This window comes from Acidovorax carolinensis (assembly GCF_002157145.1).
Taxonomy (GTDB): Bacteria; Pseudomonadota; Gammaproteobacteria; order Burkholderiales; family Burkholderiaceae_C; genus Acidovorax; species Acidovorax carolinensis.
In genome coordinates, this window is the sequence record NZ_CP021361.1 from 3075687 (window position 1) to 3190365 (window position 114679).

Below are 114679 nucleotides of genomic sequence, written 5' to 3' on the forward strand. Positions count from 1 at the left end.
AGGCCGTGCATGAGGCTCTTGGCCAGCAGGGCCACCACGCGCGGGTCGCGGTGGAAGGATCGGTCGCCGATGACGCCGCTTCGGGAAGCGCCGGGCCGCCCCATGCTTTCCGAGCCCCCTCGAGGGGCAGCCAGCGCTTGCGCTGGCGTGGAGGCATCGTCCGTCCAGTCGAGGTCCAGCACCGGGGTAAAGCTGAAGTCCACGCCACAGGCCCGCAGCTCGGTGCCCAGCACGTAGCCGGCCGCCGTGGCCGCGTTGGTCGCGCGCAGTGCGCCGCTGCCGGGCACGGCCTTGGCGCCCTTGCCGTCATCCATCCACATTTCACCGAACGCGCGCATGGGCGGCAGGTGGGTGAAGCCATCGGTGCGAAAGCGCTGCACGCGGCCGCCTTCGTGGTCCACGCAGAGCAGCAGGTCGTCCCGCACGGCCTTGATGCTGCTGGTGAGCTGCAGCAGCTGCGCGCGGTTCTCCCAATTGCGGGCAAACAGAATCACGCCGCCGGTCAGCGGATGGGCCAGGCGGCGGCGATCTGCGGCGCTGAGCGTGGTGCCAGCCACGTCGAGGATGAGGGGTGCGTGTTCGGTCATATGGATTTCGGTTTCGCCAATGAGGTTGCTATTTAATTCATAGCTGCTAGCGCTTAACTACTAAGCACTAGAGGCCGTTTTTACATCAATTTTTCGACCACGCAGAAGCTGGCGGCATAGTCGGTTTCGTCGGTCACGCTCAGGTGCGCCGTGAGGCCTTTGGCATCGAACCATTCCTTGAGCGCGCCGTGCAGCACGATCACGGGCTGGCCACTGGGCAGCTTGGCCACCTCGCAGTGGCGCCAGGTCATGGGCATGCGCATGCCAAGGCCGATGGCCTTGCTGAAGGCCTCCTTGGCCGAAAAACGCGTGGCCAGGTAGCGCAGTCCCCGGTCGGGCCAGCGGCTGCTGCGCTCGCGCCAGGTGGCCAGTTCACCATCGGCCAGCACCTTTTCGGCAAAGCGCTCACCATGGCGCGCCAGGCTGGCCTGGATGCGGCGCACGTCGCAGATGTCGGTACCGATGCCGTAGATCATGGAATATGAATCAAAATGGTTCCAGCGCTCTATTCATAGGCGCCTACAGCTATCAAATCAGGAGTTTTTGATGGGTGCAAAGCCCGCTGCAATGCAACCCAGATACGCCTGCACCGTGGCGGCATAACCGAGCTCCAGCGCGTCGGCAATCAACGCGTGGCCGATGGAGACCTCCAGCAAGCCGGGCACCCCGCGCACAAAAGCGGCCAGGTTGTCGCGGTTGAGGTCGTGGCCCGCATTCACGCCAAGCCCCACATTCAGCGCGGCCTGGGCAGCAGCGGCGTAGCGTTGCAGCTCGGCGGCTTGCTGCGGCTTGCCCCAGGCGGCTGCGTAGGGCTCGGTGTACAGCTCCACCCGGTCGGCGCCTGCCGCCTTGGCTGCGGCCATCTGCTCGGGCACCGGGTCCATGAACAGGCTCACGCGCACGCCCAGCGCCCTGCACTCCGCGATCAAGGGCGCGAGGCGTTCGGCATCCTGCGGAAAGCTCCAGCCATGGTCGCTGGTGAACTGGTCTTCGCTGTCAGGCACAAAGGTCGCCTGGTGGGGGCGAACCTGGCGGATGAAATCCATGAGGTTCTGCGACGGGTTGCCTTCGATGTTGTATTCGCGGTCGGGCCAGTCCTTCATCAGCGCGGCCAGCTCGAACACATCCTGGCGGCGGATGTGTCGCTCATCGGGCCGGGGGTGCACCGTGATGCCCTGCGCACCCGCCTGCAAGCACAGCTCGGCGGCGCGCGTGACGCTGGGAATGCCCAGGTGGCGCGTGTTGCGCACCAGGGCCACCTTGTTGACGTTGACCGACAAGGCGGTGCGATGCAGGATGTGTTGTGGCATGTTCATAAGGACTGCAGGTCGATCATGAGCTGGCGGGTGCGCAGCGTCGGGCTGCCGCAATGGTATTGCAGCAAGGCCCGCAACTGAGGTTTGAGTTCGGCGGCCACCGGGGCGCAGGCACGCAAGGTGGCGGTGTAGCTGGGCACGGCATCCAGCGCGCGCTGCAGGGCCTGCCACTGGCTGCCGAGCAGGCCTGCACGGTCGGCGGAGGACGCGGCGCGCAAGCCGCCTTCAGGCACCAGCGTGTAGCGCGCATCGGGCTGCAGCGGCGCGAAGGTCATGGTCTGGGCATCCAGGCTGGGCAGCAGGCCAATCTCACGCAGCAGCAGCAGCTCGAAGCTGCGCAGCACGGGCTCCAGCGCATCACCATGCTCGCTGGCCAGCACGCGCACCACGCCGGCATAGGCATCGAACAGGGCAGCGTGCGGGTCGGCCCGGGCCAGCAGCCGCAGCAGCAGTTCGTTGAGGTACATGCCCGACAGCAGCGCATCGCCCGTGGGCATCACATGGCCGCCCACCCACTCGGCGCCCTTGAGCGTGTGGATGTCGGCCGTGCCATCCCCAGTGAGCGTGTAGGTCACGAGCAAGGGTTGCAGCGGCAGCAATACGGGGCGGAAGTTGGAGCTGGGCTTCTTGGCGCCCTTGGCCACCAGGGCCACTCGGCCCTGCCGGCGGCAAAACACTTCCAGGATCAGGCTGGACTCGCTCCAGTCGTAGCTGTGCAGCACGAAGGCGGGCTCATCGGCAATGCGGCGCACTGGCATGAAATAAGCGCTACGCCATCCTTCAAAAGGCCGCGGAACAGGCCATGCCAGCGGACGCCGAGGAACGGGCTTTGCCCGGCCACTGGCGTCGTCCCCCTTCCCGTAGCGCGCAGCGATGCGAGAGAAGGGGGAAGCGGCGCAGCCGCTCAGGGGGATGGCCGCTATTCATAACCGAACGAGCGCACGCGGGCTTCATCGTCTGCCCAGCCGGAACGCACCTTGACCCACAGCTCCAGGAACACCTTGGCGTCCATGAGCTTTTCCAGCTCCTGGCGGGCTTCGGTGCCGATGCGCTTCAAGCGCTCGCCCTTGTCGCCGATCACCATCATCTTGTGGTTGTCGCGCTCGACCACGATGGTGGCGGCAATCTTCACCAGGCGCTTGTGCTGCTTGCTCTTTTCCTCATCAAACTTGTCGATGACCACGGTGGAGGTGTAAGGCAGTTCATCGCCCGTGAAGCGGAACAGCTTCTCGCGCACGGTCTCGGAGGCCAGAAACTTTTCGCTGCGGTCGGTCAGCTCGTCTTCTGCATACCACCAGGCCTGTTCGGGCAGGTATTTGGCGCAGATGCCAAAAAGGCGCTCGATATCGCCCTTGTTCTTGGCCGACATGGGCACGAACTCGGTAAACGGGTGGCGCTCCTGCATGCTCTTGAGCCAGGGCGCCAGTTCGGCGCGGCGGTGCACCATGTCGAGCTTGTTGGCCACCAGCAGCGTGGGGATGCCGGGCTTGAACAGGCTCAATACCTTGGCATCGGCCAGCGTGAAATTGCCGGCTTCGACCACAAACAGGATCAGGTCCACGTCGCCAATCGCGCCCATCACGGTCTTGTTGAGCGACTTGTTGAGCGCCGTGGCGTGGCGGGTCTGGAATCCGGGCGTATCGACAAAGACAAACTGCGTCTGCTCGCGCGTGCGGATGCCCGTGATGCGGTGCCGCGTGGTCTGCGCCTTGCGCGAGGTGATGCTGATCTTCTGGCCCACCAGCGCGTTGAGCAGGGTCGATTTGCCCACATTGGGTTTGCCCACGATGGCGATCACGCCGCAGCGCTGGCCCGGAACGGCCGCCGGAGCACCCGCGGCGGCCAGCATGGCATCCAGGTCGTTTTGCACCGGAGCGCTTTCAGCGCCTGCGTCACCAGCTACATCTTTGGTAGCATCATTCATAAATTCTTCGCTTTCAGTGTGGCCAGCATGGCGGCGGCGGCGGCCTGTTCGCCGGCACGGCGCGAACCGCCGATGCCCCGTTCGGCCAGGCCCAGTTCGGTGATTTCGCACTCCACGTCAAAGGTCTGGCGGTGCGCCGCCCCTACCGTGGCCACCACGCTGTATTGCGGCAGCTTCATTTTGCGACCCTGCAGCCACTCCTGCAACGCGGTCTTGGGGTCCTTGGCGGCGGCCTGCATCTGGGGGTTGATTTCCACCCCCTCAAACAGGCGGTGCACCAGCGCCTCGGCACTGGCGTAACCGGCATCGAGGTAGACGGCGCCAATCAGGGCTTCGAGCGCATCGGCCAGGATGGAGGGCCGCTGCTGGCCGCCGGACTTGGACTCGCCCTCGCCCAAACGCAGAACGTCGGACACCTGCAGACGCAGTGCGAGCTGGTGCAGGGTGTCCTGCTTGACGAGGTTGGCGCGCACGCGCGAGAGATCGCCCTCGGGCAGATCGCTCAGCCGCTGGTACAGCAGGCTGGCGACGGCCAGATTGAGCACCGAATCGCCGAGAAACTCCAGGCGCTCATTGTGGTCCGCTGAAAAGCTGCGGTGCGTGACGGCACGCTGGAGCAGCGAGGCGTTGGAGAAGGTGTGCTGCAGACGGTTCTGCAGCGCTAGAAGAGCCGGCTGCACCTAGTTGGTCTGCGCGTCAAAGCGATACACCAGGTAGGCGGGGCCTGCCAGGGGAATCTCGCGCGCATATTTGAAGGACACCACCACCTTGTCGCCACGCTTGGTGATTTCGAGGTCGGAACCCTTGAGCGAGTTGATATCGTCAATGGCTGCGGCGCGGTCAAAAGCAGCACGAATCGCGGGCACGGTGGTCTCGATCTTGGCCTTCTCGATGGCCTTTTTGGCCGCGACATATTCCAGGAAGATCGGAATGGACTGCCCGCCAATGGCAAAGGCTGCCACCGCAAACAAACCGACAAAGATCAGCCCGAAGAACGACAGGCCGCGCTGGCGCGACCGGCTGGCTGTGCGATGCGTGCTCATGTTTCTACCCTCTCGTTGTTGTGTGTCTGCTGTCTTTAATGAAATGAACCAATCCGCTTGAGGTTGCCAAAGTTCATCCAGACAAAGAACGCCTTGCCCACGATGTTCGCCTCGGGCACAAAGCCCCAGTAGCGTGAATCCAGCGAATTATCGCGGTTGTCACCCATCATGAAATAGTGCCCTTGTGGCACCTTGCAGACGACGCCTTCCACACTGTAGCGGCAGTTGTCGCGGTAAGCGAAGTTGCTGGCGCCCTGCACAAAAGCAGGCACATCGGGGTTGTTCAGCAGCCGGTGCGGCTGGCCACCCAGCTGCTCTTCGTACTGCTTGAAATAGCGCATTGCGTCTTCATCAAAGAAATCGGGCACCGCCGTGGTTTCGACGGGCTTGCCGTTCACCGTGAGGCGCTTGTTCAGGTAGGCCACCTCATCACCGGGCACGCCCACCACCCGCTTGATGTAATCCAGGCTGGGCTGCGGCGGATAGCGAAAGACCATCACATCGCCACGCGCAGGCTGGTTGCCCTCGATGATTTTGGTGTTGATGACCGGCAGCCGGACGCCGTAGGTGAACTTGTTCACCAGAATCAGGTCGCCCACCAGCAAGGTGGGAATCATGGAACCGGACGGGATCTTGAAGGGCTCGAAAAGGAACGAGCGCAGGAAGAACACCGCAGCGATCACCGGAAACAAGCCTGCAGTCCAGTCCAGCCACCAGGGCTGCATCAGGATGCGGCCCTTGGCCTCCTGCACGTCCACATCGACCTTCTGGATGCCCATGCGGTCGAGCTCGGCGCGGCGTTGCACGGCTGCATCCTCGATGGCCTGCGCCGCGCGGCGCCTGCGCGGCAGAAAAACCAGGCGCTCGCCCAGCCAGTAGGCCCCGGTGACCACGGTGGCCAGGAACAGCAACAAGGCGAAGTTGCCCTCGATGGCACCCATGTACCAGGCACCGACGTAGCCCGCAAAGGCCGCGAGCACCAACGAAGTCAGAATTTGCATGAACTGCATCAATCTTCCACCTGCAAAATGGCGAGGAATGCCTCCTGGGGCACCTCGACCGAGCCAATCTGTTTCATGCGCTTCTTGCCTGCCTTCTGCTTTTCGAGGAGCTTGCGTTTGCGGCTGACGTCGCCGCCGTAGCATTTTGCCAGCACGTTTTTGCGCAATGCCTTGATGGTTTCGCGCGCAATGATGTTGGCGCCGATGGCGGCCTGAATAGCCACGTCATACATCTGGCGGCTGATGATCTCGCGCATCTTGGCCACCACGGCGCGGCCGCGATACTGCGACTGCGAGCGATGCACGATGATGGACAACGCATCCACCTTTTCGCCGTTGAGAAGAATGTCGACCTTCACCACGTCCGACGCGCGGTACTCCTTGAACTCGTAGTCCATGGACGCATAACCGCGCGACACCGACTTGAGCTTGTCGAAGAAGTCGAGCACGATTTCACCCAGCGGCATTTCATAGGTGAGCATGACCTGGCGACCGTGGTACGCCATGTTCATCTGCACACCGCGCTTCTGGTTGGCCAGCGTCATCACCGGGCCCACATAGTCCTGCGGCATGTACAGGTGCACCGTGACAATGGGCTCGCGGATTTCCTCCAGCCGTCCCTGGTCGGGCATCTTGGAGGGGTTCTCCACCATGATCACTTCGCCATCGGCCCGGACCACCTGGTACACCACGCTTGGGGCGGTGGTGATGAGGTCCTGGTCGAACTCACGCTCCAGACGCTCCTGCACGATCTCCATGTGCAGCAAGCCCAGGAATCCGCAACGGAAACCAAAACCCAGCGCCTGGCTGACCTCGGGCTCGTAGTGCAGCGATGCATCATTGAGCTTGAGCTTTTCGAGCGCGTCGCGCAGCGAGTCGTATTCACTGGCCTCGGTGGGGTACAGCCCGGCAAACACCTGGGGCTGGATTTCCTTGAAGCCGGGCAGCGCCTCGGTGGCGGGGCCGGCGTTGTTGGGCAGTTTCTTTTCGAGCGTGATGGTGTCGCCGACCTTGGCTGCCTGCAGCTCTTTGATGCCGGCAATGATGTAGCCCACCTGGCCGGCATCGAGCGAATTGCGCGGCTCGTTGGCGGGCGTGAACACACCCAGGGTATCGGCGTTGTACACCGCGCCACTGGCCATCATCTTGAAACGTTCGCCCTTGAGCAAACGACCATCGACCACGCGAACGAGCATCACCACGCCGACGTAGCTGTCAAACCAGCTGTCGATGATCATCGCGCGCAAGGGGCCATCCGGGTTGCCCTTGGGCGCAGGCACCTTCGCAACAATGGCTTCGAGGATTTCGTCAATGCCCATGCCGGTCTTGGCCGAACAGGGAATGGCATCGGTGGCGTCGATGCCGATCACATCCTCGATCTCGGCCTTGGCGTTGTCGGGATCTGCGTTGGGCAGATCCATCTTGTTGAGCACGGGAACCACTTCCACACCGAGGTCGAGGGCGGTGTAGCAGTTGGCCACGGTCTGCGCTTCCACACCTTGCGATGCATCGACCACCAGCAAGGCGCCCTCGCAGGCAGACAGGGAGCGGCTCACCTCATAGGAGAAGTCCACATGGCCCGGCGTGTCGATCAGATTGAGGTTGTAGACCTGCCCGTCCTGGGCCTTGTATTGCAGGGCAGCGGTCTGCGCCTTGATGGTTATCCCACGCTCTTTCTCGATGTCCATCGAGTCAAGCACCTGCGCCTCCATATCGCGATCTGCGAGTCCACCGCACCGCTGGATCAAGCGGTCGGCCAACGTCGATTTGCCATGGTCAATGTGCGCAATGATGGAAAAATTTCTGATGTGTTTCATCAACGGGAAACGTCAAGTAATTGAATTGAAACGGCGCGGACAAGAAAAAAGGGCGCGTCGAATGGCGACGCGCCCTGAACCAACAATCATTGGCAACTGCGAAGGTTGGGGCTTCATTGTAGGCAAAATGCCCGCATCAATGAGCCCCGAACCCCACATGGGAAGCGCGTTGCTGCAGTGCAACAAGCATTTTACACACAGCTTATTCACAACCGGCATCCGAGCAACATGGACAACTTGTGGGCTAGCTGTGGATCAGCGGTGCATGAACCATGCCCCATTCCACAATATGACCGCATCGTCGGCTGTTATGTCGATATGTGTTGAACGAAGGCCTGCATTCTATCCAAAATGATGAATAAACAATGTGCCAAGTTAGCGAAAGCTAACCGCAAATTCCCAAAAGAAATTTGAAACTGCGCGCGGTCTGTGGCTATCCCGGCACAGCAAATCCCAGAAAACCACCCGGGATTTCGCCATGCACCCTGGGCAACGCCTCCATCCGGCGTCACTTCGAGGGGCGAATCAAGGCGTACTGGGCCCATTCTCCCCGCCGGTACAGCACATTGACGGGCTTGTTCTTGTCCAGCTTCGCCAGCGCCGCCTCGAAATCCTTGACGCCAGTGATCTCGATGTTGGCGATGGAAAGGATGATGTCGCCTTCGCGCAGGCCGGCACGGGCTGCAGCGTCGGCGGCAACATTCACCACCACACCGCCGCGGATCTTCAGCTCTTTCTTTTGCGCATCGGTCAACCCACTCACCGACAACCCGAGCAACTGTGCGGCAGGCGAAGCCTTGGGCTTTTCTTCGCGTTCTGCGAGCTTGCTCGCCGGCTTGTCACCCTCGATTTCCGCGATAGTGATGCCCAGGTCCTTGGCGCTGCCACGGCGGAACACCGTGACGGTGCTTTTTGTTCCGGGCTTCGTGTTGCCCACCAGACGCGGGAGATCTGCCAGCTTGTCGATCACCTTGCCATCAAAACGGGTGATGATGTCACCCGCCTCGAGGCCCGCCTTGTCGGCCGGTGATCCCGCTTCCACGCCCGTCACCAGTGCGCCAGACGCCTTGCCAAGGCCGATGGATTCGGCAACGTCCTTGCTGACCTGCCCGATCTGGACACCAATGCGCCCGCGGGTCACACGGCCGGTGGCACGCAACTGCTCGCTCACCCGAATGGCCTCGTCCATGGGAATCGCAAACGAGATGCCCATGAACCCGCCAGACCGCGAATAGATCTGGCTGTTGATGCCCACGACCTCACCGCGCATGTTGATCAACGGGCCACCCGAGTTGCCCGGATTGATGGCCACGTCGGTCTGGATGAACGGCAGATAGTCGCCCGTATCCCGCTGCTTGGCGCTCACGATCCCTGCCGTGACGGTGCTCTCCAGGCCAAATGGCGAACCGATGGCCATTACCCATTCGCCCACCTTCAGGCGGCTGACATCGCCCACCTTCACAGCAGGCAGGCCGGTTGCGTCGATCTTGACCACTGCCACGTCGGTGCGCTTGTCGGCCCCCACGAGCTTGGCCTTGAACTCCCGCTTGTCCGTCAACGTAACGATGACCTCGTCAGCGCCCTCAACGACATGGGCATTGGTCATCACATACCCATCTGCGGTGAGGATGAATCCCGACCCCACGCCCCGCGGCTGCTCTTCATCGGGCTGGGGACGCTGGGGTCTTTGCTGCCGGGGCATGTTGGGGATGGGCACGCCAAAACGCCGGAAGAACTCGAGCATGTCTTCGTCCATGCCGTTCGTGTTGGTGCGCGCCGACACCTTCTCGGAGGTGCGGATGTTCACCACTGACGGCCCCACCTGCTCCACCAGTTCAGTGAAGTCAGGCAAACCCCGAGATACAGCGGGTTGCGCCAAGGCGGCACCGTGTGGCACGGCCACCAGGCTTGCAGTCCCCATCAACACGCCGGCCAGCGCAAAAGAGGGCAGTTTTTTCCAATCGATCCTGATCATCATCGACCTTTCTTGAATTGTGGCAATGTTTACGAACAGAGGCTGTACGTCTGTGAAGGAAAGCAGAGTGACTTGGTTCCCCGAACCTTCAACACCTTTCATGCCCACGCTGAGGCTGGGAGCCATGCCGTCCGCAGAGCCACCATGCGCTGACACAGATTTGGATGGGCCGAAGTCAGCGCAAACGCTCCAACTGGCTGGCAAACAGCTGCAAGGTTTGCAGCGGAACCTCGCCGACAGCAGTGAGCCAGACGTCGGGCGCAAGGCGCTGGGTCAGCATCTGCGTGGCGCCCATGCCAGTCATCTGTGTAGCCACGGAGTGGTGCTGCGGATCGAAGGGCTGTATAAAAAGCGACACGGTGGCCAGACCGTCGGAATACGTGCATTGCAACACGCCATGGGCTGCGTTCGTTGCGCCCGGGGATCGACGATAGCAACTCACGGGCACGAACCCGGCAACGGGCTGGCGCAGCGTCCATCCCTCAGCCCTGGCCGTGGTCTTGACAACCGTGGACGCCACCACCCGGTACCCAGCCGTTGTATCCATCAGCCGTTCGAGTTGATCGGCCTGCACCGGCGACTTCAAATCCAGTTCGGAAAATGCGACCTGTTCAAGCACCCGACCTTCACTGCCTATCGTCTGCAGCTTCAACACCAGCCCGGTTTCCCGCTCACTCCACAAACGATAGCCAAAGCGGAGCATGTCCAGCGGCTGCAACCACACCACATCCGCCATGTACCCCGCCACGCGCTCCTGCCCAAGTGGCCGTGCAACATAAAAGCGTGACAACGCAGCACCCCGGACTTCCCGCCACTGCGGGAACAGGCTGGATGCATCGCGCGTATTGAGCCGAACAGTCTTCGACTGGGGCAGGAAAGTGCGTACTTCCTCATTGCGGCGGAATATGGTGCGCGGCGTGCCACTGAGCGCCTCTACCCGTTCGATCTGTCGGGCTCCATCGCAAACATGCGAAATCCGGGAACTGGCCATCGCTCCCGAGGATGCCAGCACCACAAAGGTGCCAGAGTAACTGCGCTGGCACCAAGCGCCCTGCATGCGCTGGATCCACTCGCCGATATCGCGTGGAGCCGAAGGGTTAGAAGCGGACTGCCCCGCAGCATCTCCATCAACAGGAAATGCTGCCCGCCCCGGCAACGAGGTTGCGAGCAAGAGCACGGCAACCAAGCGCACCGCCCCGCGTGCAATCGCCAACCACCGCGCATGCCGCACACCCGCCTCCACGCGACAGCCCCGCCGATCCGCATTACCCCTCGGTGACTCAGCGATCAGGCGTCTCGAAAGTGGCATTGCGCAGGAACCCTGCAGGCATCTGCAAAGCAGATGTACTTCCAAATTGCTTGTGGGCAGCCAGAAGCTCGTCCAGGCGCGGGTCGCGAATCATGACCTGCTGTTGTCCTTCGTTGCCCGCAACGGTGACCACGGGTGCGGCGGGCTGGGCTGGCGCAGGCGCTACGGCCAGCTGAGCCCCGGATGATTCCGCACCTTGCAGCCCCGCAAAAGAACTCCAGCCAATGGCCGCCACAGCGGCCAACGACGCGAATCCGGCCACCATCTTCCAGCGGAACACCGACGCATTGGCGGCCACCGCCGTCTCTGGGCGCGCGATCTGCGCCACCGCTGGTGCGGTGTCAGGCAGGCGCCCGGGCATGGGCTCGTGCGCCAATTGCTCGCGGATTCGCATCACCATGGAATGATTGCCGTGCTGGTGCAGGGCCAACTCCGGCGAGCGCAGAACGTCGCCCACCAGATGGTAGAGCTGCCAGGTGGATTGCCCGTCGTCCTGCGCAGCGAACTGCAGGGCCTGCGCCAACTCGTCGCCCTGCAATTGCCCATCAGCCATTGCCGACAACTGCTCACGCTGCATCAAATCTGTGTTCATAGCATCACCTGCCCAATCTCATCCTGCCGCAACAGCCGCACCCAAGAGCGACCCCAAAAAAATCTGCCTCACCACCGCTTGCCCGACTGGTTTTCCAGCAGAGGGCGCACACGCGCCGAAATCGCCTCGCGGGCGCGAAAAATCCGCGACCGCACCGTACCGATGGGACATTCCATCGCGGCGGCAATCTCTTCGTAAGTCAATCCCTCGATCTCACGCAAGGTCACCGCCTGCCGCAAATCGTCCGGCAATGCCTCCATGGCCGCATTCACGGCTTCGGCAATTTCACGGGCTGCAAGAATGGTTTCGGGCGTTTCTTCGGAAGTTAGTTCATGTCCAAAGCGGGAAGTTTCATCTTCCTCATCACTGCCGCGCAGGGCGTTTTCGGAAATGACCGGATTGCGCTTCATGTCCATCAGCGCCTTTTTGGCCGTGTTCACGGCAATCCGGTACAGCCAGGTATAGAACTGCGCATCGCCCCGAAACTGGTGCAGTGCCCGGTAGGCGCGGATAAAGGTTTCCTGTGCGATATCGGGGACGAGGTCCGTGTCTCGCACCATGCGACCAATCAGACGCTCGATGCGCCTCTGGTATTTGATGACCAGCAACTCGTAGGCGCGCTGGTCACCCGCGACCGTGCGCTCCACCAGTTGGAGATCGCTGTCTAAGGGGGCGGTGGGGGGAGTTACGGTCATTGTCACTTTGAATTCACGCCGGCGGGCGGCGCACCGCTGCGGGTTCGTCTGCGCGGGAGGCCTCCGGCTTGGGGCGCGAATATACCGCACGGCGCAGATCACCCCATCGTTCTGGCGCGCCCTGGCGCTCAAGCCATAACCAGGCGTGGCGCCCGTCTTGCCCGTCCAGGCAAACCCAAAGGTGATGTTGAAGATCCAGCCGCACCCACACGCTTCCTTCTAATGAATGCGCTGGCTTGCCTAGCTGTTCGGCTTCCAGACGCCAATGCACTCCGTCCCACTGCAGCAGACCATGGATCCGATACCGCCAGAAATGCCATAACGCAGACGCGGCCACGAACCAGATCAGCACGGCCACGGACCGTCGCATTGCCGAATCCCCTGCCCCGTGCAGGAGCCAGAAAACCAATACAGCGCCGCCGGCACCGAGCAGTATCAGCAAGCCCCCAAACAGCACCGAACCCTGTCCGACGGGATAACGCACTGGCGGTGCCGAGAAATGGCGAGAAACGCTTCGCATGGCCAGCGCCATTCGCTACCCAACCGAGCGTGAACAGACAGCCACACCCGGACAGGCACATCCGCTGAACGGGCGGCTGGTTGGCAGAACGCCGTCTCCCTGGCTGTCACCAACAGGGCCTGGTGACAGCAAGCGCATCAGATCCGCTTGAAAACCAGGGTGCCGTTGGTGCCGCCAAAGCCAAAGTTGTTTTTGACGGCCACGTCGATCTGCATGTCACGCGCCGTATTGGCGCAATAGTCCAGGTCGCACTCGGGATCCTGGTTGAAGATATTGATGGTTGGCGGCACTTTCTGGTGGTGCAGTGCCAGCACGGTGAACACGCTCTCAATGCCGCCAGCGCCACCGAGCAGGTGGCCCGTCATGGACTTGGTGGAACTGACCACGGTCTTGTAGGCATGCGCGCCCAAGGCTGCCTTGATGGCGTTGGTCTCGTTCAGGTCGCCCAGCGGAGTGGACGTGCCGTGCGCATTGAGATAGTCCACCTGGTCGGCGTTGATGCCCGCGTTGTGCATGGCGCTCAGCATGGCGCGGCGTGGGCCGTCCATGTTGGGAGCGGTCATGTGACCCGCATCAGCACTCATGCCAAAGCCAGTCAGTTCAGCATAGATTTTGGCGCCACGCGCCTTGGCGTGTTCGTACTCTTCGAGCACCATGACGCCGGCGCCCTCACCCAGCACAAAACCATCACGGTCCTTGTCCCAGGGGCGGGATGCTGTCTGGGGGTCGTCGTTGCGCGTGGACAGTGCGCGCATGGCGGCAAAGCCACCTACGCCCAGTGGCGAGACGGTGGATTCGGTGCCACCGGCCACGGCCACGTCGGCATCGCCGTATTCAATCATGCGACCGGCCTGGCCGATGCAGTGCAGGCCCGTGGTGCAGGCGGTCACCACCGAAAGGTTGGGCCCCTTGAAACCAAATCGCATGGAAACATGCCCTGCCACCATGTTGATGATGGAAGCGGGCACGAAAAAAGGAGTAATGCGCCGAGGTCCCCGATTGGTCAACTCGGCGTGGGTGTTCTCGATCAGCGGCAGGCCGCCAATCCCGGAACCGATCACGCAGGCGATGCGCGTTGCCAGCTCATCGTGCAGCGCTTCCCCAGTGGGCAAGCCTGCGTCCTGCACAGCCTGGGCCGCCGCAGCGATGCCGAAATGGATGAAAGTGTCCATCGCGCGCGCATCTTTGGCGCTGATGTACGACTCCAGATCAAATCCCTTGACCTCGCCTGCAATCTTGCAGGAAAAGTTCGACGTATCGAACTTGGTGATGAGATCAATGCCGGACTTACCGGCCAGGACATTGGCCCAGGAATCGGCCACCGTGTTACCCACGGGACTGACACACCCCAGGCCGGTCACGACAACGCGACGACGGCTCATGCGTAAAAACCTTCTGCTGATCGCTCAAGTCAGGCGTGGACGCCCGCTCAGGCTTTCTGGTGGGTGTTGGCGTAGTCGATGGCGTTTTGCACCGTCGTGATCTTCTCTGCGTCTTCGTCAGGAATCTCGATGCCGAATTCGTCTTCGAGTGCCATCACGAGTTCGACGGTATCCAGAGAATCAGCGCCGAGGTCGGCCACAAAGGCTTTTTCGTTGGTGACTTGGGACTCTTCAACGCCGAGTTGTTCGGCAATGATTTTTTTGACGCGTGCTTCGATATCGCTCATGGTTTCCCTCTGGGGGTTGTGAATGAATCCGCGATTCTAGCCGCTTGGGGAAAGCCCCCAAGTCGACCCGTCGCACGGATGAACCGACGTTAACTCTCAATAATTACATGTACATGCCGCCATTGACGTGCAATTCCTGCCCCGTCACATAGCCCGCCTCACGCGATGCCAGGTAGGCCACCGCATGGGCGATGTCGGCCGGCTTGCCCAGATGCCCCAGCGCGATCTGCGCTTGCAGGGCTTTTTGCTGGTCTTCAGGCAGGCTGGCCGTCATGTCGGTTTCGATGAATCCGGGCGCCACGCAATTGACCGTGATGCTTCGGCTGCCCAGTTCGCGGGCCAGTGCGCGCGTCATGCCAGCGACGCCGGCCTTGGCGGCCGCATAGTTCGCCTGCCCGGGGTTGCCCGATGCGCCCACCACGCTCGTGATGCTGATGATGCGCCCAAAACGCTGCTTCATCATCGGACGAATCGCCGCACGGCTCATGCGGAAAACAGCCTTGAGATTGGTATCCAGCACGGCATCCCAGTCTTCGTCTTTCATGCGCATGGCCAGCGTGTCGCGCGTGATGCCGGCATTGTTCACCAATACATGCAAACCGCCCTGCTGCTTGACGATGGAGTCCATCAACGCCTCAATGGCCGCGCCATCATTGACGTTCAGGTTGGCGCCCTTGCAGCCCGGATAGGCCGACAGCGCCTGGCTGATGCGTTCTGCACCCTCGTCCGTGGTGGCGGTGCCCACCACCTGATAGCCGCGCACGGCAAGCTCCAGGGCAATCGCGGCGCCAATGCCGCGCGATGCGCCAGTCACCAGCGCCACTTGGGCTTGGGATACAGATTGCGTCATGCCAACAACTCCCGGGTTTCGGCCAGCGTGGCCGGATCAAACAGTGCAGCACCAACCAGTTCGGGGTCGATGCGCTTGGTCAGGCCCGCCAGCACCTTGCCGGGGCCACATTCAATGAGATGGGTGATACCGCGGCCTTTCAGCGCCTGCACGCACTCGACCCAGCGCACGGGGCCAAAGGCCTGGCGGTACAGCGCGTCGCGAATGGCGTCTGCGTCCTGCTGCACGGCCACGTCCACGTTGTTGAGCACCGGAATTTGCGGCGCGCTCAACAGCACATCGGCCAGTGCCACGCGCAGCTTCTCGGCTGCGGGCTTCATCAGGCTGGAGTGGAACGGCGCCGACACGGGCAACGGCAGCGCGCGCTTGGCGCCCGCGGCCTTGAGCAACTCGCAGGCCTTGTCCACGCCCGCCTTGGTGCCGGCGATCACGGTCTGGACCGGATCGTTGAAATTCACTGCCTCGACGACTTCGATCGATCCCGCGCCAAAGGAAGCCGCCGCCTCGGCACAGCCCGCAATGACCCGGGAGGCCTCCATGCCCAGAATGGCCGCCATGGCCCCCGTGCCCACTGGCACGGCCTCCTGCATGGCGGCGGCGCGCAGACGCACCAGCGGAGCCGCCTGTGCCAGCGTCAACACGCCCGCGGCCACCAGCGCCGAATACTCGCCCAACGAATGCCCGGCCACCGCCAGCGGCAGGGCGCCGCCTTCGGCGCGCCAGGCGCGCCACGCGGCAACCCCGGCCACCAGCATGACCGGCTGGGTGTTGGTGGTCAGGGCCAGCGCCTCCTTGGGGCCTTCCTGGATCAACCGGGCAATGTTTTCACCCAGGGCGTCAGAGGCTTCCTGAAGAGTCTGGACCACGACGGGGTGATCGCCCCAGGCGTCCAGCATGCCCACAGACTGCGAGCCCTGCCCCGGAAAGACAAATGCAAAGGATTTCATAAAACCAGATGTAGATACGAAATATGCCCGCAGCGCTTATTCAAAAAGCGCTAACAGCTATAACTTCAGGAGCACCGCACCCCAGGTGAAGCCGCCCCCACCCCTTCAAGCAGCAGGGTCTCACCCTTCTTGACTTGGCCAGAGCGCACCGCATGGTCCAGTGCCAGCGGAATCGACGCTGCCGATGTATTGCCATGCTGGTCCACCGTGACCACCACTTTGTCCATGGACAGCTTCAGCTTCTTGGCAGTGCTCTGCATGATGCGGATATTGGCCTGGTGCGGAATCAGCCAGTCGATGTCGGCATCGGTCAGGTTGGCTTTGGCCAGCGTGGCGCGCGCCGCCTTGTCGAGCACGCCCACCGCCAGCTTGAACACGGCCTGGCCGTCCATCTTGAGCAAGGGATGGCCGAGCACTTCGCCACCCGAGACACCGCCCGGCACACACAGAATATCGACATACCGCCCATCGGCATGCAGGTCGCTGGCCAGGATACCGGGCGTTTCCGACGCCTCCAGCACCACTGCACCCGCGCCATCGCCAAACAGCACGCAAGTCGTGCGGTCCTTGAAATCCAGAATGCGACTGAACACCTCGGCCCCCACCACCAGCGCGCGCCTGGCGGCGCCGGTCTGGATCATGGCATCCGCCACCGTGAGGGCATATACGAAGCCGCTGCACACAGCCTGCACGTCAAAGGCGGGGCAACCGTTGGCTCCGAGCTTGTTTTGCAAGATGCAGGCTGCCGAAGGGAACACCATGTCGGGCGTGGAAGTGGCCACGATGATCAGATCGATGTCCTGCGGCTGGCAGCCGGCGGCCTCCAGCGCCTTCCTGGCCGCCTCCAGACCCAGATCGCTGCAGGTCACATCCGGCGCCGCGAAGTGGCGCGCCCGGATTCCGGTGCGCTCCACGATCCATTGGTCGGAAGTTTCGATACCGCTCTGTGCCAGCTCGGCCACCAGATCGGCGTTGGTCACACGGCGCGGGGGCAGGTAGCTGCCGGTGCCGATAATGCGGGAATAGCGTCTCATCAATAGGTTGTCGCCGCAGCACCGGGCGTTGGCTGGGCATTGCCAGGCGCCAGCAGGGGCGCCGCATGCGCAATCCGGGTCCGGACACGATCGAGCAGGTTGTTGCGGGCTGCATCATACGCCCGGTTCAAAGCCTGCTCGAAAGCCATGGTGTCGGCTGAACCGTGGCTCTTGAACACCAGTCCGCGCAGGCCCAACAGCGCCGCACCGTTGTAACGCCGGTAATCCATGCGATTCATGAGCGCCTTGAGAACCGGATAAGCGACGATGGCCGCAGCTTTGGTCAGGATGTTGCGCGAAAACTCCTGTTTGAGCCCACCCACCACCATCGACGCCACGCCCTCGCTGGCCTTCAATGCGACATTGCCCACAAAACCGTCACACACCACGATGTCCACGGTTCCCTTGAAGATGTCATTGCCTTCGACATTGCCATAAAAATTCAGATCACCCGAATTGGCAGCAGATCGCAGGAGTTCACCAGCTTTTTTGATGACTTCGCTGCCTTTGATGATTTCTTCACCAATATTGAGCAGACCCACGGTGGGCTCCTCGACACCTTTGAGCACTGAAACCAGCGCAGAGCCCATGACAGCAAACTGCAAAAGATGCTCGGCCGAGCAGTCCACATTGGCACCCAGATCGAGCACGGTGGTGGCGCCGCCCTGCGCGTTGGGCATCTGGGTGGCAATGGCCGGGCGGTCAATGCCATCGAGCGTCTTGAGGATATAGCGGGCAATGGCCATCAAGGCGCCCGTGTTGCCGGCGGAAACCGCTGCGGCAGCCGTGCCATCCTTCACCTGCTGGATGGCAACACGCATGGACGAGTCCTTCTTGCGGCGCAGGGCAATCTCCACAGGGTCGTCCATGGCGACCACTTCGGTGGCCGGCACCACGGTGGCGCGCTCATGCGAGAAGGATTGCAGACTGTCCTTCAGGCCGACCAGCAGCAGACGGGCATCGGGATGATTGTCGAGGAACTGACGGCACGCCGCGAGCGTGACGCGGGGGCCGTGGTCGCCCCCCATGCAGTCAACAGCCAGTGTGATCATGGGCGACTTGTCCGGCCCGCTGTGCGGACCGAAAGATGAATACAACGGTCAAAACAAAGGCCCGCGCTACAATAAAAGTAGCAACGGGCCTTGCAGGGATGGCTAAAGTCAGGCTTCAGACTTGTTCTTCAGCACCTGGCGGCCACGGTAGAAGCCGTTGGGGCTGATGTGGTGACGCAGATGCGTTTCACCGGTGGTGGGTTCCACGGCAATGCCCGGCACGTTCAGGGCATTGTGCGAGCGGTGCATGCCGCGCTTGGAAGGGGACTTTTTGTTTTGCTGAACGGCCATGATGGCTCCTGATCTGGAATGGGTTGGTAAAAACGCGATCAGCCCAAAAAGACACGATGGGGTTCGCGTGAAGCCCACGATTATAACCCAAATGCTTTTTGGGTCGATCAATCCGTCTTGCCATCCTTGCGCAAGGCGGCCAAAGCAGCAAACGGGTTGGGTTTTTCGGCATTGGCCTCTTCAAAATCGGCATCGGAAGACGCCAGGGGCACCGAGGTCGGGCACTCGTCGTGTTTTGGCACCACGGGCAGCGCCATCAGCAGCTCATCTTCGATCAGCTCACGCAGATCGAACTCACGGCTCAGTGCCAGCAGGTCTTCCTCGCTCTCATCGTCGAGGGCCTCGGCAGTGGCTTCATCGGCCACAAAGCGAAAGGACCGCTCCACGGCCAGAGGCACGTCCACCGGCGTCAGGCAGCGCTGGCATTCCATGGGAAAAGTGGCCTGAACCTGGACATTCAGCCACACCTGACCAATGCCGCCCAGCGCAGTGCGGATTTCACCCGTGGCCGTCCAGTCCACCCGCAGATCAGGATGCAGGCTCTTGGCCTCCTGGGACAGCCGCTCGTATTTCAGCAGCGAGTCATGCCCGGACAGCTGCCCACCCGCCTGTGCAAAGGCCTTGACGTCGAGCCGGTCGGGAGAGAATTCCTTGGTCATGGCGGCAGTGTAAGAGAATCGGCCGATGCATCAATCCCCCAACCCGCAACGCCCCTTGGTATTGGGCTCCACTTCGCGTTACCGCCACGACCTGCTGTCGCGGCTGAACCTGCCTTTCGCGGTGGCCGCCCCCGAGGTGGACGAAACCCCGCTGGCAGGCGAAACGCCCCGCGCTCTGGCCCTGCGCCTGGCCTTGGCCAAGGCCCATGCAGTGGCCCGCCAGCATCCACAAGCGATGGTGATCGGTTCGGACCAGGTGGCCGACCTGGGTGGCCAGCCACTGGGCAAGCCGGGCACCCACGAGCGCGCAGTGGCCCAGTTGCGCCAGATGCGCGGTGAAACCGTGATCTTCCAGACGGCGGTGGCTGTGGTCTGTGCCGCCACGGGGTTCGAGCAGGTGAACCTGGCACCGGTCGAGGTGCACTTTCGCAGCCTGTCCGACGAGGAGATCGAGCGCTATCTGCGCGCCGAGCAGCCGTACGACTGCGCGGGTAGCGCCAAAAGCGAAGGCCTGGGCATTGCGCTGCTCGACGCCATCCACAGCGACGACCCCACCGCCTTGATTGGTCTGCCGCTGATCCGCACCTGCCGCATGCTGCGCGCCGCCGGCCTGGTTTTGCCATGAGCACGCGCCCCACCACTCCGGCCGACGCGCCCGGCAATACCGCCGTCAACGGCACGCTGTACCTGGTGCCGGCGCCGCTCGACTTTGGCTGCGACACCCAGGCGCCGTTGCAGGACGCCCTGCCCGAAGGCACCCTGAAAACGGCCGCCCGCCTGACGCACTGGATCTGCGAGAACGCCAAGAGCACGCGCGCCTACCTCAAACGCATCGAGCCGCTGCACCCGCTGGCCGCATCGCTGCAGCAGCAAACCATCACCGAGCTGCCACGCGAAGTCCACAAGAAGGGCGACCACGGCGACAAGGGATCGGCCCCGTTCGACGCCCGCCCGCTGCTGGCAGCGGCCCTGCTGGGGCACGATATGGGCCTGATCAGCGAAGCCGGCATGCCCGCCGTGGCCGACCCGGGCTCGTCCGTGGTGCGCGCAGCGCACGACCTGGGCATTGCGGTGGTGCCGCTGGTGGGACCTGTCTCGCTGCTGCTGGCGCTGGCCGCCAGCGGCCTGAACGGCCAGAACTTTGCCTTCACCGGCTACCTGCCGCAAGACGCGCAGGAGCGCACCCAGCGCATTCGGGAGCTGGAATCGCTGGCGCTCAAGACGGGGCAGACCCAGCTTTTCATCGAAACGCCCTACCGCAACGCGGCGCTTTGGCAGGCCCTGGTGCAGACGCTGCAGCCCCACACGCGGCTGGCATTGGCGGGGGGGCTGACCTTGCCCCAGGTGCAGATCCGCAGCCAGCTGGTGCGCCAGTGGCGCCAACAGGCGATTCCCACGGACAACCGTACGCCGGTGGTGTTTGCCTTTGGCCGATAGGCGTGGCAACCCGATTTTAGCTATTTATTTGATAGCTAATAGCGCTTGCTGCGCAAGCGCTATCGGTTAATTCCTTCACAAAAACGCCCCATCTGCCGCCCCAACACAACGGGGCCACACATTCAACGCAATTGCGGCGCGGCGGTGGTTGCCAGGGCCTTGGCCGCACCCACGCCCATCGCGGCACCGAAACGCTTGGCCAGGCGTTCGGCCACGTTTTCACGGCGCGTGTAGTCGATGATGTCTTCGGCCTTGACCACTTCGCGCGCGACAAAGTCCAGGCTTCCAAGCTTGTCGGCCAGGCCCATTTCGATGGCCTGCTGGCCCGTCCAGAACAGGCCGCTGAAGGTTTCGGGCGTGGGCTTGAGGCGATCGCCCCGCCCGGCCTTCACCACGCCAATGAACTGCTGATGGATCTGGTCGAGCATGGTCAGGGCGTATTCGCGGTGCTTTTCCGTCTGCGGGCTGAAGGGGTCGAGAAAACCCTTGTTCTCGCCGGCGGTGAGCAGGCGGCGCTCCACACCCAGCTTTTCCATGGTGCCCGTAAAACCGAAACCGTCCATCAACACGCCAATGCTGCCCACGATGCTGGCCTTGTCCACAAAGATTTCGTCAGCCGCCGCCGCAATGTAATAAGCAGCCGAGGCGCAGGTCTCTTCCACCACCGCATACACAGGCTTGTTGTGCTTGACCTTCAGGCGCACGATTTCGTCATTGATCATGCCGGCCTGCACCGGGCTGCCGCCGGGTGAGTTGATCAGCAGTACCAGCGCCTTGGAGCCCTCGTCTTCCAGGGCGCTGCGCATGGCCGCCACCACCAGTTCGGCGCTGGCTTCGGCACCCGAGGCGATTTCGCCCTTGATGTCCACCACCGCCGTGTGCGGCGCCGACTTGCTGGGGCCACTGGTGCTCTGGTACAGGGCCGCCCAGGCGACCAGCAGCACCACCAGCAGCCAGGTCAGGCGAAAGAAGATCTTCCAGCGGCGGGCACTGCGTTGCTCGTTGAGGACAGAGAAGGCCAGCTTTTCCAGCGTGGCGCGCTCCCAACCCGGTTCACGCGTTGCATCGCTCACTTTCGCTCCCGAATTTGTAGCTGATTGCGCCCACAGATCGGGCGCTGGCGGTGGATTTTTCCCAGAACCTGTGGGTTCGGTGCGGGTGGGCTCGGTCATGGGTCAGAACTCAACAGGTTGCAGGTTGTAGGCAGTATGCCAGTGCACCACCCCGTCCACTTCGGACAGGGCAATTTTCACGAGACCGCCACGGCAGGGGCCACCCGCGCACGCGCCGGTGTCTGGCCGGTAGGCAGCGCCGTGGGTGGCACAAAGCAGCCACTGGCCGGTGTCATCGAAAAACCGGTCGGGCTGGTAGTCCATCTCCATGGCCACATGGGTGCACCGGTTCAGAAAGGCGTGGGGCCGTCCCTCGTAGCGAATGGCAAAGGCCCGGCAGGTCTGCCCGGCATACACCACGTCAAAGGGCACGGCCAGGTGGCGCTCCTGCAGATCGGCGCTGTTGCACAGCGCAATCGCGCTGGAATCGGCGCTGGCCCGGTACGCGTCAGGCATGGGACAGCAGCCAGTCGTGCAACTCGCGCACCGAATGCGCCACATGCAGGGGGTTCAGCACCTCGAAGGTTTCTGGCTCGTGGGCACCGTAGCTCACGCCCACGCTGGCGCATCCGGCCGACAGCGCCATCTGCAGGTCGTGGGTGGTGTCGCCAATCATGAGCAGGCGCTCGGGCACCACGTCAAACTCGGCCATCAGCTCGTGCAGCATCAGGGGATGGGGCTTGCCGGCCGTCTCGTCGGCCGTGCGCGAGCCGTCGAACACGCCTTTGAGCTGCACCGAGTGCAGCGCCTCATCCAGGCCCCGGCGGCTTTTGCCGGTGGCCACGGCCAGCAGGTGGCCTTGCGCCCGCAGGTCGGCCAGCAGGGGCAGCACGCCGGCAAACAGGCTCAGGTCATCCTGGTGCTGCAGATAGTGAAACCGGTAGCGATTGTTCAGCTCGGGGTATTTTTCGGGCGGCACATCGGGCGCAGCATGGGCCAGGGCCTGCGTGAGGGCCATGCCGATCACATAGGCAGCGGCCCGGTCGGTGGGTACGGTGCCGCCCACGTCGCGCACCGCTTCCTGGATGCTGCGCACGATGATGGCCGTGGAGTCGAACAAGGTGCCGTCCCAGTCAAAGGCGATCAGGTCAAAGCGGCGCGGGCGGGCGGTGGGGCGCATGGGGCAATCAGGCGGTTGGAATGAATTCGGCAAGCTCCGGCGGCAGTTCAGCGTTCAGCAGCACACGTTCACCGGTGGCCGGGTGCGTGAACTGTAACCGCCAGGCATGGAGGAACATGCGCCGTACCCCCAGTTTCTGCAGGCGCTTGTTGAGGTCGAAATCGCCGTATTTGTCGTCCCCCACGATGGCATGCCCCTGGCTGGCCAGGTGCACGCGGATCTGGTGGGTGCGGCCGGTCTTGATGGTCACCTCCAGCAGGCTCATGGCGGGCAGGCCCTGCGCCGGGCGCGCGGGCAGCAACTGCCGCACCTTGACCAGCGTGATGGAGCGCAGGCCATCCGGGTCGTCGACCGTGGTCACGCGCACACGGCGTTCTCCGTCGGCCTGCAGGTACTTGTGCAGTGGCTGGTCGATCACCTTCTTGTTGGCGGGCCAGGCGCCCGTCACCAGCGCCAGGTAGGTTTTGCCGGTTTCCCGTTCACGGAACTGGTCTTGCAGGTGAGTGAGCGCTGACCGCTTCTTGGCCACCAGCAGGATGCCCGAGGTTTCGCGGTCCAGCCGGTGCACCAGCTCCAGAAATCGGGCCTGTGGCCGCGCCTGGCGCAATTGCTCGATCACGCCAAAGCTCACCCCGCTGCCGCCATGCACCGCCACGCCGGCGGGCTTGTCCAGGGCGATCAGATGCTCGTCCTCAAGCAGGATGGGAAATTCGCGCGCCGGCGCGGGCCGCTCGGCCTTTTCAGCGACCTTGTCGGAAATACGCACCGGCGGCAGGCGCACCACATCGCCCGTCGCCACACGGGTGTCGGCATTGACCCGGCCCTTGTTGATGCGCACCTCGCCGCTGCGGATGATGCGATAGACATGGGTTTTGGGCACGCCCTTGAGCTGGCGTATCAGGAAGTTGTCGAGGCGCTGGCCGGCGGAGTCTTCGTCGACTTCCACCAGACGCGCCGCGGGAGCGGGAGCTTCGGGGGTGCGGTCGGATGACGGTTTGCCCCCTATAATGTGTTTCACCTGCGCGCCATTGTGTAAGTGGTTGATTTGTCTGGAGTTTAGTCCACACAGCCCTTGCATTTGCGCAGGCAGGTCGATGCCAGCGGGCGTCGTACATGCAGATTGCAGGCCAGATGCCTGCAGTGGCCGGTACGCCGCGCGGCGGGCTGACAAATTGAAACACTGATACGGAATCCCCCAAGCTGGCAGATTCGCCCCACCCGGGCGCAGTCTGCCAGCGGATCGAAGCGAGCATGTGGTTGTTGATGACATGGATGATGACGTTGTGGCAGAGGCTGCGGCCTTTGGCTGCGCGCCAAAAATCGCCATCAACCCACAACCAGCAAGCGCAACCAGCTACTCTTTTGATAGCAAAACTGCGCTCTTACCACTCGCCCCCATCCACGCGCCCCTGCCTCACGATGCTGCGCTAGAGCGCGGCAGATCATTGGCATCTCCGGCAATTCCCTTCGTTTCGATGCGTCAGTCCAGGCATTCACAGCTCCGTTAGAGCTTGTTTATTGGTTTGGAACGGCGGGTGGCAGCCCGCGCAGCCCTGTTGGCTGCGCCGCTGCCGACCGTCACACACGCAAAGGAATCGCATCATGAAGCGGATGCTCATCAACGCCACGCAGCCCGAAGAACGGCGCCTGGCCATCGTCGACGGACAAAAGCTCCTCGACTACGAAATCGAAATCGAAGGGCGCGAGCAGCGCAAGGGCAACATCTACAAGGCCGTGGTCACGCGCGTCGAGCCGTCGCTGGAGGCCTGCTTTGTGGACTACGGCGAAGACCGCCACGGCTTTTTGCCGTTCAAGGAAATTTCGCGCACCTACTTCGCCCCGGCGTCTCGCCCAGCCAGGCACGCATCAATGAAGTGATCAAGGAAGGCCAGGAGCTGCTGGTCCAGGTCGAAAAGGAAGAGCGCGGCAACAAGGGTGCGGCGCTAACCACCTTTGTCTCGCTGGCCGGCCGCTACGTGGTGCTGATGCCCAACAACCCCCGTGGCGGCGGCGTGTCGCGCCGCATTGAGGGCGAGGACCGCGCCGAGCTCAAGGAGGCGATGGACCAGCTCGAATACCCCAACGGCATGTCCATCATTGCGCGCACCGCCGGCATCGGCCGCAGCGCGCCCGAACTGCAGTGGGACCTGAACTACCTGCTGAAACTGTGGAACGCCATCGACGGCGCCGCCAAGGGTGGCAAGGGCGCCTTCCTGATCTACCAGGAATCGAGCCTCGTCATCCGCGCGATCCGCGACTACTTCAACAACGACATCGGTGACATCCTCATCGACACCGACGACATCTACGAACAGGCGCAGCAGTTCATGGCGCACGTCATGCCCGAGCATGCCGCCCGCGTGAAGCGCTACCGCGACGACGCCGCCCTGTTCAGCCGCTTCCAGATCGAGCACCAGATCGAATCGGCCTACGCCCGCACCGTGCAACTGCCCTCGGGCGGCGCCATCGTGATCGACCACACCGAAGCGCTGGTCAGCGTGGACGTGAACTCGGCCCGCGCCATCAAGGGCGGCGACATCGAGGAAACCGCCACACGCACCAACCTGGAAGCCGCCGACGAAGTGGCCCGCCAGATGCGCCTGCGCGACCTGGGCGGCCTGATCGTGATCGACTTCATCGACATGGATGAGAGCAAGAACCGCCGCGAAGTGGAAAACCGCCTGCGTGACGCGCTGCGCCAGGACCGCGCCCGCGTGCAGTTCGGCACCATCAGCAAGTTCGGCCTGATGGAAATGAGCCGCCAGCGCCTGAAGCCCGCATTGTCTGAAGGCTCGTCCATCCCCTGCCCCCGTTGCGGCGGCTCGGGCCACATCCGCGACACCGAATCGTCGGCCCTGCAGATCCTGCGGATCATTCAGGAAGAATCGATGAAGGACAACACGGCCGCCGTGCACTGCCAGGTGCCTGTGGAAGTGGCCTCGTTCCTGCTCAACGAAAAGCGCACCGAGATCGCCAAGATCGAACTCAAGCAGCGCGTGGCCGTGCTGATGGTGCCCAACAAGACGCTGGAAACCCCCAACTACCGCCTCGAACGCCTCAAGCACGACGACCCGCGCCTGGACCACATCGAAGCCAGCTACAAGCTCGCCGAAGAAGTGGAAGACCCCACGGCCGTGACGCGCCGCTCGCAAGAGCCCACCAACAAGCAGACCCCGGTCATCAAGGGCGTGCTGCCCGATGCGCCTGCCCCCATCGCCGAGCCCCGCCCGAGGGCGCCGCACGCCCACCGCGCGCGGGCCAGCGCCCTGCCGCTGCGGCGCCTGCGCAAGCCGCCGCACCCGCTCCTGCGGCACCGCGCGCCCCGGCCGCGCCGCAGGAACAAGGCTTCTTCGGCTGGCTCAAGAGCCTGTTTGGCATGGGTGATGCGCCGGCTTCCGTGCCGGCTGCCGCCCCCGCACCTGTCGCAGCGCCTGCCGAAGCCGGCACGCGCGGTGAACCCCGCCGCGATGGCCGCAATGGCGAAGGCCGTGGCCGCCGTGGCGAGCGCGGTGAACGCAGCGCCGGCCGCGACGGCAACCGCGAAGGCGGCGCCCCCCGTGATGGCAACCGCGAAGCCAACGGCGAAGGCCGTGGCCGCCGTGGTGAGCGCTCGGCGGAAACCCGTGCACCGCGCGACGGCGAAGGCCGTCCGCCCCGTGGCGAAGGTGAAGGCCGTCCGCCCCGTGGCGAAGGTGAAGGCCGCAACGGACGTGAAGGCCGGGATGGTCGCGAAGGCGGCCGTGGCCGCCGCGATGCAGAGCCCCGCAACAACGCTGCCGGCGCCGACACCGACAACGCCGCCGCCCAGACCGCCATCCAGGCCCAGGTGACGGGCCCGAACGGCAACGGCCCCGAAGCAGCTGGCACCCAGCCCCGTGGCGAACGCGGCCCGCGCCGTGAGCGTGGCGAAGGCCAGGGTCGTCGCGAACGTGGCGAGCGCACGGAGCGCGGTGAACGCGCCCCCCGCGCGACAGAAGCACAGCAAGGCGCCGGAGCCTCCGCCGCGGACTTTGCGGACACCGCCCCGCTGTCGTCGCTGCCCGATCTGGACCTGAGCGGCAACGAAACCGCACCAGCCAACGATGACCGCCGTGAGCGCCGTTCACGCGACCGTTATGGCCGCGACCGGCGCGACCGCGCCCCCGCGATGCGGTGGAATCAGCTGCCCCAGCCATGATGGAGCTCGATACATCGGCCCCCGTCGCCCCCCGGCCGCCGATGTCCAGGAAGAGCCCGCACGCCGCAGCTACTTCAACGCAGCCCCCACGGCCCAGCTCCAGCCCCAGTGCCCGCAGCCGCTCCCATCGCTGCGCCCACACCGGCACCCGAGCAGCCCCGCGCAGAAGCCTTGGTGCAAGCCTCGGCCCCCGTGCCAGCACCGGCTGCAGCACCGGCACCCGTGGCCGCCGCGCCCGTGGCCGCGGCTCCAAAGGCCGCAGCCGCAGCAACGCCTGTGGCTGCACCGGCACCTGCCGCAGCGCCTGCCGCCCAGGGCATGCCCGCGTCCAGGGCTTCACGCTGCCGCTCGATGCCTTGCAACAGGTGGCCGCTGCGTCAGGCCTGCAGTGGGTGAATTCGGATGCGGAAAAAATCGCCGCCGTGCAGGCCGCGATTGCTGCCGAGCCGCAACCCATCCGCGTGCCGCGCGAGCGCCCGCCCGCCGTGGTGCTGGACGAAGGCCCGCTGGTGCTGGTGGAAACCCGCCGCGACCTGTCGGCCATGACGCTGCCTTTTGAGCAGCCCCCGGCTGCCTGATGCAGCAACCAAGAAGGCGGCCCAGGCCGCCTTCTTTCATTGGGGCTTCTTGAGGCCCTGACCGCTCCCATCTTGCGCACTGGATTACCCTTCGACATTGCCCGTCGAGATCCCCGGACCACCACGCCCACACCATGCTGTTCCTGCTGTCTCCCGCCAAATCGCTCGACTACGACACACCCCTGCCTGCAGGGCTGCCGCACACGCTGCCGCAGTTCGTGCCGCAGTCCACGCAGCTGATCGACGTGCTGCGCGAAAAATCTCCCCAGGACATTGCCTCGTTGATGGGCCTGAGCGACAAGCTCGCCGCCCTGAACGTGGTGCGCTACCAAGTCTGGCAACCAAAATTCACCGCAGCCAATTCGCGCCAGGCCCTGCTGGCCTTCAACGGCGATGTGTACGAAGGCCTGCAGGCCCGCACGCTGGCCGCGACCGACCTCGACTGGGCGCAGCACCATGTGGCGATCCTGAGCGGCCTGTATGGTGTGTTGCGCCCGCTCGACTGGATGCAGCCCTACCGGCTGGAAATGGGCACGCGCCTGGCCACGGCGGCCGGCAGCAACCTCTATCAGTTCTGGGGCGGCCAGATTGCCGAGCACCTCAACACCCGCCTGCGCGCCGACACCACGCCCGTGGTGGTCAACCTGGCGTCCCAGGAATATTTCAAGGCGGTGGACCGCAAGCAGCTCAAGGCGCGCGTCATCGAGTGCGTGTTCGAGGACTGGAAAGGCGGCGCCTACAAGATCATCAGCTTTCATGCCAAGCGCGCGCGGGGCCTGATGGCACGCTATGCCATCACCCACCGCATTGCCACGCCGCACAAGCTCGAAGCCTTCGATCTGGAAGGCTATACCTTCGCCCCCGCATCCTCCGAGCCCGAGCGCCTGGTTTTTCGGCGCAAGCCAGCCTGAATACCGCCATGGCTTCGCGTTCCGACCAGCGCACTCCGGCAGGGGCGAGCACGCCGCAGCAGGCCGCCAGCCAGCCCATCACGCCCGAGCTGCGCCAGTGGATCGCCGATCAGGCCGGGGCCGGCTGCTCCGCACCGGACCTGCTGCAATCCCTGCGCGCCGCCGGCTGGGCCGACGATGTGGCCACGCAGGCACTTGCGCAAGTGCTGCAAGCGCCTGCCGAAAACAGCCCGCAGGCCCGCCGCCCGCCCCGTGCATCGGCCGTTCCTGCGCCGCTGCTGGCGGATTCGCCCCCGTTCCTCGATGCAGGCGACCGGCAGGTCAGCGTGCTGCTCACCCTCACCCACCCTCGCCTCGTGGTGTTTGGCAACCTGCTGGGACCGGATGAATGTGACGCCCTGATCGCCGCCGCCGCCCCGCGCATGGCGCGCTCGCTCACGGTGGCCACCCAAACGGGCGGGGAGGAAATCAACGACCACCGCACCAGCGACGGCATGTTCTTTCAGCGCGGCGAGAGTCCGCTGATCCAGCGCATCGAAGAACGCATTGCCCGCCTGCTGAACTGGCCCATCGAAAACGGCGAAGGCCTGCAGGTGCTGCACTACCGCCCCGGGGCCGAATACAAGCCGCATTACGACTACTTCGACCCCGCCGAGCCCGGCACGCCCACCATCGTGCGGCGCGGCGGGCAGCGCGTGGGTACGCTGGTCATCTACCTGAACACGCCGGAGAAGGGCGGTGGCACCGTCTTTCCGGATGCGCAGCTCGAAGTTGCACCGCAGCGCGGCAACGCCGTGTTCTTCAGCTATGCACTCCCGGAGCCGTCCACCCGCACGCTGCATGGCGGCGCGCCAGTGATCGCGGGCGACAAGTGGATCGCCACCAAATGGCTGCGCCAGCGGGAATTTACATAAAACAGGCTCTGGCGCTTGGCGGCCTCAATTCCGAAGTGCAACACCGAGAATTGAGGTCAAGATGACAAAGAAGAATTACCAGCAGTTGAGCGAGAGCGAACGCCATGCGATCGCCTTGGGGCTTCAGCAAAAGCAAAGCCTCAGCGCCATAGCGCGGGCCTTGGGGCGCTGCAAGAGCACCATCAGCCGGGAATGCCAACGCAATGCGGGCGCCAAGGCCTACACCTCCAAGTTCGCCCAGCAACGCAGCGACAGGCGCAGATGCTTTGCCCGTCCCCAGCCCAAACTGCACCGCGATGGACCTTTGTTCAAGATCGTTCGCGACTATCTGCTCCGGCACTGGTCTCCCCAGCAAATCGCTGGGCAGTTGAAGAAACTGCACCCTGACAACAAGCGCAAACAAGTGTCCCACGAGAGCATCTACACCTGCATCTACGCCCAGCCCCGCGGAGAGCTCAAGAAGGAGCTGGTGGCCTGCTTGCGCATGGCCCGCGCCAAGCGCTGGCCGCGCTCCAAAGGCGAGGATCGGCGTGGGCAAATCACCGACCTGCTGAGCATCCATGTGCGCCCACCCGAGATTGAGGATCGTCAGTTGCCCGGGCACTGGGAGGGCGACCTCATCAAGGGCAAAGGCAATGCCAGTGCCATTGGCACGCTGGTCGAGCGCACGACCCGCCTGGTGGTGCTGGTCAAGCTGCCGCACCCCAACCCGGCGACAGCGGCACATGTACTGCAGGCCTTCAGCGACAAGCTCAATGGCATTGCCAGCCCGATGCGCCAGAGCCTGACCTATGACCGTGGCAGTGAGATGGCAGAGCATGCCAAGCTCACCGAGAACACGGGCATGAAGGTGTACTTCTGTGACCCCTACAGCCCCTGGCAGCGGGGCTCCAACGAAAACACCAATGGATTGCTGCGGCAGTACTTCCCCAAGGGGACTGATCTGAGCGGCTATAGCCAGGAGTATCTGGATGCCGTAGCCGATGAGCTCAATGGGCGCCCCAGGATGACTCTGGGGTGGAGCAAGCCCATTGAGGTTTATGCCGAACATTTGGCCCGGCTGACACAACAGCCTGATTCAGTGCATTAATGAATATTTGTTGCACTTGGACTTGAATCCGCCCTTATGAATAAAGCGCAAGCAGCTATTAATTAGATAGCACAAGGACACACCATGACCACGCCGGAACAATCGCAACTGGGCAAGGCATCGGCGTATGCCGACCAGTACGATGCCTCACTGCTGTTTCCCATCCCGCGCGCGGGCAAGCGCGCCGAGATCGGCATTGCGGGCGCGCCTCCCTTCTTCGGGGCCGACCTGTGGACGGCGTTCGAGCTGTCGTGGCTGAATGCGCGCGGCAAGCCCCAGGTGGCGCTGGCGCACATCACCGTGCCCTGTGAAACACCCAACATCGTCGAAAGCAAGTCGTTCAAGCTCTACCTCAACAGCTTCAACAACACGCGCTTTGCCGACGCGGCCGAAGTGCAGGCCCGCATCCGCGCCGACATCAGCGAGGCCGTGTGGCGCGGTGCCGACCACCCCGCCACCGTGGGGGTGAAGTTGCTGCTGCCCGAGCTGTTTGACCGCGAGCCCGTGCACGAACTCGACGGCCTGAGCCTGGACCGGCTGGACGTAGAGTGCACGCGCTACCAGCCCGCGCCCGACTTGCTGACCGCCGAGTTTGGCGAAGCGCCCGTGTCCGAGGTGCTGACCAGCAACCTGCTCAAGAGCAATTGCCTCGTCACGGGCCAGCCCGACTGGGGCAGCGTGCAGATTGCCTACAGCGGCCCGCAGATCAACCAGGAAGCGCTGCTGCAGTACATCGTGAGCTTTCGCAACCACAACGAGTTCCACGAGCAATGCGTGGAGCGCATCTTCATGGACCTGTGGACGCGCTGCAAACCCATCAAGCTCACGGTGTATGCGCGCTACACCCGCCGGGGCGGGCTCGACATCAACCCGCTGCGTACCAGCCACCCGCAGCAGCTGCCGGCCAACACGCGCACGGCGCGGCAGTAACCGCGCCAGACTTGCCGGGCTGGTGTGCCGCACTGGCACGGCATTACCGCAGGCGAAATACCTCAACTGAGCGCGACAAGGACACCGCGTTGCCCTTGAGCGCCTGGGCCGACGCGGCGGTCTCCTCGACCAGTGCCGCGTTCTGCTGCGTCACGGTCTCCAGTTGCGTGACGGCCTCGTTCACCTGGCCGATGCCAATCGACTGTTCTGCCGTGGCCTGGCTGATCTCGCGCACCAAATCGCTCACGCGGGACACCGACGACACCACGTCGGCAATCGTCTGGCCGGCCTGGTCCATCTGGCGCGAGCCATCGGCCACCTGCGACACCGAGGTGCCGATCAGTGCCCGGATCTCCTTGGCTGCACCCGCGCTGCGCTGCGCTAGGGCGCGCACCTCGCCGGCCACCACAGCAAAACCCCGGCCCTGCTCGCCCGCGCGAGCGGCTTCCACGGCAGCGTTGAGCGCCAGCAGATTGGTCTGAAACGCAATGCCTTCGATGACCGAGACAATCTCGCCCACCTTGCGCGACGACTGCTCAATGGCATGCATGGCCTGCCCCACCTGCTGCACCGCCGCGCCACCAGCGCGCGCCACTTCGGCGCTCTGGGTGCTGTCCCTGGCCACCGCGCTCGATGTGTCGGCCGTCTGCCGCACCGTGCTGGAAAGCTCTTCCATCGCGGCGGCGGTTTCCTGCAGATTGGCGGCCTGCGCCTCGGTGCGCTGGTAAAGGTCATGCCCGCCCTGGGCGATTTCTTCGGCCGACCGCAAAAAGCCCGCAATCTCCGTGCGCACATCGCCCACCACGGCACGCAGGTTGACCTGGATCTGCTCCAGGCCGCGCACCAGGGGCGCCAGCGACGGCGCGCACTGCCCGCTGTTGAGGGAAGTGGCCAGGTTGCAGCCGGCAATGTCGCCGGCAAACCGCTCGACCGTGCGCATGCCACCCACGATGCGGCCGTGGAACCACGCCAGCACGGCCGCAGAGCCCGCCAGCATCAAACCAAGCTGGGCGCCCCAGGCCAGGGCGCCCTGCCAGCCCAGCCAGCGCGGCAGCATGCCCACCAGCACCACGCCCAGCAGCATCAGCGCCAGGGTCTGCGTGGCCGACATCTGCTTCAGCCGCTGCAGCGCACCGCGCATCCCGGGATAAACCACCCGGCCATGGTGCAACCGGATGGTCTCGCGTTGCGCCGCGAGATCACTGCGCAGTTGGGCATACAGGGCTTCGGCCTGCTGCACCTCGGCACGGCCCGGCTTGGTGCGCACCGACAGGTAGCCGCGCGGCTTGCCGTTTTCCATGATGGGCGTGACGTTGGCACGCACCCAGTAAAAACCGCCGTCCTTGCGCCGGTTCTTCACCAGCCCGGTCCAGGTGTGGCCGCGCCCGATGGTGGACCACATGTCCTTGAACGCCTGGGGTGGCATGTCGGGGTGGCGGATCAGGTTGTGCGGCTGGCCTGCCAGCTCATCGTGGCTGTAGCCGCTGGCCTCGACGAAGGCCGGGTTGCAATGCACGATGACACCCTTGGTGTCGGTGGACGACACCAGCATGCTCTCGTCCGGAAATTCATACTCGTGCTGGGTTACCGGCAAATTCACACGCATGGGCGGGGATCCTTGTGCTGTCCTGGCCAGAAAACGGCAGGAAAACCTTTGATTGTAATCAATCAGTCACAAATTAACACAAATTCCCCATTCCGGTGCATCGTCAGAACAGCGGTGCGGTGTGCGGGTCCGGCTGCCGCGGCGGGCGGTTGGTTGTGGAAACCGGTACATCCCCCAGCAGCAGATGGTCGGACAGGCGCACCAACGCTCCCACCCGCACGCCCAGCAGGCGCAAGCGCCGCTCCAGGGGCACGCGCTTGAGGCACAGCCCCGCCGTGTGGCGGATGGTGGCCGCGTCCTGCGTGGGCGTGGGCAAGGTGTGGTCGCGCGTGGCGGTCTTGAAGTCGTCGTAGCGCAGCTTGATGCCAATGGTCTTGCCCACATAGCCCTTGCGCTGCAGGTCCTCGGCCACGCGCTGGCACAGGTCGGTAAAGATGCGCGAAAGCTCGGCCCTGTCGCGCACGGCATGCAGGTCGCGCTCGAACGTGGTTTCGCGGCTCATGCTCACGGGCTCGCTCTCGGTCACCACGGGGCTGTCGTCCTGGCCCCAGGCCACGCGGTGCATCCAGGCCCCGGTCGATTGGCCGAAATGGCCCATCAGCCACTGCGGGTCTTGCGCGGCCAGATCGCCAATGGTGTGCACTCCCAGCGCCGCCAATTTTTCGCCCGCCTTGGGGCCGATGCCATTGATCTTGCGCACGTTGAGCGGCCAGATCTTGCTCTGCAGGTCTTCGGCATAGACGATGGAGATGCCGTTGGGCTTGTTGAACTCGCTGGCCATCTTGGCCAGCAGCCGGTTGGGCGCCACGCCGATCGAGCAGGTCAGGCCCGTGGCGTCGAAGATGCTTTTCTGGATGAGCCGCGCCAGCACGCGCCCGCCTTCGCGCTGGCCGCCGGGCACGTCGGTGAAGTCGATGTAGACCTCGTCCACGCCCCGGTCCTGCATCACCGGCGCGATCTCGGTGATGGTGTGCTTGAACAGGCGCGAGTATCTGCGCACCTCGTCAAAGTCCACGGGCAGCACGATGGCCTGGGGGCACAGCCGGGCGGCCTTCATCATGCCCATGGCCGAACCCACGCCAAACTGCCGTGCGGCATAGGTGGCGGTGGTGATGACGCCGCGGCCCACATAGTCCTTGAGCAGCGGGAACTCGGCCACGGGAATGAAGCGCGGCTCGCGCGGGCCTGTGCCATCGGGGCTTTGCAGCAGCAGATCGTCCGCCCGGCGGCGCCCGCCGCCAATCACCACGGGCAGCCCCTTGAGCTGCGGGTAGCGCAGCAGCTCGACGGAAGCAAAGAACGCGTCCATGTCGAGGTGCGCGATGCGGCGCAGCCGCGCGGGGCGGTCAGCGACGGGGACAGAAAAAGCAGGATCGGCTTCGGTCACAGCCGCTATTTTGCGCCGTGCCCTCAGCACCCGCAGGGTTCAGGCTTTCGCCAGGGCTGCCCGGCGAATCCCCTGCAACGTGCCGGTGGGCGTGATGGCCTCGGGGTCGATCAGACAGTGCAGCACGCTGGGCAGACCGCTGGCGCGGGCGCGCGCCAGGGCGGGAGCGAACTCTTCGGTGGTGGTCACGCGCTCGCCGTGGCCGCCGAAGGCCTGGGCGTAGGCCTTGAAGTCGGGATTTGTCAGTGCCGTCGCACTGATGCGGCCAGGGTACTCGCGCTCCTGGTGCATGCGGATGGTGCCGTACATGGCGTTGTCCAGCAGCACCACGATGATGGGCAGGCCGTACTGCACGGCGGTGGCGAACTCCTGGCCGTGCATCAGGAAGTCACCGTCGCCCGCAAAAACCACCACCTCGCGCTGCGGCCACAGGCGCTTGGCGCCCACGCCCGCGGGCAGGCCGTAGCCCATCGATCCACTGGTGGGCGCGAGCTGGCTCGCATAGGTGGTGAAGGGCCAGAAGCGGTGCACCCAGGTGGCGAAGTTGCCCGCGCCGTTGCAGAAGATGGTGTCGGCGGGCAGCACTTCCTTGAGGTGCTGCATCACCTGGCCCATCTGCAGATTGCCGGGGATGCGGATGGGCGCGGTATCGCTCCACGCCAGGTATTCGGCATGGGCGGCTTCTGCATGGGCCTTCCAAGCAACAGGGGCCGTGGGGCGCACTGCGCCCAGCGCCGCAGCAAACGCCTGGGGCGTGGCGTGGATGGCCTGTGTGGGGCGGTAGAGCTTGCCCAGCTCGTCCGCATCGGCATGCACATGCACAAACGGCTGCGCGGGTGTGGGAATGTGGAACAGCTCGTAGCCCTGCGATGGCACCTCCGACAGTCGCCCGCCCACCACCAGCACCAAGTCCGACGCCTTGATGCGCGCAAGCAGCTTGGGGTTGACGCCCAGGCCCAGGTCACCGCCGTAGCAGGCGTGTGTGGCCGGGAACAGCATCTGGCGGCGGAACGAGCAGTACACCGGCAGCGACCACGCTTGGGCAAACGCCACAAACTCGCGCACCGCCTGCTCAGACCAGCGACTGCCGCCCAGGACCGCCACCGGCTGGTGCGCGGCCTTGAGGCGCTCGGCCAACTCGGCCAACTGCGCCGCACCGGGGTGCGTTTCGGTCACCTGGTAGGGCAGCGCGTCGGCCACCGTGGCGGCCTCGGTCAGCATGTCTTCGGGCAGCGCCACCACCACAGGGCCGGGACGGCCCGAAGTGGCGACATGGAAGGCGCGCGAAATCAGCTCGGGCATGCGCGCCGGGTCGTCGATCTGCACCACCCACTTGGCCATGGTGCCAAACACCGCGCCGTAATCGAGCTCCTGAAACGCCTCTCGCCCCATGGCGCCACGCGCCACCTGGCCCACAAACAGGATGAGTGGGGTCGAGTCCTGGTGTGCAATGTGGATGCCCGCAGCCGCGTTGGTGGCGCCCGGCCCGCGCGTCACAAAGCAGATGCCGGGCTTCCCGGTGAGCTTGCCCTGCGCCTCGGCCATCATGGCCGCGCCACCCTCCTGGCGGCACACGGTGACGGCGATGTGGGCGTCATGCAGGGCGTCCAGCACGGCCAGGTAGCTTTCACCGGGCACGCAAAACAGCTGCTGGACGCCGTGGACGAGGAGTTGATCGACCAGAATCTGGCCGCCGGTGCGGGACGTTGTCATGGGCGCTACTAAAGGCATTGTGAATTCAGGCCAGCGGATAAGTGCCCGGCAGCAGGATGCTGCAGTCCACCTGGTCGATGTGGGTACGGCCGCAAAACGCCATGGTGATGTCCAGCTCTTTCTGGATGATCTCGAGCGCCCGGGTCACGCCCGCCTCGCCATAGGCGCCCAGGCCATACAGAAAACTGCGGCCGATCAGCGTGCCGCGTGCGCCCAGGGCGCGGGCCTTGAGCACGTCCTGGCCGCTGCGGATGCCGCCATCCATCCACACCTCGATGTCCTTGCCCACCGCCTCGGCGATGGCGGGCAGCGCCGCAATCGACGAGGGCGCGCCATCGAGCTGGCGGCCGCCGTGGTTGCTGACGATGAGCGCGTCGGCACCGCTGTTGGCCGCCAGGCGCGCATCTTCGGCGTCCATGATGCCCTTCAGAATCAGCTTGCCGCCCCAGCGCTTCTTGATCCACTCCACATCGCCCCAGTTGAGTTGCGGGTCGAACTGCTCGGCCGTCCACGATGCCAGCGACGACATGTCGCCCACGCCCTTGGCATGGCCGACGATGTTGCCAAAGCTGCGGCGTTTGGTGCCCAGCATGCCCAGGCACCAGTGCGGCTTGGTCGCCAGATTGATGAGGTTGGCCAGCGTGGGCTTGGGCGGCGACGACAGGCCGTTCTTGATGTCCTTGTGGCGCTGGCCCAGGATCTGCAGATCCAGCGTGAGCTGCAGCGCCGAGCAGCCAGCGGCCTTGGCCCGGTCGATCAGGCGCTCGATGTAGTCGCGGTCGCGCATCACATACAGCTGAAACCAGAAGCCGGGGCCGGCGTGCTCGGCCACGTCTTCGATGGAGCAGATGCTCATGGTCGATAGGGTGAACGGAATGCCAAACGCCTTGGCCGCGCGCGCGCCCAGGATTTCGCCGTCGGCATGCTGCATGCCGGTGAGGCCGGTGGGCGCAATGGCCACGGGCATGGCCACGTCCTGGCCGACCATGGTGGTGCGGGTGCTGCGGCCCTCCATGTTCACGGCCACGCGCTGGCGCAGCTTGATGCCCTGGAAATCGGCGGTGTTGGAGCGGTAGGTGCCCTCGGTGTACGAGCCCGAATCGGCATAGTCATAGAACATGCGCGGCACGCGGCGCCGGGCAACGACACGCAGGTCTTCGATGCAGGTTACTTTGGACAGATTGGGCACGCGGGCACTCCGGATAAGGGGGAATTGGCGTTGAATGGTAGGCGGCGGCGCGCGCCAGGGCCATCAAAATTATTTGCGCGGCCGTGCAACAAATTTCGCGCCCCCAAGTCAGGGGGGCGGCGCCCCACCAGGGCATTTCAACAAAACAAGACCAAAGCGCTTACACAGCAAGCGCAAGTAGCTATTATTTCAGGAGCAAATTGAAGCCTGATCGTCTTCGAGCGCCACCCGCACGGGCTCAGCATCCACCCCGGCATAGACGCGAAACTGCCGCCGGCCCGCATGTTTTGCGGCATACATGGCCGCGTCGGCATGGCGCGACAGCGTTTCGAAGTCCTGGCCATGCTCGGGAAACAGTGCAATACCGCCGCTCAGTTCCACGGACAGCACCCGGCCGTTGAGCAGATAAGGGGCGCTGCATGCGGCCATGATCTTGCGCGCCACATGGCTGGCCTGCTCGGTGGTGTCGATGCCCGGCAGCAGCACCACGAATTCGTCGCCCCCCTGGCGGCACACCGTGTCCGACGCACGCACCGCACCCGTGAGGCGCTGCGCCAGCTGCACCAGCAATTCGTCGCCCACATCGTGGCCCAGCGTGTCGTTGACCTGCTTGAAGCCATCGAGATCGATGTACATCACGGCCACCGACTTGCCGTCGCGCCGCGCCTGGGCCAGCGCCTGGCGGGCCCGGTCCTGCAGCAGCACGCGGTTGGGCAGGTCGGTGAGCGCGTCGTATTGCGCCAGGTGCGCCATGCGCTCCTGCATGGCCACGGTGTCGGTCACATCGCGCAGCACGGTCACGGCGCCAGTGATCTGGCCATGGCGGTCGGTGATGGGGCTGGCCGACTCCTCCACATCAAAGCGCTGGCCGCTGGTGCGGTGCAGCACCACGCCGCGCGTGGGCTCCACCGGTTTTTGTTGCTGCAGCGCCAGGCGCAGCGGGCTGGGCTGGGGCGCCTGTCCGTCCGGGCTTTGCAGCCGAATCACTTCGTCCACACTGCGGCCGGCGGCATCAAACCCCTGCCAGCCCGTCAGGCGCTGGGCCACGGGGTTCAGGTAGGTGACGACACCCTGCGCGTCGGTGCAGACCACGGCATCGCCAATGGCCTTGAGCGTCAGGCGCATGCGCTCTTTTTCCTCGAACAGCGCCTCTTCCATGTGCTTGCGCTCCGTGATATCGGTCACCTGCACAAAAATGCCGCGCACGTCGTCGCCGTCAACGTCGGGCACATAGGAGACGATGCTGTGGCGTGCCGCTCCCTGGTTGTCCACACGCGTGCGCTCGAAAATCTGTGGATGCCCCTGCAGCGCCTGCTCCAGATAAGGCCGGCTCTTTTCGTAAAGATCACCGCCCAGCAGCTCGCGCAGGTGCTTGCCACGCAACTGGTCGGGCGTCATGCCAAACCAGTCCAGATAGGCATGGTTGGCAAAACGGTTGTACTGATTACGGTCCCAGTAACCAATCATGGACGGCAGGTTGTTCAAAATGGTGCGCAGATCGTGCTCGACCTGCTGCAGCTGGCCACTGACCTGCTGGCGGCGGCGCAACTCGCGCGCAAACAGCCCGGCCAGCCCCACGCAGGCCGCCATCAGCAGCAGGGCAAACCCGCCCAGAAGCCAGGCGCTGCGGTACCAGCTGGCCAGGATGGCATCCACCGACTGGGCCACATTCACCATCAGGGGATAGTCACCCACATGCCGGAACGCATAGAGGCGCTCGACGTTGTCGAACGCCGCCCGGCCGGTGAAAACGCCGCTGCGGGCGGACTGGAAGATGCGGATGTTGGGCGTGCCTGCCAGGCTGCGGCCCACCGCGTCCTCGGCAAAGGGGGAACGGACAAGGACAACGCCATCGACCCGGAACAGATTCAGGCGATCGCGGACCCCCAGGTTCAATGCTTCGAACAGGCTTTGAAAATGCGCCAGACGGATGGTGCCCACGACCACCCCCGCCAGCTGACCGTCAGGCCCATAGTAAGCGCGGCTCACAGGCAGGCTTTGCAGGCCGGTCAGGCGTGCGCGCACCGGCGCGCCCACATACAGCCCCGTGTGCGCACCGCTCTCGAACACCTTGACGTAGTCGCGATCGGCAAAGTTGGCCTTGCGGGGCTCCGGAAACTCCGAGTCGAGCACCACGTTGCCCGCCCGGTCCAGCACCAAAATGGAGCCAATGCCCTGCACGCGCAGCGAATTGTCGAACAACGCACGTTGGCGCATCTCGACCGGCAGGGCCATCACGCGCGGATCGCCGATGCCCTCCACCACCCCTTGAATCGACAAGTCAAAAGACTCCATCGTGCGGGCAATGTTCTGGTCCAGCGTGCGCACCAGGTTGACGTTGGTGCGCTCGGCATTGCGCCACGCCTCCTCGCGCAGGGTCCAGATGCTGCGGGCAAACAGGCCGCCAATGCCCAAAGACAGCAGCACGGCCAGCAGGATCAGACGGGAAGTGGCAGAGGAACGCACAAACAAGGGAACAAACAGATTTTTACAATTGTACGCACTGACATGGTGCGCACTGCTTGGTGCGTGGGGGCCACCCCGTCACCGCCCAGGCGCCGCGCTGGCACGCACCCCGGCGCCCCGCACCTCGATGCGCACCTCGTCCAGCACGGTGCCCGCTGCATCGGTCAGTTGTATCACATGGCGCCCCGGCCACGGCAGCCAGCCCACCTGCGGCCCGCGCCCCAGCGGCTTGCCGTCCAGGCGCCAATGCAGCCCCTGCCCGCTGGCCCGCAGGTGCAGGCGCTGGCGCGCCGGTGGAATGTCGGGGTCCAGCGCCACGATGGTGCCGGGCGGCGGCGCGGTGATGCGCGCGGCGGCCCCCGTGGTCGCGGGCGCGGGGGCACCGCGAGCAGCAGTTTTTGAACCTTTTTGGCCTCTGGCGCTTGATTCATAAGCGCCATCAGCTCCTGAATCCATAGCAAAAACCGCCTGCTGCGTGCCGGGCACAAACCACTCCTCGCGCGCGGCCTCCAGTGGCTGGGCGTTGCCTGCCGGGGGCGGCTGTGCCGGGCCAAACCGCACCGCTGCGCGCACCAGGCCGGCGGGCGCCCCGGGGGGCCGGCTGGGCTCGCGTGCGTGCAAAAAACCCATCACCGCCGCCCAGACGGGCGCCGCGCCGCTGGTGCCGCTGACGTCGTGCATGGCTGCGCCGCTGGCGTTGCCAACCCACACGCCCACGGTGTAGCGCTCGGACCAGCCCACCGCCCAGTTGTCGCGCATGTCCTTGCTGGTGCCGGTTTTCACGGCAGACCAGAAGCGCGTGGCCAGCACGCTGTCGGCGCCAAAAGTGCGCGCGCGCGCATTGCCGTCGGACAGGATATCGCCCACGATGTATGCGGCATGCGCGTCGATGGCGGGGGTGAAATGCGCCTTGGCATCGGCCAACGCCACCGCACTGGCACGACCGCCATTGGCCAGGGTGCGAAATGCGTTGGTCAGGTGCAGCAACGGCACTTCGGGGCTGCCCAGTGCCAGGCTGTAGCCAAAATAATCGCCGCTTTCGCGCAATGGCAAACCCACGGCAGCCAGTTGCCGGTGGAACGCGTCAGGCGTCACCATGACCAGCGCCCGCACCGCCGGCACATTGAGCGAGGCCGCCAGCGCCGTGCGCACCGACACCCAGCCCTTGAACTGGCGGTCGTAGTTCTGCGGGATGTAGAGGCCGCTGGCGGTGGTGATCTGCGCGGGCGAGTCCTGCACCAGCGACGCCGCCGTGAGCCGCTGCTCGGCAATCGCCTGCGCATACAGAAAAGGCTTGAGCGTGGAACCCGGCTGGCGCAGCGCCAGCACGCCATCCACTTCGCCGGCCTGGCTCAGCGCACCTGACGACCCCACCCAGGCCAGCACCGCGCCCGTGGCGTTGTCCAGCACCAGCACCGCGCCGTCTTCGACATGGCGCCCGCGCAGCTCGCGCAGCTGCTGCTGCAGGCTCTGCACGGCAAAGCGCTGCAGCGGGGCGCGCAGCGTGCTGGGCACCCTTTCCGGCACGGCGCCGTCCTTGAACCGCTGGCGCAGCAGGTAGCGCGCAAAGTGCGGGGCCACGCCGTCGCTCGCATCAAAGGCCCGGCGCTGCAGCGCGGCAGTGGTGAACAGGTCCAGCGCATCGCAATCCACGCGGGCGGCCCCGTTGCCGGGGCGCTGCTGCATGTCGCGCAGCACGCCACAGGCACGTTGCGCCACCAGCGCGGGCCGGGCATTGGGCGCGCGCACCAGGGCTGCGGCCACGGCCGCCTCGCGGTCGTCTAGGCCGTGGGCCGCCTTGCCAAACAGCGTGCGGCTCAGGGCATCAATGCCCACCAGCTCGCTGCGAAACGGCACAAGGTTGAGATACGCCTCCAGGATCTGGTCCTTGCGCCAGCGCCGGTCCAGCACCTGCGCGGCCACGGTCTGCCCGAGCTTTTGCGCCACGCTGCGGCCACCCGGACCCTGGCGCCAGTCCCCATCGAGCAAGCCCGCCAGTTGCATGGTGATGGTGCTGGCCCCGCGCGTGCGCTGGTTCCACAGGTTGCCCCAGGCTGCAGCCGATGCGGCGCGCCAGTCCACGCCGCTGTGCTCAAAAAAACGCTTGTCCTCGCTGAGCACCAGCGCCTGGCGCAGCGCCGGCGACACCTCGGCCAGCGGCACCCACTGGCCGCGCCGCACTGTGGCGTCCACGCGCAGGCGCTGCAGCACCTCGCCCTCGCGCGAAAGGATCAGTGTGTCGGAGGGTTGGAAGTCGGCGCGCACCTCACCAAACGGCGGGATCGCCCACGCGGCCGATGCACAGACAACCCACAACGCCCAGCCGGCGCACCAGGGGCGCACTGTCCACCAGCGCTCAGTCATCGGGTGCTCGCGGTCGAAACGCTTTTCCGCTTCGGTCAGGTGGCGCAGCAGCACGTGCGAGATGAGGTTTACGCCAATGCCGCCATACACCACGGGCAATAGATAGAGCGCGAGAGACAACTCGGAGACAAACACCGCATCGTCGGCCAGTGAAGGCGTATTTTTGGCCACGCTCGCCAGCGTCTGCAGCAGGTACACGTCCACCCCCGCAATCAGCACCAGCGCAATACCGAACCCCATCACCGACATACGCGAAATGGACTGCGTGACGAGCAGCAGCGCATAAATCCCCACAGGCAGTACCAGCGAGAACACCACCAGCAACCAGAAGCGAAATTCAACAAAAACGGTGAGGTTCATGGCGTGAATGATGGTTGGGGATGCAGAACGGGCACAAGTGCATCGCTATGGAAAATCGACCTTGACCCGCGCGTTCGGCGCTTCGCCAAACATCTCTGGCGCATACAGCGCCTCGACCCGGCTCGGGGGCAGCGCGAAGTCGCCCGCGTTGTTCAGCCGCACGGTGTATTCCATCGTGACCGTGCCCTTGGGCAGGTACTCGTAGTAGCTGCGGAAGGCTTCGAAGCTGCGCTCCTCGAACGCGGGCCAGCCGCTGCCGCTCTTTTTCTCGCCCTGCGTGGCAATCGCTGAATCGCGGCCCAGGCCGCTGCCCAGGATGGTGGCGCCGCCCGGAATGGGGTCGGTGATGGCCACCCAGGTCATGTCGGCGCTGGCGTTGACCGTGAGCGTCACGCGCAACACATCGCCGCGCGTGTACTGGCCGGCAGGCAGCGACTTGTTGGCCTGCTCCACCGGCGTGATGGTCTTGGTAATCGCATAGCCGGCGGCAAACGGTGCCTTGAGCTGGATGGCGGCCACCGACTGCAGCGTGAGCCAGGGCTTGCCGGTGCCTTGGTGCGCGACGGCCAGTTGCTCCTTGCCCCCGGGCTTGCCCGGACTGGCTGACCAGGGCAGGAACATACCGTTGTTCTTCAGGTTGCCGGGCGATGCGGGCGCGCCAAACCAGGTGGTCTGACTGGCGGCGCCGCTGGCGTCGGTGGTTTTCACGCGCTCGACCTTGCTCCAGTCCACGTTGGCGGTGTTGGCTGCCATCGTTGCCTTGGTCATCCCCGACACCGGCGTGGCCTCAAACCTGGCGCTGAATTTCTCCAGCGCCAGCCCGCCCCACAGGTTGGCCGTGGTGGTGTGCCAGGCACCCGCCTGCTGGCGGCTGATGAAACCATTGGCCAGGCGCCCCATGTCGTCCTTCCAGGCCGGGTCGTCCATTACGGCCAGCATCAGGCGAGCGGTGTTCAGGTCGCCGTTTTGCATCAGCCACCACCAGTAATCCTGATGCTCGGTGCTGAAGATCAGCTTGGTGCCCTGGAACGACAGGCGGCTGCGCAGAACCTGCATGGCCTCGGCCAGGCGCTGGTCGCGCTGGGACACATCGGCCACGCGCTTCAATATGTTGACCCAGTCGATCACCGTGTGCGTGGGCCACTGGTTGGGCGCGATGGTGATGCTGCTCACCATGCGGCCCTGGGCTTTGCCGTAGCGCGACAGCGCCTCGATGGCCGCGAGCTTGCGCATGTCGAGGTCTTTGCGCGGGCTCCAGAAGCTGCGCTCGATGCGGCCTTCGACAAACGCGATCAGGCCACGCTCCATCGGCGCACGCACATCGTCGGGCAGCGCAAACGCGGGGTTGATGCTGGCCGCCTCATGCGTGGCCGCCAGCAGGTAGGCCGTGAGGGTGTCGCTCCCGCGGCTGGCATCGCCATCGCGCGGCGGGAAGTAGTTGGCCAGGCCGTCGCTGTCGAGGTAGGTGGGCAGTTGCGCCACCACCGTCTGCCACAGCGCCCCGTCGCGCAGGCCCACGGCCTTGCTGGTCTTTTGCTCCAGGCAGGCAAACGGGTAGCGGGCCCACCAGTCTCGCACGCCCGGCAAGCCTTCGGCCAACTTGGGCTGCAGCGACATCTTGAGGCCGCCCCGCTTCACTCCAGATTCAGGCAGGGCGTCGGCGGGCGGGTTCCCATCCAGGTGGAGGCTGCCGTCCACCTGCACCAGCGTGGCCTGCTGCACCGTGAGCGGCACGGCGGGAATCAGCTTCTGGCTGGCCTTGAGCGCATCGCTCGCGCCACCCAGCTTGTCCCTGGCTTCGATCTCCCACAGGATGGCCTGGGCGCGCGTCTGCGCCAGTTGCGCAGGCGCCGTCACGTTCCAGGCCACCTCGCGCGCCTCGCCAGGCGGGATATCGATGGTTTGCGGCTTCAGGTCCAGCAGCGTGGCGCGCGGCGCCACCTCCACCTTCATCGCCGCCTTGGTGGTGTTGCGCAGCATGATCTGGGCGCGGAACTGGTCGTCCTCGCGCACCAGCGGCGGCAAGCCGCTGATGATCTGCAAATCCTGCGTGGCGCGAATGCTGGTGCTGCCGGTGCCGAACAGGCCCGTGAACGCATCGGCCACCGCCACGATCTTGAAGGTGGTGAGCGCATCGTTGAGCGGCACCGTGACTTTCGCCTGTCCGTTGGCGTCGAGCTTGAGCGCGGGCTCCCACAGCAGCAGGGTGTCGAGCAGCTCACGCGTCTGCGCGCGGCCACCGCCACCGCCCGCGGGCACGGCCTTCTTGCCGTAGTGGCGGCGGCCGATGATCTCCATTTGCGCCGTCGATGTCTCCACGCCCCAGCTGCGGCGCTGCAGCATGGCTTCAAGCAGGTTCCAGCTGGTGTTGGGCATCAGCTCCAGCAGGGCCTGGTCCACCGCGGCCAGCGCCACCTCGGCGTGGGCGGCGGGCTTGCCACCGGGCAGCGTGGCGGTGATGGTGACCTGCGCCTTGCCGCGCACGGCATAGCTTTCCTTGTCTGCCGTCACCTTCACGTTGATCTGGTGGGCCTGGGTGCCCACGCGGATTTCGGCCAGGCCCAGGCGGAACGCGGGCTTGGACAAATCCACCAGCGCCGTGGGCGCCTGGTATTCCTTGCCTTCGTACCAGAACGAGGTCCACCATTCGCGCGGCGCCTTGTAGCCCCAGGTGAAGAAGCTGTACCACGGCACCTCGCGCAGGCGGCCGCGCAGCGCCAGCACGCTCACATACACATTCGGGCCCCAGTCGGGCTGCACCTTCAGGCTCACGGTGGGGTCCTGCCCGTTGAGCTGCACAACCTGCGTATCGATGATGCCTTCGCGCTCCACGGCCACCAGCGCCGTGGCAAAGCGGAACGGCATGCGCACCTGGAATTTGGCGGTTTCACCGGGCTGGTAACTTTTCTTCTCGGGCAGCAGGTCGATGCGGTCGTGGTCTTCGCCGCCAAACCACAGCTCGCCCTGGCGCGTGACCCACACCGACGACGCGGCCTCGCTGGTGTTGCCATCGCGGTCGGTGGCGGTCACCACCAGCTCCACCTCGCCCGCCTCGTCGAGCCGGGCTTCGCACAGCAGCAGGCCGCGCGCATCGCTTTTGCCGGTGCACACGGTGCCCAGGTCTTTGGTTTCGGTCTGGTTGTCGTAGCTGTAGAACCCGCCCACCATGCGCTTGCGTGTGGTGGTGGTGATGCGGGCGATGGCCTGCACCTGCAGCGAGGTGTCGGCGGCCGGCTTGCCATCGTGCTGCAGCGCCAGCGCCTGAAAGCGGATCTTCTGGCGCGCAGACACCCAGCCTTCGGTCTTGATGCCCGCCACCACCGCGGCAGGCCACAGTGTCTGCGTGCTGCGCAGCGTCTGTACCTCGCCATTGGGATCGGCGTAGGTGGCTTCGAGCAGCAGCTCCTGCGGCTGGCGGGCCTGGGGCACGTTGTCAATGGTGAGCTGTCCCGCGCCGTCCTTGTTCAGCGTGAGCGGCAGTTTGTCGGCGATCACGCGCGCATCCTGGCTGGCCGTGGCCTCCTCATCGTCGCTGCTGGCATTCGACTGCTCGCGCTTGCGCGGGGGGTTGAAGCTGAAAGCGTCGTAGTCGCTGAACTGCAGATACTTGCCCCGCACCATCGCCGACACGCGCACCGGCAGGTTGGCCGCGCCGCCGCCGGCCACATAGCTGATCTGCACGTCGGTGGGCACCGAGCGCACATGCACCAGGGCCTTCTTGTCGCTGGGCGTGATGCGGCCCTGCAGCACCGGCAGGCGGAACTCTTCCACCCGGAACTGGCCCGAGCCGAAGCTGCGCCCGGGGTCCGCGCCGTTGCGCAGCTCCACTTGGTAAACACCCAGCTTGGCCGCGGGCGGCACGGCAAAGCTGCTCTGTGCGCTCAGGCCGCCGGTGGCGGTGTTGCGCCACGCCAGCGGCTGCGTGAACTGCTGGCCGCTGCCCACATGGGTGATAGCCAGGGTGTCGGGCCGCGCCTCGGGCAGGGCAAAGCCCTGGCGCGTTTGGGTGCGCAGCACATGTTTCATCGACACCGTCTCGCCCGCGCGCAGCAGCGTGCGGTCAAAAATGGTGTGGGCGCGCTCGTCGGGGCGTGCCTCGGTGCTGGTGGGCACGTTAAAGCGCCAGGGCTCGATGCCGCGCTGCCAGTCGCTCCAGGTGAAGGCCATGTCTTCGACACCGTCGCCGCCATTGCTGCGCGCACTGACAAAATACGCCTGGCCACCACTGTCGCCGTCGCCATCGCCATACGCATCACCGCAGCGCACGGGGTCGGACGACAGGCCTTCGATGCGGGCAATGCCTTGCGCGTCCGTCAAGGCATTGGCCAGCTCGTTGCCCCTGCAGTCCGACACGCGCACCGTGGCGCCGGGCACGGGTTGGCCCTTGTCGAGCGTGGTGACCCAGGCCAGCGCGTTTTCGCGGCCCAGCTTGAAGTGCACGCCGAGGTTGGTGACCAGCGCCGAGGTTCGCACAACCATGGTGCGGCTGTCGCCGTGGCGCTCGTCGAGCAGCGAGGCGCCGAGTTTTTGCGATGCGATCTCGACCACATGGAAACCCGGTGTGAGCGGGATTCCCACCACCTCGAAGGGGCGCGGGTCCTTGCTGGCGGGTTGCGGCAGGTCGAGCGTCTTCACACCGCTCTTGCCGGCCAGCAGCGACAGCATGCGCGACTGCACCGTTTCCTTGTTGTCATCAAGCACCTTGGGCAGTGGGCCCGTCACGTCCTGCCGCGCCTGCTTGCGGCTCACCAGGGTGGCGTTGTAGCGCTGCACTTTCTTGAACCAGGCAATGATCTCGGCGTCGGTGCGCGGCCTGAGCGTGCTCACCTTGCCTGCGGGCGCCATGGCGGCACCCGGCTGCAGGCCCTGCACGCGCAGGGCGGCCTCGACATTGCGCAGCGTTACCGGCAGCAGCGCAGGTGGTTTGTCGGCGGCGGGGCCTTCGGCAAAGCGCTCCACGATGCCAAAGGGCGCTGCGGCAAACTTGGCCAGGGGCGGCCTGCCGCCCGTGGCCACCTTCAGCGGAAAGCTGTCGGCGTTGCGCAGCGCGCGGCCCGAGGCGTCCTTGAAGTCCCTGGGCAGCTCCAGCGTGAAGGCCGCGTTCTCGGCCAGGGGGGCAGCAAACTGCACGCTGTTGACCAGCGTATCGGCCTGCTGCCCCTCGGCGCCACTGTCCAGGCGCGGCTGCAGGGTCTCCGTGGGGGATTTCAGGCGGATGGCGGCTGCCAGCTTGCGCGGCACCGGCGCGTTGAAGGACAACGTCATCGGCCGTATCGGCAGGCAGGCAGCCTGGGCGTTCTCGCGTTCACAACTGAACTCGGCGGCAAAAGGCTGGCGCACCTTGTAGTCGAAGCGCCTTTCCACCGCGTTGGGCACGCCGCTGGGCGTGGCCACGCCCTTGCCATACACCAGTTGCACGCGCGAGCCCGAGGTGAGCCGCCGGTTGCAGGCCAGCGAGACAAACTGCAACGGCTCCTTGAGCGCGCGCTGCTCCAGCCCCAGCGATTTCAGCATCTCGCTGCGCTGCGCGCCGTCGACAAGCCGCACCGGCACGCGCTCGCCCACGTCCTGCAGCGCGCACCACAGGTTGGCCTGCACGCTGGCCAGCGTGGCTGGGCCGCTCAGCTGCAGCACAAAGAACTGCTCTTCGTCGATCTCCTGGTAGGTGCCGGGCCGCACGCTCTGGACAAACGGGCCGCCACTATTGAATTGATAGCTTGATGCGCCCGTCAACAATGCGCCAGAGGCCGATTTGAACCCGGGCTTGACGGTCACGGTGCAGCGCACGCCGGGTGGCAGGTCGTTATCGAAGTCGAAGACCCATTCGCGCTCGCTGGTCCAGCGGCCCGTGCCCTGGGTGGCGCTGGCGTCGCTGCAACTCAGGCTGACGGGAGCCGGTGCCTTGGGGTCACCAAAATGGACCGCCGCCGCATCGAATTTGGCCACCATCTGGCGCACCCGCGCCACCTCGCCCCGGGGCGAAAAGTGGGTGATCTGCAAGGCCTGCGCGCCCAGCGCCAGCAGCGACAGGCCGGTGGCCAACATCCATTTTTTTGCGTTCACGCTTTCCCCTCCGACGATTGCGGCGAGCGTAACAAAACGGCACGACCAGCCCGCTTGCGTTGCACGCGCTTACGAGTTCGCCCGTACAGCGCCCATCGCCGCACACTGACGACGCGGCCATAAGGCGCTGTCCTACTCCGCCATGGGCTGTTGAAAACAAAGATGGTCGCCTGTCTTGAAACCACCCCAGGAGCACCCATGGCACGACCCCCTACTGCGCGCAGCCAGGCCAGCAAATCGCCGTCTGCAACCACTCCATCCTCCACCCAGTCCGACACCTACCGTGGCAACGCCGGCGAGCTGCAGCAGCAGGCTGGCGGCAAGCACCCGGTGCTGACCACACAAATGGGCATTCCGGTGGCGGACAACCAGAACTCGCTGCGCTCTGCGCCCCGCGGCCCCACGCTGCTGGAAGACTTCATCCTGCGCGAGAAGATCACGCACTTTGACCATGAGCGCATCCCCGAGCGCATCGTGCATGCGCGCGGCACGGCGGCGCACGGCTTTTTTGAACTGACGCATTCGCTCATAAAGTACACCACCGCCAAGGTGCTGACCGAAGTGGGCGTGCAAACGCCGGTGTTCACGCGCTTTTCCACCGTGGCCGGTGGCGCAGGCTCGGTGGACACGCCGCGCGACGTGCGTGGCTTTGCCGTCAAGTTCTACACGCCCGAAGGCAACTGGGACCTGGTTGGCAACAACATCCCGGTGTTCTTCATCCAGGATGCGATGAAATTTCCCGACCTCGTGCACGCCGTGAAGATGGAGCCCGACCGGGGTTTTCCGCAGGCGGCCAGCGCGCACGACACCTTCTGGGATTTTGTCTCGCTCATGCCCGAAACCCTGCACATGGTGATGTGGGCCATGAGCGACCGCACCATCCCGCGCAGCCTGCGCATGATCGAAGGCTTTGGCGTGCACAGCTTTCGCCTGCTCAATGCGGCGGGCGAGAGCACGTTCGTGAAGTTCCACTGGCGGCCCAAGCTGGGCATCCAGTCCACCGTGTGGGACGAGGCGGTCAAGCTGCAATCGGCCGACAACGACTACCACCGGCGCGACCTGTTCGAGGCCATCGAGGCGGGCGACTTCCCCGAGTGGGAGCTGTCGGTGCAGTTGTTCACCGAGCAGGATGCCGAGCGTTTCCCGTTCGACCACCTCGACCCCACCAAGCTCATCCCCGAAGAACTGGTGCCGCTGCAGCCCGTGGGCCGCATGGTGCTCAACCGCTGGCCCGACAACTTTTTTGCCGAGACCGAGCAGGTGGCCTTTTGCCCCGCCAACGTGCCGCCGGGCATTGACTTCAGCAACGACCCGCTGCTGCAGGGCCGGCTGTTCTCGTACCTCGATACGCAGCTGTCACGCCTGGGCGGGCCCAACTTTTCGCAGATTCCCATCAATGCACCGAAGTGCCCGTTCCACAACCTGCAGCGCGACGGCCACATGCAGATGCAGGTGCCCAAGGGCCGCGTCAACTACGAACCCAGCAGCCTGCAGGCCGACACGCCACGCGCCTCGCAGGCGCAGGGCTTTCGGCACTTTGCCCAGGCCGACGACGGTGTGAAGGGCCGCGTGCGCGCCGAGAGTTTTGCCGACCATTACAGCCAGGCGCGCATGTTCTACCGCAGCCAGAGCCCGCTGGAGCAGGCCCATGTGGCATCGGCCACGGTGTTCGAGCTGTCCAAGGTGGTCACGCCCCATGTGCGCGAAGCCGTGGTGGGCCACCTGCAGCATGTGGACCCGGAGCTCGCCCAGCGCGTGGCCGACGGCCTGGGCATGCAAACCCTGCCGCCTGCGCCCCCCACGGTCGAACCCGTGCAGGACCTGCCGCTTTCGCCCGCGCTGCGCATCATCGACCGCATGAAGTCCACGCTACAGGGCCGCTGTATCGGCATCCTGGTGGCCGATGGGTCGAACGGCACCTCGGTGGCCACCCTGCGCAAGGCGCTGAAAAAGGCCGGTGCCACCGTGAAGATCGTGGCGCCCAAGGTCGGCGGCGCGGTGCTGAAGGACGGCACCCTGCTGCCCGCCGACGGCCAGCTCGCCGGCACACCGTCGGTGGTGTTTGACGCCGTGGCCTCCATCCTGTCGCCCGACATGGGCGCGCAGCTGGCCAGGGAAGCCGCCGCCGTGGACTGGTTCCGCGACGCGTTTGGCCACCTCAAGGCCATTGCCGCCTGCAAGGGCACGCAGGCCATCCTGCAGGCCGGTGGCATCGAGCCCGACGCCGGCGTGGTGGACCCGGCCGATGTGCAGGGCTTCATCGCCGCCGCCCAGACCCGCCAGTGGGAGCGCGAGCCCCGGGTGCGCACGCTGGCGTAAGCAACCCAACCCGTTATCCACCGCAGCAACCCAAGGAGATCCCATGTCCAAAGCACGCTATGACAGCCAGCAACTCAATGACCTGGTCATCCAGATGATGGAAACCGAACTGGGCGGCGAGCAGGTGTACCGCACCGCCATCCAGTGCGCCATCCACCCCGACCTGAAGGAAGAATGGGAGGAGTACCTGCAGGAGACCCTGACCCACCAGCATGTGGTGCGCAGCCTGTGCGACACGCTGGGCCTGAGCCCCGACACCCAGACGCCCACGCGCCGGGTGGTCAAGCACATCGGCGAATCACTGGTGAAGGCCATGCAGCTGACCCGCAAGGAAGCCGGCCCGGCAGCGGCCCAGCTGGTGGCGGCCGAATGCGTGGTGCATGCCGAAACCAAGGACCATGCCAACTGGGAGCTGCTGGGCAAGGTGGCCGAAGTGGCCACCGGCGACCTGGGCAAGGCCCTGAAAGCCGCGCACCAGGCGGTGGAAAAGGATGAAGACCACCACCTCTATCACACCAAGGGCTGGTGCCGCGAGCTGGCCATCGAAGCGCTGGGCATGCCCGCCGTGCTGCCGCCGCCCGAAGAAGTGAAGAACGTGGAGACCGCCATTGGCGCATCGCGCGCCGAGCAGCAGCGCGCGGCCATGCTGTAGGGGCTGGCACGGGGCAGCATGACTGCCCAAGATGCCACCAAATTGATAGCTGCCAGCGCTTTACGGACAAGCGCTGGCGGCTATTTTTGCATCCATTTCATGCCACCGCGGCGCCCTCGCCCGTTCGGGCTTACTGCGGCACAAATCCGCTGGTCTTGATGATGCGGCGCCAGGTTTCGGTGTAGGCGTGCTCGCGCGCGCCCAGTTGCTGCGGCGTCATGAAGCCCACCGTAAGGCCCATGGCGGTGAGGCGCTCGCGCACATCGGGCGCGGTCACCACCTCGGCCAGCGCAAGCGCGAACTGGTTGATGAACTTCTGCGATGTGCCGGCCGGGGCATAGAAGCCGTAATACGGCAAGTCGGCAAAGCCCTTGAGGCCCAATTCGTCGAACGTGGGCACTTGGGGCATGGCCGCCTGGCGCTTGGTGCCCAGCACCGCCACCACGCGCAGCTTGCCAGCCTTGTGGTTTTCCATGAAGTCCTGCACCGAGCCCACGCCTGCGCCGATCTGGTTGCCCAGCATGTCGGCCATCATGGGCGCCGCGCCCCGGTAGGGCGCCGAAACCAGGTCGAGCTGGAATTTTTCCCCCACCAGCTTCACCAGAAACTCCGGCGTGGACGCGGGCGCCGGAATGCCCACGGCCCCCTTGCCGCCGCCCTGGGTGCGCACCCACTGCACGTATTCGTCAAAGTCTTTGGCGGGGGTGCCGCCCGAGACGGCAAAGGCATTCACAAAGGTGGCAAAGCCCGCCACGGGCACGAAGTCGTGGTCGGGCTGGTAGCCGGGGTTCTTCACCACCAGCGGCAGGATGGAGATGGTGTGGTCGTGCGTGAGAAACACCGTGGTGCCGTCGGGCGGCGATGCCTTGAGCACCTGCGCGGCAATCTGCCCACCGGCGCCGGGCCGGTTGTCCACCACCACCGGCACCCCGAGAGCGTCCTTGAGCCGCTCGGACAGCGTGCGCGCAATGGCATCGGTGCCGCCGCCCGGCGGAAACCCCACCAGGATGCGCAGGGGCTTGGCCGGCTGCGCCATGGCCGTGGACAGGGCCAGGCCCGCCGCCAGGGCGGCGAGGCCGCGCAGGGCGCGCGAAACAACGGTGCGACGCAAAGACATATCCAACTCCTCAGGACAAAAACCGGGCGGAGAACGCGGAAAAAATGCCGGCACGATGGCTGCAAACCGGTGAAGCAAGGCTGCCACGCCCTGCCTCATGCGCACTCAAATGCTATTAAATAGAGAGCTATCAGCGCAATCCCCATAAGCACTAAAGCCCTGTTTCATTCAATTTCCGTCATGCCGCCAGACGCGCCTGGTGGCGGGCGATCTGCGCACGCACCTGCGCAGGCGCCGTGCCGCCGAGCGTGTTGCGCGCATTGAGCGAGCCGCGCAGGCTCAAGGCTTCGTACACGTCTTTTTCGATCTGCGGGTGAAAGCCCTGCAGCACGGCCAAAGGCAGCTCCGACAAGTCGCACGCATGGGTGGTGGCGGCCTTCACGGCGTGGGCCACGGTTTCGTGCGCATCGCGAAACGGCAGGCCCTTTTTGACCAGGTAGTCGGCCAGGTCGGTGGCGGTGGCGTAGCCCTTGAGTGCGGCCTGCTCCATGGCGGGCGCGTTGACGGTGATGCCGCCTTCCTTCTGGCCCGTGGCGGGGTTGAGCTGGCCACCGACCATCTCGGCGAAGATGCGCAGCGTGTCTTTCAGCGTATCGACGGTGTCAAACAGTGGCTCCTTGTCTTCCTGGTTGTCCTTGTTGTAGGCCAGGGGCTGGCCCTTCATCAGGGTGATCAGGCCCATCAGGTGGCCGACAACGCGGCCGGTCTTGCCACGCGCCAGTTCAGGCACGTCGGGGTTCTTCTTCTGCGGCATGATCGAACTGCCGGTGGTGAAGCGGTCGGCGATCTTGATGAAGCCGAAGTTCTGGCTCATCCAGATGATGAGTTCTTCGGACAGGCGGCTGACGTGCACCATGCACAGGCTGGCGGCGGCGGTGAACTCGATGGCGAAGTCGCGGTCGCTCACGGCGTCCAGGCTGTTCTGGCACACCACGGGGTGGCCGCTGGCATCCACCATGCCCAGCGTGCGCGCCACGCGCTCGCGGTCCAGCGGGTAGGTGGTGCCGGCCAGTGCCGCGCTGCCCAGGGCAGCACGTTGACGCGGCGGCGCACGTCGGCCATGCGCTCGGCGTCGCGGGCAAACATTTCCACATAGGCCAGCATGTGGTGGCCAAAGCTCACGGGCTGGGCCACCTGCAGGTGGGTGAAGCCGGGCAGGATGACATCGACGTTCCGCGCCGCCACATCCACCAGCGCCACCTGCAGTTCCTTGAGCAGGTCGGCAATCAGGTCGATCTCGCCGCGCAGCCACAGGCGCACATCGGTGGCCACCTGGTCGTTGCGGCTGCGGCCGGTGTGCAGGCGCTTGCCGGCGTCGCCCACCAGCTGGGTCAGGCGCGCCTCGATGTTCAGGTGCACGTCTTCGAGGTCGAGCTTCCATTCGAACGCGCCCGATTCGATCTCCTGCGTGATCTGCGCCATGCCGCGCTGGATGCTGGCGTGGTCTTCAGCGCTGATGATGCCCTGGGCTGCCAGCATCTCGGCGTGCGCCAGACTGCCCGCGATGTCGGCCTGCCACAGGCGCTTGTCAAAAAACACGCTGGAGGTGTAGCGCTTGACCAGATCGCTCATGGGCTCGGAAAACAGTGCGGACCATGCCTGCGCCTTGGTGTCGAGCTGGTTGTGGGAGGGGGCAGACGCGGCGTTGTGGGCTTGGCTGGTGGGCATGGCAGGGCAATAATCGGGTGGAACTGACACCCGGAACACCCGGATGCCTCAATGCAAAACAAGCAAATTTTATCGACCCAGCCCCTGGAGCTGGAAACGGCGCCCGCAAGGCCACACCCACGCGCCACAGTGCAGCGGGCACTGGTGTTCGATGCCTGCCATGTCGGCGTGGTGCTGCGCGCCGTGCTGTTTGTGGAAATTGTGCTCGGCGTGGGCGCCCTGTATGGCGCCAGCACGCCGCTGGAGTGGCTGGCGCGCGTGTCGCTGCTGACCGGCGGCGCCCTGCCCGCCACGCTGGTCTGGCTGATTGCCGCCTGCAGCCTCAAGACCCTGCTGCAGCGCCTGGGCACCAACGGCCAGTTTGTGGCGGGCGTGCTGCTGGGGGCCCTTGCGGGGCTGTATGCCTGCGCCATGCTGACCCTGGTGGGCATGACCGAGCAGCCGCCCTGGCTGGCCAGCGCGGCCAGCGGCGCGCTGCTGTCGGCGGCGCTGGTGGCGGCCCTGGTGATGCGCGCACGCGGGCGCACCCCCGCGGCCACCACGGCCCGCCTGGCCGAGCTGCAGTCGCGCATCCGCCCGCACTTTCTGTTCAACACGCTCAACAGCGCCATTGCCCTGGTGCGCGAAGAGCCGGCCAAGGCCGAATCGCTGCTGGAAGACCTGAGCGATCTGTTTCGCCACGCGCTGGTCGAGCAAGGCGAGGCCGTCACGCTGGCCGAAGAGATCACGCTCGCGCAGCGCTACCTGGCGATTGAAGAAGTGCGCTTTGGCAAGCGCCTGCAGGTGCAGTGGAGCCTGGACCCGCGCACCGACAATGCCCGCCTGCCCCCGCTGCTGCTGCAGCCGCTGGTGGAAAACGCCGTCAAGCACGGCGTGGAGCCCAGTGCCCGCGGCGGCAAGCTGCGCGTGCTGACGGAACTGCGCGGCAGCCGCGTGGTGGTGCGCATCACCAACACCCTGCCCAGCACCGACACCCGCACCGACCACGACCAGCCGCGCGGCCACGGCATTGCGCTGGACAATGTGCGCGCCCGCCTGGCGCTGCTGCATGATGTGCAGGGCGCGTTCAATGCGGGCGTGCAGGACGGGCTGTACCAGGTGCGCATCACCTTGCCGGCCCCCAGCGCGCCTAAGCCAGCCGCCCCTGCCAAGGCACCCCGAACCCCGACCACGCGCCGCTCCAAGCCATGAACATCCTCATCGTTGACGACGAAGCCCTGGCCCGCAGCCGACTGCGCACCTTGCTGGGCGACTGCCAGGACTCCGTGCGCTCCACCGTGGCCGAAGCCGCCAACACGGCCGACGCCCTGGCGCAGCTCACCCCCACAGGCGGGCGCGCGTTCGACCTGCTGCTGCTGGACATCCACATGCCCGGCCAGGACGGCCTGTGCCTGGCCCATGCCGTGCAGGCGCTGGCGCACCCCCCCGCGGTGGTGTTTGTAACCGCCCACGCCGACCACGCCGTGAGTGCTTTCGAACTCGATGCCGTGGACTACCTCACCAAGCCCGTGCGGCGCGAACGCCTGCTGCAGGCCCTCACCAAGGCCCAGCGCGTGACCCGCAAGGCCGCACCGGCGCCAGTGCCCAGCGTGCCTGAAGGCGAAACCCTGCTGATCCAGGACCGCGGCCGCACCGAGCGCCTGCCGCTGGCCGAGGTGCTGTATTTCAAGGCCGAACTGAAATATGTGACCGTGCGCACCACCACGCGCAGCTACATCATGGATGGCTCGCTGAGCGAACTGGAAGCCAAGTTCGCCCCGCGCTTTCTGCGCATCCACCGCAATGCGCTGGTGGCGCGCCGCGCCGTGCGGGCGCTGGAAAAGCACTACGACCCCGAGGAAGGCGAAGGCTGGGCCGTGCGCCTGCAAGGGCTGACCGAGCTGCTGATGGTGTCGCGCCGCCAGGTGGCGGCGGTGCGCGAGGAACTGGCGGGCTGAGCCAAGCTGAGCGGAGCCGGCAAAGTGCATGCCGGCATGAAAACGACCTCAGTGCAAATGCGCCGCGCCGCTCACCAGCATCACGAGGCCCATGCCCACCAGCAGCCAGAGAATCTGGGCCATCGTCTCGCGCGCCGAGAGGCGTTTTTGCAGCTGCGGAATCAGATCGGCCAGGGCCACATAGACAAAGCTGCTGGACGCCACGGCCAGAAAATACGGCAGCAGGTCATGCAGCTGGCCCACCAGAAAATACCCCACCAGGCCGCCCAGGGCCGTCACAGCACCGGCCAGCGAGACCTTGACCAGCGCCATGCTCCGGTTCGGGCTGGTCTGGCGCAGCACCACCAGGTCGCCCATGTGGTGGGGCACCTCGTGGGCCAGCACCGAAAACGCGGCAATCACACCCAGCCGCATATCGGCCACGAAGGCCGAGGCAATCAGGATGCCGTCGCCAAAGCAATGCACGCTGTCGCCGGTGAGCACCGCCCAGCCCCCTGCCGACTTGGGGCCATGGTGGTGGGAATGGGCATGGTCATGTTCATGCCCGTGGGGATGTGCATGCGCCCGCCCCTGCAGCACTGCCGCGGCGTGGTCATGCCCGGTCGCGCCATGCCCGCTGGCAGGTGGCAGCCCATGGCTGTGCTCATGGCCGTGGTGCCACAGCTCGGCCTTGTCGAGCAGAAAGAAGAACACCAGGCCCACCAGCAGCGTGGCAAACAGGTCGTGGGCATCCATATGGCTCTCGAACGCCTCGGGCAGCAGGTGCATGAAGGCCGTGGCCAGCAGCGCCCCCGCCGCCAGGCTGAGCAGGCGCTGCGGCCCCACGCTGCCACCGCCACCTTTGAGCCCCGCGCCCATCAGCAGCGCTGCCAGCCAGACGCTGCCGATGCCTGCCGCCAGGGTGGCCAGAATGATTGCTACCAAAGTCATAGCTGTATGCGCTTGTTAGATATGCCACAGGGGCATTTTTTATAAAATTTACGGTGCACACGGTGCCCAAAAAACGAAGCCGCCCCCGCTGCGGCCGGGGCGGCTGGTGCAGAGGGTTGCGACTACCTTATTCCATTTTCAGATCAGGTGTGAACGCGAAGGCGAAGCGCCGACGGTACAAAACGTACGGCAAGCGAAGCCGACAAAGTGCACGCCTGATATCGAAATGGAATCAGACCACGCCGTGGGCCTTGAACCAGGCCAGCGCACGCTTCCAGCCATCTTCGGCCGCTTCCTTGCGGTAGCTGGCGCGGTAGTCGGCATGAAAAGCGTGCGGCGCGTCGGGGTACACCACGAACTGCGAAGCCTTGGCGGCGGCCGTACCGCTGGCCAAGGCAGTTTTCATCTTATCAATCGTGTCAAGAGGGATGCCGGTGTCTTTTTCACCATAAAGGCCCAGCACGGGGGCCTTGAGAATGGGCGCCAGCTCCACGGGGTGCTTGGGCGTCAGGTTGCTCGCCTGCCCCACCAGGCGGCCATACCAGGCCACGCCCGCTTTCACCGGGCCGTGTGCGGCATAAAGCCAGGTGATGCGGCCGCCCCAGCAAAAGCCCGTGATGCCCACCCGGGCCAGGTCGCCGCCGTGGGCCCCGGCCCATTGCACAGCGCCATCGAGGTCGGCCATCACCTGCGCATCGGGCACCTTGGCCACCACCTCGGCCATGAGCCGGCCCACTTCGGTGTAGGCGGCCGGGTCGTCGCTCTGGCGCGCATAGAGCTGCGGCGCAATGGCCAGATAGCCGGCCTTGGCAAAGCGCCGGCAGGTGTCGGCGATGTATGCGTGCACGCCAAAGATTTCCTGAATCACCAGCACCACCGGCAGGCCCGTTTTGCCCGCCGGCGCGGCGCGGTAGGCGGGCACCTTGAAGCCGTCCACGGTGAAGCTGACCTCGCCCGCATCCAGCCCATCGGCCGGGGTGGCGATGGCCGTTTGCGCCATCAGGGGCGCCGCCGCTGCCGCGTAGCCCAGGCCAATGGCCGCCTGCAAAGCGGTGCGGCGGGTGGTTCCCGCCTCGGTAGCGCGACCGGGGAGCAAGGCGTTGACATCGGATCGGGCATCTTCATTGAGCATGGCGCATCTCCTGGTGACGAAGGCGGAAGAAAATCGAGGCTGCAGTTTAGGGCGTGTCATCCACCCTTCCCGCCATGCGCCGGCATGGCCGGGCGCCACTGGGGTGCAAACAGGGCACCACGGGGCACGAAACCGCAAACCGGTCTATTGTCTGGCTCCACGCAGCTTTTGAGCAGAGCACCATGCACATCCTTCTTACCGGCTCCACCGGCTTCATCGGCCACACCCTGCAAGAGGCGCTGCAGCGCGCGGGCCACACCGTGCACGGCGGCGTCTCCCCACGTAGCAGCACGCTGCGGCCCGGCCAGGTTCCCATGGACTTTGCCCACGACACCACGGCCGCCGCCTGGCTGCCGCGCCTGGCGGGCATTGACGCCGTGGTCAACGCAGTGGGCGTGCTGCGCGACACCCGCGCGCGCCCCATCGACGCCGTGCACCGGGACACGCCCATCGCCCTGTTTGACGCCTGCGCCCAGGCCGGCGTGCAGCGCGTGGTGCAGATATCGGCGCTGGGCATTGAAGGCAGCAGCACACGCTACGCCCAGACCAAGCGGGCGGCCGAAGCGCACCTGCAGGCACTGGCAGCGCAAGGCACATTGCGCCCCGCCATCCTGCGCCCCAGCGTGGTGTATGGCAAAGGCGGCGACAGCAGCGCGCTGTTCATGAACCTGGCGCGCCTGCCCGTGGCGCTGTTCCCTGGGCCCATGCTCACGGCGCGCGTGCAGCCCGTGTCGGTGCACGACCTGGCCGCCACCGTGGTCGCCCTGCTCGGCACGGCGCTTCAGCAAACGGGCACCATCGACTGCACCGGCCCCGAGGCACTGACCATGGGCGCCTTCATCGCCAGCCTGCGCCAGCAACTGGGGCACCGCCCCGCCACCGTGCTGCGCCTGCCTCAGCCGCTCACCACCTTGAGCGCGCGCCTGGGCGACGCCGTGCCGCAGTCGCCCTGGTGCAGCGAAACCCTGGCCATGCTGGGCAGCGACAACGTGGGCAACCCAGCTGTCTTTGAGCAATTGCTGGGGCGAAAAGGCGTGCATTACAGCCAGCTGGTGGCAACGGCCTGGCGCTGAGATTTTTGGTCAAATCGGCCTCTAGCGATTACTGGATAAGCGCTAGCAGCTATCAAATAAGTATCTGACCACGACGCGGCCTGCAGAAGGCGCAGCGCAGGCAGGGGGTCAGATCACCGTTTTGGGCCCGAAGCATTCGGGCCAGAAATGTGTGCTCTGACCCCCTGCCGGAACCCTGGGACACCGCGATGAATGCCCCAAGCACTTTGCACCCGGCTCCCGTTGGGACCGCGCCCCACCACTGCCATGGGGCGTGCGCGGATCGCCGGGCTCATCACGCATGGAGCGTTGTTTTTTCAAGCCTTATCGGCCTCTAGCGCTTGATGGATAAGCGTCAAAAGCTATTTAATCCATAGCAAATCAGAACACCCCCAACACCAGCCCCGTCGCCAACGCCTCGCCCAGCGCCCGGCAGCGCACCAGGTCTGCCTCGCCAATGTGCTTGGGCGCCAGAATGGCCTCGGGCGTCTGCGCGTGGGTACACACGATCAGCGGCTCGGCCACGGCATTGAGGCGCCAGCCGGTGGCGATGCGCCCAATCTGCCGCGCCGCGTTGCTGCCATCGCTGCCCGCGCAAATCAGGCTGGCATAGGGGCGGCCGTTAATTTGGTCCAGCACCCCGTAATAGCTGCGGTCAAAAAAGTCCTTGAGCTGCCCGCTCATCGCCGCCAGGTTTTCGGGCGTCGCAAACACATAACCATCCGCCGCCAGCACATCGGCAGGCCCGGCCTGCGCGGCGTGCAGCAGGCGCACCACACAACCCGCCTCAGACGCGGCACCCACGCGCGCCGCTTCGGCCATCTGCCGCGTGCCACCCGTGAGCGAGTGGTAAACGATCAGCAGGGTCTTGACTGCACTCATGGGGCTACAAAGCCATCGACGGCCGGCCCGCCATGGCCGCCCGCCAGCGCAGCAGGTGTGGGTGCTGCTCGCCCGGCTTTTGTTTGACCACGCGCGCAAAGTCCACCGCCACCACGGCCGTGATGTCGGCCACGCTGAAGCGGTCGGCGGCAATGAAGTCGCGGCCCGCCAGGCGCTCGTTCAACACGGTGAAGAACTGCGCCACCCTCGCCAGCCCGCGCTCGGCCAGCGCAGGGATCTGCGGGTAATTCACCGCACCCGCCAGCGCCCGGTTGGCCATGGCCGGCGAGCCATTGCGAAATGCCTCTGCAATCGCCAGCAGGCCTTCAAATTCCACGCGCCAGTTCCAGCTGGCGATCTCGGCCTTTTCCGCGGGCGTCTCGCCCAGCAGCGGCGGGGTTGGGTAGCGCGCTTCCACATACGCCGTGATCGCCGCGTTGTCGGTCAGCAGCAAGCCCTCGTCCGTGCGCAAGGCGGGCACCGTGCATTGCGGGTTGATGCGCCGATAGGCCTCGCCCAGCTGCTCGCCGCTGCGCAGGTCGACCTGCACGGTGTCGTGGGCAATGCCTTTTTCAGCCAGCAGGATGCGGGCGCGGCGTGGGCTGGGCGCCGTGGCGCAGTCATACAAGGTGATCATGGCGAAGTCCTTGGAGTCATGAAAGGGTCAAGTGGCGGGGTTCAGCTTGTCCTGCGTGCGGGTGGCATACGGGTTTGCATTCAGCCGGATAACTAGGCGGGAAGCCGCAGACAGTGCTGTAGCACGGCAAGGCGAACCAACGACGTTATACGGTGGAAGGCAAATTCGTATCGAAGTCGCTGGCGTCGTGGCGCTCATGCAACTGGCTGGCCGGCTCGCCCCAGGTGCGGTTGACCTTGCGGCCGCGCTGCACGGCCGGGCGCTTGGCAATCTGGTCGGCCCAGCGCACCACATGGGTGTATTCATGCACCTGCAAAAACTCGCCCGCCTCGTACAGCTGGCCCTTGGCCAGCGCGCCATACCAGGGCCAGGCTGCCATATCGGCCACGGTGTATTCAGCGCCCGCCAGATACTCGTGCGCGGCCAGGCGCTGGTTGAGCACATCCATCTGGCGCTTGACCTCCATGGCGTAGCGGTTGATCGGGTACTCATACTTCTCGGGCGCATAGGCATAAAAGTGACCAAACCCGCCCCCAGAAACGGCGCACTGCCCATCTGCCAGAACAGCCACGACAGGCACTCGGCCCGCTGGGCTATATCTTTGGGCAGAAAGGCGCCAAACTTTTCGGCGAGATACAGCAGGATGGCGCCCGACTCGAACACGCGCACCGGGTTGGCAGCATCGCTGCGGTCCATCAGCGCCGGAATCTTCGAATTGGGGTTGACCGCCACAAAGCCGCTGCTGAACTGCGCGCCCTCCTGGATGGGAATCAGCCAGGCGTCGTACTCCGCGCCACGGTGGCCCAGCGCCAGCAACTCTTCCAGCATCACCGTCACCTTCACGCCATTGGGCGTGGCCAGGGAATAGAGCTGCAGCGGGTGCTTGCCCACGGGCAGGTCCTTGTCGTGCGTGGCGCCTGCGATGGGCCGGTTGATGCTGGCGAACTTGCCGCCGTTTTCCTTGTTCCATTGCCAGATGGCGGGCGGGGTGTAGGGGGATGAGTCAGTCATGCGGGGGCTCCTTCAGGCAAATCGGATAACCAAGGGCTGTGTGGCCTCGTGCCGAATGAGTGTACTGACGCGGGTTGCGGCCTGCACATCTGGGCGGCGATGAAGGGCAGAGATCCCCCCCAAAGCGGACATGACACCAAATTGCTCCCGGGTCGAAACGTGACGCGGAGACAGGAAGTAACGTTTCGCTTCTTGCCAGGCCGACTGCAGAAGTCAACAATCGTTGCCTCATTCGCGCCCCCGGAAGGAGCTCGCCATGTCAAACGATCCGTTTGCCCAGCTCAAGGTCATCCAGCGAGAAGGATGGTCGCTATTTGCGCCGCTCGAAGCCGTCACCACAGCGACGGCTGCGGAACTCGTCAAGCACGCACGCATACGCGCAGGGCAGTTCGTACTCGATGTGGGCTGTGGCACTGGCGTGGGGGCGCTGACTGCAGCGCGCGCTGGCGCGAAGGTCTGCGCGCTCGACCTTTCTCCCGTGCTGATCCAGCATGGCAGGCAGCATGCGGCGCTTGCTGGCGTCGAGATTGAGTTCAGTGAGGGCGATGTCGAAGCCTTGCCGTACTTGGACTCGACATTCGATGTGGTGATCAGCCAGTTCGGTCACATGTTCGCGCCGAGACCGGACGTCACCATTGCCGAGATGCTGCGGGTACTCAAGCCGGGCGGCACCATTGCGTTTTCGACGTGGCCGCCGGAACACTACGTGGGGCAGATGTTCGCGCTGGTCGGAAAATTCATTCCGCCGCCTCCAGGTGCAGCCCCGCCGCCGCAATGGGGCGACCCCAACATCATCCGCCAGCGGCTCGGCGATGCCGTGACGGACATTGTGTTCGATCGCTCAGTCATGTTGTTTCCTGCGTTGAGTCCACAGCACTATCGCAAGGGCATCGAGGAAACGCTGGGCCCAGTGGTGAAACTGGTTGCCGCCTTGAAGGACGAGCCCGCCAAGCTCGCGGCCTTCAGGGCCGAGCTCGACGGCTTCGTCGCAGGTTACTTTGAGAACAATGTAGTGCGCCAGCACTACCTGATGACCCGGGCAACGAAGAAATAGCGCAATCCGTCGCGACGCGCGCCACCGTCAGGTCTGCGGCGTTTCGTGCCGAGCAGCACTGACGACATAGGCCGTTCAAAAGAGCTCTGGAGGTCCGCTCGACCGATCACGTCATGGACCGATCCTGGCCGACAGCAACCCAGCATCCCGTCACCCCAACCACCGCACCAGCCCCGCCGCTGCCGCCCCCAGCACCACCACCAGCAAAAACGGCAGCCGCAGCCACAAGGCCAGCGCGGCCACGCCCAAAGCGGCCAGGCGGGCATCAAGCACCAGGGCGGTGCCTGCGGCAAAGGTGTTCATCACCGTCAGCGCCGACAGCAGGGCCACGGTGATGGCGCCTGCCACGCGGGCCATGCGCGGGTTTTGCAGCCAGCGGGCTGGCGCGGCGTAGCCGGCCAGTTTGGTGAGGTAGGTGGCGGCGCAAGCCAGCACGATGGCGGTCCAGAGCGTCATGTCGCGGCCTCCTCGCGCACGGAAGGCGCATCCGGGCTGCGCACCCACCAGCCCCAGGCGGCGCCCACCACGGCCGCCAGCAGGATGGGCAGGCCCGGCGGCACCAGCGGCACGGCCAGGGCGGTGACCACGCCGCACACCACCGCCAGCGCCACGGGTTCGCGCTGTTTCAGGCGCGGCCACAGCAGGGCCAGAAAGGCGGCGACGGCGGCGCCGTCCAGGCCCCAGCGGCGCGGGTCGCCCAGGGCATCACCCAGCACGGCGCCGAGCAGGGTGAACAGGTTCCAGAGCACGAACACGCCCAGGCCCGCCGTCCAGAAGCCGCGCTGCTGCTCATCCGGTGCGGTCTGGCCCGCAGCGGTGGCGGCCGATTCGTCGATGGTGAGCTGCGCGGCGACGGCCTTGCGCCAGCCCGTGGGGGCGAGCATGCCGTTGAGCTGCATGCCGTAGACCGCGTTGCGCACGCCCAGCAGCGCGGCGGCGCCCATCGCTGCCGAGCCCGCGCCACCGCCCGCAATGACGCCGATGAAGGCGAACTGCGAGCCGCCCGTGAACATGAGCAGGCTCAGCGCCATGGCCTGCCACACGGTGAGGCCGGCGGCCACGGCCAGGGCGCCGAAGGAGATGCCGTAGAAGCCGGTGGCGGCCGCGATGGACAGGCCCATGCGGATGGCGGGGGTCCAAGTGGCGGGGCGCAGGGTGGGTGGGGACGGGTTCATTTGCTTCAAATTCAATAGCTTTTAGCGCTTGCTGCATAAGCGCTGGAGGCCTAAAACACGTAAAAAATCACCTCAGCACGCTATGGCGGCGGGTGAATGGGCGGAATTTCGCGCTGCCCCACAACGCTGCGCCAGGGGTTCCGGCATGGGGGCTTGGTCATGCCGCGCCTGGTGGTCCGGAATGGGGTCAGAGCACGAGTTTCGCTGCGCGAAATCGTGATCTGACCCCATACCTGCGTCGTGGTCCGCCCAACTTTGCCTGCGCAGTCGTCCGCCCCGTGCCTGTGCCGCCTGGGTTCAATGCGCCTTGTCCCAATTGGGGCCCACGCCCACCTCGGCCAGCAGCGGCACCTTGAGCGCTGCCACCTCGGCCATCAGGCGCGGGATATGGCTCTTGAGCCAGTCCACGTCGCCCTCGGGCAGCTCGAACACGAGTTCGTCGTGCACCTGCATGATCATCTTGATGCCAGGCTGGTGCGCATCGAGTTCTTTTTGCACCGCCACCATGGCCATCTTGATGAGGTCGGCCGCTGTGCCCTGCATGGGCGCGTTGATGGCGGCGCGCTCGGCGCCGGCGCGGCGCGGGCCGTTGGGTGAGTTGATTTCGGGCAGGTAAAGGCGCCGGCCGAACACCGTCTCAACATAGCCCATGGATTTGGCGGCGGCCTTGGTTTCGTCCATGTACTGCTTCACGCCGGGGTACCGCTGGAAGTAGCGGTCGATGTAGGCGGCGGCGGCCTTGGTCTCGATGCCGAGGTTCTTGGCCAGGCCAAAGCTGCTCATGCCGTAGATGAGGCCAAAGTTGATGACCTTGGCGTAGCGGCGCTGCTCGCTCGTCACCTGGTCCACCGCCACGCCAAACACTTCGGCGGCGGTGGCGCGGTGCACGTCCAGGCCGGCATGAAAGGCGTGCAGCAGCGCATGGTCGCCGCTCAAGTGGGCCATGATGCGCAGCTCGATCTGGCTGTAGTCAGCGCTGGCGATCACGCAGCCGGCGGGCGCCACAAAGGCTTCGCGGATGCGCCGGCCCTCGGCCGTGCGGATGGGGATGTTCTGCAGGTTGGGGTCGTTGCTGGACAGCCGCCCGGTTACGGCCACGGCCTGGGCATAGTGCGTGTGCACGCGGCCGGTGCGCGGCAGCGCCAGTTGGGCCAGCTTGTCGGTGTAGGTGCCCTTGAGCTTGACGAGGCTGCGGTGCTCCAGAAGCTTGGCGGGCAGCGGGTAGTCCTCGGCCAGCTTTTCCAGCACTTCTTCGTCGGTGCTGCGCGCGCCGGTGGCGGTTTTTTTCACCACGGGCATGCCCAGCTTGTCGAAGAAGATTTCGCCCAGCTGCTTGGGGCTGCTGAGGTTGAAGGGCTGGCCGGCAATCGCATAGGCATCGGTTTCGAGCTGCACGATGCGCTGGCCCAGCTCATGGCTTTGCGCGGCCAGCGTGGGGGCGTCGATCAGCACGCCGTTGCGCTCGATGCGGAACAGCGCCTCGCTGCTGGCGATTTCCAGTTCGTAGATGAAGCGCAGCTTGTCGTCGGCCTGCAACAGCGGCCACAGTGCCAGGTGCACGTCGAGCGTCTGGTCCGAGTCTTCGCACGAATAGGCCGCAGCTTTATCGACCGGCACCTGGGCAAACGGAATCTGGTGCGCGCCCTTGCCGCACAGGTCTTCGTAGCTGATGCCGGTGCGGCCGGTGTGGCGCTCGGCCAGGCTGGTGAGGTTGTGCGGCTTGTGCACTTCAAGCACATAGCTTTGCAGCATGGTGTCGTGCACATAGCCGCGCACCTCGATGCCGTGGTTGGCGAACACATGGCGGTCGTACTTGATGTGCTGACCCAGTTTGTGGCGCTTGCCGTCTTCCAGCCAGGGCGCCAGGCGCGCCAGCACTTCATCGCGCGGCAGCTGCGCGGGGGCATCCGGCCCGGCGTGGGCCAGCGGAATGTAGGCGGCCTCGCCGGGCTGCACGCTGAAACTGATGCCGACGATTTCGGCGCGCATCTCGTCGAGCGAGGTGGTTTCAGTGTCCAGCGCCACCAGCTCGGCCTTTAGCAGGCGCTGCAGCCAGTGGTCAAAGTCGGTCCAGTTGAAGATGGTGTCGTACACCACCGGGCGGTGCTGCGCGGCCTCGGCCACCGGGCTGGCGGAATGGTCGGCGAACAGGTCGCCGCTCTGGCCGGGCATGGCCACCACGGGCGCGGGCGCGGCGGCCGGGGCGTCGCCCGCCAGTGTGCGCGCCAGGCCTTTGAAGCCGTAGGTGTCGCAAAAGGCCATGAGCGGCGCAGTCTGGGGCTGGCCGATGCGGATGGCGTCCAGCGCAGGCATGCCGGGCACCCAGCCGTTCAGGTCGCAGTCGGTCTTGATGGTCAGCAGCTGGCGGCTGGTGGGCAGCCAGTCGATGGCCTTGCGCAGGTTTTCGCCCACGGCGCCCTTGACTTCGCCGGCCCGCGCCACCAGGGCTTCCACCGAGCCGTATTCCTGCAGCAGCTTCACGGCGGTCTTGGGGCCCACCTTGTGCACGCCGGGCACGTTGTCCACCGTGTCGCCGACCAGCATCTGGTAGTCCAGCATCAGGCGGGCGGGCACGCCGAATTCGGCTTCCACCCCGGCCAGGTCGCGCACCTTGCCGCTCATGGTGTCGATGATGGAGATGTGCTCGTTCACCAGCTGGGCCAGGTCCTTGTCGCCGCTGGAGATGACCACGTCAATGCCCTGGCGCGCGGCCGCCACGGCCAGGGTGCCGATCACGTCGTCGGCCTCCACGCCGGGCACGTCGAGCACCGGCCAGCCCATGAGGCGCACCACCTCGTGGATGGGCGCGATCTGGCTGCGCAGGTCGTCGGGCATGGGGCTGCGCTGCGCCTTGTATTCGGGGTAGAGCGCATCGCGGAAGGTGGGGCCCTTGGCGTCGAACACGCAGGCCGCGTAGGTGCAGGGAACGTCCTTGAGGAGCTTCTGCATCATGTTGATGATGATGCGGATGGCACCGGTCTTTTGCACCGTGCCGTCGGGCAGGGTGGTGCTCATGGTTTCGCCGCCCGCGAAGAAGGCGCGGTAGAGGTAGCTGGAGCCGTCCACCAGCAGCAGGGTCTTTTTGTCGCTCATGCGGCGATTGTGCACACTCGTTCGTCCCCGCGCAGCCTGGGACGCCGGCTCTTCGTTGCTGCGCCCGCAAAGCGGCAAAATGCGTGTTTTACCAGCCCGTGCGTGCTTCTGGCCTCTGCGTTCACTGGCGCCGCTATGGCGCCACCCCGCAGATGGTGCGATGCCCGCCGCAACCAGCGGCTGGAACATTGCTCAATTTTTAAGGTGATTCCCATGAAAAGAATGCTCGCGTTGTTGATCGGTGCGGCATGCACCATGGCAATGGCAAACACGGAGTTCAAGAACATTCCGGTGCCAATGCAAAAAGCCTTGCGGGGCAACGCGCTCAAGACGGTGCATCTGGACAATGGCGTGATGCGGCTGCAAATGGACAAGCCGGTCATCACCGAACTGGTGTATTCCACCTTCGTCTTTCACAACATTTGCGCCGAGCAGTGGCACAACCCCGAGCAGTTCGCCAAACTGGCCCTGACGCGGGTGGAGCTGCTCAACGCCACCGGCGCCCAGGGCTTCGCTTTTGATGCCCGGGGCGATGTGTGTGAGCAGATGGGACAGCTGGGCAAGAACTTCCGCACCTTCATCGGCCAGCGCACCGTGCAGTGCGAGGCAGGTACCTGCCCGAAGCATCCATGAACGCCCGTTGCGCCCGTTGGGCGGCCTGGAACGCGCGGCCTACAATGGCGCCATGCGCGCCGTTCACCTCTTTTTGCTGCTGGGCCTGACTGCCAACCCCCTGTTGGCCCAGACCAGCCCTCCAATTGCCCCGCAAGGTAATGTAGACAAGCGCGAACAGCTCCCAAATGCAGAGCAACTGGACGGCCGCAAAAACCAGCGCACCGAGCGCATCCGCGTGGAAGACGAGGGCAGTCGCGTTGACGAGCTGCGCGTGGGCGGCCAGACCCAGAGCATCACCGTGCAACCCAAGACAGGCGACCTGCCCGAATATGAAGTGCAGTCGCCCGACGGCGCCCGCAGCCGGGCCGGCAGCCGGAGCGGCGCCGAAACCAACACCGCCCCGCGCGTGTGGAACGTGATCAAGTTCTGACGCGGCAACCAGGCTACCTCCCTTCCCCCTGATTTTTTTCTTACCCGTATTTGCGCTGAGCGATGGCCGTTTTTACCGAAGTCTCGACGAATGAGGCGCGCGACCTGCTGCGCCGTTTGCAACTGGGTGACCTGGTGGCGCTGCGCGGCATCGAGGGTGGCATCGAGAACACCAATTACTTCCTCACCAGCGACCAGGGCGAATTCGTGCTCACGCTGTTCGAGCGCCTTACCGCCGAGCAGCTGCCGTTCTACCTGTACCTGATGAAGCACCTGGCCCACGGTGGCATGCCGGTGCCCGACCCCCGACCCGACCAGAACGGCGACATCCTGCACACCGTCTGCGGCAAGCCCGCCGCCGTGGTGAACAAGCTGCGCGGCAAAAGCCAGCTGGCACCGCAGCCCGTGCACTGCGCGGCTGTGGGCACCATGCTGGCGCGCATGCACAGGGCGGGGCGCGATTTTGACCGCCACCAGCCCAATCTGCGCGGCCTGCCCTGGTGGAACGAAACCGTGCCCGTGGTGCTGCCCCACATTGGCCCCGAACAGGCGGCGTTGCTGCGCGCCGAGCTGGCCTACCAGAACCATGTGGCCGCATCGTCGGCCTATGCGGCACTGCCGCGCGGGCCGGTGCATGCCGACCTGTTCCGCGACAACGTGATGTTTGACGGCGAAGAACTCACCGGCTGCTTCGACTTTTACTTTGCGGGCGTGGACACCTGGCTGTTCGACCTGGCCGTTTGCCTGAACGACTGGTGCATCGAACTGCCCACCGGCATCCATGACGCCACGCGCGCCGCCAGCATGCTGGCCGCCTACCAGGCCGAGCGCCCCCTGACCGCGGCAGAGCGCGAGCTGCTGCCCGCCATGCTGCGAGCGGGCGCCCTGCGGTTCTGGATTTCGCGGCTGTGGGATTTCTACCTGCCCCGCGAGGCCTCCATGCTCGTCCCGCACGATCCTGCGCATTTCGAACGTGTTCTGCGCGGCCGCATTGCCCACCCGGTGCACGCCTGAGGTCTTTCACACCGCTGCCCTGGGGCACTGGGTTAAATTCGCCCGTGCCACCCCACCACCCCAGGCCCGGCGCCCTTTTCTGATTGTCAAAGCCACTCCATGAAACTCCACATCGTCCCCGCACGCACCGGCCTGGAATGGGTCAAGCTTGGCATCCGGGCGTTTTGGCGGCAACCCATGGCACTGGCCGCGCTGTTTTTCATGACCATGGCGGCCATGTCGCTGGCAACCATGATTCCGCTGGTGGGCCCCGCCGTGGCGCTGGCCCTGCTGCCCTCGGCCACGCTGGCCATGATGGTGGCGGCCGCCGAGGCCGTGCAGGGCCGCTTTCCCACGCCGGCCGTGCTTCTGGTGGCTTTTCGCACCGGGCGCCAGCGCCTGCGCGACATGCTGGTGCTGGGGGCGATGTATGCGGTGGGCTTTCTCGCGGTGATGGGCCTGTCGGCCCTGATCGACGGAGGCCAGTTCGCGCAGGTGTACCTGGGCGGCGCCCCGCTCACCCGCGAGATGGCCGAAACGCCCGCCTTCCAGGGTGCCATGTGGCTTGCCATGGTGCTGTACCTGCCCCTGTCGTTGCTGTTCTGGCACGCGCCCGGCCTGGTGCACTGGCATGGCGTGCCGCCGGTGAAAAGCCTGTTCTTCAGCATCGTGGCCTGCCTGCGCAATTTTGGTGCCTTCACGGTCTATGGGCTGGCCTGGATGGGCGTGTTTTTGCTGGGCGGCCTGGTGATCAGCCTGGTGGCAGGCCTGCTGGCCGTGGGCGGCCTCACCTCGGTGGTGGGAGGCATCATGGTGGGCGCGGCCATGATGATGGCGGCCATGTTCTTCACGTCGGTGGTTTTCACGTTCCGGGACTGCTTCGAGCCGCCAGGAAAGACGGAGCCGCAGGCATTGCACAGCCAGACGTCCGATTCCACGCCGGGGCCTGACGGCACGGTGTAAGGCGCTGCCGGCAGGGCTGAGGGCCCGTCGGACTGTGGCAGCGAGCGGTAGCCAAGCTCATGTCATTCCACGCGGCACTCACGCGTCCCCCATGCGGCGAGCACAAAAAGCAAGACGCAGCCCGGCACCAGGTTGGGCATCGCGAGCGTCATGACTTCCCTGCGTCCCTCAGTTGCATCCCGGTGTGTGAAAACACCCCGCACGGACAGTAAAAGTCCTATGCAACCACACTCGCAGCGATTGGCAAGTCGTCATGCGAACGTCAAACGTTTGTCACAAGGCGCTTCTAGTATTTGCCGCTGGATATAGCGCCCAGTCCTGACGCCGCCACAAGCCAGGTGGTGACACGCAAAGGCGCTTTTTCCCCGCCCGCATACCAACCTGGAAATACCCAAAAATGTCCCACACGACGACACCCACCCGCCGTAAGGCCCTGCAATTCCTGGCAGGCGTTCCCCTTCTGCCGCTCGGTGCCAGCGCCTCTGTTTCGTTTCTGACTGCTTGCGGCGGCGGTAATGACAACCCCAGCTATGTCTCCGCCAGCTTCACGTCGATGGCCGCACCCTCGCTGGCCAACGCCGCAGCCATGGCCACGACCACCGTGGGCTCCACGTTGAACATCAAGCTCAGCGACGACTCCGTGCGCGCTTACCAGCTTGCCTACCAGCCCTTCTTCGTGACGGGTGACATGGTTTCCGACGGCAAGGGCGGCACCGTCCTGTCAGGCGGCTACTACGACATCAACAACAAGCCCATCATTGACGCCACGGTGTCCGGCAAAGAGCGCCACTATTTCTCCGACGCACCCGATGGCACTTCGCTGCTGACGGTGGCCAACCCCACGGTCACCGGCCTCAAGGGCAAGGCCGTGTTTGCGGTGGTGCAGTTTGAATACACCACCTGGGCGCAAGACGGCAAGACCGGCATGTACGGCAAGCTGCCCTCGCCCATCGCCGTGCTGACGCTGGACCAGGACCAGGCCACCGGCAAGCTGAGCCTTGTCAAATATCACAACGTGGACACCTCCAAGGTGCACGGCCTGTGGATTACCTGCGGCGCCAGCATCTCGCCTTGGGGCACGCATCTGTCGAGCGAAGAGTATGAGCCCGACGCATTTGCCGCCCGCAGCGCCAACTTCATGGACGACTTCAGCAAGAACCTGTATGGAGATGCCACCAAGGCCAACCCTTACAACTACGGCCACATGCCCGAAGTCACGGTCAATCCCGACGGCACGGGCAGCATCAAGAAGCATTTCTGCATGGGCCGCATCTCGCACGAGCTGGTGCAGGTCATGCCCGACAACCGCACCGTGCTGATGGGCGATGACGCCACCAACGCCGGCTATTTCGTGTTCGTGGCCGACAAGGAAAAAGACCTGTCGTCCGGCACACTCTACGTGGCCAAGGTAGGTAATGGCTTCTCCATCGATCCCAAGGTCGGCACGGCTGCCCCGCTCACCTGGATCAAGATGGGCTCGGCCACGAGCGCTGAAATCGAAAAGCTGGCCAGCACGCTCAAGCCCACGGACATCATCACCGTGGTAAAGGCGGATCCGAACGACGCGAGCTACAAAAAGATCGTCGCCAACGGCAAGACCGAATGGATCAAGATCAATCCCGGCATGGAAAAGGCCGCAGCCTTCCTCGAAACCCACCGCTACGCCGCCTACCTGGATGCCAGCATGGGCTTCTCGAAGATGGAAGGCACCACAGTCAACATCAAGGACAAAGTGGCCTACTCTGCCCTGCAGAATTGCCGGGACTCCATGGTGGCCGGCAACGCATCGAACGTGCCTGGCAACGGCATCTCCATCCCCAAGGCCCTGAATGCCGGCGCCGTCATGGCGCTCAACCTTAAGGGTGGCATCAAGGACACGGCGGGCGCTGCCATCAACAGCGAATGGATGCCTGTGGACACTAAGCCGCTGCTGGCCGGTGAAGACATCACCGCCGATGCCCTGGGCAACACCGCCAACCCGAACAACATCGCCAACCCCGACAATCTGAAATTCTCGGAAAAGATGCGCACCCTGTTCATCGGCGAAGACAGCGGCCAGCACGTCAATAACTTCCTGTGGGCCTACAACATCGACACCAAGCAGCTGTCGCGCGTGATGTCGATTCCTGCCGGCGGAGAATCCACCGGCTTGCACGCCGTGGACGAAATCAACGGCTGGACCTACATCATGAGCAACTTCCAGCATGCCGGTGACTGGGGTGGCATCCACAACGTGGTCAAGGCCCAGCTCGACCCGCTGATCAACGCCAACTACAAGAACAAGTCCGGCGCTGCCGTGGGCTACCTGACGGGCACGCCAACCCAGCCGAAACTGGGCTGATACACCTGATAAATGCCGGCATGCGCTGCATGCCGCAGGCGCAAAAGGCGGGGCTAATGCCCCGCCTTTTTTCATTGCGACTGCGCCAGACGCGTATGGTTGCCTCCGCAACAGGCTTAACTCAATGCAATCCCACCTCAGCGCGCCCTGCTGCGGTGCTCATGCAGGTGCATGCGGTCGTCCACGCTGGAGAACACCACGGCAAACACGATGCCCAGCACCGCGCCCAGCATGGTGTCCAGCACGCGCTCCACCGGCATGCTCGCGGCCACGGTGGGCGATGCCAGGTAGGTCATGAGCAGCGCCATGGGCGTCACGGTGATCTGGCCGAGCGCGTAGTTGTAGCCAATCACCACCTCGGTCAAAAACTGGAACACCACGATGGCGGCCACAACCGTCCAGAACGAGGGCTGCTGCGCCAGCATGGCCCAGACGATGAAGGAGCCCACGATGGTGCCCGCCATGCGCTGCAGTGCGCGGTTCATGGTGATGTGCAGGTGCCCGCCCTGCATGACCGACACCGCGCCAATCGCCGCCCATGCCGGGTGGTGCCAGCCGAGCATGAAGGCAACCCAGGCAGCCAGTGCGGCGCAGGCGGTAATGCGCCCGGCGGCAATCCACTGGTGCGACCAGGGGGGCGCATGCACGGGGGGCAAGCGCAGGTTTTTGAGTTCTGTGGCCCGCCAGCGGTCGGTCACCAGGCAGGTCAACACCGCCACCGCACCGCCGGCCAGGGTGGCCAGCACGCGGGCCAGCACCTCGGTGCCACTGCCCACGGGGTTATAGGCCGCCCCGGCCGCAAACACAATGATCACCGCACCGGGCCCGCCCAGGCTCCACCACGACACCGCCACGGTGGATGCGCCAGCCACCAAGGCCAGCACCAGCACCATCATCCAGGGCAGCGCGCCCGCCCACGATGCCAGCGACGGCACCAGCACCCCCAGCGCCAGCAGCAGCGCGCAGATCACGACGATGCGCATGCGCCGTTCTACCGTGGCAAAGCGCCCGAACAAGGCCGCCAGCGCACCGAGCGACGCATATCCCACCAGCTGGGGCCAGGGCGATAAATGCGTGGCCACGATGGCCAGCAGCACGGCCAGCGCAGCCTGAACCCCCGCGATGGCGAAGATGCGCAGCGAAGGCGGTGCGCCGATGACCACGCTCTCTGCCCACTGCGCCGGGCTGACAAGATGGCGGGCCGACGCACTGTGCGTGGCCCCGCGCGGGCGCCGGGGTTCTTTGGATGAATCGTTGTTATCGGGCATGGATGTCCTCATTCTGGGCGACGGATGCGCTCACTCCACCACCGTCAGCTTGGCCACGCTCAGCGCCAGCCACTTGGTGCCGTGGCGCGGAAAGTTGACCTGTGCGCGCGCATCGTCGCCGGTGCCTTCGATGGCCAGCACTTTGCCTTCGCCAAACTTGGTGTGGAACACGTTGATACCTGCGCGCAGACCGTGCGAGGGCGCGGTCTTCTGCACCGGCACGGGCGGGCTGGCAAAGGTCTCGGATTTGAAACCAAATTGGCCTCGGGCGCTTGATGAGTAAGCGCTAAAAGCTCCTGAATTAGGAGCATACGAACCGAAACCCTGCTGTTTGGGCGTGATCCACTTGAGTGCGCCTTCGGGCAGCTCGTCAAAAAACCGGCTCTTGATGTTGTAGCGCGTCTGGCCATGCAGCATGCGCGTTTGCGAGTGGCTCAGATACAGGCGCTTGCGCGCGCGGGTGATGGCCACGTACATCAGGCGGCGTTCTTCCTCCAGGCCATCGCGGTCGCTGGCCGAGTTTTCGTGGGGGAACAGGCCCTCTTCCAGGCCACCGATGAACACGCCGTCAAACTCCAGGCCTTTGCTGGCGTGCACGGTCATCAGTTGCACGGCGTCTTGCCCGGCCTGGGCCTGGTTGTCGCCGGCTTCGAGTGCGGCATGGGAGAGGAAGGCAGCCAGCGGTGACAGGGTTTCGCCGGTGTCGATGTCCACAATGCCGGGCACGGCGGGCTTCAAGGGCTCATTAAGCACCGGCGCATTGGGGTCGATGCCCTGGCTGACCGCGCTTTGCGTGAGCGGTGTGCCATGCTCATCGAGTGGCAGCGCCACGGCGTCGCGGCCAAAGCCTTCTTGCGTGACAAAGCTTTCGGCCGCGTTCACCAGTTCCTGCAAGTTCTCGATGCGGTCGGCGCCTTCCTTTTCAGTGCGAAAGTGCTCCACCAGCCCCGAGGATTGCAGCATCTGCTCGATGATGCCGCGCAGGTTCAGGCCCTGCGTCTGCTCACGCAGCACATCGACCATGGCGACAAACGCGCCCAGGTTGGCGCCCGCCTTGCCGGGCACGGCGCTCACGGCGTCGTGCAGCGAGCAGCCGGCGGCGCGGGCGGCGTCTTGCAACACCTCGATGCTGCGCGCGCCGATGCCGCGTGGCGGAAAGTTGACCACGCGGCTGAAACTGGTGTCGTCGTGCGGGTTCTCCAGCAGGCGCAGGTAGGCCAGCGCGTGCTTGATTTCGGCGCGCTCGAAAAAGCGCAGGCCGCCATACACGCGGTAGGGCACGCTGGCATTGAACAGCGCCGATTCGATCACCCGGCTTTGCGCATTGCTGCGGTAGAGGACGGCGATTTCCTTGCGCTCAAAACCGTCGTTGCGCACCAGCTGCTTGATCTCGTCGACCATCCACTGCGCTTCGGCCAGGTCGGAGCTGGCCTCGTACACGCGAACTGGTTCGCCCGCGCCCTGCGTGGTGCGCAGGTTCTTGCCCAGGCGGCGGCTGTTGTGGCTGATGAGGGCGTTGGCCGAGTCGAGGATGTTGCTGTAGCTGCGGTAGTTCTGCTCCAGCTTGATCTGGCGCTGCACATCAAACTCGCGCACAAAGTCGGCCATGTTGCCCACGCGCGCGCCGCGAAAGGCATAGATGCTCTGGTCATCATCGCCCACGGCAACCACACTGCCGCGTGCTTCAAAGCGCCCATTCACCTCGTTGCCTGCCAGCTGCTTGAGCCAGGCGTATTGCAGCTTGTTGGTGTCCTGGAACTCGTCCACCAGAATGTGTGCAAAGCGGCGCTGGTAATGCTCGCGAATGGGATCGTTGTCACGCAGCAGCTCGTAGCTGCGCAGCATCAGCTCGCCAAAATCCACCACGCCTTCGCGCTGACATTGCTCTTCATACAGCTGGTAGATCTCGACCTTCTTGCGCGCATCGCCGTCGTGCGTGGGCACATCGCCGGGGCGCATGCCTTCTTCCTTGCAGTTGGCAATGAAGTAGGCCAGTTGCTTGGGCGGAAAACGCTCGTCATCCACGTTGTGCTGCTTGCACAGGCGCTTGATGGCCGAGAGCTGGTCTTGCGTGTCGAGAATTTGAAACGACTGCGACAGCCCCGCCGCCTTGTGGTGCGCGCGCAAGAGCCGGTTGCACAGGCCGTGGAAGGTGCCAATCCACATGCCACGCACGTTCACCGGCAGCATGGCCGACAGGCGCGCAACCATTTCCTTGGCGGCCTTGTTGGTAAAGGTGACGGCCAGAATGCCGCCGGGCGTGGCGTAGCCGTTTTGCAGCAACCAAGCGATGCGGGTGGTGAGCACGCGCGTCTTGCCCGAGCCGGCCCCCGCCAGGATGAGCGCGTGGCCTGCGGGCAGCGTGACGGCGGCCAGTTGCTCGTCGTTCAGGTTGGCCAGGAGGGGCGATGCAGCCGAGGGCGCACCAGCGTGTGGGGGCACCAGGGCTTCTGGCGCACCCGAAAACGGGTCTTGTGGGAACATGCGGCCATTGTAGAAAGCGCCCCGCCCTACCCATGAGAAACACGGCTTTCACCCTGACTGCCCTGCTGGCACTGCACAGCCCGCCACTGGCGGCGCAGGCCAGTTGCAGCAGCGACGGCGCAGCGCGCCCTGTGGCATTGTTTGAACGCTTCATCAGCGCCGACTGCGAAGCCTGCTGGAGCGACCGCGCCACGCCGGCGCCATCGGCCAGCGCGCTGGTGCTGGACTGGATCGTGCCGGGCGTACTGGGCGACGATGCCCCGCTGTCGGCCGCCGCCAGCACCGACGCCTTGCAGCGCCTGCAGACACTGGGGCGCCAGGCACCCACCAGCACCGATGTGTTCACCGCACCGGTGGAAGGCGCGCCCTCTGCGCGGCTGCGCGTGGCGCACGGCATGGCCTTCAACGATTACCTGGGCACCTCCATCGCATTCACGCCGGCAAGGGCTGCGCCGGGGCGCACCGCAGCGGCCACCGACTGGCGCTTTTTTCTGCTGGTGGTAGAGGCCGTGCCTGCAGGAACCGAGGGCACTCCCGTGGCGCGGAAGATGGTGCGAAACATGGTTCATGGCACGGCGGCCTCAATTCCGAAGTGCAACACCGAGAATTGAGGTCAAGATGACAAAGAAGAATTACCAGCAGTTGAGCGAGAGCGAACGCCATGCGATCGCCTTGGGGCTTCAGCAAAAGCAAAGCCTCAGCGCCATAGCGCGGGCCTTGGGGCGCTGCAAGAGCACCATCAGCCGGGAATGCCAACGCAATGCGGGCGCCAAGGCCTACACCTCCAAGTTCGCCCAGCAACGCAGCGACAGGCGCAGATGCTTTGCCCGTCCCCAGCCCAAACTGCACCGCGATGGACCTTTGTTCAAGATCGTTCGCGACTATCTGCTCCGGCACTGGTCTCCCCAGCAAATCGCTGGGCAGTTGAAGAAACTGCACCCTGACAACAAGCGCAAACAAGTGTCCCACGAGAGCATCTACACCTGCATCTACGCCCAGCCCCGCGGAGAGCTCAAGAAGGAGCTGGTGGCCTGCTTGCGCATGGCCCGCGCCAAGCGCTGGCCGCGCTCCAAAGGCGAGGATCGGCGTGGGCAAATCACCGACCTGCTGAGCATCCATGTGCGCCCACCCGAGATTGAGGATCGTCAGTTGCCCGGGCACTGGGAGGGCGACCTCATCAAGGGCAAAGGCAATGCCAGTGCCATTGGCACGCTGGTCGAGCGCACGACCCGCCTGGTGGTGCTGGTCAAGCTGCCGCACCCCAACCCGGCGACAGCGGCACATGTACTGCAGGCCTTCAGCGACAAGCTCAATGGCATTGCCAGCCCGATGCGCCAGAGCCTGACCTATGACCGTGGCAGTGAGATGGCAGAGCATGCCAAGCTCACCGAGAACACGGGCATGAAGGTGTACTTCTGTGACCCCTACAGCCCCTGGCAGCGGGGCTCCAACGAAAACACCAATGGATTGCTGCGGCAGTACTTCCCCAAGGGGACTGATCTGAGCGGCTATAGCCAGCAGTATCTGGATGCCGTAGCCGATGAGCTCAATGGGCGCCCCAGGATGACTCTGGGGTGGAGCAAGCCCATTGAGGTTTATGCCGAACATTTGGCCCGGCTGACACAACAGCCTGATTCAGTGCATTAATGAATATTTGTTGCACTTGGACTTGAATCCGCCCTTTATGGATAAGCGCAACCAGCTATCAAATAGTGAGCAAAAGCGCTGGATGGAAACACGCCCCATGCGCATCCCCGACGGTGCCCAACCCGAGCGCCTGCGCGTGGTGGGCTGGGTGCAGGATGCGCAAGGGCGGGTTGTGGCTGCCGCGCAATCCGATTGCGGTGCGCAGCCCGGCGGCAGGTAGGGACATTCGCGCAATGCGGTGCGCGGGTAGAATCAATCACCGGGCCCAAGTTTCTTGACGTCCGGTTTTTTTGTGCCTGCGCTCAGCAGGGTTCGGAGTGGCCACCACGGCCCCGCCCACACAACCGGTCGCCAGGCCAAGCGCCCACCGCAGCCAAAATTGTTTGGCTGCGTCCCTTGATGGAGCTTGGAATCTCATGGAAATCTTCGACTACGACAACGTTCTTTTGCTGCCGCGCAAGTGCCGCGTGGAAAGCCGCGCGGAATGCGACGCCAGCGTGGAACTGGGCGGCCGTTCGTTCCGCATCCCGGTGGTGCCGGCCAACATGAAAACGGTTGTGGACGAGAAAATCTGCACCTGGCTGGCGCAAAACGGCTACTTCTATGTGATGCACCGCTTTGATCTGGACAACATCCAGTTCGTGAAGGACATGCACGCCAGTGGCTGCTACGCCTCGATCTCGCTGGGTGTGAAAAAGCCCGACTACGACACCGTGGACCAGCTCGTGGCCTTGGGGCTCACCCCCGAATACATCACCATCGACATAGCCCACGGCCACGCCGACAGCGTGAAGAACATGATCGCTTACCTCAAGGCGAAGATGCCCAGGGCCTTCGTGATTGCCGGCAACGTGGCCACGCCCGAGGCCATCATCGACCTGGAAAACTGGGGCGCTGATGCCACCAAGGTGGGCGTGGGCCCGGGCAAGGTGTGCATCACCAAGCTCAAGACGGGCTTTGGCACGGGCGGCTGGCAGCTGAGCGCGCTCAAGTGGTGCGCGCGCGTGGCCACCAAGCCCATCATTGCCGACGGCGGCATCCGCAGCCATGGCGACATCGCCAAGAGCATCCGCTTTGGCGCCAGCATGGTGATGATTGGCTCGCTGTTTGCGGGCCATGAAGAATCGCCCGGCAAGACAGTGGAAGTGGATGGCGAACTGTTCAAGGAATATTACGGCTCGGCCAGCGACTTCAACAAGGGCGAATACAAGCATGTAGAAGGCAAGAGCATCCTGGAACCCATCAAGGGCAAGCTGGCCGACACGCTGGTGGAGATGGAGCAGGACGTGCAAAGCTCCATCAGCTATGCCGGCGGCACCCGGCTGATGGATGTGCGCAAGGTCAACTACGTTATTTTGGGTGGCGACAACGCGGGTGAACACCTGCTGATGTAGGCCACGCGCTCCGCGGCGTGTGCGCGGTCAGGCCCACATCGGCGGGGCAAAGGCATGGCGCACTTCCTTGGTGCGTGCCACCATCCCGGCATGGTCGGCACGCTGCAAGCTCGCTGACAGGGAGCAGCAGCGAAAAAAGACCATGATGATGGCAAAGAAAACCGCTGCCAAGGATGCGCCCATGACCACCACCACCACTACACCAGTTCGCATTGCTGTCCTTGGCATTGGCATGATGGGCCTGCCCATGGCCCGGCGCCTGTGCGCGGCGGGCCACGAGGTGCACGCCTGGAATCGCACCCGCGCCAAGGCCGATCCGCTGGCATCCCTGGGCGCCACGGTGCACGACACCCCCACGGAAACGGTTCGCAACGCCGACTTTGTCATCAGCCTGCTGGAAAGCGGCCCTGTGGTCGACCAGGTGCTGTTCGGACTGGGCACGGCACAGGCCATGCGGGCTGGCGCCCTGTTCATCGACATGGCCTCCATACAACCTCGAGAAGCACGCGACCACGCAGCCCGCCTGGATGAGATGGGGTTGGCCCATCTGGATGCACCGGTCTCCGGCGGCACGGTGGGCGCTGAAAACGGCACGCTGGCCATCATGGCGGGCGGCCGGGCGCAAGACTTTGCGCGTGCCCAGCCCATCTTCGCCAATTTTGGCCGCGCCACCCATGTAGGCCCTCACGGCGCTGGCCAGCTGGCCAAGCTGGCCAACCAGATGATCGTGGGCATCACCATTGGCGCGGTGGCAGAGGCGCTGCTCTTTGCCGCCAAGGGCGGTGCCGACATGGCCAAGGTGCGCGAAGCCATCAGCGGCGGCTTTGCCGACAGCCGGATTCTGCAACTGCACGGCCAACGCATGGTGGACCGCGACTTTGCTCCCAGGGGCCGCATGACGGTGCAACTTAAGGATCTGGACAACGCCCTGGTCACCGCCCAGGAAATCGGCTTCGATGCGCCCATCACCACGCTTTTCGAAGCGCTGTACAAAGATGGCGTCGAGCACGGACTGGGCCAGTTGGACCACAGCGGCCTGTTTGTGGAGCTGGCCAGCCGCAATGCAATGCAATAATTTTCGCGCTGCCTTGCCAACATCAGAAAAACTGGTGCATAATTCGAGGCTCAGCAGCAATGCTGACAGATTAAAAAGTTTGGGTTCTTAGCTCAGTTGGTAGAGCAGCGGACTCTTAATCCGTAGGTCGAGTGTTCGAGTCACTCAGGACCCACCAAGCTAGCCCGCACGGGCGCACGAAACCCTGCTATCAAACCGGTAGCAGGGTTTTTTGTTTTGGGTTTTCTCCCGTGCGATGTAAGGGCGGATGTAAGCCGATTTCGGGAATCGAGCCCCGGCACCAGGCAAAAGAAAAGCCCCACAGACGGGGCTGGGTGTTGGGCTCAGGGTTATGTCAGCCGGGCGGCTCACTTGCGGCCCGTGTCGCTTCGCTCATGACGGCCCACCGCCTGGGACAAAGATGATTTCGCCACAGGCAACGGAGTACAGGAATTGCCCGGCGTCCTGCGCATCTTCGTCGGTCATCTTTTCGCCCGTGTCTTTTCCCTCTTCCGGTATCAGCGCCAGGACTGGGGCAAGCAAGGTTTTCATGACCTCAAGGTCAAGCCCCACGGCATCGCGCAGTTCGGGCGGCACGGCGGCCAGCGCGGCGCGCAGGGTCGGGGCGAATATGTCAAGCGGCAGGCCAGCCCCCAGCAGCGCGGCAGCGCCCCGCATACAGGCTTGTGCATGTGCCAGGTGGTCGCGTGTGGCTGCGGTGGTGCGGCGCGGCTCTGGCTTGCGCATGGCGATGTTCAAGTGCTTTTCACGCCAGGCGCGCACGGCTTCAATCGAAGTCATGGGACAGCCTTGCTTTTTCATCTTGGTCATGGCGGGGGAGGACAAGCCCAGCGCGCGGCCTATGGCGTTCTGTGAAGGTGGTTTGGTCATGTGCGGCGCATCCTCAATTACGAACGGTTATCACTTACTGCTAACCAATTGAAAAAATCTACTAACTAGGGTGGGGTCGGGGCACGAATTACCCGCATCGGTCAAGGCCAAAAGGGACCCGCATTGGGGTCCTCCCCGGCCCCTCGCAGCGCGGGTAATTCGAGCCACGGTGTCGGGCTGTTTCGCAAACTTTCCCTAGGGGGTTAAGTAGTAGCCCCCAGCGTGCCAGGTGCGGCAGTGGCTGGGGGCTGGCGCGGATGGTCAGGTCGCGGCAAGGCCACGCACCATGCGCCACCACGTCAAGGGGTCGCCGGTCAGGGTGTCAACAAAGCCAGGCGGCAAGGGCTGCGGCCTGGGGGACTGGTGCAAACCAGCAGGCCACACCACGCGCCAGTCTGCCCGGTCTGCCCGGTAGAACAATGCCGGTAGCGCATTGGTGCGGCGGCTCTGTTCCACGGCCTGCCCCCACCATTGCGCCACCAGGGCGGGCGGTGCGGCCTTGTAGCGCTTGGCTTCGATTGACCAGCCCGGCACGCCCACCAGGTCGTCGTCTCCGTCATGCTGGCGCACCCTGCGGCGCACATCGTGGCCGGTCAGGTCTGCCAGCAGGCGGGCCAGCTCACGTTCACCGGCCTTGCCTTTGTTGCGACTCAGTCCTGCCATGTGCCACCCCCGTTCAAGCGGTGCCACACATCGGCAGTCGCCACAGCATCGCGCAGGTTGTAGGCGGCGATTTCCTCGCACCGGCCAGCCTGCCAGGCGTCGTACACGCCAGCCCCATCAATGCCCCCATCCTTGGGGCTTGGGATGCCCAGCGCACGGCATAGGGCGTCAAGGCTTACCCGGTTGCCATACCCTGCCCACGTCAACATCGTGTCGCCGTAGTCCTTGCCAGCGCGGGCCGATGGTGCGGGCACCTTGAACGGCAGGCGCACCCGGTTGACGACGCAGCGCCTCCACAAAAACCCAAGGTCGAAGGCGGCGTTGTGGGCAATCAGGTACGGGTCTTGGGCATAGTTGAACCCATCGGCCACGGCGCGGGCATCGTCATCAATCCACCGGCCCACCTGTTCACCAAAGGCGGCCAGCAATGCGGCCTCGCTCTCGCCCTGGGGGCGGCAGTGCACCCACTCACGGCCATCGCCAGTGACGGCGGCAATGCTCACGATTTCACCGGCCAGGCCACCGTCAAGACTTTGGCGGCGGTAAGCTTCCTCGGTTGCGGTGTCGGCTTCGGTGTCCCACCAGGCGGCGATGCTCTCGGGTTTCTTCAAAGTGCCGGGCGGCTTGATGCTGGCGCGGGCCTGCGCTTTGGCGTCCGGGTGCTGGCTGGGGATGGTTTCAATATCGAAAATCAATTGCATGGTGTCCCCTTAAAACGGCACGTCATCTGCCATGTCATCAAACCCACTGCCAGCAGCGCCAGCGGGCGGGGCGATAGCGGCGGGTGCTGGCGCTGCTGGAGCATGTCCTGCGGCGGCCAGTTGCACGGTCTTGGGCGGGTTGGCTTTGGCGAACTCGGGTGCCTCGGCTATCTGCGCTTGCAGGCGTGAACTGAGCCCGGCAAACGCTTGCCAGTCGGGGGCGTCAAGGTCGAAGGAAACCAGCGGCACCGCACCAGGCGCAGCGGCAAAGCCTTTGGGCAGCTTCATGCAGCTACTCAGGTTTGCATACACGCGGTCGCCTTTTTCTTGGTGCACGATGCCCAGCAAGCAAGGGATGCCCAGCAGGGTTTTCAGGTCGAAGGCTTTCAGTTCTTCGGCAGTGAATGGGCGGCCCCGCCATGCCTCCAGAAACTTGCGCAGCCCGGCCTTTGGGTGAAGGCTGGCAGTGAATCGCTTGCTCACAATGTGCGGGCTTCCATCGTCGCGGCGGTTGTCGCTGTCGGTGATTTCGAAGCTCACCAGAATTTTGCGGGCGGCCTTGGTCTCGCCCTCATAGGTTGCAGTCTGGGTGCCCAAGTCAATCAACGCGCAGCAGCGGGCGGGGAAGGTGCCAGCCTCGGGCGGGGTGTAGGTGCCGGTCGCACCCTCGGAAACGGTCAGTGCCATGTCATGGCCTTTCAAAATTGGTTGAACGGGTTGCGGCGGTTCGGTCGCAGTCGGTCTTGCTTCGGTCTGGGTCGGTCTTGGTGTTGGGACTGGCGCAGGTGGTGGGCCTTGGGCACTGGGCAGCAGCCGCGCAAAGCCTGGGCAGTGCTGGGGCATGGCCTTGATGCCTGCGGCCACCTCGGGGGCTCTGAGCCCTGCGGCCTGCCAGTTCAGGCAGCGCCCGCGCTGTGCCAGGTGCTGGCAGTCAGGGCACACCACGCGGGCGTCGAAGGGGTCTTTTCCGGGTCTCCGTTTTTGCCCTCCGTTCTCCTCCTCCCCTATATAAGGGGAGGGGAGGATTTCGGCGTCGAACCTCTCCGAAAACGGAGAAAACGGAGGATTTCGGCGTGTGGTCATACCAGCCATAACCACCCCTCATGCAGTCCCAAAACACCACGGGCGACAAGCCCCGTGACGGCATCGCGGGCGCGGCTGGTGCGCTTGTCGGTGGGGCAGGTCAGCTTTGCAGCACCAGCACTCAGGGCTGCATCCAATGCGATGCACGGGCGCAGCGGTGGGGCTCCCGGTTTGCCCACGCGGCCATCCTTGAACAGGGGGCGAAGGGAATCCAGCACCAGGCGCTGATTACCACCCTGGGGCAGCTTCACGGCGCGTACGTCCTGGGCTGCGGTGTCTCGCATGACCACGCAGCTTGTGATTTCGTCGCCGGTCGGCTCAGTGCCCAGAACCTCCACATGCAGCTTGAACGGGTGCGCCTCTCCGTCCTGCCCGTCCTTGGATTTCGCCACCTTCCATTCCCGGCGGTCGCCTTCGCGTGAAACTTCGATGGCGGCATCCATCGCAGCGAAGAGCGAACTGTGCCCACGCAAGCCCCGTGCACTGTCCTTGCCCGTGTGGTGCACCAGCAGCACCAGGCCACGGGTCAGCATTTGCAGCAGCTTCGCGGCCTCCAACACCTCGCCCATGTCCTTGCTGGCGTTTTCGTCGGCAGTGGGGGCGGCGCGGTTCAAGGTATCCACCACCACCACGGCACCAGCAGGCACCACGGCGGCAAGGTCTAGCACGTCCTGCCCATCGGTCAGCTTGAACGGTTGAAGCATCATGCGCAGGCCATCGGGCAGCGCACGGCACCGGCTCACCTCCCATGCCTGGGCGCGCAGCTTAAACCCGGCTTCGCCCTCCAGCGCGGCATACACAACGGGCGCGGCCTCTACGCGGCAGTCAAACCAGTGGCTGCCCTCGGCAATGGATGCGGCCATGTCGAAGGCCAGGAATGATTTACCGGATGCGCTCGGGCCATACAGCGCGGCAAGCCTCACGGCGGGCAGCACACCACGCACACGCCACGCCAGCGGGGGCAGGTCACGCAGTTCATCAGCTCCCAGCAGCTTGTAACGGGGCTCAGGCTTGGGCGGCTCTGTCGCAGCCTCCAGCAGCCCGGCCAGTACATCGTGCCCGGCACGCTGCGCCAGGTCGTTTGCGTCGAAGTTCTGCGCCTCACCCTGGGGCATGTAGGCCACGGCAGCGCCCACGGTCTGGGCAATCTTTGCGGCTTCATGTTCCTTGCCCGTGTCCGGCACCAGCACCAGCCGGGCGTCGTGGTCATGCTGGCGCAGCTCGCCAGCCACGCGGGCCACGTTGCCCCAGCCAAAGCACACCACGGCAGCATTGCCCGTTGCCTGCCAGCAGGCCCACGCGGTGCCCACACCTTCGCACAAATACAGCGGCGCACCGGGCACCAGCGTGCCCACGGTGAAGGATGCCCCGCCCATCGGTGCACCGGGCAGATTTAGCTTATGTCCGGCACCGGGCGGCGGTATCAGTTGCAGGCTTTGCAATGCGCCATCAGTTGCAAGCGCAGGCACCACCAAAGCCCCGGCCATGCGCTGCCCGGCAATGCGCAGGGGGTCACCAGCAGGCACCACGCGCAGGGCATCCAACGGCACCCCGGCTGCGGCCTTTGCCACGATGTAGCCGTGTGCAGCGGTTGCAGCTTCGCAGCGGCTCCACACCTCGGCAGGGCTCATGCCTGGGGCGGGCTTGCGCGGGTGCTCTGCGGCCTTTTTGGGGGCTTGCGGCGGGCGTTGCTGGGGTTTGCCTTCACCCATGCGCCACCCATGTTCAGCGGCCACGCGAAACAACGTGCCAGCCCCCACGCCCTTTCCAGACTTGAAACTGCGCCAGGTGTCACGGGCGGCGCGTTCGTCGTAGTTCCCCGCCTGGGCACTCCAATCGTTGAACGTGTCGAAGTCAAGGCCAGCAGCTTGTGCAGCCATGCCAGCGCGCACCCATTCATCGCGGGGCAGGTCGGGCGGGATGGCTTGCAGCGCATCGCGGGCGCGGTCACTGTCTGCGGCCATCAAGCGCCACCCCCGTTCAGCGCCAGCGCCTGCGCCACATAGCGGGGGGGCAGGTGATACAGGGCAATGATGCGGTGGGGCGCATCGTCGGTGGGGCTGGGAACTTCGATGGTTTCCACCGGCCATCCCAAGGTGCGCAGCGTGAATACCACGGCACCCAGTCGCCAGGATTGCGTGCTGCTTTCAAAGTCGGGATGGTCAATCAGGCGGCCATCCATGAGCATCCCCAGCGCACGGTCGGCAAGGGTTCCACGCTGGGGCCAGGTGGGTGCAAAGGGCGGGGGCGGCAGAAAAGAAAGCTGTTCGCCTTGAACCCCTTGCGTCGTGGTCGGTGCGGGGGCTTTACCGTTGGGGGCTGTCATGGGCGGCCCCCTTTGCGAAACCAGCGTGAAGGGGCTGCGCACCACAGCGCCAGCAGCAGGCGATTGATTGCGGCGGTCATCACGCCACCCCCAATGCGGCACGGATGCCAGCCACAGGCCAGGCCAGGCGGCCATTGATGCGCACCGGGCGCAGGCCATCGGGGAAGGTTTCAGCGCAGGCCCAGCCCCTCAGAGTCTGCGGGCGGCGCAGCAGGTAATGCGCGGCCTGCTCTGTCGGCACCGTGGGGCGGTTGACCAGTTCCAGCGGCGGGAATTGCTGGGGCTCAGATACAGCGCGGCGGGTGTCTGCGCTGTGTAGGTTGGGGCTGGGTTGCATCGCTTTGCATTCCAAAAAGTTGGGATGCGGCGATGATTTTTCGGGGGTGTATGTTTCCCCTATCTTGTCGGCCCTAGCGGGCGCTTGTCGGCTCTGGTGGGCTCTTACCGGGCGCTTGTCAACCGGTTGATTGACTTACGGATGGCTTCAAGGCTTGCGGGTTTCGCGTTGCCATTGGCGTCGTAGTAGTCGAACCCGTCAGGTAGCACTTTTGCAATTTCAGCGGGTTTGTTGATGCGCCACGCCTCCAGCACATCGCGGGCGGTCGGGCGCGGCCTGCCTTCACGGTGCGCAGTGACAAGCAAGCGATGCAGGGGCGCGGCATATCCGCTGTATCGCTGGGGCTTGGTAACTGTCCATGCTGGCGCACTGCTGGCGCTGCTCTCCACGGGCGCGGCAGGCGTGACGGCAGTTGCTGGGCACGCCACGCCCTGAGCCTCGAACCAAAGTTGCACCAGCGGGCCAGGCGATTCACCATGCGCGGCCAGCCATCCCGAAAAATCTTGCGCAGTGATGTAGCAAGCGGAATCGGTCACCACGCCCACCACGTCGCCACCCATGACCATTGGGTTCTGGCGCAGAACCCGGCGCTCATGAGCCAGGGTCTTGCTGTCGGTGCACGCGCCCCGGATGGCATAGGCCCAATCGGCCATGCGCTCTTTTCGCTCTGGCGTTTCTTCACCGTCGCCATCGCACCATGATTGCAGCGCTGCAATCGCTTGGACGTGTAGTTTTACCGGCCAGCCATCGCGGCCAATGTCCACGATTGGCGATACCGACCAAAGCAGGCGGGCAGCGGCACCGACGCGTTGCTGTTTTTTTGCCATTGCATCCCCCGATGCACCCCAAATTAGGAGCCCCAGCAGGCCAGCGGGGGGACTGGCCTTTCAGCAGGATTGCAGCCCTGCCTAGCTGGGGCGAAAACTGTCAGGCGTGAGTCCGCACCCAGCTTTTCAGCGCGTCATTGATGCGGGTTTGCCAGCCATCGCCCGATGCTCTGAACTTCTCCACCACCTCCACGTCAAGGCGCAGGGTTACTTGGGTCTTGGTGCCACTGCCCAGCGGGCGGCCACGGCGCACCAGCGGCTTTACCTGTTCCCATTCGGCATCGGTGAACGGCACAGCGTCAGGGTCCGCCATCGCAGCGGCGGTAATGTCTGCATCCTCGGCAGGCGTTGGCAGGATGGTTCCGGCTTTAAGTTTCGGCATAGCGCTTCACCTCTCGCGTGTTGGCTTTTCTCAAACTGATAATGCGGCGCTCGGTCGGTTGCTCAGGCGGGCGGTCAACAAACACCACGGACATGACGCGTAAACCGATGTAGCCCAGCGCCACCATGCGGGGCTCGCCATAGTCCCGGCGCGTATCGGGCCACACCACGGCGGTTTCCCATTCAAAGCCCACGGCATCCAACAATGAAAAGCCATGCTTTTCCAGATTGGCGGCATCTTTGGCCGGGTCGAACGTCACATTCATGGTTTAGTGTAGCTACGTTTATTTAGAGTGCAAGAATTATTTGTAGTTGCGTTATTTCAGGCGGTTGCCACCACGCGCAGCGCACCAGGCGCGGCCTTGGCATCAAACACAATCCCGGCCTGTTCCAAAATCCACGCCTCTATGCGCTCATGGTGCACGCGCAGCAGGTCAAGCGGGCGGACGGTGTAATGCTTTTCAGCGGTTGCGCTGGGCTTGTGGCCCATGATTTGAGCCACCACGCCAGCGGGGATTTCGAGCCACTCCGTCAGGCTCTTGAAACTGCGGCGCAGGCCATGCAGGGTAAGCCCTTCGATACCGGCCACAGCACAGGCGGCAGTGTGTGGGGCTCTCGGTATGCTCAGGGTCTGCCCTTCGGTGTCCTTGCCCCGTGCGGTGCTGGGAAACACCCACACATTTCGGCGCGGCAGGGAGTGAAGCAGGTGCGAAACGTAGGGCGTCAGGGGAATGACGCGCTCCCCCTCCACCTTGTCGCGGATGGTCAGGCCCTTCCACTTGGTATTCACATCCTCCCAGCGCAGCCCCAGCACCTCGCCCGGCCTTGCGCCAGTCAGCACCAGCACTTGCAGATAGGCGGCGGCGATGGGGTTTTGCACCTGTTGCACGGCGGCAAACCACGCGGGTAGCTGCTCTTTCAGCAGGGCATCCTGTTTCACCCCGGCTTTGCCCAAGCTCTCGCGGGCCTTCTTGGTCTTGGCAGGGTTCACGCTGGGCAGCACTGGCGCATATTCCGGCTGTTCTGCGCACCAGCCTAAAAACGCTTTCAGGCAGCGCCATGCCAGCCGGGCAGACGTTGGGCGGGTCTGCGCCTCGCGTGCTGCCCATGCCTCGATAACCGGCGCTGTCAGGTCACGCAGCGCAAGCCCCATCAGCGGATGCAGCGGCCCGGCCACAGTCACGCCACGGCCACGGGTGCCACGCTTGGAAACCTCGCCCCCGGCCTGCACCAGCTTCACATGGTCGGCATGGTGCCGCGCTCCCCAGTACGGGCGGCGTGCCTCAAGGTACACGGCCCACACCTCGCCCACGGTAACGGCTTGGACAGCGGCGGCGGCTTGCTTTTCAGCTTGTGCGGCAAGCGCATCACGCTTCAAGTCTCGGGGGTCTTTGCCTTCATCAATCAGGCGTTGCAGTTCGCGTGCCTTGGCTTGCGCATCGGGAATGCTCCATGCGGCGGGGCTCCCGATGGTCAGGCGTATGTCTTTGCCTTGGTACTTGCTCTGGAACACGTAGGCAGGCTTCCCGGCTGGCGTTGCCCTCAGCCCCAGCCCCGGCGCTGTCACGTCCCACATGAAAGCCTGTTTCTTGTCGGGCGGGCACTTGAAACCCGAAACCCGGCCAGCGGTGAATGCAATCTTTGCCATGTGGCACCCCTTGTGCGCTTACATCGGGCTGGATGTAAGGGCGGATGTAAGCGATTTTCCTAAAAACTGCCGAATTTCAATCAACGTTCAGGCTGTTCACTTGTCCAGTGTTATGCGTCTAAGCTATTGATTTATATTGATTCTACCAGCATCAATCAACACTGCCAAATATTGCTTTAGTCGGACTCTTAATCCGTAGGTCGAGTGTTCGAGTCACTCAGGACCCACCAAACTGCAAAACCCCGCTGTCTTCAAGATGGCGGGGTTTTTTGTTTCCGGCGCCGGTCGTGCTGGACTTTCAGCGCTCCATGTGCGTGCATTTGCCCCCTGGAGTTGCATAGTTGCGGTCCATTCCCCGCTGCGAGAGCTCATTGATAATGGACCGGCCTTTTGCACCCACCAGGGCACCCGCCGCTCGCCACCCCATCCATCCAGCCTCATGAATCCACACGCCCACCTGCTATGGACTGCACCCCAATGGGCGCTGGCCGTGCTATTGGCCGTGCTGGGAATGCTGGGCCCTTTTTCGATCGACACCTACCTGCCTGCGTTCTCGGGCATTGCCTCGGCCCTCGGGGCCACGCCGGTGGAGATGCAGCAGACGCTGTCGGCCTATTTGTTTGGCTTTGCCTTCATGAATCTCTTTCATGGCGCGCTGGCGGACAGCTTTGGTCGCAGACCCGTCGTGCTGACGGGTATTGCCATGTTCACCATCGCATCGGCCGGGTGTGCGCTCGCCCAGAGCATTGAGCAACTGGTTTTCTTTCGCGCCCTCCAGGGTCTGTCCACCGGCGCTGGCATTGTGGTGTCGCGCGCCGTCATCCGCGACATGTTCCCGCCCGCCCAGGCACAGAAGGTGATGAGCCAGGTCACCATCTACTTTGGTGTTGCACCCGCCATTGCGCCCATCGTGGGCGGCTGGCTATTTGTGCATCTGGGCTGGCACAGCATATTCTGGTTTCTGACGGCGGTGGGTGTAACGCTTTGGATAGCCAATCTGCGGTATCTGCCCGAGACACTGCAAGCGGACCAGCGCCAGCCCTTCAACATACCGCACCTCATGCGAGGCTACTGGGAGCTGGGTTCAAGCATGCGCTTTCTCCTGCTGGCATTCGCCAGCGGGGTTCCGTTCAATGGCATGTTCCTGTATGTACTGGCGGCCCCGGCCTTTCTGAGTGACCACCTGGGACTAGCACCCACACAGTTTTTCTGGTTCTTTGGACTGACCATCTGCGGCATCATGGGTGGCGCGTGGCTGAGCGGTCGACTGGCCGGGCGCATTGCGCCCAAGCGGCAGATCCAGCATGGTTTCGTGATCATGTGCGTGGTGGCGGTTGCCAACGTGATCGCCAATGCGCTGTTTACAGCGCATGCGAGCTGGGCGCTGATTCCCATCGCCGTGTTCGCTTTTGGCTGGGCACTGATGGTGCCGGTGGTGACCTTGCTGGTGCTGGACCTGTATCCGCAGCGGCGCGGCATGGCGTCTTCGTTGCAGGCGTTCGTCGGCTCCGCTGCCAACGGTGTGGTGGCCGGCGTGGTGGCCCCGCTGGTCATGCACTCCACGGTTTGGCTGGCGGCGGCATCGTTGTTGATGATGGGCGTGGGCATGCTGGCCTGGATCTATCTGCACCATCGCTGGCCCGAGATTGGACGCATCTCCGCCCATCCCTGACGGCGGTGCCATGGTCAATCGCCAGCCGCTCTGCAACAATCGCTGGCAGATACCACACCCACGTGAAGGATCTACGACACAGATGACGCGATCAACCAAGGGCCGACCATGCAATTATTGAAACTGGTGGAGTCCGAAATCCAGATAGACGTTCCGTTACCTTGGAACGTTCGCAATCACGATTGCACACTGCTTCTCGCACGCGGGCATGTCGTCAGCAGCGAGGCCCAAATGCAGGCACTGCTTGAGCGTGGCATGTACGTCGACCTGGAGGAAAAGCAGGCGGTAGAAGCCCTTTCTGCGCCCAAGCCTGTGCCAGCCAAAAGCATCTACGTACGCTGGGCGGATGCCATCGACACCCTGGAGACGCTGGTACACGACCTGCCACACGCGCCGGACTTCCCTGCAAAGATAGATGCACTGGCCCAGGAACTGATTACGTTGACGGACCTGGATGCCGACATTGCCATCTTCATGGCCGTGCGTCAGGACCAAGCGAGACACCTGCGGTACGGCTACAGCCACAGCGTCTACACCGCGCTGCTGGCCATCCTCATGACACAGCGCATGGAATGGACCGCCGCAAACATTCGCCTCGTCACGCTGGCCGCACTCACCATGAATGCCAGCATTGCCGACCTGCAGAGCCAGATGGCGAGCCAGGACTACCCTGTGCTGGATCGGCAGCGCGCCCAACTGCGCGCCCATCCCTTCGACAGTGCTGCATTGCTCGCGCAGGCGGGCATCACCGACACCCTGTGGCTGGAGGCGGTGCGCCAGCACCATGAGCAAGCCAATGGCAAAGGCTACCCCACCGGAACCACGCAAATCAAAGAACTGGCGCAGATGCTGCGCATGGCCGATGTTTTCATGGCGCGCATCAGCCCCCGCGTGATCCGTCCGCCGATGAGCGTTCAGGATGCCGCCCGCCAGATGTTCCGGGACGACAAGGGGGGAGCGATGTCGTCCGCCATCATCAAAGTGCTGGGGATTTACCCTCCGGGGAATCTGGTGAAACTTGCGTCCGGTGAACTGGGCGTGGTGATGCGCCGCGGCGCAGAAGCCCGCACGCCTCTGGTGGCAGCCGTTACCGACACCCAAGGACGAAGCGTCACCACCACCCTGCACCGCAACACCGCAGAACCAGCCTTTGCCATCACCGGCCCCGCAGCAGACGACAAAAACCTGCTGGCGCGGGTGCCGCCCGAGCGCCTGTATGGCTATGCCCAGATGGGTGCCCAGCAGACCTAACCCTAGCGTGCGGGTCGACTCGACGAAAGCACCATGATTTACGGATAAAAAAAGGGCTGGCTCCTTGCGGAACCAGCCCTTTTCAACGTGTCAGTGCGCCTGAGCCGTTGTTAATGACTCAGCGTGCAGGGCGCGCAGGGCGCTTGCGGGCATCATGGGGCACAAATGGCTTGCCGCCACCCGCGCCAGCTGGCTTGGAGAAAGCGGGCTTGCGGGGCGCAAAGTCGCCGCGAGGTGCGCCAGCATCACCGCGGGGAGCGAAACCGCCCCGACCAGCGTCGCCAAAGCCGGGCTTGCGGCCATAGGAGTCACCATCACGGCGGGGCGCAAAACCACGATCGCCACCACGGTCGTCACGACCAGCGAAGCCGCCACCACCGCCGCCGCCTTCACCACGGGCAGGTGCGCCGCGGTTGTCGCGACCGGCAAAGCCGCCGCCAAAACCACCACCGAAGCCGCCGCGGTCATTGCCGCCACGGGCAGGACCACCGAAGCGGCCACGCGACTGGTTGTCACGGTTGTCGTAGGAACGGCCCGGGGCGCCACGGCCACCACCGAAATCGCCACCGCGAGGTGCCTGCGGCGCCCGCTGCGAGGGCTCCATGCCCGGAATCACTTCGGCCTTGAACTGCTGGCGGCTGTACGACTCAATGTCGTAGATCTTGCGGCGATCGCGGAACTCGGCAAAAGTGATGGCCAGGCCATCGCGGCCCGCACGGCCGGTGCGGCCGATGCGGTGGGTGTAATCCTCGGCCTTCATGGGTAGGCCGAAGTTGAACACGTGGGTGATGGTAGGCACGTCGATACCCCGTGCGGCCACATCGGTGGCCACCAGGATCTGCACCTGACCAGCGCGCAGCGCCATCAAACGGCGGTTGCGCAGGCCCTGGCTCAGGGCGCCATGCAGCGCCACGGCCGAGAAGCCTTCTTGCTGCAGGTCATTGGCCAGGCCGTCGCACTCCACCTGGGTGCTGGCGAAAACGATGGCCTGGTTGATCGTGGTGTCACGCAGCCAGTGGTCGAGCATCTTGCGCTTGTGCTGGGCGTTGTCGGCCCAGTACAGCATCTGCTTGATATTGGCGTGCTTCTCTTGCGGAGAATCGATGGTCACCTTCTGCACCGACGACCCGCCGTCGTGCATCACGCGCATGGCCAGTTGCTGAATGCGGGGCGCAAACGTTGCGCTGAACATCATGGTCTGCTTGCGCTGGGAGGTCAGCTGGTTCAGCTCGGCCAGATCGTCCGAGAAGCCCAGGTCAAGCATACGGTCGGCTTCATCAACAACCAGGAACTGCACCTTGTCCAGCTTGATCTGCATCGAACGCTGCAGGTCCAGCAGACGACCAGGGGTAGCCACCACGAGGTCGGCGTTCTGCAACTTGGCGATCTGCAACTGGTAAGGCATGCCACCCACCACATTGGCCACGCGCAGGCCACGGCAATGCTTGACGAGGTCGATGGCGTCGTGAGCGACTTGCTGCGCCAGTTCACGCGTGGGGCACAGGATCAGGGCGCCGGGGGTGGCGGCCTTGAAGTTGCGCGAGCTGGTGGGGTCTTTGCGCTTGGCGCGCTTGGGTGCGGGTTCGCCACGGGCTGCGGCTTCGGCCACTGCACGCTCGAAGGCGGCGCGTTCTTCGGCTTCGGCGGCCGCCTGCTGATTGATCAGCGTGTTGAGCACTGGCAGCAGGAAGGCGGCGGTCTTGCCGCTGCCCGTCTGGCTGGACACCATCAGGTCGATGAAGTGCTTGGCATCAGCGCCGGCGCCCATGGCCAGCGGAATGGCCTTGAGCTGCACGCTGGTCGGCTGGGTGTAGCCCAGATCGGCCACGGCTTGCACCAGTTCAGGGGCCAGGCCCAGCTCGATGAAACCATTAGGCTCGGCAGTGACTGCGTCGCTGGTGGATTCCACGGAAGATTCAAGGGTGGACTGCACGGAAATATCGGCAGCAATAGAAGTGTCTGCAGGCGCGAAATCGCCCTGCACCAAAGAGGTGTCGGTCATGAATTTTTCTCTCACGAAGACGTCCGCAAGCGTAGCCTGCGATGGCTTCGTCAATGGTTAAAAAACATCAACCATCAAACGAAACCGGCATGCGCTCTGGGCGGATGCTGGTGGGCGTTGTTCGCCAGTCCTGCGCTGTCTGAGACAGCCGGCTGGCAAGCCCGGTGTGTGAGGGGAGATGCACAATCTGCGTACAGTTTCCTGCGCAGCCTGCAATTATGACACGGATAGGGGTTTCCCCGCAAGCCCCTTGTTCGTAACATGCCGCCGTGGCGGTGGACTGATGTCTGCCGCGGGAACGCGGTGCTCAGCCAGCATCAAACCGACAGCAGGTTCTTGCGGTAATGTGCCAGTTCGTCGATGCTTTCGTGCACATCGGCCAACGCCGTGTGCTTTTGCGCCTTCTTGAAGCTGCTGTAGGCCTCGGGCTTCCAGCGCTTGGCCAGTTCCTTGAGGGTGCTCACGTCCACGTTGCGATAGTGAAAGAAGCGCTCCAGCTTGGGCATGTAGCGCACCAGAAAGCGCCGGTCCTGGCCAATGCTGTTGCCACACATGGGCGCAGTCCCCTTGGGCACGTATCGCGCCAGGAATTCCAGTATCTGTTGCTCGGCCTCGGCCTCGGTCACCGTAGAGGCCTTCACCTTGTCGATCAGGCCGCTACGGCCATGCGTGCCCTTGTTCCAAGCGTCCATCTTGTCGAGCAGTTCATCTGCCTGGTGAATGGCCAGCACCGGGCCTTCGATGCGAGGCTCCAGTTGCGGGCCGGTCACGATCACGGCAATTTCCAGCAGGCGGTCGGTATCGGGCTCCAGGCCGGTCATCTCGCAGTCCAGCCAGACCAGGTTTTGGTCCGATTTGGAAAGCACGGGGGGTACGGGGTTGTTGGCTTCAGACATGGCCGGCATTGTCGCTGATGGCCTAAACTCGCCCCCACATGCCCATTTCCGACGCCTTTTCGCCTTCCACCGCCCTCACATTCGCCTTTGCGGCGGTGATCTGTGCCGGCCTGCTGCTCAAGTTCTGGCTGGCCTCGCGCCAGATTCGCCATGTGGCCCAGCATAGGTCCAGCGTGCCCGAGGCCTTTGCCAAACGCATTTCGCTGGCCGCCCACCAGAAGGCCGCCGACTACACCATCACCAAGGCACGTTTCAGTCTGCTCGAGATGGCGCTGGGCGCCGCCGTCTTGCTGGGCTGGACGTTGCTGGGCGGGCTGGACGCCCTGAACCAGGCCCTGCTGGGCGCCTTGGGTGGCGGCATGGTGCAGCAACTGGCCTTGCTGGCGGCGTTTGTAGTCATCAGCGCCGCCATCGACCTGCCGGTGACGCTGTACCAGACCTTCGTCATCGAGCAGCGTTTCGGCTTCAACAAGATGACACCCGCCCTGTGGCTGGCCGATCTGGCCAAGTCTGCCCTCGTCGGCACGCTGATCGGCCTGCCCGTTGCGGCGCTGATCCTGTGGCTGATGGGCGCGGCTGGGCCTCTGTGGTGGCTGTGGGCCTGGTGTTTCTGGATGGGATTGAACCTGCTTCTGATGGTGATCTACCCCACCTTTATCGCACCGCTTTTCAACAAGTTCCAGCCGCTTGCAGATGAATCGCTCAAGGCCCGCGTCACTGCGCTGATGCAGCGCTGCGGCTTTGCGGCCAAGGGGCTGTTCGTGATGGATGGCAGCCGCCGCAGCGCCCATGCCAATGCCTATTTCACCGGCTTTGGTGCCGCCAAGCGCGTTGTTTTCTACGACACCTTGCTGCGCCAGCTCTCGCCGGGCGAAGTCGAGGCCGTGCTGGCCCATGAGCTGGGGCACTTCAAGCACCGCCACATCCTCAAGCGCGTGGTGAGCCTGTTTGCCCTGAGCCTGGCCGGCTTTGCCCTGCTGGGCTGGCTGTCCACCCAAGTGTGGTTCTACACCGGGCTGGGCGTGCGCCCCAATATTTCCCTCGACCTGGCCGTGGCCCCGGCGCCCAATGATGCACTGGCCCTGCTGCTGTTCCTGCTGGCCGTGCCGGTTTTCACGCTGTTCATCGCGCCCCTGTTTGCCCAGCTGTCGCGCCGCCACGAGTTTGAAGCCGACGCGTATGCCGTGGCCCAGGCCAACGGGGGCGACCTTGCTGCGGCGCTGCTCAAGCTCTACGAAGACAATGCCTCCACACTCACCCCCGACCCGGTGTATGTGAAGTTCTACTATTCGCACCCGCCCGCTTCCGAGCGGCTGGCGCGCATGCCCTCGCCTGCCCAACCATGACCACGATGTTGAAGAAAAAAGACTGGTCAGCGCTTACCCGCCGTGCGCTGACCGCTACAGAAATAGTAGCAAATCTGGCCAAGATCGAAGGCTGGTCGCTGGCTGGCGATGGCGCCCAGGTGGCCATCGAAAAGACCTTCCATTTCGCCAATTACTACGAAACCATTTCGTTCGTGAATGCCGTGGCCTTCGTTGCCAATGCACAAGACCACCACCCCGACCTGTCGGTGCACTACAACCGCTGTGTGGTGCGCCTGAACACGCACGACGTGCAGGGCATCTCCGCCACCGACTTCGATTGCGCGTCCCGGTTCGACGCCCTGCTGGCATGAGCATCGCCGCCCGCCCCCATGACTGAACGCAGCGCCCTGATGGAAGGTTTCGTCGTGGCCGGCCACGGACGCCACTGCATGGTGGAGACCGCTGACGGGCAGCGCCGCATCTGCCATCCACGGGGCAAGAAGAGCCAGGCCGTGGTAGGTGACAGGGTGCTGTGGCAGGCCCTCCCAAGGGCCAGGGCGAGGAAGGCACCATCGAAAAGGTGCTGGAGCGGCGCAACCTGTTCTACCGCCAGGACGAGATCCGCACCAAATCCTTCGCAGCCAATCTCGACCAGATCCTGATCCTGATCGCCGCCGAACCGGTGTTCTCGGAAAGTCAGCTGGCCCGCGCGTTGATCGCCGCGGAAGCCGCTGGCATCCAGCCACTGATTGCACTCAACAAGAGCGACCTGGTGGAGCCCTTTGCCCGCGCCTGGGAACGCCTGCTGCCCTACCGCCACATGGGCGGCGGGCACCACTATGGCGTGCTGCCGCTGTCGCTGTCGCTATCGGGCGACGTGGACCGCGCGCTGCTCATGCAGCACTTGCAGGGTAAGACCACGCTGGTGCTGGGCCCCTCGGGGTCGGGCAAGAGCACGCTGATCAACCTGCTGGTGCCCGGCGCCACCGTACTGACGGGCGAAATTTCTCAGGCCCTGAATTCAGGCAAACACACCACCACCAGCACCAACTGGTACTGGGTGGACAGCGCCCGCACCACGGCCCTGATTGATTCGCCAGGTTTTCAGGAGTTTGGCCTGCAGCACATCGCCCCGATGCAGCTGGCCTCCTGCATGCCCGACATCGCTGCCCACGCCACGGACTGCAAGTTCTACAACTGCACCCATCTGCACGAGCCGGGCTGCGGCGTACTCAATGCGCTTGAAAATGGCTCTGACGCAGATGGAATAAGCGCAAGCCGCTATCGAATATATAGCGACCTGTTTGCCGAGTTGAGCCACACCCGCTACTGATCCCGCTCCCGTATCGGCCGCCCGGCATGGGCAGCCGGCCGATCAACCCAACAGACGCGCCAGGGTCAACAGCGCCAGCAGCAGCATCCACACCACCACGGAGCGCCAGACCAGGCCCACCACGCTGCGCAAATGACCCACCTCGGGCTCTCGACCGGGGGTGCTGTCGCTGTCGCCCATGTCGGCGTCGATTTCAAGCCCCTGCGGTGTCTGCAAATCGGCGCGGGCACGCAGGGCCTCGCCACCCAGCTGTACGTTGATGGCGCCCGCCGTGGCAGCCAGCACCACGCCGTCGTTGTCACTGGGAAAGCGCTGCGCATGAAAGCGCCAGCCTTCGATCGCCTCTTCAAAACTGCCCACCACGGCGAAGCTCAAGGCGGTCATGCGCGCGGGCAACCAGTCCATCAAGGTCCAGGCCTGTGCCGCGGCGCGGCGCAACGCCGGGCTGGCCAGTTGCGCGCCCGCGCGCTCCTTATACTGCCAGTAGCGCGAAACGAATTCAGCCATCCGGTACAGCACGGCACCGGTGGGCCCCAGGCCCAGCGCCGCCAGCACGGAAAACCATGCCAGCACGCCAAACACATGGCGGTGTGCCGACAGCACCGAGTACTCGATCACATGGCGCACGATCTCGCTGCGTGGCAGCGCACCGACATCCACCTGCTGCCAGTCGGCCAGGCGTTCGCGCGCGCGGTCTTCATCGCCTTCTTCGAGCGCGTCGCGGATGCCGGTGAAATGGTGGCTGAACTGGCGAAACCCCAGGGTGACATACAGCACCGCCACGCTCCAGACCACTGCAAACGGCCAGCCCAGTGCCAGCATCAGCAGCCAGTGCATACCCAGGGTGACCAGGGCGGGAACGATGACCGCGAGACTCCAGGCCACCCAGCCATGGTGAGGCTTGCCCGCATCGAAATTGCGGCTGACCGACAAGGCCCACGCCCGCAGCCCCGCGTGGATGGGGTTGCTGCGAGCCAGAGGACGGGCCTGCTCGATCAGCAGAGCGAACAGGATGGCGAAGAAACTCATGGAGGGCAATGATACTGGGGCGGCGCGTCTTTGGGCTATCCAGGCGCTTGGCCCGCCATCAAGCCTGCATGAAGCGGTAAAAGTTGCGCAGCATGCCCGCCGTGGCGCCCCAGATATAGCGGCTCTTGTCGCCATCCTGGTAGGGCATGGAGAACCACTCGCGGCGCACGCCTTGCCATTCATGAACGTGGCGCTGGTGGTGGGCCGGATTCAGCAAAAACGCCAGCGGCACCTCGAACACATCGGCCACTTCATAAGGGTTCGGGTGCAGCGCGCAGTCGGGTTGCACCAGCGCCACCACGGGCGTGATGATGAACGAAGAACCGGTGACATAGGTGGGCAGCACGCCCAGCACTTCAACAAAGCGCCGCTCCAGCCCCACTTCTTCTTCGGCCTCGCGCAAGGCGGTGTCGGCCGTGGAGGCATCCTCCGCATCCGCCCGACCGCCCGGAAAAGCGACCTGGCCTGAGTGGGTGGACAGATGCGCCGTGCGCTCGGTGAGCAGCACCATGGGCTGTTCGCGCAGCACGATGGGTACCAGCACGGAGGCATGGGCCGGTTCGCGGTTCATGAACTTCTTTTCCAGCACCACCTCGGGCTTCCAAACAGGCGGATGGGCAAAACGCGCCCGCAGGGCCTGCGGCGTCTGGGCCTCTGCCGGCACGGCGGGCAGATGCGCATCCACCCCCACCACCGGGACGGCGCGAGGATCGAAATCGGGCAGCGCCGACAGCGACGCAGGGAGGACCGATGGAACGGGGGTGGACGACGGATTCACGACAAGCCTGGAACGTAAGACCCAAGGGGCCGCAAAAAACAAAAAGCCGCTACAGGCAGATGCTGTAGCGGCTCCGGTCAGGGATGGCCTGTGCCTTATGCGGCGACGGGGGCCGCCACCTTGACGCGCGAAGGCAGCTTTTCCTTGATACGCGCCGACTTGCCGCTGCGTTCACGCAGGTAGTACAGCTTGGCGCGGCGCACATCACCGCGACGCTTGACTTCGATGTTGGCGATCAGCGGGCTGTAGGTCTGGAACGTGCGTTCCACGCCTTCGCCGCTGGAGATCTTGCGCACGGTGAAACCGCTGTTCAGGCCGCGATTGCGCTTGGCAATCACCACGCCTTCATAGGCCTGCACGCGCTTGCGCGTGCCTTCAACCACGTTCACGCTCACGATGACGGTGTCGCCAGGGGCAAACACGGGAATCGTCTTGTTCAAGCGGGCAATTTCTTCCGCTTCCAGGGTCTGGATCAGGTTCATTTTGGTATCCAACGATCTTGTCCGCGCCAAAAATGGCAGCGTCGGGATTGACGATTCAGGGTTTTGCGGCAGGCTTTGCAGGCAAAGCCTCTGGGCAAAACGGCCGGCCAGAGGATCGAAAAGCCTTTGATTATAGCAATTCAGGCCAGCTTGGCCAACAACGCCTCATCGGCGGGCGCCAAGCGCCCCGCTTTGCGTGCCGCATCGATCAGGTCGGGCCGGTGCCGGGCGGTGATGGACAAGCGCTGGTCGCGCCGCCAGCGCTCAATCTGGGCATGGTGGCCCGACATCAGCGGCGCGGGCACCGGGCGCCCTGCCCATTCCTCGGGGCGGGTGTAGTGGGGGCAATCGAGCAGGCCATCGAGTGCCGGATTGAAGCTGTCGAGCTGGTGGCTGCCCTCGTCATTGAGCACCCCGGGCTGCAGCCGTGCCACGGCATCGAGCAAGGCCATGGCGGCAATTTCACCGCCCGAGAGCACGAAATCGCCCAGACTCATCTGCAGATCGACATGGGCGTCGATAAAACGCTGGTCAATCCCCTCGTAGCGCCCGCACAACAACACAGCGCCTGCGCTGGCCGACCAGCGCTCTACCGCCGCGTGGTTGAGGGTTTCGCCGATGGGCGAAAAAAGAACCAGCGGCGCCCGGTCGTCTGCCGGTTCCCCGCGCTCGGCCCGGATGGCGGCAAGACACCGTGCCAGGGGCTCGGCCAGCATCACCATGCCCGGGCCGCCGCCAAAGGGGCGGTCGTCCACGCGGCGGTAGTTGCCCTCGGCATGGTCACGCGGGTTCCACAGACGCACTTCGACCTGCCCGCTGGCGTAGGCGCGGCGGGTCACGCCGCTGGCCACAAACGGCGCAAACAACTCCGGAAACAGGGTGATGATGTCAAAACGCATGGTGGTGCGCGGCGCGCGAAAGCGCGGGCCGATCAGTAGTCCGGCTGCCAGTCGACCGTGATGCGCTTTTCAGGCAGATCCACCTTGTCGACAAACGCCGAGACGAACGGAATCATGCGCTCCTGGGTCTTGCCGTCTTGCTCGTAGGCCAGCACCAGCACGGTTTGCGGGCCGGTGGACATCAGCTCCTGCACCTGGCCCAGCGCCACGCCTTCACGGTTGATGACCTGAAGGCCGATCAGATCCACCCAGTAGTACTCGTCTTGCGTGGTGACAGGAAAGCCTGACCGGGGCACAAAAATGCGCGCGCCCCGCAAGGCCTCCGCAGCATCGCGGTCATCAATGCCCTGCGCCCAGGCCACCACCGTGTCGGAATGGTCCTTGGCCTGGCGAATCTGCAACTGCACCGTGCCGGAAAACGTCTTGGCGCCGCGTTCAGATGGCTGCAGATACCAGCGTTTGGCGGCAAACAGCGCCTCCGGTGTGGCGCTGTGCGACACCACCTTGAACCAGCCCTTGACGCCCCAGGCATCGGCAATGCGCCCGACCTCGACGGCATCGGCAGGGAGTTCGGCGGGTTCGAGCGTCAGAGGTGCAGCCATGGTGTATTTCGTGCAAAAAAGAAAAGGGCGGGTTCCGCCGGGCAAGCCAACGGAACCCGCCCTTTTTCGGGGAGCTTTAAGCAGCCTTCTTGGCGGCTTGCTTGATCAGGCGGTCCACCGTGGGCGAGGACTGGGCGCCCACGCTTTGCCAGTACGTCAGACGGTCTTGCACGATGCGCAGGCCTTCTTCAGTTTCCTTGGCGGTAGGGTTGTAGAAGCCGATGCGCTCGATGAAGCGACCATCACGGCGCACGCGCTTGTCAGCAACGACGATGTTGAAGAAAGGACGGCCTTTGGAGCCGCCGCGGGAAAGTCGAATGACGACCATGATTTATCCTTCGGGTGGTGAACTCCGGCAACATTTGCCTTGAGCCACAGTATTTGCAACCATATTCGCAACGCTTGAGACACGCGACATGGCCACCCGGCCAGCGACACGCTGCAAAGCCCGCGATTATATCCATTTCCCCCTTTCATGCCCACTATCCGCCCCAGCACTGACCGCGATATCCCCGCCATCACTGCGATTTACCAACACCATGTGCTCTATGGCACGGGCACGTTCGAGATCGATCCACCCTCTGAATCCGACATGGCCGCACGGCGCGCCGACGTGCTGGCACGCAGCTTGCCCTGGCTGGTGGCCGAAAAAGACGGACAGGTGCTGGGCTTCGCCTATGCCAACTGGTTCAAGCCGCGCCCGGCCTACCGCTTTTCTGCCGAAGACTCGATTTATGTGGCCGACAGCGCACGCGGCATGGGTGTGGGGCGCAAGCTGCTGGCCGAACTGGCGGCGCAGGCCGAGGCCGCTGGCGTGCGCAAGCTGCTGGCCGTGATTGGCGACTCGGCCAATGCGGGCTCGATCGGATTGCACCGAGCGCTGGGGTTCACTGACGTCGGCATTCTGCGTTCCATGGGCTGGAAATTCGGTGCCTGGCGCGACATCGTGCTGATGGAAAAGACCCTGGGCGCCGGTGACACCACTTCACCGGAATAATCGGGGCATGCACCATTACCCCCACGCTCCGCACTTCATGTGGTCACTTTCACCCGACTGCGCCGCTTTTCATCTGGGGGCGGCCCGGCGATGAAAAACAAAACCGTGGCCGCCTGGCTCGCCTTCGTGGGCGGGCCTTTGGGCCTGCACCGCTTTTATCTGCACGGCCTTGGCGACATGCTCGGCTGGCTGCTGCCCATTCCCACGGCGCTGGGCCTGTATGGCATCCAGCGGGTGCAGGAGTTGGGGCAGGACGATCATTACAGCTGGGTGCTGATACCGCTGCTCGGGTTCACCATTGCAGGCTGTGCCCTGCAAGCCATTCTGTTTGGCCTGATGACGCCAGAAAAATGGAATGCCCGCTTCAACCCGGCGGCTGCGCCGGATGCGCCTGCCGGCCGCACGCGGTGGGCCACGATTTTCGCCATCGGCCTGGCGCTGATGTTCGGCACGGCCGTGCTGATGGCGAGTCTGGCTTTCAGCTTTCAGCGCTATTTCGAATACCAGATCGAGGAAGCGCGCAAGATCTCGCAATAACGGCCCATCCTCAACAAAAAGAGCTGCCAGCGCTTATGAATAAAGCGGTGGAAGCTCTTTTTTTATAGCATCTTGCGAAATCAGTACAACTGCAGGCTGACCCAGTAAGCAATGGCTGCAACAAAGGCACTGGCCGGAATCGTCAGCACCCAGGCCCAGATGATGTTGCCCGCCACGCCCCAGCGCACCGCGCTGGCGCGCTGCGTGGAACCCACACCGACAATGGCGCCCGTGATGGTGTGGGTGGTGGACACGGGAATACCCAGTGCTGTGGCCAGGAACAGCGTCAGCGCCCCGCCCGTTTCCGCGCAGAACCCGCCCACGGGCTTGAGTTTGGTGATCTTCTGCCCCATCGTCTTGACGATGCGCCAGCCGCCGAACATGGTCCCGAGACCAATGGCCACGTAGCAACTCACGATGGTCCAGGTGGGCGGCGAGGCGTCCGCCGCCGACGCATACCCCGTGGCAATCAGCAGCAGCCAGATGATGCCGATGGTCTTTTGCGCATCATTGCCACCATGCCCCAGGCTGTAGGCCCCGGCGGACACCAGTTGCAGGCGACGAAACCACTTGTCCACCTTGTTGGGACGGGCGCGCCGGAAGATCCACGACACCATCACCATCATCAGCGAGCCGAGCAAAAACCCCAGCAGCGGTGACACAAAAATGAAGGCCACCGTTTTCAGGATGCCCGAGGACACCAGCGAGCCAGCCCCCGCCTTGGCGATCACGGCGCCGACAATGCCGCCGATCAGCGCATGCGATGAGCTGCTGGGAATGCCGTAATACCAGGTGATCACGTTCCAGGTGATGGCCCCCACCAGCGCGCCAAACACCACATGGGTGTCCACCACGCCCGGCTGGACAATGCCCTTGCCTACCGTGGCCGCCACGCTCAGGTGAAAGACAAAAATGGCCACCACGTTGAAAAACCCGGCAAAAAGAACGGCCTGGGCCGGTTTGAGCACGCCGGTGGACACCACCGTGGCGATTGAATTGGCAGCGTCGTGAAACCCGTTCATGAAATCGAACAGGATGGCCAGCGCCACGAGCAGGACCACAACCCACAGGGCTGTTTGTGCGGTTTGCATGTTGTCAGGCCCGGCAGATCAGGAGTTTTCGAGGACGATGCCCTCGATGCAGTTGGCCACGTCCTCGCACTTGTCGGTGATGGTTTCCAGCAGTTCGTAGATGGCCTTGAGCTTGATCACCTCGCGCACATCGGGCTCTTCGCGAAACAGCTTGCTCATGGCACTGCGCATCACGCGGTCGGCGTCGCTTTCGAGGCGGTCGATTTCTTCGCAGGTCTTGAGCGCGGCTTCGGCCACGGCCGGGTCGGCGATGGTGCCGAGCAGCTTGACGGCATCGCGCAGGCGCTCGCAGCATTTCAGGCTCAGATCCGTCAGGCGCGTGATCTCCTCGGTCATGTGGCGCACGTCATACAGCGCCATGGTTTCGGCCGAATCCTGGATCAGGTCAGCCACATCGTCCATGGTGTTGATGAGCGTGTGGATCTGCTCGCGGTCGATTGGCGTGATAAACGTCTTGTGAATCAGGCGGTTGACGTCCTGGGTGACACGGTCGGCGGCACGCTCGGCGTTGTCCACGTCCTGGTTGTACTTGTCGCGCAGGTGCGGATCGTTGTAGTTCGCCACCAGTTGCGAAAAGGCCCGGGCGGCCTCGACGATGCGGTCTGCATGCTGGTTGAACATCTCGAAAAAATTGCCTTCGCGGGGCAGCAGCTTGCCAAACAGCATGAGGGGGGCTCCTAGGGCGGAATCGGAATAAAAATGGCCACTTACCACCCGTTCATGACAGGCGAGTGACCAATTTGTGGAATTACCAAGCCGCGAAGTTTAACCGCCCGCCGCTTCACACCGGCCGCGCCCCTTGCCAACGAGGCCGCCATCAGCCCCCGCGGAAGATGAAATACACCGCGCCGATCATGCACAGGCCCGCCCACAGATAGTCCCACTTGAGGGGCTGATCGAGATAAAACACGGCAAACGGCACAAACACCGACAACGTGATGACCTCTTGCAGGATCTTGAGCTGCCCCACATTGAACTGGGTGTAGCCAATGCGGTTGGCGGGCACCTGCAGCAGATACTCGAACAGCGCAATGCCCCAGCTGACCAGCGCCGCCACGTACCAGGGCGATGTCGCCAGGTTCTTCAGGTGGCCATACCAGGCAAAGGTCATGAAGATGTTGCTGGCCACCAGCAACACGATGGTTTGCAGGCTGACCGGGAGCGATTGCAGATAGTTCATGGACACCATGCCACAGAGCAGTAAATTCAAAAATATAAGCCAAATATGGCTCTAGCCCTTGCTGGATAAGCGGCAATAGCTATCAATAGTGCATTTCTTCAAACCCACGACGCGATCAAAAAAAGGCACTGCCACCAGTGCAGTGCCTTTCAAAAAACGCCAGCGCCCGCAGGCGCCGCGTTCACTCGCCCAGATAAGCGGCGCGCACGCGCGGGTCGCTCAGCAGTTCCTGGCCGGGGCCGGTCATGGTGATGAGGCCCGACTCCATGACGTAGCCACGGTCGGCAATGGCCAGCGCGCGGCTGGCGTTCTGCTCGACCAGCAAGATGGTGACGCCCAGTGCATACACATCGCGCACCACTTCGAAGATCTTGTCCACCATGATGGGCGAGAGGCCCATGGAGGGCTCGTCCAGCAGCAGCACCTTGGGCTGGCTCATCAGCGCGCGGCCCATGGCCAGCATCTGCTGCTCACCACCCGACATGGTGCCGGCCAGCTGGTCCTTGCGCTCGCGCAGGCGCGGGAAGATGGTGAACATCTTCTCGATGTCGGCCGCAATGCCCGCCTTGTCGTTGCGGATGTAGGCGCCCATCTGCAGGTTCTCGGTGATGGTCATGCGGGCGAATACACCGCGGCCTTCCGGCACCATCACCAGGCCCTTCTTGACCAGATCCCATGCGCCCTTGCCCTTGATGCTCTCGCCCAGGTACTCAATGTCGCCATCGTTAATGGGCAGCGTGCCGGTGATGGCCTTCATGGTAGTGGTCTTGCCGGCGCCGTTGGAGCCGATCAGCGAGACCAGCTCACCTTCGCGCACTTCAAAGTCCACGCCTTTCACGGCCTGGATACCGCCGTAGGCCACCTTCAGCCCCTTGACCCGCAGCAGTACCTTGTTGGATTTTTCGGCCATTCTCAATGTCCTCCGGTGCCCAGATAGGCCTCAATCACTTTTTCGTTCTTCTGCACAGTCGCAGGCGTGCCTTCGGCGATCTGCTTGCCGTAGTCGAGCACGGTCACGCGGTCGCACAGGCCCATCACCAGCTTCACGTCGTGCTCGATGAGCAGGATGGTGCGGTTGTCGTTGCGGATGCGGTCGATCAACTCGCGCAGCTGCACCTTCTCGGTGGCGTTCATGCCGGCGGCGGGCTCATCGAGCGCGATCAGCTGCGGGTCGGTGGCGAGAGCCCGGGCAATTTCCAGGCGGCGCTGGTCGCCGTAGCTCAGGGTCCGCGCCTTGTAGTCGGCAAACTTGCCGATGCCCACGTAGTCGAGCAGCTCCTGCGCGCGCTTGGCGATGGCGGCCTCTTCCGCCTTGAAGCCCTTGGTGCGCAGCACGGCGCCCAGCAGCCCCGATTTGGTGCGGATATGGCGGCCCACCATCACGTTCTCAAGGGCCGTCATTTCTGCAAACAGGCGGATGTTCTGGAACGTGCGGGCAATGCCCGCCTTGGCCACCTCATGCACGGCCGTGGGTTCGTAGGGCTTGCCCGCGAGTTCGAACGTGCCGCTGTCAGGGGTGTACAGGCCGGTGATCACGTTGAAGAAGGTGGTCTTGCCGGCACCGTTGGGGCCGATCAGGCCATAGACCTGGCCGCGTTCAATGGTGATGCCCACGTCGGAAAGTGCCTGCAAGCCGCCAAAGCGCTTGGAGATGCCGGCAACCCGCAGCACCACATCTTTGTTTTGTTCTGCCATGTGTTTTCGCTCTTTGTGGTGTTCAGGTCTTCTGTGTCAGGCTCTTGCCGCGCTCGGGCGCAGGCCACAGACCACGGGGACGCAACAGCATGATGATGATCATGGCCAGCGCGATCAGCAGCTGGCGCAGGATGGCGGAGTCGATGCGGCCATCGGTCATGGCCTGCAGCGGGCCGGCCACGTAGCGCAGCACTTCGGGCAGTGCCGACAGCAGCACCGCGCCCAGGATCACGCCGGGAATGTGGCCAATGCCGCCCAGCACCACCATGGCGACGATCATGACCGACTCCATCAGGCTGAACGATTCGGGCGAGACGAAGCCCTGGAAGGCACCGAACATGGCTCCCGACACGCCGCCGAACGAGGCGCCCATGCCAAACGCCAGCAGCTTCATGTTGCGGGTGTTGATGCCCATGGCCTTGGCGGCGATTTCGTCTTCGCGGATCGCCATCCAGGCGCGGCCGATGCGCGAGTCCTGCAGGCGATAGCAAATGATGACGGAGATAACCACCAGCACCAGGAACAGGTAGTAGTAGAGCGTGACGGAATTGATGTCAAAGCCGAACAGCTCCAGCCGCTTGCCCAGATCAAGCCCGAAGATCTTGACCGAGTCGATCTGGCCCACGCCCTTGGGGCCGTTGGTCAGGTTGACGGGATGGTCCAGGTTGTTCAGGAAGATGCGGATGATCTCGCCAAAGCCCAGCGTCACGATGGCCAGATAATCCCCGCGCAGCTTGAGGGTGGGCGCCCCCAGCACCGCCCCGAAGATCGCCGCCACCAGCGCGGCCAGCGGTATCACGAGCCACAGCGAGGTGTGCAGCCCGTTGGGGAACATGGCGGCAAACGTCGCAAAGTTGTCCGCCAGGTGCGGCGATGCCATCAGGGCAAACAGGTAGGCGCCCACGGCGTAGAACGCCACATAGCCCAGGTCGAGCAGGCCGGCGTAGCCGACCACGATGTTCAGGCCCAGGGCCAGCATCACATAGAGCAGGGCCAGGTCCGCAATGCGCACCCAGGCGTTGCCAAAGTACTGCAGCAGCAGTGGCAGGACCAAGAGGGCAATGCCGCCCAGGATCCAGTTGATTTTGGTGTTCTTCATGGCAATAGGTCCTCAGGCACGGTCGGCCACGCGTTCACCCAGCAGGCCCGAGGGGCGCAGCGTCAGGATGATGATGAGCACGATGAAGGCGAAGATGTCGGTGTAGTGGCTGCCCAGCACACCGCCCGTGAGCGCGCCGATGTAGCCCGACCCGATGGCCTCGATCAGGCCCAGCAGGATGCCGCCCACCACGGCGCCGGCCAGGTTGCCGATACCGCCAAAAACCGCCGCCGTGAAGGCCTTAAGCCCGGGCAGAAAACCCATGGTGTGCTGCGCCGTGCCGTAGTTGGACGCATACATGATGCCGGCGATGGCGGCCAGGACGGCGCCGATGATGAAGGTGGCCGAGATCACCATGTCGGGCTTGACGCCCATGAGCGATGCCACACGGGGGTTTTCGGCCGTGGCGCGCATGGCACGGCCGAGCTTGGTGTAGTTCACCAGGTACATCAGGGCAGCCAGGGCCACCACGGTCACGCCCAGAATCAAGATCTGGGTGGAGGTGATGACGGCCCCGCCCACCTGGAACGGCGTGGCCGGCAGCAAGGTGGGATAGGACTTGTAGTTGGGCTTCCAGATGATCATGGCCAGCGTCTGCAGCAGGATCGACATGCCGATGGCCGTGATCAGCGGTGCCAGGCGCGGACTGGAACGCAGCGGTTTGTAGGCCACTTTTTCGATCACGAAATTCAGCGTGGCGGCCACCACGCAGGCGATGATGGTGGCCAGCAGCAGGATGAGCCAGCCCGGGGCTCCCGGCATGGCCTCCTGCATGAGCCCGATACAACTCCAGCTGGTGAGAGCGCCGACCATGAGCACTTCGCCATGGGCGAAATTGATCAGCTGAATAATGCCGTACACCATGGTGTAGCCCAAGGCTATCAAGGCGTACATGCTGCCGAGAACCAGACCGTTGATGATCTGCTGCAGCAAAATGTCCATAAAAAAGTCCTTCGTTTATGACGTACCCACCGCTTTGGCACCGAAATCGGTACAGCCTTGTGGGCCCGACTGCCATGTAGCAAAAAACCCGCCAGGAGTGCAGCTGTGCGGGTTTGAGGACGCGATTGTAGCCAGTAGCCTTCGGCCGCCAGGGCCTTGACTGGCGGGGTTTTCCCTTGGGTTTCGGGCCCATCAGCCGGGCACGCCATGCATAAGCAAGATTGATGGACCTATCTCAAATGCTGCGCAAACTAATTGCCTGCCGCAAACCAAACCGGTTGGAACGCACCGTCGCCCAGCCGGCGTCGCCCGGGCTCACAAGTTGTCAGGATCCGGGGTGGGCGCAGCGGCGTTGCGCGCGCGCAGATCGCGCAGTTTTTGCGCGATCTTGATTTCCAGGCCGCGCTCCACCGGCTGGTAAAAGCCCGGCTCGGCCATGCCGTCGGGCAGGTAACGCTCGCCCGCGGCAAACCCGCCTTCCTCGTCATGGGCATAGCGGTAGCCCTTGCCGTAATCCAGCTGTTTCATGAGCTTCGTGGGCGCGTTGCGCAGGTGCATGGGCACGGGTCGCGTGCTGTCTTGCTTCACGAACGCGCGCGCGGCGTTGTAGGCCTTGTACACGGCGTTGGACTTGGGCGCCACGGCCAGGTAGACCACGCATTCGGCCAGGGCCAGCTCACCCTCGGGGCTGCCCAGGCGCTCGTACACCTCGCTCGCGTCGAGCGCCAGCCGCAGCGCACGCGGGTCGGCCAGGCCCACATCCTCGGCGGCCATGCGCACCAGGCGGCGCGCCATGTAGCGCGGGTCGGCGCCGCCGTCGAGCATGCGCACCAGCCAGTACAGCGCGGCATCGGGGTCGGAGCCACGCACCGACTTGTGCAGCGCGCTGATGGTGTCGTAGAACTGCTCGCCGCCCTTGTCGTAGCGGCGCATGCGCTCACCCAGCACCTTCAAGAGCCAGGCATCGGTGATCTCGGCAAGCTTATCCTGCGCGGCCGCCATGGCCAGTGTTTCGAGCGTGTTGAGCAGGCGGCGCGCGTCGCCATCGGCATAGGCCACCAGCCGCTCTATTGCTTCGTTATCGATAGCTGGTAGCGCTTGCTCCGATTGGGCCAGGGCCACAATTTGCTTTAACTCGTCGGTGGACAGCGGTTGCAGCACATACACCGCCGCGCGTGACAGCAGGGCCGAGTTCACCTCGAACGACGGGTTCTCGGTGGTGGCGCCGATGAAGGTGAACAAGCCGCTCTCGACATGCGGCAAGAACGCATCCTGCTGGCTCTTGTTGAAGCGGTGCACCTCATCGACGAACACGATGGTGCGCTGCGGCTCCTGGATGAGCGAGCCCTGCGGCCCCGCGTGCAGCCCGCCACGGGCGGCCTCGGCGCGCTCCACGGCGTCGCGAATGTCCTTGACCCCGCCCAGCACGGCGCTGATGCTGATGAACTGCGCATCAAAGGCATCGGCCATCAGGCGCGCAATGGTGGTCTTGCCCACACCCGGCGGACCCCACAGGATGCAGCTGTGCGGCCGTCCCGATTCGAACGCCAGACGCAGCGGCATGCCCGGCCCCAGCACATGCTGCTGGCCGATGACTTCAGAGAGCTGGCGCGGGCGCAGGCGCTCGGCCAGAGGCTGGTGGGAGGGGACGGCAGGTTTCACGGGCAGACAGGCAAATCAGCCGTCCATGGTAGCGGGCAATCGCCAGCGGTCGGGTACAAGGCGCCAACCCGCCCGACGCCGACCACAGCGCTGATTACTGCTTCACCACATCCGCGCCTTGCGGCGGCTTGAACTGGAACGTGGCGGCTGGCAGCGCGGCATTGCTCTGCATGCCGGTAAAGCGGATGGCCGAGCGCTGGCCAAAGCTGTCCAGAATGTCGAGCGCGGCCAGTTGCTCACCGGCAAAACCCACGCGCACGCTTTGCAACTGGCCGTCTTTGGCCTTGGGGCGGGCCAGCACCCATTGCAGGCCATCCTGGTCGGGGGCGGCTTCGAGCGTGAAATCCGCCCGCAAGGCGGACAGGTCGGGTGCCGAGGCCAGCAGGGCGGCGGGCGTGCTGCCCAAAGCCTGGGCCTGGGCGCGCTGGGTGACCTGGTTCAGGTCGGCGTCATAAAGCCACAGCGTTTGCCCGTCGGCCACGATGGTCTGCTCGAAAGGCTTTTTGTAGACGAACCTGAAACGCCCCGGCCGCTGGAACTCGAACGTGCCGCTGCTGGTTTTCGTGCGTGCGACCTGGCCGTCCTTCGGTGGCGAGGTGACCACCTGGGTGAAATCGGCGCGGCCCGTCTGGCTGCCCTTCATGAAGGATTCCAAGCTTTTTAGCCCGTCAGCGCTTGCCAGTTGTGCGCTAACAGCTATCAAAATTGCAGTAGCGATCTTTTTCTTCAACAGAAACTCCTTTGGGTGACCCTGGGGCCGGGCGCATCGCCCCGCCCTGGTCATTCGCTGCGTGCAGGCACCAGCACTTCGCGCTGGCCGCTGGTGGTCAGGCCGCTCACCAGGCCCGCCTTTTCCATGTCTTCGAGCAGGCGGGCCGAGCGGTTGTAGCCGATGCGCAGCTTGCGCTGCACGTACGAGATGCTGGCCTTGCGGTCCTTGAGCACCACTTCGACGGCCTGGTCGTACATGGGGTCTTTCTCACCCCCGTCACCACCGCCGTCCCCTGACAGATCACCGTCGCCGTCCACAGTTCCCCCTTCGAGCACGCCCTCGATGTAATCGGGGTCGCCCTGGGTCTTGAGGTAGCTCACCACGCGGTGCACTTCTTCATCACTGACAAAAGCGCCGTGCACCCGGATCGGCAGGCCCGTGCCGCTGGCCATGTAGAGCATGTCGCCCATGCCCAGCAGCGCCTCGGCGCCCATCTGGTCGAGAATGGTGCGGCTGTCGATCTTGGAGCCCACCGAGAACGCGATGCGGGTGGGAATGTTGGCCTTGATCAGGCCGGTGATGACGTCCACGCTGGGCCGCTGGGTGGCCAGGATCAGGTGGATGCCCGCCGCGCGCGCCTTTTGCGCCAGGCGGGCAATCAGTTCTTCGATCTTCTTGCCCACCACCATCATCAGGTCGGCCAGCTCGTCGATGATGACCACGATGTGCGGCAGGCGCTGCAGCGGCTCAGGACTTTCGGGCGTCAGGCTGAAGGGGTTGTAGATGAACTCCTCGCGTGCCTTGGCCTCGTCGATCTTGACGTTGTAGCCTGCCAGGTTGCGCACACCCAGCTTGGACATGAGCTTGTAGCGGCGCTCCATCTCGGCCACGCACCAGTTCAGGCCATGGGCAGCCTGCTTCATGTCGGTAACCACGGGCGCCAGCAGGTGCGGAATGCCTTCGTACACCGACATTTCCAGCATCTTGGGGTCGATCATGAGCAGGCGCACGTCGCGCGCCTCGGCCTTGTACAAGAGCGAGAGGATCATCGCGTTGATCCCCACCGACTTGCCCGAGCCGGTGGTACCCGCCACCAGCACATGCGGCATCTTGGCGAGGTCCGCCACCACCGGGTTGCCGACGATGTCCTTGCCCAGGCCCATGGTGAGCATGCTCTTGGCCTCGTGGTAGACCTGCGAACCCAAAATTTCGGACAGGCGGATCGACTGGCGCTTGGCGTTGGGCAGCTCCAGCGCCATGAAATTTTTGCCAGGAATGGTCTCCACCACGCGGATCGAGACGAGGCTGAGCGAACGCGCCAGGTCCTTGGCCAGGCCCACGATCTGCGAGCCCTTCACGCCGGTGGCGGGCTCGATCTCGTAGCGGGTGATCACCGGGCCGGGCATGGCGGCCACCACGCGCACTTCCACGCCAAAGTCCTTGAGCTTTTTCTCGATGAGGCGGCTGGTCATCTCCAGTGTCTCGGGGGCCACGGTTTCCTGGCGCTGCAGGGGGCCGTCGAGCAGGTCCACCAGCGGCAGCTTGCTGTCGGGCATCTCGGTGAACAGGGGCTTTTGCCGCTCTTTCACCACCCGGGCGCTTTGCGGCACATCGGCCAGCACCGGTTCGATGATCTGCACGGGCTGCGGGTGGTGCTCTTCGCTCTCGGTGCGCTCTTCAAGTACCACCACGGCGCGCTCACGGGCGGCCTTGCGGCCCACGGCCACGTCCTTGGCCACCTCGCGTCGGGCCAGGCGCGACTGCACCAGGGCATCAATGCGCGCCCCCAGCACCTCGGCCACATGCCCCCAGGAGAAACGGAACACCATGGCGGCCCCCAACACCAGCGCCACGATGCCCAGCAAGCCCGAGCCGGTGAAACCCAGCCATTTCACGCTGGCGGGCCCCACCAGGAAACCCAGCACCCCCCCCGCATGGCCCGGCAAGAAGGCTTCCAGGCGATAAAGGCGCGACCATTCCAGCGCCGTGCTGGCACACATCAGCAGCAGCAAACCGCCCCAGAACAGGGCGCGGCGGGCAACGGGGCTGGCGGCACCGGCCACCGCTTCGCCGCCGCGCATCCACCGCGCCAGCGAAGCAATCCAGGCACGCACCCCAGCCGCCACACACCACCACACCGAAAACCCCAGCGCGAAATAGCTGGCGTCAGCCAGCCAGGCGCCAAAACGCCCGGCCCAGTTGGCCACCAGCGGGTCGCCGCGCGTGCCCGAGGTGGACCATGCAGCGTCCTGTGCGGAATAGCTGGCCAGTGCCAGAAGCCAGAAAACCAGCGCCAAAAGGCCTACGACAAGGCCTATTTCCTGGCCGAAGCGGGCTGCGCCAGTGCGTGGCGCGGACTTGGCCGAAGTGGAAGCATTCAGGGTATTGAGGGAGTAGGTCATAAGCGTGCCGGGCAAGCTTACCCCATGCATGACAGGGGTTACACGGCCCCAAAGTGGTGTTCACGCCCACCACGCTCACATCCAGTAACGCCAGTGACGCTATCTTGCTGTTTTTCTACCAGCCCCGACGCGCCCGCGCATCACCGCCATCGGCAAATGCCTGCTTGTGACACCAGGCAACGAGATTTCCATGGGTTCTTACAATCGCGGTGATTGAGAAGGGAGCGCCTGAATGAGGCCGCGCGCGGTGGATACTTCAATGCTGTTCCCGCATTTTTTCAACAGCATCTGCTTTGTGGCGGATGCACCACACAGGTTTGTCCATGTCCTCCACCCAACACGCGAAAGTTCTGATCCTCGGATCTGGCCCTGCAGGCTACACGGCGGCCGTCTATGCGGCACGCGCCAACCTGAACCCGGTGCTCATCACCGGCATCGCGCAGGGCGGCCAGCTGATGACCACGACAGAAGTGGACAACTGGCCGGCCGATGTGCACGGCGTACAGGGCCCCGACCTGATGCAGCGCTTTCTGGAGCACGCCGAGCGCTTCAAGACGCAGATCATTTTTGACCACATCAACAAGGTCGATTTCAGCCAGCGCCCCTTCACACTTACGGGCGACAGCGGCACCTACACCTGCGACTCGCTGATCATCGCCACCGGCGCATCGGCCAAATACCTGGGCCTGCCCTCGGAAGAAGCATTCAT

The 114679-nt window shown here is 64.5% G+C and carries 101 protein-coding genes, 1 tRNA gene and 5 pseudogenes (2 of these 107 only partly in view); 32 read left to right on the forward strand and 75 right to left on the reverse strand.

What is annotated here, in order from left to right; all coding sequences use genetic code 11:
- From nagZ to CBP34_RS14465, 22 genes and pseudogenes are all read right to left on the reverse strand, one after another.
- Positions 1–587 carry the 5' portion of a beta-N-acetylhexosaminidase gene (gene nagZ, locus CBP34_RS14365; protein WP_094098432.1) on the reverse strand. Its footprint begins 583 nt before the window's first position, so 587 of the gene's 1170 nt are visible here — the first part of the coding sequence; it begins with the start codon at positions 585–587; its stop codon lies beyond the left edge, outside the window.
- 80 nt (positions 588–667) lie between these two features.
- Entirely contained in the window at positions 668–1063 is a 396-nt protein-coding gene (gene acpS / locus CBP34_RS14370) for a holo-ACP synthase (RefSeq protein WP_086913049.1), read from the reverse strand.
- Positions 1064–1120: 57 nt separating this feature from the next.
- The gene (locus CBP34_RS14375; protein WP_208616338.1) at positions 1121–1903 is read right to left on the reverse strand and encodes a pyridoxine 5'-phosphate synthase; all 783 of its coding nucleotides are present in this window, start codon (positions 1901–1903) and stop codon (positions 1121–1123) included.
- Positions 1900–2661: a DNA repair protein RecO gene (gene recO, locus CBP34_RS14380; protein ID WP_094098433.1), complete on the reverse strand. Its 762-nt coding sequence runs from the start codon at positions 2659–2661 to the stop codon at positions 1900–1902. The genes CBP34_RS14375 and recO overlap by 4 nt, the downstream gene beginning before the upstream one ends.
- A 161-nt stretch (positions 2662–2822) precedes the next feature.
- Complete coding sequence (era, locus tag CBP34_RS14385; RefSeq protein WP_086927886.1) at positions 2823–3827, reverse strand: GTPase Era; 1005 nt, start codon at positions 3825–3827, stop codon at positions 2823–2825.
- Positions 3824–4507, reverse strand: a complete 684-nt coding sequence (gene rnc, locus CBP34_RS14390) for a ribonuclease III (protein WP_086913053.1) — start codon at positions 4505–4507, stop codon at positions 3824–3826. The genes era and rnc overlap by 4 nt, the downstream gene beginning before the upstream one ends.
- Positions 4508–4870, reverse strand: a complete 363-nt coding sequence (locus CBP34_RS14395; protein ID WP_094098434.1) for a DUF4845 domain-containing protein — start codon at positions 4868–4870, stop codon at positions 4508–4510.
- A gap of 35 nt (positions 4871–4905) precedes the next feature.
- Positions 4906–5880 (reverse strand): signal peptidase I, encoded by a 975-nt coding sequence (gene lepB, locus CBP34_RS14400; RefSeq protein WP_094098435.1) that lies wholly within the window; start codon positions 5878–5880, stop codon positions 4906–4908.
- Positions 5880–7688: a translation elongation factor 4 gene (lepA, locus tag CBP34_RS14405; protein WP_094098436.1), complete on the reverse strand. Its 1809-nt coding sequence runs from the start codon at positions 7686–7688 to the stop codon at positions 5880–5882. The genes lepB and lepA overlap by 1 nt, the downstream gene beginning before the upstream one ends.
- 508 nt (positions 7689–8196) lie before the next feature.
- Positions 8197–9663, reverse strand: a complete 1467-nt coding sequence (locus tag CBP34_RS14410; protein WP_094099194.1) for a DegQ family serine endoprotease — start codon at positions 9661–9663, stop codon at positions 8197–8199.
- Positions 9664–9838: 175 nt separating this feature from the next.
- Positions 9839–10876 (reverse strand): MucB/RseB C-terminal domain-containing protein, encoded by a 1038-nt coding sequence (locus tag CBP34_RS14415; RefSeq protein WP_236748429.1) that lies wholly within the window; start codon positions 10874–10876, stop codon positions 9839–9841.
- A gap of 67 nt (positions 10877–10943) precedes the next feature.
- A complete protein-coding gene (locus CBP34_RS14420; RefSeq protein WP_094098438.1) occupies positions 10944–11564 on the reverse strand; it encodes a sigma-E factor negative regulatory protein in 621 nt (206 codons plus the stop codon).
- A 68-nt stretch (positions 11565–11632) separates the two neighbouring features.
- Positions 11633–12259, reverse strand: coding sequence for an RNA polymerase sigma factor RpoE (gene rpoE / locus CBP34_RS14425; protein ID WP_086913059.1), 627 nt, complete (start codon positions 12257–12259; stop codon positions 11633–11635).
- Between the two features lie 13 nt (positions 12260–12272).
- Positions 12273–12791, reverse strand: a complete 519-nt coding sequence (locus CBP34_RS19490) for a hypothetical protein (RefSeq protein WP_162290904.1) — start codon at positions 12789–12791, stop codon at positions 12273–12275.
- Positions 12792–12916: 125 nt separating this feature from the next.
- The gene (gene fabF, locus CBP34_RS14430; protein ID WP_094098439.1) at positions 12917–14161 is read right to left on the reverse strand and encodes a beta-ketoacyl-ACP synthase II; all 1245 of its coding nucleotides are present in this window, start codon (positions 14159–14161) and stop codon (positions 12917–12919) included.
- A gap of 47 nt (positions 14162–14208) precedes the next feature.
- On the reverse strand, positions 14209–14448 hold the full coding sequence (gene acpP / locus CBP34_RS14435) for an acyl carrier protein (protein ID WP_003058049.1): 240 nt from the start codon (positions 14446–14448) through the stop codon (positions 14209–14211).
- 103 nt (positions 14449–14551) lie between these two features.
- Positions 14552–15298 (reverse strand): 3-oxoacyl-ACP reductase FabG, encoded by a 747-nt coding sequence (fabG, locus tag CBP34_RS14440; protein ID WP_086927893.1) that lies wholly within the window; start codon positions 15296–15298, stop codon positions 14552–14554.
- On the reverse strand, positions 15295–16245 hold the full coding sequence (gene fabD, locus CBP34_RS14445) for an ACP S-malonyltransferase (RefSeq protein WP_094098440.1): 951 nt from the start codon (positions 16243–16245) through the stop codon (positions 15295–15297). The genes fabG and fabD overlap by 4 nt, the downstream gene beginning before the upstream one ends.
- Before the next feature lie 57 nt (positions 16246–16302).
- A pseudogene (locus CBP34_RS14450) lies at positions 16303–17279 on the reverse strand (beta-ketoacyl-ACP synthase III).
- The gene (gene plsX / locus CBP34_RS14455; RefSeq protein WP_086927896.1) at positions 17279–18331 is read right to left on the reverse strand and encodes a phosphate acyltransferase PlsX; all 1053 of its coding nucleotides are present in this window, start codon (positions 18329–18331) and stop codon (positions 17279–17281) included. The pseudogene CBP34_RS14450 and the gene plsX overlap by 1 nt, the downstream one beginning before the upstream one ends.
- Before the next feature lie 108 nt (positions 18332–18439).
- Positions 18440–18622, reverse strand: a complete 183-nt coding sequence (rpmF, locus tag CBP34_RS14460; protein WP_005794249.1) for a 50S ribosomal protein L32 — start codon at positions 18620–18622, stop codon at positions 18440–18442.
- 107 nt (positions 18623–18729) lie between these two features.
- Positions 18730–19281 carry a YceD family protein gene (locus CBP34_RS14465; protein WP_094098441.1) on the reverse strand — a complete coding sequence of 184 codons (552 nt, stop codon included), beginning with the start codon at positions 19279–19281 and terminating at the stop codon, positions 18730–18732.
- Positions 19282–19306: 25 nt separating this feature from the next.
- Here CBP34_RS14465 and CBP34_RS14470 point away from each other — a divergent pair, with 25 nt between their 5' ends.
- Both CBP34_RS14470 and CBP34_RS14475 read left to right on the forward strand, forming a co-directional pair.
- A complete protein-coding gene (locus CBP34_RS14470) occupies positions 19307–19906 on the forward strand; it encodes a Maf family nucleotide pyrophosphatase (RefSeq protein WP_086913066.1) in 600 nt (199 codons plus the stop codon).
- Entirely contained in the window at positions 19903–20718 is an 816-nt protein-coding gene (locus CBP34_RS14475) for an SAM-dependent methyltransferase (protein ID WP_086913067.1), read from the forward strand. The genes CBP34_RS14470 and CBP34_RS14475 overlap by 4 nt, the downstream gene beginning before the upstream one ends.
- A 122-nt stretch (positions 20719–20840) precedes the next feature.
- Here CBP34_RS14475 and CBP34_RS14480 read toward each other — a convergent pair whose 3' ends face one another.
- From CBP34_RS14480 to CBP34_RS14495, 4 genes are read right to left on the reverse strand one after another with little or no spacing between them, the layout of a single operon-like run.
- Positions 20841–21890, reverse strand: coding sequence for a S49 family peptidase (locus CBP34_RS14480; RefSeq protein WP_086913068.1), 1050 nt, complete (start codon positions 21888–21890; stop codon positions 20841–20843).
- Positions 21891–21893: 3 nt separating this feature from the next.
- Positions 21894–22286, reverse strand: a complete 393-nt coding sequence (locus CBP34_RS14485) for a Rieske (2Fe-2S) protein (protein WP_086913069.1) — start codon at positions 22284–22286, stop codon at positions 21894–21896.
- The gene (locus CBP34_RS14490) at positions 22279–22950 is read right to left on the reverse strand and encodes an HAD family hydrolase (RefSeq protein WP_086913070.1); all 672 of its coding nucleotides are present in this window, start codon (positions 22948–22950) and stop codon (positions 22279–22281) included. Before CBP34_RS14490 ends, CBP34_RS14485 begins: the two co-directional genes overlap by 8 nt.
- A gap of 7 nt (positions 22951–22957) precedes the next feature.
- On the reverse strand, positions 22958–23968 hold the full coding sequence (locus tag CBP34_RS14495; RefSeq protein WP_086913071.1) for an RluA family pseudouridine synthase: 1011 nt from the start codon (positions 23966–23968) through the stop codon (positions 22958–22960).
- A gap of 584 nt (positions 23969–24552) precedes the next feature.
- Here CBP34_RS14495 and CBP34_RS20290 point away from each other — a divergent pair.
- The 5 genes and pseudogenes from CBP34_RS20290 (at position 24553) to queF (ending at position 31550) form a co-directional block, all read left to right on the forward strand.
- Positions 24553–27705: pseudogene (locus CBP34_RS20290) on the forward strand (Rne/Rng family ribonuclease).
- Between the two features lie 134 nt (positions 27706–27839).
- Positions 27840–28616, forward strand: coding sequence for a peroxide stress protein YaaA (gene yaaA / locus CBP34_RS14505; RefSeq protein ID WP_094098442.1), 777 nt, complete (start codon positions 27840–27842; stop codon positions 28614–28616).
- Between the two features lie 8 nt (positions 28617–28624).
- Entirely contained in the window at positions 28625–29530 is a 906-nt protein-coding gene (locus CBP34_RS14510) for a 2OG-Fe(II) oxygenase (protein WP_094098443.1), read from the forward strand.
- A 61-nt stretch (positions 29531–29591) separates the two neighbouring features.
- Positions 29592–30620: an IS30 family transposase gene (locus tag CBP34_RS14515; protein WP_094097883.1), complete on the forward strand. Its 1029-nt coding sequence runs from the start codon at positions 29592–29594 to the stop codon at positions 30618–30620.
- An 84-nt stretch (positions 30621–30704) separates the two neighbouring features.
- Positions 30705–31550: an NADPH-dependent 7-cyano-7-deazaguanine reductase QueF gene (queF, locus tag CBP34_RS14520; protein ID WP_094098444.1), complete on the forward strand. Its 846-nt coding sequence runs from the start codon at positions 30705–30707 to the stop codon at positions 31548–31550.
- 43 nt (positions 31551–31593) lie between these two features.
- Here the strand turns inward: queF and CBP34_RS14525 are convergent, their stop codons facing one another.
- The 7 genes from CBP34_RS14525 to CBP34_RS14555 all read right to left on the reverse strand — a co-directional run bounded on the left by CBP34_RS14525 (position 31594) and on the right by CBP34_RS14555 (position 48680).
- Positions 31594–33156 (reverse strand): methyl-accepting chemotaxis protein, encoded by a 1563-nt coding sequence (locus tag CBP34_RS14525; RefSeq protein WP_086927904.1) that lies wholly within the window; start codon positions 33154–33156, stop codon positions 31594–31596.
- 103 nt (positions 33157–33259) lie between these two features.
- Positions 33260–34465, reverse strand: a complete 1206-nt coding sequence (locus tag CBP34_RS14530; protein WP_086928789.1) for a Y-family DNA polymerase — start codon at positions 34463–34465, stop codon at positions 33260–33262.
- 117 nt (positions 34466–34582) lie between these two features.
- The gene (locus CBP34_RS14535) at positions 34583–36256 is read right to left on the reverse strand and encodes a thiamine pyrophosphate-binding protein (RefSeq protein WP_236748433.1); all 1674 of its coding nucleotides are present in this window, start codon (positions 36254–36256) and stop codon (positions 34583–34585) included.
- Between the two features lie 25 nt (positions 36257–36281).
- Positions 36282–37445, reverse strand: a complete 1164-nt coding sequence (locus CBP34_RS14540; protein WP_086927906.1) for an alpha-hydroxy acid oxidase — start codon at positions 37443–37445, stop codon at positions 36282–36284.
- Positions 37446–37634: 189 nt separating this feature from the next.
- Positions 37635–39911, reverse strand: a complete 2277-nt coding sequence (locus tag CBP34_RS14545) for a bifunctional diguanylate cyclase/phosphodiesterase (protein WP_094099195.1) — start codon at positions 39909–39911, stop codon at positions 37635–37637.
- A 78-nt stretch (positions 39912–39989) separates the two neighbouring features.
- The gene (gene pbpC, locus CBP34_RS14550; protein ID WP_094099196.1) at positions 39990–42275 is read right to left on the reverse strand and encodes a penicillin-binding protein 1C; all 2286 of its coding nucleotides are present in this window, start codon (positions 42273–42275) and stop codon (positions 39990–39992) included.
- Positions 42276–42680: 405 nt separating this feature from the next.
- Entirely contained in the window at positions 42681–48680 is a 6000-nt protein-coding gene (locus tag CBP34_RS14555; RefSeq protein WP_094098445.1) for an alpha-2-macroglobulin family protein, read from the reverse strand.
- A 216-nt stretch (positions 48681–48896) separates the two neighbouring features.
- On the opposite strand from CBP34_RS14555, the gene CBP34_RS14560 reads away from it, so the two are divergent.
- Positions 48897–51017, forward strand: a complete 2121-nt coding sequence (locus CBP34_RS14560; protein ID WP_094098446.1) for a catalase — start codon at positions 48897–48899, stop codon at positions 51015–51017.
- A 43-nt stretch (positions 51018–51060) separates the two neighbouring features.
- A complete protein-coding gene (locus CBP34_RS14565; protein ID WP_094098447.1) occupies positions 51061–51669 on the forward strand; it encodes a hypothetical protein in 609 nt (202 codons plus the stop codon).
- Between the two features lie 130 nt (positions 51670–51799).
- Here the strand turns inward: CBP34_RS14565 and CBP34_RS14570 are convergent, their stop codons facing one another.
- Both CBP34_RS14570 and argH read right to left on the reverse strand, forming a co-directional pair.
- Positions 51800–52786, reverse strand: a complete 987-nt coding sequence (locus CBP34_RS14570; protein ID WP_094098448.1) for a Bug family tripartite tricarboxylate transporter substrate binding protein — start codon at positions 52784–52786, stop codon at positions 51800–51802.
- Positions 52787–52964: 178 nt separating this feature from the next.
- Positions 52965–54454, reverse strand: a pseudogene (gene argH / locus CBP34_RS14575) (argininosuccinate lyase).
- Between the two features lie 51 nt (positions 54455–54505).
- Between argH and CBP34_RS14580 the strand changes: the two are divergent.
- Complete coding sequence (locus CBP34_RS14580) at positions 54506–55645, forward strand: sensor histidine kinase (protein WP_094098449.1); 1140 nt, start codon at positions 54506–54508, stop codon at positions 55643–55645.
- A complete protein-coding gene (locus CBP34_RS14585) occupies positions 55642–56391 on the forward strand; it encodes a LytR/AlgR family response regulator transcription factor (protein WP_094098450.1) in 750 nt (249 codons plus the stop codon). Before CBP34_RS14580 ends, CBP34_RS14585 begins: the two co-directional genes overlap by 4 nt.
- Positions 56392–56439: 48 nt before the next feature.
- Here CBP34_RS14585 and CBP34_RS14590 read toward each other — a convergent pair whose 3' ends face one another.
- Both CBP34_RS14590 and CBP34_RS14595 read right to left on the reverse strand, forming a co-directional pair.
- Positions 56440–57321, reverse strand: coding sequence for a ZIP family metal transporter (locus CBP34_RS14590; RefSeq protein WP_094098451.1), 882 nt, complete (start codon positions 57319–57321; stop codon positions 56440–56442).
- Positions 57322–57553: 232 nt separating this feature from the next.
- Positions 57554–58453: a dienelactone hydrolase family protein gene (locus CBP34_RS14595; protein ID WP_094098452.1), complete on the reverse strand. Its 900-nt coding sequence runs from the start codon at positions 58451–58453 to the stop codon at positions 57554–57556.
- A gap of 182 nt (positions 58454–58635) precedes the next feature.
- On the opposite strand from CBP34_RS14595, the gene CBP34_RS14600 reads away from it, so the two are divergent.
- Complete coding sequence (locus CBP34_RS14600) at positions 58636–59526, forward strand: NAD-dependent epimerase/dehydratase family protein (protein ID WP_094099197.1); 891 nt, start codon at positions 58636–58638, stop codon at positions 59524–59526.
- A 360-nt stretch (positions 59527–59886) separates the two neighbouring features.
- Here the strand turns inward: CBP34_RS14600 and CBP34_RS14605 are convergent, their stop codons facing one another.
- The 3 genes and pseudogenes from CBP34_RS14605 to yghU all read right to left on the reverse strand — a co-directional run bounded on the left by CBP34_RS14605 (position 59887) and on the right by yghU (position 62035).
- Positions 59887–60387: a flavodoxin family protein gene (locus tag CBP34_RS14605; protein ID WP_094098453.1), complete on the reverse strand. Its 501-nt coding sequence runs from the start codon at positions 60385–60387 to the stop codon at positions 59887–59889.
- Positions 60388–60391: 4 nt separating this feature from the next.
- On the reverse strand, positions 60392–61024 hold the full coding sequence (locus CBP34_RS14610) for a glutathione S-transferase family protein (protein WP_094098454.1): 633 nt from the start codon (positions 61022–61024) through the stop codon (positions 60392–60394).
- A gap of 145 nt (positions 61025–61169) precedes the next feature.
- Positions 61170–62035: pseudogene (gene yghU, locus CBP34_RS14615) on the reverse strand (glutathione-dependent disulfide-bond oxidoreductase).
- Positions 62036–62291: 256 nt separating this feature from the next.
- On the opposite strand from yghU, the gene CBP34_RS14620 reads away from it, so the two are divergent.
- Positions 62292–63089: a class I SAM-dependent methyltransferase gene (locus tag CBP34_RS14620; RefSeq protein WP_086913093.1), complete on the forward strand. Its 798-nt coding sequence runs from the start codon at positions 62292–62294 to the stop codon at positions 63087–63089.
- A 150-nt stretch (positions 63090–63239) separates the two neighbouring features.
- Here CBP34_RS14620 and CBP34_RS14625 read toward each other — a convergent pair whose 3' ends face one another.
- The 3 genes from CBP34_RS14625 to polA all read right to left on the reverse strand — a co-directional run bounded on the left by CBP34_RS14625 (position 63240) and on the right by polA (position 67357).
- Positions 63240–63545, reverse strand: coding sequence for an AzlD domain-containing protein (locus tag CBP34_RS14625; protein WP_094098455.1), 306 nt, complete (start codon positions 63543–63545; stop codon positions 63240–63242).
- Positions 63542–64264 carry an AzlC family ABC transporter permease gene (locus tag CBP34_RS14630; RefSeq protein WP_094098456.1) on the reverse strand — a complete coding sequence of 241 codons (723 nt, stop codon included), beginning with the start codon at positions 64262–64264 and terminating at the stop codon, positions 63542–63544. Before CBP34_RS14630 ends, CBP34_RS14625 begins: the two co-directional genes overlap by 4 nt.
- A 297-nt stretch (positions 64265–64561) precedes the next feature.
- Positions 64562–67357, reverse strand: a complete 2796-nt coding sequence (gene polA, locus CBP34_RS14635) for a DNA polymerase I (RefSeq protein ID WP_094098457.1) — start codon at positions 67355–67357, stop codon at positions 64562–64564.
- Positions 67358–67570: 213 nt separating this feature from the next.
- Between polA and CBP34_RS14640 the strand changes: the two genes are divergently transcribed.
- The 5 genes from CBP34_RS14640 to CBP34_RS14660 all read left to right on the forward strand — a co-directional run bounded on the left by CBP34_RS14640 (position 67571) and on the right by CBP34_RS14660 (position 72698).
- Positions 67571–67990, forward strand: coding sequence for a hypothetical protein (locus CBP34_RS14640; RefSeq protein WP_094098458.1), 420 nt, complete (start codon positions 67571–67573; stop codon positions 67988–67990).
- 52 nt (positions 67991–68042) lie between these two features.
- Complete coding sequence (locus CBP34_RS14645) at positions 68043–68402, forward strand: hypothetical protein (protein ID WP_094099198.1); 360 nt, start codon at positions 68043–68045, stop codon at positions 68400–68402.
- Positions 68403–68464: 62 nt separating this feature from the next.
- Positions 68465–69415 carry a homoserine kinase gene (locus tag CBP34_RS14650; protein WP_094098459.1) on the forward strand — a complete coding sequence of 317 codons (951 nt, stop codon included), beginning with the start codon at positions 68465–68467 and terminating at the stop codon, positions 69413–69415.
- A gap of 99 nt (positions 69416–69514) precedes the next feature.
- Positions 69515–70357, forward strand: coding sequence for a BPSS1780 family membrane protein (locus CBP34_RS14655; protein ID WP_094098460.1), 843 nt, complete (start codon positions 69515–69517; stop codon positions 70355–70357).
- Positions 70358–70754: 397 nt separating this feature from the next.
- Positions 70755–72698 (forward strand): PhoX family protein, encoded by a 1944-nt coding sequence (locus CBP34_RS14660; protein WP_094098461.1) that lies wholly within the window; start codon positions 70755–70757, stop codon positions 72696–72698.
- Between the two features lie 137 nt (positions 72699–72835).
- On the opposite strand, the gene CBP34_RS14665 is transcribed toward CBP34_RS14660, so the two are convergent.
- Both CBP34_RS14665 and CBP34_RS14670 read right to left on the reverse strand, forming a co-directional pair.
- Entirely contained in the window at positions 72836–73966 is a 1131-nt protein-coding gene (locus tag CBP34_RS14665) for an FUSC family protein (protein WP_094098462.1), read from the reverse strand.
- A gap of 30 nt (positions 73967–73996) precedes the next feature.
- On the reverse strand, positions 73997–76450 hold the full coding sequence (locus CBP34_RS14670) for a UvrD-helicase domain-containing protein (RefSeq protein WP_094098463.1): 2454 nt from the start codon (positions 76448–76450) through the stop codon (positions 73997–73999).
- A gap of 32 nt (positions 76451–76482) precedes the next feature.
- Between CBP34_RS14670 and CBP34_RS14675 the strand changes: the two genes are divergently transcribed.
- The 4 genes from CBP34_RS14675 to CBP34_RS14685 all read left to right on the forward strand — a co-directional run bounded on the left by CBP34_RS14675 (position 76483) and on the right by CBP34_RS14685 (position 79491).
- On the forward strand, positions 76483–77061 hold the full coding sequence (locus tag CBP34_RS14675) for a hypothetical protein (RefSeq protein ID WP_208616339.1): 579 nt from the start codon (positions 76483–76485) through the stop codon (positions 77059–77061).
- Between the two features lie 7 nt (positions 77062–77068).
- The gene (locus tag CBP34_RS14680) at positions 77069–78097 is read left to right on the forward strand and encodes an IS30 family transposase (RefSeq protein ID WP_094097084.1); all 1029 of its coding nucleotides are present in this window, start codon (positions 77069–77071) and stop codon (positions 78095–78097) included.
- A gap of 37 nt (positions 78098–78134) precedes the next feature.
- Positions 78135–78317 carry a hypothetical protein gene (locus tag CBP34_RS19495; RefSeq protein ID WP_157896486.1) on the forward strand — a complete coding sequence of 61 codons (183 nt, stop codon included), beginning with the start codon at positions 78135–78137 and terminating at the stop codon, positions 78315–78317.
- Positions 78318–78513: 196 nt separating this feature from the next.
- The gene (locus CBP34_RS14685) at positions 78514–79491 is read left to right on the forward strand and encodes a GMP reductase (protein WP_094098464.1); all 978 of its coding nucleotides are present in this window, start codon (positions 78514–78516) and stop codon (positions 79489–79491) included.
- 27 nt (positions 79492–79518) lie between these two features.
- Here CBP34_RS14685 and CBP34_RS19590 read toward each other — a convergent pair whose 3' ends face one another.
- Positions 79519–79674 (reverse strand): hypothetical protein, encoded by a 156-nt coding sequence (locus CBP34_RS19590; RefSeq protein ID WP_162290894.1) that lies wholly within the window; start codon positions 79672–79674, stop codon positions 79519–79521.
- On the opposite strand from CBP34_RS19590, the gene CBP34_RS14690 reads away from it, so the two are divergent.
- Together CBP34_RS14690 and CBP34_RS14695 are read left to right on the forward strand one after the other, a co-directional pair.
- Entirely contained in the window at positions 79673–80566 is an 894-nt protein-coding gene (locus CBP34_RS14690) for an NAD(P)-dependent oxidoreductase (RefSeq protein WP_236748434.1), read from the forward strand. The genes CBP34_RS19590 and CBP34_RS14690 overlap by 2 nt on opposite strands.
- An 81-nt stretch (positions 80567–80647) precedes the next feature.
- A tRNA-Lys gene (locus CBP34_RS14695) sits at positions 80648–80723 on the forward strand.
- Positions 80724–80938: 215 nt separating this feature from the next.
- Here CBP34_RS14695 and CBP34_RS14700 read toward each other — a convergent pair.
- The 11 genes from CBP34_RS14700 to CBP34_RS14750 all read right to left on the reverse strand — a co-directional run bounded on the left by CBP34_RS14700 (position 80939) and on the right by CBP34_RS14750 (position 89402).
- Positions 80939–81436 carry a hypothetical protein gene (locus tag CBP34_RS14700; RefSeq protein ID WP_157896487.1) on the reverse strand — a complete coding sequence of 166 codons (498 nt, stop codon included), beginning with the start codon at positions 81434–81436 and terminating at the stop codon, positions 80939–80941.
- A gap of 261 nt (positions 81437–81697) precedes the next feature.
- Positions 81698–82099 (reverse strand): putative PDDEXK endonuclease, encoded by a 402-nt coding sequence (locus tag CBP34_RS14705; protein ID WP_094098466.1) that lies wholly within the window; start codon positions 82097–82099, stop codon positions 81698–81700.
- A complete protein-coding gene (locus tag CBP34_RS14710) occupies positions 82087–82800 on the reverse strand; it encodes a 3'-5' exonuclease family protein (RefSeq protein WP_094098467.1) in 714 nt (237 codons plus the stop codon). Before CBP34_RS14710 ends, CBP34_RS14705 begins: the two co-directional genes overlap by 13 nt.
- Before the next feature lie 9 nt (positions 82801–82809).
- Positions 82810–83487: a phage replication initiation protein, NGO0469 family gene (locus CBP34_RS14715; protein WP_094098468.1), complete on the reverse strand. Its 678-nt coding sequence runs from the start codon at positions 83485–83487 to the stop codon at positions 82810–82812.
- A gap of 392 nt (positions 83488–83879) precedes the next feature.
- Entirely contained in the window at positions 83880–85847 is a 1968-nt protein-coding gene (locus CBP34_RS14720; protein WP_167372737.1) for an AAA family ATPase, read from the reverse strand.
- On the reverse strand, positions 85847–86209 hold the full coding sequence (locus tag CBP34_RS14725) for a hypothetical protein (protein WP_157896488.1): 363 nt from the start codon (positions 86207–86209) through the stop codon (positions 85847–85849). Before CBP34_RS14725 ends, CBP34_RS14720 begins: the two co-directional genes overlap by 1 nt.
- 79 nt (positions 86210–86288) lie before the next feature.
- Positions 86289–86546, reverse strand: a complete 258-nt coding sequence (locus CBP34_RS14730; protein ID WP_094098470.1) for a hypothetical protein — start codon at positions 86544–86546, stop codon at positions 86289–86291.
- Positions 86547–86650: 104 nt separating this feature from the next.
- Positions 86651–87373 (reverse strand): hypothetical protein, encoded by a 723-nt coding sequence (locus CBP34_RS19810; RefSeq protein WP_208616340.1) that lies wholly within the window; start codon positions 87371–87373, stop codon positions 86651–86653.
- A 100-nt stretch (positions 87374–87473) separates the two neighbouring features.
- A complete protein-coding gene (locus CBP34_RS14740) occupies positions 87474–87755 on the reverse strand; it encodes a BrnA antitoxin family protein (RefSeq protein WP_094098471.1) in 282 nt (93 codons plus the stop codon).
- A complete protein-coding gene (locus tag CBP34_RS14745) occupies positions 87742–88020 on the reverse strand; it encodes a BrnT family toxin (protein WP_094098472.1) in 279 nt (92 codons plus the stop codon). The genes CBP34_RS14740 and CBP34_RS14745 overlap by 14 nt, the downstream gene beginning before the upstream one ends.
- Before the next feature lie 56 nt (positions 88021–88076).
- Positions 88077–89402, reverse strand: coding sequence for a tyrosine-type recombinase/integrase (locus CBP34_RS14750; protein ID WP_094098473.1), 1326 nt, complete (start codon positions 89400–89402; stop codon positions 88077–88079).
- 439 nt (positions 89403–89841) lie between these two features.
- Here CBP34_RS14750 and CBP34_RS14755 point away from each other — a divergent pair, with 439 nt between their 5' ends.
- Positions 89842–91074: a multidrug effflux MFS transporter gene (locus CBP34_RS14755; RefSeq protein WP_094098474.1), complete on the forward strand. Its 1233-nt coding sequence runs from the start codon at positions 89842–89844 to the stop codon at positions 91072–91074.
- Between the two features lie 108 nt (positions 91075–91182).
- Positions 91183–92325: an HD-GYP domain-containing protein gene (locus CBP34_RS14760; protein WP_094098475.1), complete on the forward strand. Its 1143-nt coding sequence runs from the start codon at positions 91183–91185 to the stop codon at positions 92323–92325.
- A 118-nt stretch (positions 92326–92443) separates the two neighbouring features.
- Here the strand turns inward: CBP34_RS14760 and CBP34_RS14765 are convergent, their stop codons facing one another.
- Together CBP34_RS14765 and orn are read right to left on the reverse strand one after the other, a co-directional pair.
- Positions 92444–94327 (reverse strand): DEAD/DEAH box helicase, encoded by a 1884-nt coding sequence (locus tag CBP34_RS14765; protein ID WP_086927932.1) that lies wholly within the window; start codon positions 94325–94327, stop codon positions 92444–92446.
- A gap of 317 nt (positions 94328–94644) precedes the next feature.
- The gene (gene orn, locus CBP34_RS14770; RefSeq protein ID WP_086914157.1) at positions 94645–95223 is read right to left on the reverse strand and encodes an oligoribonuclease; all 579 of its coding nucleotides are present in this window, start codon (positions 95221–95223) and stop codon (positions 94645–94647) included.
- 38 nt (positions 95224–95261) lie between these two features.
- Here orn and CBP34_RS14775 point away from each other — a divergent pair, with 38 nt between their 5' ends.
- The 3 genes and pseudogenes from CBP34_RS14775 (at position 95262) to rsgA (ending at position 97863) form a co-directional block, all read left to right on the forward strand.
- Complete coding sequence (locus CBP34_RS14775; protein ID WP_094098476.1) at positions 95262–96569, forward strand: M48 family metallopeptidase; 1308 nt, start codon at positions 95262–95264, stop codon at positions 96567–96569.
- Positions 96566–96901, forward strand: a complete 336-nt coding sequence (locus CBP34_RS14780) for a 4a-hydroxytetrahydrobiopterin dehydratase (RefSeq protein WP_094098477.1) — start codon at positions 96566–96568, stop codon at positions 96899–96901. The genes CBP34_RS14775 and CBP34_RS14780 overlap by 4 nt, the downstream gene beginning before the upstream one ends.
- Before the next feature lie 18 nt (positions 96902–96919).
- Positions 96920–97863 (forward strand): annotated as a pseudogene (gene rsgA, locus CBP34_RS14785) (ribosome small subunit-dependent GTPase A).
- Between the two features lie 42 nt (positions 97864–97905).
- Here the strand turns inward: rsgA and CBP34_RS14790 are convergent.
- The 6 genes from CBP34_RS14790 to rpsP form a co-directional block, all read right to left on the reverse strand.
- On the reverse strand, positions 97906–98892 hold the full coding sequence (locus CBP34_RS14790) for a CobD/CbiB family protein (protein ID WP_086927936.1): 987 nt from the start codon (positions 98890–98892) through the stop codon (positions 97906–97908).
- Between the two features lie 58 nt (positions 98893–98950).
- Entirely contained in the window at positions 98951–99670 is a 720-nt protein-coding gene (locus tag CBP34_RS14795) for a CoA pyrophosphatase (protein WP_094098478.1), read from the reverse strand.
- Positions 99671–99765: 95 nt separating this feature from the next.
- Entirely contained in the window at positions 99766–100152 is a 387-nt protein-coding gene (gene rplS, locus CBP34_RS14800) for a 50S ribosomal protein L19 (RefSeq protein ID WP_086913118.1), read from the reverse strand.
- Positions 100153–100292: 140 nt separating this feature from the next.
- Positions 100293–101051: a tRNA (guanosine(37)-N1)-methyltransferase TrmD gene (trmD, locus tag CBP34_RS14805; protein ID WP_086927938.1), complete on the reverse strand. Its 759-nt coding sequence runs from the start codon at positions 101049–101051 to the stop codon at positions 100293–100295.
- Positions 101052–101083: 32 nt separating this feature from the next.
- On the reverse strand, positions 101084–101653 hold the full coding sequence (rimM, locus tag CBP34_RS14810; protein WP_094098479.1) for a ribosome maturation factor RimM: 570 nt from the start codon (positions 101651–101653) through the stop codon (positions 101084–101086).
- A gap of 76 nt (positions 101654–101729) precedes the next feature.
- On the reverse strand, positions 101730–101981 hold the full coding sequence (gene rpsP / locus CBP34_RS14815; protein WP_010463504.1) for a 30S ribosomal protein S16: 252 nt from the start codon (positions 101979–101981) through the stop codon (positions 101730–101732).
- A gap of 147 nt (positions 101982–102128) precedes the next feature.
- Here rpsP and CBP34_RS14820 point away from each other — a divergent pair, with 147 nt between their 5' ends.
- Positions 102129–102650 (forward strand): GNAT family N-acetyltransferase, encoded by a 522-nt coding sequence (locus tag CBP34_RS14820; protein WP_086927940.1) that lies wholly within the window; start codon positions 102129–102131, stop codon positions 102648–102650.
- Positions 102651–102740: 90 nt separating this feature from the next.
- Positions 102741–103187 carry a TM2 domain-containing protein gene (locus CBP34_RS14825; RefSeq protein WP_094098480.1) on the forward strand — a complete coding sequence of 149 codons (447 nt, stop codon included), beginning with the start codon at positions 102741–102743 and terminating at the stop codon, positions 103185–103187.
- A gap of 80 nt (positions 103188–103267) precedes the next feature.
- Here the strand turns inward: CBP34_RS14825 and CBP34_RS14830 are convergent, their stop codons facing one another.
- From CBP34_RS14830 to CBP34_RS14875, 10 genes are all read right to left on the reverse strand, one after another.
- A complete protein-coding gene (locus CBP34_RS14830; RefSeq protein ID WP_094098481.1) occupies positions 103268–104278 on the reverse strand; it encodes an inorganic phosphate transporter in 1011 nt (336 codons plus the stop codon).
- Between the two features lie 18 nt (positions 104279–104296).
- Positions 104297–104944 carry a DUF47 domain-containing protein gene (locus CBP34_RS14835; protein WP_094098482.1) on the reverse strand — a complete coding sequence of 216 codons (648 nt, stop codon included), beginning with the start codon at positions 104942–104944 and terminating at the stop codon, positions 104297–104299.
- A gap of 151 nt (positions 104945–105095) precedes the next feature.
- The gene (locus CBP34_RS14840) at positions 105096–105458 is read right to left on the reverse strand and encodes a DMT family protein (RefSeq protein ID WP_094099201.1); all 363 of its coding nucleotides are present in this window, start codon (positions 105456–105458) and stop codon (positions 105096–105098) included.
- A gap of 181 nt (positions 105459–105639) precedes the next feature.
- A complete protein-coding gene (locus CBP34_RS14845) occupies positions 105640–106368 on the reverse strand; it encodes an ABC transporter ATP-binding protein (RefSeq protein WP_094098483.1) in 729 nt (242 codons plus the stop codon).
- Between the two features lie 2 nt (positions 106369–106370).
- A complete protein-coding gene (locus tag CBP34_RS14850) occupies positions 106371–107153 on the reverse strand; it encodes an ABC transporter ATP-binding protein (protein ID WP_094098484.1) in 783 nt (260 codons plus the stop codon).
- A gap of 22 nt (positions 107154–107175) precedes the next feature.
- On the reverse strand, positions 107176–108252 hold the full coding sequence (locus tag CBP34_RS14855; RefSeq protein WP_086927945.1) for an ABC transporter permease subunit: 1077 nt from the start codon (positions 108250–108252) through the stop codon (positions 107176–107178).
- 12 nt (positions 108253–108264) lie between these two features.
- Positions 108265–109194 (reverse strand): branched-chain amino acid ABC transporter permease, encoded by a 930-nt coding sequence (locus CBP34_RS14860; RefSeq protein ID WP_086927946.1) that lies wholly within the window; start codon positions 109192–109194, stop codon positions 108265–108267.
- A 315-nt stretch (positions 109195–109509) separates the two neighbouring features.
- The gene (locus CBP34_RS14865) at positions 109510–110856 is read right to left on the reverse strand and encodes a replication-associated recombination protein A (protein WP_094098485.1); all 1347 of its coding nucleotides are present in this window, start codon (positions 110854–110856) and stop codon (positions 109510–109512) included.
- A gap of 94 nt (positions 110857–110950) precedes the next feature.
- Complete coding sequence (gene lolA, locus CBP34_RS14870) at positions 110951–111640, reverse strand: outer membrane lipoprotein periplasmic chaperone LolA (protein WP_094098486.1); 690 nt, start codon at positions 111638–111640, stop codon at positions 110951–110953.
- Positions 111637–113970: a DNA translocase FtsK gene (locus tag CBP34_RS14875; protein ID WP_094098487.1), complete on the reverse strand. Its 2334-nt coding sequence runs from the start codon at positions 113968–113970 to the stop codon at positions 111637–111639. Before CBP34_RS14875 ends, lolA begins: the two co-directional genes overlap by 4 nt.
- A gap of 323 nt (positions 113971–114293) precedes the next feature.
- On the opposite strand from CBP34_RS14875, the gene trxB reads away from it, so the two are divergent.
- Positions 114294–114679 carry the 5' portion of a thioredoxin-disulfide reductase gene (trxB, locus tag CBP34_RS14880; RefSeq protein WP_094099202.1) on the forward strand. Its footprint extends 568 nt past the window's final position, so the window shows 386 of its 954 coding nt (coding positions 1–386); the start codon lies at positions 114294–114296; the stop codon falls past the right edge of the window.

Coding starts and splice junctions, on each gene's coding strand:
- acpS (WP_086913049.1), bottom strand. CDS start 1,063: ATGATCTACGGCATCGGTACCGACATCTGCGACGTGCGCCGCATCCAG.
- CBP34_RS14375 (WP_208616338.1), bottom strand. CDS start 1,903: ATGAACATGCCACAACACATCCTGCATCGCACCGCCTTGTCGGTCAAC.
- recO (WP_094098433.1), bottom strand. CDS start 2,661: ATGCCAGTGCGCCGCATTGCCGATGAGCCCGCCTTCGTGCTGCACAGC.
- era (WP_086927886.1), bottom strand. CDS start 3,827: ATGAATGATGCTACCAAAGATGTAGCTGGTGACGCAGGCGCTGAAAGC.
- CBP34_RS14395 (WP_094098434.1), bottom strand. CDS start 4,870: ATGAGCACGCATCGCACAGCCAGCCGGTCGCGCCAGCGCGGCCTGTCG.
- lepB (WP_094098435.1), bottom strand. CDS start 5,880: ATGCAGTTCATGCAAATTCTGACTTCGTTGGTGCTCGCGGCCTTTGCG.
- lepA (WP_094098436.1), bottom strand. CDS start 7,688: ATGAAACACATCAGAAATTTTTCCATCATTGCGCACATTGACCATGGC.
- CBP34_RS14410 (WP_094099194.1), bottom strand. CDS start 9,663: ATGATCAGGATCGATTGGAAAAAACTGCCCTCTTTTGCGCTGGCCGGC.
- CBP34_RS14420 (WP_094098438.1), bottom strand. CDS start 11,564: ATGAACACAGATTTGATGCAGCGTGAGCAGTTGTCGGCAATGGCTGAT.
- rpoE (WP_086913059.1), bottom strand. CDS start 12,259: ATGACCGTAACTCCCCCCACCGCCCCCTTAGACAGCGATCTCCAACTG.
- CBP34_RS19490 (WP_162290904.1), bottom strand. CDS start 12,791: ATGGCGCTGGCCATGCGAAGCGTTTCTCGCCATTTCTCGGCACCGCCA.
- fabF (WP_094098439.1), bottom strand. CDS start 14,161: ATGAGCCGTCGTCGCGTTGTCGTGACCGGCCTGGGGTGTGTCAGTCCC.
- acpP (WP_003058049.1), bottom strand. CDS start 14,448: ATGAGCGATATCGAAGCACGCGTCAAAAAAATCATTGCCGAACAACTC.
- fabG (WP_086927893.1), bottom strand. CDS start 15,298: ATGACGCAATCTGTATCCCAAGCCCAAGTGGCGCTGGTGACTGGCGCA.
- fabD (WP_094098440.1), bottom strand. CDS start 16,245: ATGAAATCCTTTGCATTTGTCTTTCCGGGGCAGGGCTCGCAGTCTGTG.
- plsX (WP_086927896.1), bottom strand. CDS start 18,331: ATGATCACACTGGCTGTTGACTGCATGGGGGGCGACCACGGCCCCCGC.
- rpmF (WP_005794249.1), bottom strand. CDS start 18,622: ATGGCCGTTCAGCAAAACAAAAAGTCCCCTTCCAAGCGCGGCATGCAC.
- CBP34_RS14465 (WP_094098441.1), bottom strand. CDS start 19,281: ATGACCAAGGAATTCTCTCCCGACCGGCTCGACGTCAAGGCCTTTGCA.
- CBP34_RS14470 (WP_086913066.1), top strand. CDS start 19,307: ATGCATCAATCCCCCAACCCGCAACGCCCCTTGGTATTGGGCTCCACT.
- CBP34_RS14475 (WP_086913067.1), top strand. CDS start 19,903: ATGAGCACGCGCCCCACCACTCCGGCCGACGCGCCCGGCAATACCGCC.
- CBP34_RS14480 (WP_086913068.1), bottom strand. CDS start 21,890: ATGACCGAGCCCACCCGCACCGAACCCACAGGTTCTGGGAAAAATCCA.
- CBP34_RS14485 (WP_086913069.1), bottom strand. CDS start 22,286: ATGCCTGACGCGTACCGGGCCAGCGCCGATTCCAGCGCGATTGCGCTG.
- CBP34_RS14490 (WP_086913070.1), bottom strand. CDS start 22,950: ATGCGCCCCACCGCCCGCCCGCGCCGCTTTGACCTGATCGCCTTTGAC.
- yaaA (WP_094098442.1), top strand. CDS start 27,840: ATGCTGTTCCTGCTGTCTCCCGCCAAATCGCTCGACTACGACACACCC.
- CBP34_RS14510 (WP_094098443.1), top strand. CDS start 28,625: ATGGCTTCGCGTTCCGACCAGCGCACTCCGGCAGGGGCGAGCACGCCG.
- CBP34_RS14515 (WP_094097883.1), top strand. CDS start 29,592: ATGACAAAGAAGAATTACCAGCAGTTGAGCGAGAGCGAACGCCATGCG.
- queF (WP_094098444.1), top strand. CDS start 30,705: ATGACCACGCCGGAACAATCGCAACTGGGCAAGGCATCGGCGTATGCC.
- CBP34_RS14525 (WP_086927904.1), bottom strand. CDS start 33,156: ATGCGTGTGAATTTGCCGGTAACCCAGCACGAGTATGAATTTCCGGAC.
- CBP34_RS14530 (WP_086928789.1), bottom strand. CDS start 34,465: ATGGACGCGTTCTTTGCTTCCGTCGAGCTGCTGCGCTACCCGCAGCTC.
- CBP34_RS14535 (WP_236748433.1), bottom strand. CDS start 36,256: ATGACAACGTCCCGCACCGGCGGCCAGATTCTGGTCGATCAACTCCTC.
- pbpC (WP_094099196.1), bottom strand. CDS start 42,275: ATGACTGAGCGCTGGTGGACAGTGCGCCCCTGGTGCGCCGGCTGGGCG.
- CBP34_RS14555 (WP_094098445.1), bottom strand. CDS start 48,680: ATGTTGGCCACCGGCCTGTCGCTGCTGGCGCTGGGCGCGCAGGCCTTG.
- CBP34_RS14560 (WP_094098446.1), top strand. CDS start 48,897: ATGGCACGACCCCCTACTGCGCGCAGCCAGGCCAGCAAATCGCCGTCT.
- CBP34_RS14565 (WP_094098447.1), top strand. CDS start 51,061: ATGTCCAAAGCACGCTATGACAGCCAGCAACTCAATGACCTGGTCATC.
- CBP34_RS14570 (WP_094098448.1), bottom strand. CDS start 52,786: ATGTCTTTGCGTCGCACCGTTGTTTCGCGCGCCCTGCGCGGCCTCGCC.
- CBP34_RS14580 (WP_094098449.1), top strand. CDS start 54,506: ATGCAAAACAAGCAAATTTTATCGACCCAGCCCCTGGAGCTGGAAACG.
- CBP34_RS14585 (WP_094098450.1), top strand. CDS start 55,642: ATGAACATCCTCATCGTTGACGACGAAGCCCTGGCCCGCAGCCGACTG.
- CBP34_RS14590 (WP_094098451.1), bottom strand. CDS start 57,321: ATGACTTTGGTAGCAATCATTCTGGCCACCCTGGCGGCAGGCATCGGC.
- CBP34_RS14595 (WP_094098452.1), bottom strand. CDS start 58,453: ATGCTCAATGAAGATGCCCGATCCGATGTCAACGCCTTGCTCCCCGGT.
- CBP34_RS14600 (WP_094099197.1), top strand. CDS start 58,636: ATGCACATCCTTCTTACCGGCTCCACCGGCTTCATCGGCCACACCCTG.
- CBP34_RS14605 (WP_094098453.1), bottom strand. CDS start 60,387: ATGAGTGCAGTCAAGACCCTGCTGATCGTTTACCACTCGCTCACGGGT.
- CBP34_RS14610 (WP_094098454.1), bottom strand. CDS start 61,024: ATGATCACCTTGTATGACTGCGCCACGGCGCCCAGCCCACGCCGCGCC.
- CBP34_RS14620 (WP_086913093.1), top strand. CDS start 62,292: ATGTCAAACGATCCGTTTGCCCAGCTCAAGGTCATCCAGCGAGAAGGA.
- CBP34_RS14625 (WP_094098455.1), bottom strand. CDS start 63,545: ATGACGCTCTGGACCGCCATCGTGCTGGCTTGCGCCGCCACCTACCTC.
- CBP34_RS14630 (WP_094098456.1), bottom strand. CDS start 64,264: ATGAACCCGTCCCCACCCACCCTGCGCCCCGCCACTTGGACCCCCGCC.
- polA (WP_094098457.1), bottom strand. CDS start 67,357: ATGAGCGACAAAAAGACCCTGCTGCTGGTGGACGGCTCCAGCTACCTC.
- CBP34_RS14640 (WP_094098458.1), top strand. CDS start 67,571: ATGAAAAGAATGCTCGCGTTGTTGATCGGTGCGGCATGCACCATGGCA.
- CBP34_RS14645 (WP_094099198.1), top strand. CDS start 68,043: ATGCGCGCCGTTCACCTCTTTTTGCTGCTGGGCCTGACTGCCAACCCC.
- CBP34_RS14650 (WP_094098459.1), top strand. CDS start 68,465: ATGGCCGTTTTTACCGAAGTCTCGACGAATGAGGCGCGCGACCTGCTG.
- CBP34_RS14655 (WP_094098460.1), top strand. CDS start 69,515: ATGAAACTCCACATCGTCCCCGCACGCACCGGCCTGGAATGGGTCAAG.
- CBP34_RS14660 (WP_094098461.1), top strand. CDS start 70,755: ATGTCCCACACGACGACACCCACCCGCCGTAAGGCCCTGCAATTCCTG.
- CBP34_RS14665 (WP_094098462.1), bottom strand. CDS start 73,966: ATGCCCGATAACAACGATTCATCCAAAGAACCCCGGCGCCCGCGCGGG.
- CBP34_RS14670 (WP_094098463.1), bottom strand. CDS start 76,450: ATGTTCCCACAAGACCCGTTTTCGGGTGCGCCAGAAGCCCTGGTGCCC.
- CBP34_RS14675 (WP_208616339.1), top strand. CDS start 76,483: ATGAGAAACACGGCTTTCACCCTGACTGCCCTGCTGGCACTGCACAGC.
- CBP34_RS14680 (WP_094097084.1), top strand. CDS start 77,069: ATGACAAAGAAGAATTACCAGCAGTTGAGCGAGAGCGAACGCCATGCG.
- CBP34_RS19495 (WP_157896486.1), top strand. CDS start 78,135: ATGGATAAGCGCAACCAGCTATCAAATAGTGAGCAAAAGCGCTGGATG.
- CBP34_RS14685 (WP_094098464.1), top strand. CDS start 78,514: ATGGAAATCTTCGACTACGACAACGTTCTTTTGCTGCCGCGCAAGTGC.
- CBP34_RS14690 (WP_236748434.1), top strand. CDS start 79,673: ATGACCACCACCACCACTACACCAGTTCGCATTGCTGTCCTTGGCATT.
- CBP34_RS19590 (WP_162290894.1), bottom strand. CDS start 79,674: ATGGGCGCATCCTTGGCAGCGGTTTTCTTTGCCATCATCATGGTCTTT.
- CBP34_RS14700 (WP_157896487.1), bottom strand. CDS start 81,436: ATGACCAAACCACCTTCACAGAACGCCATAGGCCGCGCGCTGGGCTTG.
- CBP34_RS14705 (WP_094098466.1), bottom strand. CDS start 82,099: ATGGCAGGACTGAGTCGCAACAAAGGCAAGGCCGGTGAACGTGAGCTG.
- CBP34_RS14710 (WP_094098467.1), bottom strand. CDS start 82,800: ATGCAATTGATTTTCGATATTGAAACCATCCCCAGCCAGCACCCGGAC.
- CBP34_RS14715 (WP_094098468.1), bottom strand. CDS start 83,487: ATGGCACTGACCGTTTCCGAGGGTGCGACCGGCACCTACACCCCGCCC.
- CBP34_RS14720 (WP_167372737.1), bottom strand. CDS start 85,847: ATGGCCGCAGACAGTGACCGCGCCCGCGATGCGCTGCAAGCCATCCCG.
- CBP34_RS14725 (WP_157896488.1), bottom strand. CDS start 86,209: ATGACAGCCCCCAACGGTAAAGCCCCCGCACCGACCACGACGCAAGGG.
- CBP34_RS14730 (WP_094098470.1), bottom strand. CDS start 86,546: ATGCAACCCAGCCCCAACCTACACAGCGCAGACACCCGCCGCGCTGTA.
- CBP34_RS19810 (WP_208616340.1), bottom strand. CDS start 87,373: ATGGCAAAAAAACAGCAACGCGTCGGTGCCGCTGCCCGCCTGCTTTGG.
- CBP34_RS14740 (WP_094098471.1), bottom strand. CDS start 87,755: ATGCCGAAACTTAAAGCCGGAACCATCCTGCCAACGCCTGCCGAGGAT.
- CBP34_RS14745 (WP_094098472.1), bottom strand. CDS start 88,020: ATGAATGTGACGTTCGACCCGGCCAAAGATGCCGCCAATCTGGAAAAG.
- CBP34_RS14750 (WP_094098473.1), bottom strand. CDS start 89,402: ATGGCAAAGATTGCATTCACCGCTGGCCGGGTTTCGGGTTTCAAGTGC.
- CBP34_RS14755 (WP_094098474.1), top strand. CDS start 89,842: ATGAATCCACACGCCCACCTGCTATGGACTGCACCCCAATGGGCGCTG.
- CBP34_RS14760 (WP_094098475.1), top strand. CDS start 91,183: ATGCAATTATTGAAACTGGTGGAGTCCGAAATCCAGATAGACGTTCCG.
- CBP34_RS14765 (WP_086927932.1), bottom strand. CDS start 94,327: ATGACCGACACCTCTTTGGTGCAGGGCGATTTCGCGCCTGCAGACACT.
- orn (WP_086914157.1), bottom strand. CDS start 95,223: ATGTCTGAAGCCAACAACCCCGTACCCCCCGTGCTTTCCAAATCGGAC.
- CBP34_RS14775 (WP_094098476.1), top strand. CDS start 95,262: ATGCCCATTTCCGACGCCTTTTCGCCTTCCACCGCCCTCACATTCGCC.
- CBP34_RS14780 (WP_094098477.1), top strand. CDS start 96,566: ATGACCACGATGTTGAAGAAAAAAGACTGGTCAGCGCTTACCCGCCGT.
- CBP34_RS14790 (WP_086927936.1), bottom strand. CDS start 98,892: ATGAGTTTCTTCGCCATCCTGTTCGCTCTGCTGATCGAGCAGGCCCGT.
- rplS (WP_086913118.1), bottom strand. CDS start 100,152: ATGAACCTGATCCAGACCCTGGAAGCGGAAGAAATTGCCCGCTTGAAC.
- trmD (WP_086927938.1), bottom strand. CDS start 101,051: ATGCGTTTTGACATCATCACCCTGTTTCCGGAGTTGTTTGCGCCGTTT.
- rimM (WP_094098479.1), bottom strand. CDS start 101,653: ATGGCTGCACCTCTGACGCTCGAACCCGCCGAACTCCCTGCCGATGCC.
- rpsP (WP_010463504.1), bottom strand. CDS start 101,981: ATGGTCGTCATTCGACTTTCCCGCGGCGGCTCCAAAGGCCGTCCTTTC.
- CBP34_RS14820 (WP_086927940.1), top strand. CDS start 102,129: ATGCCCACTATCCGCCCCAGCACTGACCGCGATATCCCCGCCATCACT.
- CBP34_RS14825 (WP_094098480.1), top strand. CDS start 102,741: ATGAAAAACAAAACCGTGGCCGCCTGGCTCGCCTTCGTGGGCGGGCCT.
- CBP34_RS14830 (WP_094098481.1), bottom strand. CDS start 104,278: ATGCAAACCGCACAAACAGCCCTGTGGGTTGTGGTCCTGCTCGTGGCG.
- CBP34_RS14835 (WP_094098482.1), bottom strand. CDS start 104,944: ATGCTGTTTGGCAAGCTGCTGCCCCGCGAAGGCAATTTTTTCGAGATG.
- CBP34_RS14840 (WP_094099201.1), bottom strand. CDS start 105,458: ATGAACTATCTGCAATCGCTCCCGGTCAGCCTGCAAACCATCGTGTTG.
- CBP34_RS14845 (WP_094098483.1), bottom strand. CDS start 106,368: ATGGCCGAAAAATCCAACAAGGTACTGCTGCGGGTCAAGGGGCTGAAG.
- CBP34_RS14850 (WP_094098484.1), bottom strand. CDS start 107,153: ATGGCAGAACAAAACAAAGATGTGGTGCTGCGGGTTGCCGGCATCTCC.
- CBP34_RS14855 (WP_086927945.1), bottom strand. CDS start 108,252: ATGAAGAACACCAAAATCAACTGGATCCTGGGCGGCATTGCCCTCTTG.
- CBP34_RS14860 (WP_086927946.1), bottom strand. CDS start 109,194: ATGGACATTTTGCTGCAGCAGATCATCAACGGTCTGGTTCTCGGCAGC.
- lolA (WP_094098486.1), bottom strand. CDS start 111,640: ATGACCAGGGCGGGGCGATGCGCCCGGCCCCAGGGTCACCCAAAGGAG.
- CBP34_RS14875 (WP_094098487.1), bottom strand. CDS start 113,970: ATGACCTACTCCCTCAATACCCTGAATGCTTCCACTTCGGCCAAGTCC.